We start from the raw sequence: 114,422 nt of genomic DNA on the forward strand, positions 1-114,422 counted from the left end.
GCACGTACCGGCCGACGCGGTGGGAGGGAGGACCGTCGCCCTTGTACCGCCACTCGTAGAGCGTCTTCGAAGGCACCTGGAGGTAGGCGGCGGTGTCCTTCACCGACCACAAGGCGGTACGAGGGTTGGGGGCGGTCGAAGTGGTTGCTGTGGGGGTCATGCGGCCCTCGTCTCGTGCGTTGCCGAAAGATCGTTCTGCCGTGCCGCGTCGAGTTGGGCGCGGCGTTTGAGGGATTCGCCGACCGCCCGGAGTAGTCGCCGTTCACGGGGAGCCACGTCCGGATCGGTGGGTAGGGCCAGTTCCCATGCGAATCGGCCGGAGTTGACCGAGGTCAGCGCCGGTGGGCGGGGGCCGTTCTCGTCCTCCTGGCCGTCGCCGTCATCGATACGATCGATGCGATCGATCCCAAGCGCATTGAGGACCCAGGTGAGCCGGTCGGCCTTGTGGTCGGCGAGGGTCTTCCCGGACCACTTGCGGGAGACCAGGACCCGCCGGCCCGCGTAGCCCAGGTGTTCGCGGCGGTGCGCCTTGGACCGGCAGAACCCGGGGCGAAGACCCGCTTTGGGCTGGTCGGGTTGGATGCCGTAGCGGAGCCAGTTCGCGCACCGGGGCGAGCACGGTTCGAACCGCAACGCGTCCAACAACCGGTCCACGTGCTGTTCCTGGGAGAGGGTTTCGACCTTGTGGCACTCGGCGATGTCCTTGGTCAGGTACTTGGCCAGGTAGCGCACGCATCGGTCAGCGTCCGCGGATCCGGCCACGACTCCCTTGGCGTCGACCTGTCGGCCGAACCGCACCACGTGATGAGGCTCCGCGGCCGGATCCTCGTCCAGGACGTCCAGGGCCTCGTCCCAGGTCGGCAGGAGTTCGCCGGTCGATGGGTCGACATAGACACCAGTCGACTCATCCCACACCGGCAGGTGGTCACCGTCGAACACGACCCGATCTGCCCGTGGCCACCACACCTGGTGGTAGGTCGCGGCGGCGATCTGGCGCAGCTCGGCCCGCGGAATCGTCCCCCTGGTGGCCATGTGCAGATGCGGAGCCAGACGCCGTTGTGGTTCGACGGCCGCGAAGTACTGCACATCGAACCCGGCGACCCGTCGAAGGTTCTGTACGAACCGATCGACCAGCTTGGAGAAGTGCAGGGCGTCCCGAGCCGCCCGCCGGTAGTCGTAGGTCGCCGGGTCGACGGGGGTGCCGTCTGACTTCACCCGCCCGTAGGAGTCGAGGGTGAGGGTGATGAACAGCGATGGCCGGAAGGTCCGGCCGGTGTTGGGGTCGGTGTAGGCCCGCCCGACCGTCTTTCTGGTCATGGGTCGCTTGGGAAGGTCGGGCACGTCCTGGCGACGCTTGGTGGAGCGGACCCGACGCGACCCCGACGACGAGCCAGCCGAGCGGGTGACCGAGCCCCGGAGGCCGGAGGCGGTGATCTCCTCGTCCAGGTCCGAAATCGCAGCATCCAGGCGAGCCAGGTCGTCAGCCGACGCCGAACCCGTGGAGGTGAGCCGTTCGCGTTCGGCGGTGATCACGGCGCGTTGTTCCACCCACGAGCGTTGCACCTCCGAGGGCGGGTCAGGCTCCACCACGGGTTCCTCTGCCAGGTGCCAGCCCTCCTCACACTGGGTCCGGCGCAGGGACCGTTTGCGTCGAGCGCAGGCGGGGCAGCGGGATTCGAGGGTGGACCCGCACGGCACGTCCACGATCTCGGTGGCACCGGTGGTGATGTCGGTGCGTCGAAGGGAGACCGGGCGGATGCACACCCCGTGGTCGGCGGCGACCTGTTCGGCCACCTCGCGGGCCAGGGGTTGCGCGAGCCGTTCGGCACGGGTCGACTTACCGGTAGGAGTCGGCATCAACCCACCCCCAGGACTACAGAGCGGGAGACCCCCACCGCATGGAGCCGGAGAAGCCGCGCAAGTCGATGTTCATGATCTGGGTCGTGTGCTTGGTCGCCACCCCTGCCGTGGGTTGGCTCATGTGGACCGATGACCATGGTGGATGGAAGGCTTTGCCCGTTGTCTGGCTGCTGTATCTGTGGTTCCTGATTCGCGACACTCGCGAGTACCGGCGCTTGATGCGTGAGTACCTGGAACATCAGGGCACCCAGAGCCCAGAGGAGGAATCCGCCCCGTAGCCCCACCTGACGTCGATCTAGGGTTTCGCCATGGACGCACCACAACGCTTGATCTTCTGGGTGACCTTCCCAGGGATGTTGCTGTTCGGGCTGCTGTCGATCCACGTCGGTCTGTTGGCAGCGTTCGCCGGGATGGGGGTCTGGTTCGCGCTGGTGTTCCTGTGGACTGAGTGGTACCGACGTAGACACGGTCATCACTCCACCTCCCAGGACTCAGACCCGTAAGAGTCGGTCATGGCGGTGATGTCCTCGTCCGCCACGTACGCGGCCCGCACCCGCACCGGTGCCGGTGAGCCCTCCATGCGGACGTAGCCCACCCCGGGAAGACCGGGGTCGATCAGATGGGCGTTCGCCCCACGGTCCCGGGCGCCCTCGCCGAGGATCATGTCGACCTGGGACGCCTCGTCCAGGCGGAGGGCGACCTTGTCCGGGAACAGGTTGCGCAGGTTCATGACCTCCTTGCGGGGGTCCTGGAGAGCGGCCAGGACGGCGAACCCGACCGAACGGCCCTGGGACGTCAGGGTGGCGATCGCGTTCTCGGCGCGGCGGCGGACATCGCGGTCGGGGTGGTAGGCGGTCAGGAACGCCACCTCGTCCAGCACCACCAGAACGAACGGATCCGTGTTCGTGGGGACGTGTGAGCGCTGGCGACCGGCGTACCGACGCGCCCGGTCCTGCATGTCGGCCACCGCTGATTCCAGGACGGCCACCGCGGATTCGCCGTCGTCGGCGTACCGGGCGAACAGGTCCCGTCCGTAGGACAGCTCCATCCGCTTGGGATCGATCGCCCACACCTGCGCGATCCCCTCGGAGACGGCCGGGAGCATCGCGCGGATGGCGGACCAGATCACCGACCCCTTCCCGGACCCGGTCACCCCCGCCACCAGGACGTGCGTCCCGTGCAGGCGAAGCCGCCACTGGGAGCCGTCCTCACACACCCCCACCGGCAGCGCGGACAGGTCCACCTCGTCCAGGACGTCGAAGGCGGCCAAGGGTTCGGCGAGGGTGTCGTGTCGGGGGAACTCCAAAGTGATCCTCCGAGGCCCCTCCACCACCACACGACAGGACGGGGCACCGAACCCGTGCGCGAGCTCGGCCACGCGGGTCTCGAAATCGGCCGGGGAGGTCCCGGCCACAAGGGTCACCCGGACCCGGTCGGCCCAGGAAGTACAGGTGACGCGGCGGATGCGGGGCAGGTAGCGGCGTTCCTGGTAGGACTCGGCCAGCCCGGAGATCACCAGGACGGGTTGCCAGTGCCGGCGGTAGACGAACACGTGCCGCCACCACGCCAGCAAACGCAGGGAGACGCAGACCCGGAACGAGTCCGGCCCCACGCGCCACCACACCACCGACACCACCGTGGCGACTCCGGACAGCACGACCAGGCCCAGCCAGCCGAACCACCACCACGCCGCAGCTGAGGAGACCAGAGAGCCAACCATGACGGGGAACCGGAACGGCAGCGTCACCAGGAACCGGAGCAGCCGCCAGATCCAGGAGGCCAGGACGACGATGCCGGGGGTTTCCACGATCGGGGTCGTCCACCGCACCCCCTGAGCCGGGGTCGGCAGGGTCGGGGAGGTCTGGGTGGCACCCACCTTGGACGGCATCAGACCTCACCCCCGTTCGCGATCTCGTTGAGGACCCGGTCCCGGTTGACGCGGGCGCGTTCGGCGGCCTGGGCCGCGTCGGGGTTGCCGTCCCGCTCGGCGATCAGAGTGAACACACGGGCCTTGAAGTCGAAGAATTCCGCCCACTCAGCGGGGGTGGTGCGGGGGGTGTCCACCGCTTCCAGGAAGAGCCGGACCAGGCGTGCGCCGGACAGCCCGGACAGGTCGGTGGGGTAATCGGACATACTGAGAACACCTCTTGTGAAAGTTGGGAAGCTTCCAGGGGTTCAGGGGCGGCTCAGGTGTTGGCGCACCAGGCCGCCCCGCTTCGCGTTCAGGTGGGGGTCAGGCGGGGTCCTTGGTCTGGGAGCGACGACCACCACCGGCACCAGGGGCCTTCACACCCCGCGCCCGCAGCGAGTACGCCACCCGGGGGCGACGACCGTTGTCGTCCACGTAGGGCATGACCGCCATCGCTTCGAACTCGATCGGGCGGAACGGCAGCCCGGGAACCTCGTCCGGCAGCGTCGGGCAGTGTTCGGCGGCCACCTTGACCTTGACCGACTTGGCCTTGCCCCGCGCTTCGGGGTCGGCGTCGATCACGTCCACCGCCCACAACGGCAGGCCCGAGTCCTTGTCCAGCTGCGGACGCTTGGTCTCGAAGTCCGTGATCGCCTCCACCCCCAGAGCGAAGGCCCCGTGCGGGAACACTGTCCCGAACTCCACCGGCAACGCACCCTGAATAGCCATGGTTGTCTCCTCATCAGATATCCGCTTGACCACTTGTTCGGTCAAGTAAGTTGCACTCTAGCCAACTCAACTTGATCAGACAAGTGGATGAGCGGCCAGAGGGGTGAGTGCCTACGTCGCCGGGTAGGTGTCCTCAAGCTCGTGCAGGTCACCGGGGAGCACAACGTCAGTCACGGCGATCACATCCCCGGACCCGTCGAGGACACGCGCGATGATGCCCAGGACGGGGGTCCCCTCGTCCAGGCGAAGCGCTTCGGTTTCCTCGCCCGTGGCCAGTCTGGCGGAGAGGCGTTCGTTGATGGTCGCGGGGCGAAGCTGTTTGACCATCTGTATGTGCTCACGGACGCCGATGCTGATCATGTCGTCGCCCCCGACATCCGTACCGGACGCCACGTCGAGGGGGAACCACAGGGTGACGAGTTCACTCGGTTCGCCGTCAACGAGGACCAGGCGCCGACGCATGACGGCCGGTGAGCCGTCCGGCAATCCCAGTGCAACCGTGATCGCTGTCGGAGCGGAGACACGTCCGGCTTTGATGATCCGGCTGGTCTTGGCGTCCTCGGAGGAGTCGAACGCGCTTGCTCCCGCATGGGAGCGCTCAGCCGTGGATCGAGGAACCCCGCGAACGAACGACCCGCGCCCGTGTTCACGTTCGATCCAACCTTGCATGCTCAGAATCTGAAGAGCCCGGACCACTGTGGAACGGCCCGCGCCGAACTCACGCACCATCCGAGACTCGGAGGGAAGCATGTCCCCCACCGGGTATGTGCCGTCCTCGATGCGCTCCTGGATCGCGTGAACGATCTGCACATACTTGGGAGGGGCATACTCCAAGCTCGCCATGTCAATCACCTGGTGACTCTAGTACTCGTGTGGACAAGCAGCCTACTTTGACCGCTCGCTCCTGTCAGGACCCGGGGTCGCTCAGGAGGCCAGCGGAAACGGCGGTAAGTCCGTGATGGGACACGTCGCCGTGGAGGGAGGAACCGCACGCCCCGGGTGCGCGAAGTGGATGACAGAGAGGCGTCCGGGGCGTGCGGGGTCTAGAAGGGCCTCCAGTTGAGACAGCGCTGAACCGTGTACACGCGGAGGTTGGAGACCGTGGCGCCACAGACGTCGCGGCGTTCCTCCTCCACCTGCGCACGGGCGACGAGGGCGACGCTGTTGGCCAGGTCCTCACCACTGGCGGAGATCACTGGAGGGACGACCCGCCGAACGTGGTTGCAGGTCGAGCCCTTCACGTTGTGCCACATGCCGACCACGAAGGTTCGACGCAGGCGACGGAGGGCCTCCACCGGGGGGAGTTCGAAGCGCACCTGGCGGACCGATCGGCTACCGTCCGGGGACTCCGCCACCGCCTCGTAAGTGATCGAGTCCCATTCCTCGGACGCCACACGTACCCGCACGCCTTGGGCGCGAGCCCACGCGTCGAGGCTGTCCCGGTCGTTGAGCATGACGGGTTGGTTCTCGGTCATGACCGCCCCACACCCATCGCGACCGCCGTGCGCACCAGGTCACGCAGCTCAGCCATGTCATCGAAGGCGGGAGCGGGTCGCGCCATCCGGATCAACAGTTCGATCCCTCGCTGGTCGCGTTCGCGGCGAGCGGTTCGCTCACGTTCCCAGTGCGTGTAGTAGGGGCGAGGGACCACGTAGGCCCGGGGATCTCCACCGTCCATGACGATGGGTTCCGGAGCGGGCAGCAGCTCCGCCCGGGGCGATGTAGGTGCCTCGAACGGGCGAGGCGTGTTCCGGTGGTGCCTGCCGCGTTGCTTCGGTTGGTTCAGAGTCACCAGCGCCCGAATCAGGGCGATAAGGTCTCTCACGTCAGCCTGCTTCCTCAGGTTGGCCGTGCCCCCGGACGCCTTCCACCGCGTCGCGGGGGTCTGTGTGTCTGAGTTACTCGGATTGGCAGGTGGGACCGTCGGTGGCAGGGGGCACCGCTGCGACGGAGCGCCTACCCGTCCCCTTGCAGAAGGGGCAGGTCGCGACACTCGTCACCTGCTTCTCACCAGGAGCGGAACGCACAACGACCAGTCGTCGGAGGCGGACGGACTTCCAGCCCCGTCCGCGACATGACCTGCACCTGGTTCCGTCCCTGGCATCCATGAGGCCAACAATCCCGTTCCGAGATTCCGAAACCCATTCCTCCTCGGGATAACAAGGAGGGATACTGGCCGTTGCCCCCCTTCACTCGCACCGTCGAGGAGTCACGATGTCGGGACACGCGACGAGCCGCATCGACATTCCGTCGTGGGCGTGGGAACGCGAAGACACGGCCGGCTTCCTGCGACGACGCGATGTCCAGGCGCTCTTCCGGTTCGTGCGTCAGTACGGCGGCGCGAGCCAGATGGCGATCTCGGCGGTGACCGGTCTGTCCCAAGGGCGGGTCAGCGAGGTCCTGAACGGCCGCAAGACCGTCACGGCCTTCGAGGTGTTCGAGCGCATCGCCGACGGCGTCAACATGCCGGACCGGTGCAGGATGCTGTTCGGCCTTGCCCCCAAGAACCTGAGCGCCTTCACTGGACAGGACAGCACAGGGGGCACGGCACCCCCGAGGCTGCCCGCGCAGAGGGACCCAGGCACGGGGGAGGGCTCAGAGGTGCGTCGTCGCGAGTTCGTCGGGTTGGCCGGAACCGCCCTGTTCCATGCCTCTACTGGATCCATGCTGGACATGGACGAGATCGCCGCAGCCCTCACCAGGTACGCGGGAGGCAGCCGAGACACCGCGCGTACGGCGACCAGCCTGCGAGAACTCTCCCGACAGACACACGCCGCCAAGGCCGGATACCAGGCGTGCCACTACACGGCCGTGGCCAAGCGGTTGCCGGAGTTGCTGCGGAACTTGGACGACGCCGTCACCGGAGTCGACGGTGACGATCTCGCCCAGGTCCACGCGCTCCGCGCGGAGGCGTACCACGTGGCGGCGAGCCTGTTGCTCAAGTGCGAGGAGCGGGGGCTGTCGTACCTGGCGGCCGATCGGAGCATGCGAGCCGCTGAGGAGAGCGAGAACCCGGCGGTTGTGGGAGCGAGCGCCCGAGCGTTCACGCGGGCACTGATGCGGGAGCGGCACTACAAGGCGGCGACGGAGTTGGCGACGAGCACCGCGGAGCGGGTGGACAGCGCCATGGACGAGCCGACGCCGGAATCCCTGTCGGTTTACGGGTCGCTTCTGCTCAGCGGGGCGGTGTCTGCGGCCAAGCGGGAGAACCGGGGCCAGGCGCTCAGTCTGCTCGATGAAGCAGGCGAGGCGGGAGCGCGACTCGGCGGCGATTACAACTACCAGTGGACGGCGTTCGGACCGACCAATGTCCTTCTCCACAGGGTGAGCGCGGCGGTTGAACTGGGCGACGCGGGCAGTGCCATCGACTACGCGCGACAGGTTCGGTTGGACAACATCGAGGTCATGGAACGCAAGGTGACACTGTTCATCGACGCGGCTCGCGCATACCAGCAATGGGGCAAGATGGAGCACGCCTACCACGCATTGCGGAACGCGGAGGATATGGCGAGCGAAGAACTGACCGCGCGACCGGTCGTCCACCAGCTGATCAACGACATCCGCACCAGGGCAAACGGGCACCTGTACGGCAACGTCAGCGAACTCGCGGAAAGGGTTGGTGCCTGACTCGATGAGGGAACAGAAGACTCTCTACGTGGTGGTGTGCGCGGCGGGACCGGCCTCGGACGTCGGGATCCTCGTCGGTTTGGCCCAAGAACGGGGTTGGACCGTTCAGGTCATGGCGACACCAGCGGCGGTCAGTTTCATCGACGTCGAGGCGTTGGAGAAGCAGACCGGACGACCGGTGAGGAGTCAGCACCGTGCACTGGGACAACCCCGCTCTCCTAAAGCCGATGCCATCATCATCGCCCCGGCCACGTTCAACACCATCAACAAGCTGGCCAACGGCATCGCCGACAACTACGTCCTGGATGTAGTGAACGAGGCGATCGGCCTTGGAGTGCCAACCGTCATTCTTCCGTTCGTGAATTCTGCCTATGCCAGCCGCGCTCCCTTCAAGGCGAGTGTCGAGAAGCTTCGAGGCGAGCAGGTACCTGTACTGATCGGCTCGGGTGCGTTCATACCACACAAAATCAGAAGTGGACCGAGCACGCTGGATACATTCCCGTGGGTGGCCTCGTTGGACCAAGCTGAGGAGAAGATCGAGAGCTTCACGACTGAGCAGCATGGTAGTCACCGATGAGTGGTAGCACAACACCACTGCACTCGGTGTCTGAGGCCACACAAGGCAACTAGGCTAAGAAACGAGGATCCATCAGACCGCAGGGCAGCGACAGTACCGGTTAGATAATTTTGCTAAATATTTACCATCTGTGAGCTTGGGGGCACATGCGATAGAATCAGAGAAGATAGCCGAAAGTCAAAGGAATCGCGTAAGGAAAAATACTTGAGTCGATACAGAATTTCAGATTCTGGATTTGTGGCCCGAGGCGGAAACGGGCCACAGCGAGATAAGCCGCAGGACTGGGTCGTATGGCACTTCACACACATAGAAAATCTGAAATCGATTGCACATGAAGGGTTGATTAAATGTTCCTCCGAGATAGAACCAAATCGCAATGTAGCAAATCCAGATGTCAAGGCCAGAAGAGCCAGGAGAAAGGTTGATCCTGATGAAGACTACCCAACTTCATTTGTCAACGATCATGTCCCTTTCTATATAGCGGCTAAATCACCGATGTTGTATTCTGTCACAAATGGGCATAAAGGATACGATGGTGGCTGTGAGTCACTGATATTCTTCGGATCATTTCTCGGAGACATCATAGAATCTAGAAGGATCTGGTGTGCAAGTGATTCAAATGCAGCGACGAGCTACGTGAAATTCAGCCGAGATGAAAAAAACCTAGGGTCATTCGTTGACTTCGATCTCCTGCTTCAGAGGTATTGGGGGAAGACGTCTGAAGATCCCGATCGACCGGGCCGAAGGGCAGCTGAAATTCTAGTCCTGAAAGAATTTCCCGTCGATCTAATCAGTTTAGTAGTCGCAAAAAACGCTTCGATGCTAGAAAAAGCGAAGCTAAATTTCGAAAAAGCAGGTACTGAGTTTGATTTTCGATGCGAACCTAGGATCTACTTCTGAGGAGGCTATATCATGATCATTTTCTCAAAAGGTGATCTCCTTGAGGCAGATGTTGAAGCGCTCGTCAATACTGTGAACTGCGTCGGGGTAATGGGGAAGGGTATTGCCCTCCAGTTCAAGCGACGGTACCCGGATATGTTTAAGAAATACGCTGCCGCTTGCAAATGTGATCAAGTGAAAATTGGGAAAATGATGGTGGTTCCTACCGGGCAGATTTCAGGGCCACAATTCATAATTAACTTCCCAACCAAGGTGCACTGGCGATCCCCATCGAAGCTTGCATATATTGATGCCGGACTAGTGGACCTCAAGAGCGTCATAGAAGAATATCAAATTAGCTCGATTGCAATACCCCCACTTGGTGTTGGAAATGGTGGCCTGAGCTGGCCTGAAGTTGAAAAGAGAATAGTTCGCGCATTCTCTGATATGCCAAACACCACTGTTCATGTATACTCTCCTTCGGCTCAAGTTCGGTCAATTGACGCACCGACGAACATCCGCATGACTTGGGGGCGTGCCCTCCTACTAGATCTAATTCGTAATTACGTTGTCCAGCGCCAGGGAATCGAGCCGTGGGAAAACACTCAAGGAGCTTCCCACCTCGAAATACAGAAGTTGATGTACTTCGCAAATTATGTAGAACCAAAGCTGAATCTAAATTTCAGCCCGAATCGATACGGCCCGTACAGTGATAAAGTCCGCCATCTGATTCAAAACATGGAGGGGGCTTACCTCAAGGGTTTCGGTGATGGCTCTACCAAGGTCCTCGAAAACCAACCGATCGGGCTTACAGTGCTAGCAGAGAAAGAACTCAGTAGATACAAAAATGATCGAAACTATAGTCATCAAGAGCGAGTTGTTCAGGCAGTACTGAGATTCATTGAAGGGTTTGAAGGACCTTACGGTCTCGAACTTCTGGCGAGCACACACTGGGTAACAGCACAAGAAAATGTAAGTGAAACTCATGAAACTGCTGCGGCTGTACGGTCTTGGACCAAAAGAAAAGGACGCCTCTATGCTGACGATCGAATTGAGAGCGCCCTGCGGCACATTAAGTCGCCAGTTGGAAGTGAGTTGATTGAAATCTACTAGCTGGGCATTGTTGAGGAATTTGTTTTCAATCTTTGCATCGCCCCCATCCTCTATGGAATATAAAATTGCCGAGTTGGGCTGTATGGGATCAAGGCGACGGCGCGAGCGCCGTCGCGGCGGCTCGCCGCCCGGCTCGGGCTGCGGGCTGCCGCCCGGTCCCGAGCCACGCGGCGGCCGATTCGGGGGCGAAGCACTGGGGCTGAGCTGACAGCAGCAGTTATGGTCTCGGAGCACAACCGTGGTTGCTGGTGTGTTCGGATCCCGAGGCACCCGACAGCGGAAGCGTCTGTCTTGGGTGCCTGGCCCCGCCGCTGTCGGGCACCTCGGACCGAAACCGTGGTGACCCGAGCGCTAACCTCAGGGGCTTCCGGCCGCGGCGGAGGAGAGAACCGACACGTCCGTCCGTACGTGTCCTCAGCCGCTTCTAGGCTTGCGTCATGAGTCTGGCGGACATCACACGGGACGCGGTTCTCAAGGCGATCGCCGAGTACGACGAACTCGGCCAGGACGTCTTCCTCGACACCTACGGGTTCGAGCCCGCACGCTCCTACAAACTGCTCCACGAGGACAGGGAGTACGACTCCAAGGCCATCTGCGGGGTCGCCCACAAGCACGTCAGCGGTCACGTTCTCCGTGCCTCGGACTTCTCCGGTGGCGAGGCCACCGTCGGTAAGAAGCTGCGCTCACTCGGCTTCAATGTTCGTTCCGGCCGTAGTCCCAACTGGGCCTGGGACGAACTGGTGCTGGCGTGTGACCTCCTGGCCAAGCACGGGTGGAAGACGTTGGACACCTCCAGGAGTGAGGTGGTCGCGCTGTCCGAACTCCTTCAGCTGCTTCCCCTGCACCCGCCCGAGGAGCGTCCGCCGGACTTCCGGAGCCCGGCCAGCGTCCGTCTGAAGATGGCCAACATCCTCAACTGGCACCCGTCACGCACGACGAAGAGAACCAACGGTGGCGCCCTGGACCGCAGGGTCGTCGAGGAGTTCCTCGAAGATCCCCAGCGTATGCACGCCGCGGCCGAGAGCATCCGCACGGGGACTCTCTCCGGAGAACTCGCCGACCTCCCCGTGTTCGAGGAGGAAGAAGCGGACGAGGAGATCAGCGCGCCGGAGGGCCGCCTGCTCGTCCGTAAGCACTACGCCCGCGAACGCAACCGCAAGCTCCGCACACAGAAGATCGCCCGGACCCGAGCCCAGGGTCTACCCGTCGCCTGCGAGGCGTGCGGTTTCGACTTCGCCAGGACCTACGGTGCCCGCGGAGCCGACTACATCGAGGTCCACCACGTCGTCCCGCTGCACCACATCGGGGAGAGCCGGACCCGCCTCCAGGACCTCGCACTGTTGTGCGCCAACTGCCACCGGATGATCCACGTGTCCAAGCCCTGGCTGACCGTCGACCAGCTCCGTACCCTCATCAGAGAGCAACACCAGCCCCGGGTCTGAACGCGCCGCGGATACCCGTGTCCGATGCACATTCAGTGCACATGGCGTCCGGAGGGCACAGGGAACCGTGGGAACCGTCAGGAGTTCCGTCCCAGGTCAGAGGCAGTTTCCGAGTCCGCGCCGCTGGCCGCTCCCACGCCCCGGTAGGCCAACCCTTCGAGGGTTCAAATCCCTCCTCCACCGCCACCAGCCGTCCCCGGCAGCGCCGGGGGCGGCTTTTTTCGTGTGTCCCGCACCGGTCGGGAGCGTCGACTTTCGGAGGTGGAGGGCCGACGACCGTCGGTGTCGGAACCTCCGCCCCGGGGCGGAGGCGGGTGGACGGGCCCCGGGGAAGTATGGCAGGCGCCCCCTCGAACACCCCTGCGGAAGGTGCCTCCATGGACCGGATACTGGCCCGGCTCGACGCGATCCACGCACGCACACGCCGGATCCGCTGGCTCCACCACCACACCTGGATCGTCCGGATCCTGCTGGCGATCGGCTTCCTGCCCTCCGGTTTCCGGAAGGTGATCAATGAACCTTTCACCCGGGAGGAGTCGCTCGGCGACGTCTACATCATGTTCACCGCGTTGCACCAGGACTTCGGTGCTCTGTACATCGTCATCGGGATCTGCCAGATGACGGCGGCCCTGCTGCTGCTCGTCCCGCGCACGGCGGCGCTCGGCGCAGTGATGTACCTGCCCCTCATCCTCGGGATCGTGGTGCTCACCGTCTCGATCAACTTCGGACCGGGGACGATCACCATCACCTGCCTCATGCTTCTCGCCGCCGTCTACCTGCTGTGCTGGGACTGGCACCGGATCCGGCCGATCATCGGACCGGTGCGCCTGCCCGAGCCCGAGGCGGTGCGCCGGTGAGCGCAGAACGGCCGCTGCTGGTCTACGACGGTGACTGCGGTTTCTGCACGCGTTCGGTGGAGGCGACCCTGGGTCTTCCCGCGCGGTTCACCGCCCGCCCGTGGCAGGTGACGGATCTGGTGGCCCTCGGCACCACACCCGAGCGCGCGGCGCGTGAGGTGCTGTGGGTGGCGGAGTCCGGGGAGATCCACGGTGGCGCGGACGCCTTCGCCGAGCTGTTGCGCCGCTGCTGGGGTCCGTGGCGGGGGGTGGGCGTCGTGATGGCGCTGCCGGGCGCACGGTCGCTGGCCCGGGCAGTGTACCGCTGGATCGCCGCGCACCGGTACCGGCTGCCGGGATCGACCTCGGCCTGCCGCCTCCCGGACACCCGCCGCTGAGATCAGTCCCGGCGTTCCGTGCCGTCCGGGGAGCCACCGAGCCCCTCCAGTTCGCCGATCGCCTCGCCCAGCCAGGCGACCCAGAAGGTCTCCATGTCGATTCCGGCCCTGAGCACGAGGCGCTGCACGCGGTCCCGGTCCGTGCCCCGTTCCCTGGCCGCGTCGCGCTTCTCGATCTCCTGGTACTCCTCCAGCTGGGCGGAGTGCAGGGCACGGTGGCGGCGCAGCTCCTCCACGAGATCGCCGATCCCCACGACCCCCGCCGCGCGCAGCCGTAGCGGCAGGGGGTCGCGGAGGGGGCGGGGGTCCTCGGACTCGCCCACCCAGCGCTCCAGCTCGGCGCGGCCGGTCGGCAGCACCTCGTAGGCCTTCCTCTTCCCCCGTGCGGGGGTGTCGGACGGTAGTTCCCTGATCAACCCCGCCTTCTCCAGCTTTCCCAGCTCGCGGTAGATCTGCTGGTGGGTCGCGGACCAGAAGTAGCCGATCGACCGGTCGAACCGGCGGGTCAGCTCCAGTCCCGAGGACGGTTTCTCCAGCAGGGCGGTGAGGATCGCGTGGGGCAGGGACATGAGCGCATTCTAGGTTCGGCTCACAGGGCGGCGGCCAGCTCCGTGCCCTGCTTGATGGCGCGCTTGGCGTCCAGTTCGGCGGCCACGTCGGCGCCCCCGATCAGGTGCGCCCGGCGCCCGGCGGCGGTCAGCTCGTCGGCGAGGTCGCGGCACGGGTCCTGGCCCGCGCACACCACCACGGTGTCCACGTCGAGCACGCGGCTCTCACCGTCGACGGTCAGGTGGAGTCCGTCGTCGTCGACGCGATCGTAGGTGGCGCCCGCGATCATCTCCACGCCTCGGTGGCGCAGTTCCAGGCGGTGGATCCAGCCGGTGGTCTTGCCCAGCCCGGCGCCGACCTTGCTGGTCTTGCGCTGGACCAGGTGGACGGTGCGCGGCGGGGCGGGCCGCTTCGGTTCGGTGAGCCCGCCCGGGGTGGTGTGGTCGGTGTCCACGCCCCACTGCCGGAAGAACTCGTCGGAGTCCAGGCTGGCCTGCTCGCCGCCGTCAGTGAGGAACTCCGCGACGTCGAAGCCGATGCCGCCCGCGCCGATGATCGCGACACGCTCGCCGACGGCGGCCCCGCCCCGCAGGACGTCGACGTAGCTGACCACCTTCGGGTGGTCGACGCCGGGGATGCCGGGGGTGCGGGGCGTGACGCCGGTGGCGAGGACGACCTCGTCGTAACCGTCGAGGTCGGCCGCGGTGACGCGGGTCTTGAGGCGCACGTCCACGCGGTGCTTGTCGAGCTGGACGCGGTAGTAGCGGAGGGTCTCGTCGAACTCCTCCTTGCCGGGCACCCGGCGGGCCATGTTGAGCTGGCCGCCGACCTCGTCGGCCGAGTCGAAGAGGGTGACGGTGTGCCCTCGCTCGGCCGCGGAGACGGAGAAGGCCAGACCGGCGGGGCCGGCGCCGACCACGGCCACGTTCTTGCGGGTGCGGGTGGGGGAGAGGACGAGCTCGGTCTCGTGGCAGGCGCGGGGGTTCACGAGGCAGGACGTGATCTTGAGGCTGAAGGTGTGGTCCAGGCAGGCCTGGTTGCAGCCGATGCAGGTGTTGATCTCCTCGGGGGCGCCCGCCTCGGCCTTGTTGACGAAGTCGGGGTCGGCGAGGAGGGGGCGGGCGAGGGAGACCATGTCCGCGTGGCCCTCGGTGAGGATCTCCTCGGCGACGGCGGGGGTGTTGATCCGGTTGACGGCGACGAGGGGGACGGACACCTCGCCCATGAGCTTGCGGGTCACCCAGCTGTAGGCGCCGCGCGGTACGGAGGTGGCGATGGTGGGGATGCGCGCCTCGTGCCAGCCGATACCGGTGTTGATGATGGTCGCCCCGGCCTCCTCGATCGCCTTGGCGAGCTGGACGACCTCGTCGAACGTGGACCCGCCGGGGACGAGGTCGAGCATGGACAGGCGGTAGACCACGATGAAGTCGGGGCCGACGCGCTCGCGGACGCGGCGCACGGTCTCCACGGGGAAGCGCATGCGGTTCTCGTAGGAACCGCCCCAGCGGTCCTCGCGCTTGTTGGTGGCGGAGGCGATGAACTGGTTGATGAGGTAGCCCTCGGAGCCCATGACCTCGACGCCGTCGTATCCGGCGCTCCGGGCGAGCTCGGCGGCCCGGGCGAAGTCGTCGATGGTGCGTTCGACGTCCTCGTCGGTCAGCGCGCGCGGGGTGAAGGGGCTGATGGGCGCCTGGATCGCGCTGGGCGCGACGGAGTCCTCGCTGAACGCGTAGCGGCCGGTGTGCAGGATCTGCATGGCGATCCGGCCGCCCTCACGGTGGACGGCGTCGGTGATCACCCGGTGCTCGTCGGCCTCGGCCTCGGTGGTGAGCTTGGCGGCGCCCTTGAAGGTGACTCCCTCCTCGTTGGGCGCGATGCCGCCGGTGACGATCAGACCGACACCGCCGCGGGCACGCTCGGCGTAGAAGGCGGCCATCCGTTCGAAGCCGCCCTGGACCTCCTCCAGGCCCACGTGCATGGATCCCATGATCACGCGGTTGGGCAGGGTGGTGAAGCCCAGGTCCAGTGGTTCCAGCAGGTGCGGGTACTCGCTCATGTGGTCTCCTCGCGCGGTGCTTCGCGGGCCGGTGTCCGGTCGGCCCGAATTCATTATGCAACAAGTTGCAAAATGAATGAAGGCGAGCCCCGGGAACGAGCTCGGGGAGAGCGCGGGTCAGGCGGGACGGTGTTCGCCGCCGTCCCGCTGGGGCCCGTCCATCACGCCCTCGTACAGGGAGAACAGGCGCGGACCGGAGGGGGAGGCGCCATCGGCGGCGTCGGCCTCGGCGAGCGCGGACCAGCACGCCGCGGCGAGGCGACGTGATTCGGCCCCCTCCCAGGGCTGGGGGAGCAGCTCCGGGGGCAGGAGGGGATCGGGCTCCATGGCCTCGGTGAAGGCCGCGGCGAGGCGCACGGCCATGGTCAGCCGCTCGGGGCCGGTGAGCGCCTCCGGCGCGTCGATCCGGTCGAGGCAGGCACGGGCGAGGGCGGCCAGACGGGAGTGCCGCTCCGCGATCTCGTCGAGCGGCCACAGGGCCGCGGCCAGGGCGGTCGGGTCGGTGAGGTCTCCGACGCGCAGGTCATCGCTGGTGAGGTGGGTGAGCGCGGAGGAGACTCCGAGCTCGTGGGCGCGGATCTCGACGAGCGGGGTGATCGGGTTCGCGCAGACGTAGAGGCCGCCCTGGAGCGGGGTGGCGCCGAGGTGGAGGAGCGTGTCGCGCAGGGCGTCCCGGGCGGTCCTCCGGGACTCGGGCACGGCGAAGGCGAAGAGGTACCAGGTCCCGTTCCAGGGGGCGAGCCCGTGGTCCTGGCGGTAGGCGTGGCGGACGAGGTCGACGTCGGGGTCGATGGCGCCCGTCGCGTCGGGGGTGGCGCGGAGCAGGGCCTTGCGTCCACGGCCCTCGTGGGTGAACCGGCCTTCGGCGACGAGGCGTTTGACGCAGAGCCGTACCTGTTGGTCGGTCATGCCGAGCAGCCCCGCGACCGCGTAGAGCTCGCCCGCGTCGACGGTGCCGTCCCCGCGCACGAGGGCGTGGACGAGCAGGCGGGTCGGGATCGGGGGCCAGGAGGCGTCTCCCGGTGTGGTGGTCGTGGTGTTCATGGTGTGGTCCTGTCGTCGGTGTCCTCGGCCGGTGTGACGGGCCGGTGCATGGTGGTGACGGCCCCGAAACCCATGATGCGGCGCAGGTACGGGGTTCGTTCGGTGCGGACGGCTCGGAAGCCGTGCCGCTCGTACAGGGCTCGGGCGCGCGGGTTGACGTCGATGACGTCGAGCCGGACGCGGTGGCGGGCGTGTTCGGCGGCCACACCCGCCACCGCGCGTAGGAGCAGGCCCCCGACGCCCCTTCCGCGGTGCCGGGGGTCGACGGCGATGCCGTCCATCACCAGTTCGCCGGGCTCGGGGCGCCGTTCCATCAGCGCGAGGAGGGCCAGGCGCGGCAGGCCGCGCAACGGTCCGTAGGCGGACAGCACGTCGCCCGCGCCGCCGCCGATCAGTCCTCGGCCGCCGAGTTGGTATCCGACCACCCCCACCACCTCGCCGTCGATGACGGCCACGATTCCCCGGTCGTGGTTCAGGTGGTCCGCGAGGAAGGACCGGGCCTTGTCGGGCGGGTTCAGAGCGGCCCCGAGCTTGCGCCCGAACGCCTCCCAGTACAGCGCGGCCACCCTGTCCTCACCCCCGTCGGGAACCCCGTGGCGCACCCGTGTGCCGCCGGGGGAGGCCGGTTCGCCCTTCCGTTCCGCCGTGTCCATCGCCGTCCCTTCGCTTCGGTGCGATGTGCTGACCGAGCTTGCACTATCAATCCAAATACTATCATGATGGAAACGTTCGTTTTTAGTTTGATACTTCTTGGAGGTGTGGCATGCGGCAACGGAACGCGTCGCCCCGGCGGCGTTTACTGGTGTGGGCGACGGCCCTCGTGCTGCTGCTGGGAGTGGGCGCGGGCACTGCCGTGACGTGGCAGAACACCTACGCTCTGCGGGAGGAGCGCGTCACGGTGCGGCATGAGGGCCGGGATCTCGACGGTGTGCTCGCCCTGCCGGAATCGGGTGAGGGACCGTTCGGGCTCGTCGTCTTCGTCCATGGGGACGGGCCCGTCGACGCTACGCACGACACCTTCTACCGACCGCTCTGGGAGGCGTTCGCGCGTGCTGGGTACGCGTCGCTCTCGCTGAGCAAGCCCGGGGTCGGCGACTCCGAGGGCGACTGGCTGGACCAGAGCATGGACGACCGTGCGGAGGAGACCCTCGCCGCCGTGTCCTGGGGGCGTGCGCGCCCGGACATCGACGGCCACCGGGTCGGCCTGTGGGGGGCCAGCCAGGCCGGATGGGTGCTGCCCAAGGTCGCGGCGCGGGACGGCGCCCTCCGGTTCGTCATCGCCGTCTCCCCGGCCGTGGACTGGTTGCGGCAGGGGCGCTACAACCTGATGGCGGAACTGCGGGAGAGCGAAGCGACGCCGGGGGAGACCCGGGAGGCGCTGCGCCGTCGGGAGACGACCCTGCGCCTGCTCCGGGAGGGAGCCGACTTCGAGCGGTACCGGGACGCGGTCGGCGGCCCCCAGGCCATGACCGCCGAGCGGTGGCGGTTCGTGGGCAGGAACTTCCGTTCCAACGCGAGCGCCGACCTGCGCTCCATGGGCGGAACGCCCACCCTGCTGGTCCTCGCCGGGCACGACCTGAACGTCGACGTCACGGACACGGAGACCACCTACCGGAGGCTGCTGCCGCCGGACAGCCTGACCGTCCGGTACTACCCGGACGCCACCCACTCGCTGGTCAGGAACGACCTCGAGGGGGAGCCGGTCCCCCTCACGCTGACCGCGCTCCTGGCCCCGCGCCAGCTGTTCGCTCCCGGCTTCCTCGACGACCAGCAACGGTTCCTCGAGCGGGTGTCCGATGGGGAGGGAGCCGCGTGACCGCCACGGACAGCGTTCGCCCGGGCCGCGCGTCCGGCCGGCTCCTCCAGGTCGACGCCCTGCGCGGATTCGCGCTGCTGGGCATCCTCATCGTCAACATCGGCTACCTGGCCTCCGCCCACCACGGCAGCGGTGTCGAGGATCCCGCCTTCCGCGACCCGCTGGACCACGCGGTCCGCGCGTTCGTGGCGGTGTTCTTCGAGGCCAAGTTCTTCCTGCTGTTCTCCTTCCTGTTCGGCTACAGCTTCACGCTGCAACTGGCCTCCGCCGAGCGGCGCGGGGCCGGCTTCGTGCCCCGGTTCCTGCGGCGGCTGAGCGGCCTGTTCGTCCTCGGGGCCGCGCACGCGGTGCTGCTCTTCCCCGGCGACATCCTCACCACCTACGCGGTGCTCGGCCTCGTCCTCCTCGCCGTCCGCCGCCTCCGGCCCCGCAGGGCCGTGTCCGCCGCCGTCGTGATCCTGGTCGTCGTCGGAGCCGCGTACGCCCTGCTCGCGCTCGCCCTCCACACGGCGGGCGGAGCCGGGGTGGAGCCGGGCGCGGCCACGGCGGCGGAGGCGGCCACCGAGGCACTGCGCGGCGACCCCGCGTCGGTCGTCTCCGCCCACCTGCGACAGCTCCCCGGCGTGCTGTTCCTGCTCGCCTTCTTCCAGGCGCCCTCCGCGCTGGCCGCGTTCCTCCTCGGCCTCGCCGCGGGGCGGCTCGGCGCCCTGGCCGAACCCCTCGCGTACGGGCGGGCGCTCGCCCGCCTCCAGTGGGTCGGCTTCACGGTGGGCCTGCTCGGCGGGCTCGTGTACGCCCACGCGTCCTTCGCCCACCCGGGCGGCGCCTACCAGGTCCTCGCGCTGGGGATCGACGTGGTCACCGCTCCGCTGCTGGCCGCCGCCTACGCCGCGACCCTGCTGCGGTTGTCGTCGGGGCGGTTCGGCCCGCGGCTGACCGCCGCGCTGGCGCCGCCCGGGCGCATGGCGCTCACCCACTACCTGGGCCAGTCCCTCGTCTGCGCCCTGCTGTTCACCGGCTACGGAGCCGCGCTGGTCGGCCGCGTATCTCCGCTGGGGGCCGTCGCGATCGCCCTCGCCCTGTTCACCGCCCAGGCCGTGATCAGCCGCTGGTGGCTGCGCCGGCACCCCTACGGGCCCGTCGAATGGCTCCTACGGGTGTGGACCACCCTGGCGTGGCAGCCGTTCCGCCGCCGCGCCGCCGCCCCGGAGTGACCCGCCCGAGGCGGTGGACCGGGCACCGCTCCCGAGGGCCGGAGGCGTCACCGCCTGCGGCCCTCGTGCAGGAGGAGCCAGACGAGGTAGCCGCCGCCGAGGGCGACGGTGACGACCCCGACCGGCACGGTGAGCGGGATGACGTGTTGGGCGATCAGGTCGGAGCCCAGGAGGAGTGCTCCACCGACCGCGGCCGTCACGCCGAGCGGGACGCCGGGCGACCGGGCGAGCCTCCGGGAGATCTGCGGGGCGGCCAGGGCCACGAAGGCGATCGGTCCGGCCACCGCGGTGGCGACGCTCACGAGGCCGACGGCGACGGTGATCGACGCCAGGCGCGCGCGGTCGACCCGGACCCCGGTCGCCCGCGCCACGTCGTCACCCAGGTCCATCTGGCGCAGGGACGGGACGAGGAGCGGAACGAGCATCAGCAGGGCGACCACGCAGATCCCCGCGGGGACCGCCGTCGTGGCGGTGACCCCGTTGAGCGTTCCGGCGCCCCACGCGGACGCGAAGAGGGCCGTCTCCAGCTCCACGCGCAGCAGCATCCAGGTGTTGACCGAGGCGAGCATGGCGGAGATGCCGATGCCCACCACGATAAACCTGAACCCCTGGAGCCCGTCGCGGTAGGCGAGCAGGTAGATCGCGACCGCCGCGGCCAGGCCGCCGACCAGCGAACCCGCCGTCAACAGGGGCCAGCTCCCGCCGAGGAGTAGGAGCGCGACGAGCATGCCGGTGAACGACCCGTTGGCCAGCCCGATGATGTCGGGGCTGGCCAGGGGGTTGCGCGTCAGCGTCTGGAACACCCCTCCGGCCACGGCGAGCGCCGCGCCGAACAGGACGGCGACGGCGGCGCGCGGTAGCCGCCACTCGAGGACCACGGTGCGTGCGAACCCCTCTGTCTCGCCCGTGAACACCCCAAGCGCCTCGGGCACCGTCAGCGGATAATCCCCGAGGGTGAGGGCGAGGACGCCGAACACGAGGGTCACGATCGCAGCGACGAGCGTCACCGTGGCGGATCGGCGCCGGACGGCGGTATCGGGCCGGTGGGTCGCCTCGGCGCGGCGTCCTTCGGCGTCGGGTGGTTCCGGGGAGCGGACTCCGTGGGGTCGGGTCAGAGCGTTCACAGACCGCTCACTTTCGGGCGGCGCACGAGCGCGATCAGGACCGGGGCGCCGACGAAGGCGGTGACCACCCCGACCGGCATCTCACTCGGAAGGACGAGGATCCGTCCGAGCACGTCGGAGAGCACAACGAGCGCCGGGGCGACGGTCAGCGAGCCCAGGAGGATGCGGCGCTGGTTCGCCCCGACCATCCAGCGGACGACGTGGGGCACCATCAGCCCCACGAACACGATCGGCCCGGCGATGGCGGTGGCGCCCCCGGCCAGCAGTGTCACGGAGGCGAGCACGGCGATCCGGACGCGGCGCACGTCGACCCCGTGTGCGCGGGCCACGTCCGCGCCGAGGGCGATGGAGTCGAGGCTGGGGGCCACGGTGGCGGCCAGCACCAGACCGACGAGGAGGAGGGGGAGGACGGGGAGCAGGACGTCGAAGCCGCGTTCGAGCAGGCTGCCCGCGCTCCAGCCGCGCATCCGGTCGAAGGCGTCGGGGTGGGTGAGCGTCAATCCGGTGGTGAGGCCGGACAGGACCGCGCCGATCGCGACACCGGTCACCGTCAGCCGGGCGGGGCCCGCGTCGCGTCCCGTGGAACCGATCCCGTAGACGACCACGGTCAGGACGAGCGCGCCCGCGCAGGCGAGCCAGACGTACCCGGACGGGGTGGTGATCCCGAGGAACGTGATGCCGACGGCCACGAAGAACGCCGCGCCCGCGTTGACGCCGAGGATGCCGGGATCGGCGAGCGGGTTGCGTGTGAACGCCTGGATGAGGGCGCCCGCGACCCCCAGCGCGGCGCCGACGGCGAGGCCCGCCACCGTACGCGGGACACGCTGGTCCCACACCACGAAGCGGGACTCGTCGGTGCCCCCGCCGAGCAGGGTGTCCAGGACGGACGGCACGGGCAGGAGGTTCGCGCCGACCAGGACTGACAGGAGGAGGGCGGCGGCGAGGAGGGCCGCCGCGCCGACCAGTCGTACGGACCGGGAACGCGCGGGAGGTCGCCCCGCGTCGCTCCCGACCTCGCGTGTGGGTGTGGTCACCACGCCTACTCGGCGGCGGAGAGGATGCGGTCGATGTCGTCGAGCACCGTCATACCGCCGAGCGGGCCGACACCGGTGATCCAGAACGACCGGTCCACCACGTGCAGTTCGGGGAACGCGTCCCCGTTGTCGCGGATCGCGTCGGGGACGGCGTCGGGTGCGTCCACGTCGGTGGCGGTGACGAGCACCAGGTCGGCCTGCGCGTCGAGGACCCGCTCGGGGGAGATGTCGAGCGAGATGTCCTCCCAGTCGTGCTCGGGCGTGGTGAAACCGGCGCACTCCAGGGTGCTGCCCGCGAAGGACGTGGGGCCGTAGAGGGTGAGGACCTCGTCGCGGGGGCGGATGAGCTGGGCGGTGCTGTCCTCGGTCCCGTGGGTCTCGGCGACTTCGGCGCAGCGCTCCTCGTAGTCGTCGAGAAGCGTGGTGGCACCCTCTTCGTCACCGAGGGCACGGGCGACCAGCTGCACGTTCTCCGCCCACGGATCGGCCTGCGACGCCATGAACACGGTCGGCGCGATCGAGGCCAGCTGGTCGTAGAGCGCCGAGTGCCGCGTCTCGGTGCCGAGGATGAGGTCTGGCTCCAGGGCGGCGATCCGCTCCAGGTTGGGCTCGGGAACGGTGCCGACCGACTCGATGCCGGCGGCCTCCTCGCCCAGGTACCCAGGCACACCGGCGGCCTCGTTGAGCACCGTGGTGCCGACCGGGATCACGCCCAGAGCGACCGAGGTGTCCAGCTGCACTGGTTCGAGAACCACCACACGCCGCGGGTCCACCGGGACCTCGGACTCGCCCCGGGCGTGTTCGACCGCGCGGGTCTCGGATGCTTCCGCCTCCCCGGTCCCGTCCTGTCCACCGCCGCCGCAGCCGGTGAGCGCCAGGGTGGCGGCGACCGGAAGGGACACCCACGCGAGTGGTCGGAGGGAGGTGTGGCTGGTTCTGGGCAGGCTCATCAGGGGTCTTCCGTTCGTCAGGGGAAGGCGGGGCAGCGCAAGCGAGACTCACTTAGCTATGCCTAACCTAACAAACTCTGACATATCGGTGTCCGGTCACCCGTGTACGGGGTGCCGGTCCGCGACCTCCGGCGCGCCGGGCCCCGTCAACCGGTCGAGGCAGACGGTGCGTCCGGTGAGGGTCATGAGCAGGGCCTGCATGGGGCCGCGCACCTCGGTTCCCTCTCCCACCGTCCAGTCCGTGTCCTCCGCGGTGAGCCGCAGTCCCCGCAACCGCTCGCGCGCCGAGAACGGGAAACCGATGGCCCAGACCTGGTCGGCGGCGGCCCGGGCGGCCTCGACGGGCATCGTCCGGGGGATGCCGAGGGGGACCGCGATGTCCTGGCCGTGCACGAGGACGTCGAACAGCGTGTTGCGGTGGTCGGTCAGCGCGGGGAGGAGCCGTGACCCGGCCCGTTCGCGTATGAAGTCGGCCAGACCGGAGCCCAGTTCGTCGGCGAAGTCGACCGCGGAGGTGCGGTTGAGTTCGTGGAAGCTCTCCCCGTCGCTCACCGCGGACCCCGCCTCGTGGAGCGGGGTGGACGGTTCGGTCACGCAGGCGAGGTGGGCGGCCACGTCGCGAATCCGCCAGTCCGCGCACAGCGACGGACCGTCCAACCGCTCCTCGCTCAGCCCGTCGAGCAGGTCGGCGATGCCGCGCCGCTCGGCCTCGATGAACCGCCAGTAGTCCTCGTGTTCCATCGTGCTCCTCTCACCGCGGTGACGAAAGCGCGTCAGCCTCTCCAGGCAGTCAGAGTCGCCGGGGGGCGTCAAGAACGGCGGAGCGATCGAGCAGGGCGGGAGAAGGGCGCGGAGCGCTCCCAACGGGAGCGGTGAGCCGCTTCGCGGCGGCCACGAGCCGAGAGCGTAGGATCCCCCTCATGATCATCGCCGGCCTGGTGTTCGCCGTCCTGGGCGCCCTCATCCACGTGTACATCTTCGTCCTGGAGTCGTTCCTGTGGACCTCCCGGCGCGGGCGCGCGGTGTTCGGGACGACGGAGCAGGAGGCCCGGGCGACGCGCGAACTCGCGTTCAACCAGGGTTTCTACAACCTGTTCCTCGCGGTCGCGGTGTTCGTGGGGACCGCGCTGGTCCTCGCCGGCGTCACCGGGGCCGGGACCGCGCTGGTCTACGCGGGGGCGGGGTCGATGGTGCTGGCCGGAACCGTGCTCGCGGCCTCCTCGCGGGACAAGCTGCGGCCCGCCCTCATCCAACTCGTCCCGCCTCTGGCCGGCGTGGTGCTGCTGACGGTCGGGATCCTCGTGTGAGGACCGCCGAGGCGTGCTGACCGGCTTCGTGCGGTGACGGGTCACAGCCACGTCGCCAGGTGCTGCCGAGTGGCGGAACGAGAAGAGGCCCTGGCCCACGTCACCGTGGACCAGAGCCTCTTTCTGGCGGAGGATAGGGGATTTGAACCCCTGAGGGATTGCTCCCAACACGATTTCCAATCGTGCGCCCTAGGCCACTAGGCGAATCCTCCGCGAACAACTCTACATGCTGTCGGGGTGTGCTCCGAACGGGTTTCTCCGTGGTCGTCCGGTAGGGGAGAGGCCTTTCGGAGGGCCTGGAGTCGCGCCGGAGTGGAGCCCCGCGTCAGGCCTGGCTGGACCGCACACCGCTGATGGCGTTGTTGCGGAAGGCGTCGACGAACAGCGAGTGGTCGGCCCGCGCCTGGGCGGCGTAGGCGTGCGCGAAGTCCGTGCACCACGCCGCGAACTCCTCCTCGTGGCCGTCGAGCACCGCCATGACGGCCTCCTCGGTCTCACCGCTCACCAGGGTGGTGTCCGCGTGGGCGTCGGACACGCAGTGCGTCTTCGCGGTCGCACGGCCCAGATAGTCCAGCACGGGGGCGATCTCCGAGGGCTCGGTGAGTCCGCCCCAGTCGAGGTCGTTGGTGTAGGGCGAGATCTCACTCACCACGAAGCCCGCGCCGTCGAGCTCGGTGTGGCCCAGGAGCGGGTCGGCGTGCGCCTGGAGGGCTCGCTGGGACACGGCGGTCCGGTGTCCGTGGTGCTCGAAGGCCGCCATGATGCGCCGGTCGGTCACCACGCGCGACGGCGCGGCCACGTTGCCCTGCTTCATGGACAGGATGATGTCGTTGTCCCATGCCTCCGACTGCCCCTCGATGAGCAGCGAGTAGGCGGGCAGGCCCGCGGAGCCGATACCGAAGCCGCCGCTGCCCACGACGTCCTTGACCCGGTAGTTCAGGGACGTGAACCGCAGGTCCTCGGGGATGGTGGCCAGGTAGGCGTCGTACGCGGCGAGGGCCTTCTCCCGCTCCTCGTCGTCCAGGCGGCGCACGCGGGGCCCCTCGCGGAACCTGCGCTCGTATCCGTGGCGCTCGGTCCTGGACGTCAGCATCGCCGCGCGGCTGTTGAGCCGCGCCTCCTGGAGCACGTCGTGCACCGTGCCGTCGGTGTTGCCCAGCTTGAGGGAGAAGGCGGAGTCGCCGCCCTGGGTCGCGAACTCGCGGACCTGGTCGGTGTAGGCGCGGACGTAGCGCCCCACCAGGGCGCCGATGTCGTCGTCGGACAGGGCCTTCTGCCAGCCCAGCAGGCCGATGCTGGCCACGAGGCGCAGAACGTCCCAGGTGAAGTGGCCGAGGTAGGCCTCGTCGAAGTCGTTGACGTCGAAGACCAGCCGCCCGGTCGAGTCCATGTAGGTCCCGAAGTTCTCGGCGTGCAGGTCGCCCTGGATCCACACCCGCGAGGTGCGGTCGTCCGCCCACGGGTCGGCCATGGCGGCGACGTCGGCGTAGAAGAGGGCGGCGCTGCCCCGGTAGAAGGCGAACGGGTTGGCCGCCATCTTGCGGAACTTGACGCGGAAGGCGGCCGGGGCCGCGGCCATCAGCTCGGAGAAGGCGGTCTCCAGAGTGTCGACGATGAGGTCGCGGCGCTCCGGGGAGTGGTCGGTGGGGGCTGTGGGGTCGAACATGTCCATGAAGACGTCCGGAAAGTCCGGGGGGTTCCCTTCCGCGGCCGTTTCCGTGCCCTCGTGCCGACGGGTTGCCGGGGCACTCGGGGGTTCGGATACACTCGAGGCAGACCCCTCGTGCGGCGTCATCCTATGAACCTCCCCAGGGCCGGAAGGCAGCAAGGATAAGTAGGCTCTGGCGGGTGCGCGGGGGGTCCTTGTCTTTCCCGGGTCCGGACGAACCCCCCGGTTTCCACGATCCCGTCCGAGTTGTCGCCGCGTGCGGGTTGAATGGACCCGTGGCAGGGACCAGGGGAGTGATCACACCGTGAGCATCGCGCTGTACCGCAAGTACCGTCCGGCGACGTTCGGTGAGGTGCGCGGACAGGAGCACGTGACCGATCCGCTGCGCCAGGCGCTGCGCAGCGGCCGGATCAACCACGCCTACCTCTTCAGCGGCCCGCGCGGCTGCGGGAAGACGACCAGCGCCCGCATCCTGGCCCGTTCCCTGAACTGCGCCGAGGGCCCCACCCCCGATCCGTGCGGCACGTGCGACTCCTGCGTGGCCCTCGCCCCCGACGGTGGCGGCAGCATCGACGTCATCGAGATCGACGCCGCCTCCCACGGTGGTGTCGACGACGCCCGCGACCTGCGTGAACGCGCCTTCTTCGCCCCGGTCAGCTCGCGCTACAAGATCTACATCATCGACGAGGCGCACATGGTGACCCGCGAGGGCTTCAACGCGCTGCTCAAACTCGTCGAGGAGCCCCCGCCGCACCTGAAGTTCGTGTTCGCCACGACCGAGCCCGAGAAGGTCATCGGGACGATCCGGTCGCGCACCCACCACTACCCCTTCCGACTCATCCCGCCGAGCACCCTCAAGGACCTGTTCGAGGACCTGCTCAAGGAGGAGGGCATCGTCTACGACCCGGCCGCGCTGCCGTTGGTCGTGCGGGCCGGCGCCGGTTCCGCCCGGGACGGCCTCTCCGTGCTCGACCAGCTCATCGCAGGTTCGGGCGAGGAGGGCATCACCCGCGAGGGCGCCGTGTCCCTGCTCGGGTACACGGACTCCAGCCTGCTCGGCGACATGGTCGACGCGCTCGGAGCCCGCGACGGGTCGGCCGTCTTCTCGCTCATCGACCGCGTGGTCGAGGGCGGACACGACCCCCGCCGCTTCACGACGGACCTGCTGGAGCGCTTCCGCGACCTGGTCATCCTGGCGGCCGTCCCGGACGCCTTGGACAAGGGTCTGGTCAACGCCGACCCCGAGGCGGCCGAGCGGATGCGGGAACAGGCCGCCCGTCTGGGCCCGGCCGAGCTCACCCGGGCCGCCGAGATCCTCAACCAGGGGCTGACCGACATGCGCGGCGCCACCGCCCCGCGCCTGCTGCTGGAGCTCATGTGCTCGCGGGTCCTGCTGCCGGGGACCGACGGGGCTGACGGTTCGGCCCTGGCGGCGCGCCTGGAGCAGATGGAGCGCCGGATCGCCTCGGGGGCCGTGGCGCCCGCCGCGACGCAGGCCGCTCCGGTGATGCCGCAGGACGCTCCGGCGGCCCAGGTGGCTCCGGCGATGCCGCAGGCCGCTCCGGAACCGGCGCCCGCGCGCCCCGCGCCCCAGCCCGATCCGACCCCCCGTGACTCCCCGGCGCCGGTGAGCCCGGCCCGGCCGAGCGCGCCCGAACCCGCCCCCCGTGCGACCGGGGGGTCCGACGGGTGGTCCGAACCGCCGCGCCGGTCCGCGCCCGATCCCGCGCCGCGACCCGCCTCCGCTCCGCAAAGCTCCGGCGGAGCACTCGACCTGGGGCGCGTCCAAGGCGCCTGGGGGCAGATCCTGGAGGCGGTCAAGGGCCGCCGCAGGTTCACGTGGATGGTCCTGACCGGCAGTGACGTCCGCCCGGTCGGGACGGAGGGCAACACCGTCCTGCTGGCCTTCAACCGTCCGAACGAGGCCAAGGGGTTCGCCAACAGCGGCAGCGACCAGGTGGTCGCCGCCGCGATCCAGCAGGTCCTCGGCACCGAGGTGCGCGTGGCGGCGGCGGGGTCGGGGCCGGGGGCTTCGTCCGCCCGGCGTCCGGAGCCCGCTCCCCGTCCGGTCGAGCCGACCGGATGGGACCCGCCCGCGCCACAGTCCGCCCGCCCCGAGCCCGCCCCGGTGGAGGACTCCGTGTCCCCGGTGCCCGCTCCCGCGCACGAAGCGGCCGCTCCCGCCGGTCCGCCGCCGGACAAGATCGTCACCGGCCTCCAGGAGCCGCCGCCGGACCCGTTCGAGGACGCGTCGGCCGCGCCTCCGCCCGAGCCCATGGCCACCTCCCCGGAACCCGAGCGGCGTCCGGAGCCGGCGCCCGCCCGGTCACGGGCCGAACAACCCACCGCCGGCGGCTCGGAGCCGGGCGGTGGGCCGTCGGCGGCTCCGTCCGCGGGTGGCGCCGCACTCATCGAGTCCGAGCTCGGGGGTCGTGTCATCGACGAGATCGAGCACGAGGCTCCCGCCGAGTAGCGCTCCACCGCACGGAGACCGCCGCGCGGTGGAGCGGGGCGCCCTCGGCGGGCGGTCCGCGACGGACCCTTCGCGTCCGGTCGCGGGCGCCCTCCGTCAACGCGGGCCGAGGGCGCGCAGCGCCGCGGCCAGGAGTTCGTCCACGTAGGCGTGGGTGAGCGGCGCGGTGCGCGTCAGCCACCGCTGCGTGATCGGCCCGGTGAGCAGTTCCAACGCGAGGTCCAGGCCGATGTCCGGGTCAAGCTGTCCGGCGTCTCGTGCCGCGCGCAGCCGTTCCCGGAACGCCTCGTTGTTGGGCCGTGTGAGCCGTTCGGTGACGGTCGCGGCGAGGTCGGGGTCGTGTTGGATCTCCGCGGTGAACGCGCGGGCGACGCGGTCGGTCTCGGGGTCGGTGAACTCGTCGACCGTGGCGTACAGGACCGTACGCAGGTCCGCGGCCAGGTCACCCGTGTCCGGAAGCGGGTCGCCGGGGGTTCCGGTACGCCGCTCGAAGACGTCCAGGACCACGGCTGCCTTGGAGGGCCACCAACGGTAGATGGTCTGTTTGCCGACCTTCGCCCTGGCGGCGATCGCCTCCATGGTCAGCTTCGCGTATCCGACCTCGCCGACGAGTTCGGCGGTGGCGTCGAGGATGGCGCGGTGCGCGCGTTCGCTGCGGCGCTGGGGGTTCGGTGCCCGCCTCTCCCGGGGTCCGTTCGTGGGTGCGTCCATGCTTTCACGGTAACGGGAAAAAGAACGAGACGTCTCGTCTTGTTTTGGTTACGCTCCTGTGGACCGACCACGGAGGCGGGACCCCGCGTTCCGCCGTGAGGGAGAGGAGGCACCCATGGCCAGGAACAGCGACAACCTTCTCGGGCTGGGCGGCCAGCGCAACACGGTCTCGCGTGGGGCGCTCAAGGGCGGAGGCAAGGGTGGTCCGAGCGGACCCAGCGCCGACGCCCGCCAGAACAGGGACGAACTCCTGCGCAAGCTTCGGGAGAAGAACGAGAGGGCTCGGTCGGAGGAGGACGGGCACCGGGACTGACCATGGGGTCGTCGCCGCGGGGCCGCCGGAATCGCCAGGACGGTCTCCGGGAACGCGCGGTCCCGGAGTCGTCGGCGACCCGGTCGGTCACACGGTCCATCCGGGCCCGTCGGGAGAGTCCAGCCACACCCGGTGGCCGTCCTCGGCGTCCACCGACAGCCCGAAACGCTCCGGTTCCGGCCGGTCCAGCCGCTCCCACTGCGCCAGCGCGTCCTCGAACTCGTCCCAGATGCTCCGCGGACCGCCCTGCTCGATCATCCACGACGTGCCGTAGGGGTAGACGCGCACCCACGACTCCCCCGAGTGGTCGCACACCCAGACACCCGATCCCGTGCCGATCCACCTCCGCCGGACCCGCCAGTCGGGCACCAGGACGGACAGCGCGAACGCCGAGGTGAACGCCGTGAGCGGAGCCAGGGGGTCGGTCTGGGTGAGCCGGTACTCGTCCGGCTGCTGCCCCGAGTCCCGCACGGGGGGCGCGGAGGGGCCCGGTGTGCGCAAGGACACGAACCCCACCCCTCCGTGGAAGGTCCCGGTCACGGACCCGTCCTCCGCGCGCTCCAGGCGGACGATCACCCCGGCGCCCTCCAACAGTCCCCAGGGGCAGACGATCAGTCCGCCCGCCCGGGTCTGCCGCGTCCAGGCGGGGGGCACCCGGCGGACCCCGCAGGTGGACGTGATCCGGTCGTAGGGGGCGCCGGACGGCCATCCCCCGTATCCGTCGGCGTGCTCGACGGACGGGGAGTAGCCCTCGGCGTGCAGCGTCCCACGCGCGGTCGCCGCCACACGCGCGTCGATCTCCACGCTGGTGACCGCGGAGTCGCCCAGGCGGTGGGCGAGCAGCGCGGTGTTCCAGCCGGTCCCGGTCCCGATCTCCAGCACGTGCTGACCGTTGGCGAGCTCGGCCAACTCCAGCATCCGCGCCAGGACCGTCGGCGCGGAGCTGGAGGAGGTGGCCACCCTCGGCGGCGTCGAACGCGGTTCCGAGGCGGTCTCGCCCCGCTGCCTCGGCAGGCCGACCCCCTCGACCCGCGTGCCGATCGCGTCGTCGGTGTAGACGGCGGCGAGCCACAGCTCGGGGTTGTTGACGGCGTTGAGCGGGGTTCCGTGGTGGGTCAGGGCACCGGACTCCGGGATGTAACGGTGCCGGGGGACGGCGCGGAAGGTGTCGATGAGCGCGGGATCGGTCAGTGTGCCGTCCGCGATCATCGCCTCGATCAGAGCCGCGTGGCGCTCCCTGGCGGTCAACACGTCGTCCCCCGTGACTGTCGGTGATGCCGGTGGTGCCGTCGGGACACCAACGGGACGTTTGTGCCCCGCAGGGCACTCGTTCAACCGACAGTGACGCCAAGGCTACTCTTCGATTCCGAGTGTGCCCTGCTCACGGGCCCGCTCCTCGTCGTGCGGGGGGTAGTCGACGTACCCCCGGGGGCCGGACGTGTAGTGGAACTCCCTCTCCCGGATGGGCACCCACGGCACCCCGGCGGCGATTCGCTCGACCGCGTCGGGGTTGGAGATGTAGGGGCGGCCCACGGACACCAGGTCGGCGCGGCCCTCGCGGACCAGGCGCTTCGCGCTCTCGGGGGTGGTCTCCTCGTGCTCACCGGTGTTGCCCACCAGAGTGGAGCTCCAGCGGGGGCGGAGATCGTCCAGGGCCGGGTAGTCGGGGTTGTCGGTGACGTGCAGGTAGGCCAGGCCCAGCGGGTCGATCGCGGCCAGGAGCTCCCGGTAGACGGGGGCCGGGTCGTGCTCGACCATCTCGAACTCCGGGTTCCCGGGGGAGATCCTCAGCCCGACGCGGTCGGCGCCGACCGCGTCGGCCACCGCCTCGACCACCTCGACGGCGAACCGGATACGCCCGGCGACGTCGCCGCCGTACCGGTCGGTGCGCAGGTTGGTGTTGTCGGCGAGGAACTGGTGCGGCAGGTAGCTGTTGGCCCCGTGGATCTCCACCCCGTCGAACCCGGCGCGGATCGCGGCGCGGGCGGCCTCGGCGTGGTCGGTGACGGCGGCGCGCACCTCGTCGAGCGTCATCGCCCGTGGCGCGACCGGTGCGACCTTGCCGTCGGGGGTGTGGACCAGGTCGGTGCGTGGGACCGCCGAGGGGGCCAGCGGGGTGCCGCCGTCCGGGCGGTTGGCGGGGTGCCCGTTGCGCCCGGCGTGCATGATCTGGGCGAAGATCCGACCCCCCGTGGACGTCCTCGGCGCGGCCTCCGCCCGTCGCCCGCCGCCGGGTCCCGCGTGCACGGCGTCGGTGACCGCCCGCCACCCGGCGACCTGCTCCTCGGTGAACAGGCCCGGCTGGGTGAGGAACTGCTGGCCGGTCAGGCTCGGGGCGATGCCCTCGGAGACGATGAGCCCCGCGCCGGAGCGCTGGGTGTAGTAGGTGGCCATGAGCGGCTGGGGGACGCCGTTCCGGTCGGCGCGCAGCCGGGTCATCGGCGCCATGACGACCCGGTTCGGCAGGGTCAGCGCGGGGAGCGCGTGCGGGGTGAGCAGCGGGTGGTCGGTCGTGGCCGGGCGCGTGGTGGCGGCGTCCGCCGTCGTCGTCGTGTTCATGGGACGAGGCTAGAATTTGACATCAATGTCAGCTTCAACTATTTGTGGTGCACATCACATTGCGGAGGCGTGATGCGGATCGGCGAGCTGGCGCGGCGCTCCGGGGTCAGTCCCAGGTCGCTGCGCTACTACGAGGAACAGGGGCTGCTGGCCTCCCGGCGCACCGCGGGCGGGCACCGCGAGTACGGGCCGCTCGCGCTCGAACGCGTCGAACGCATCCAGTGCCTGTTCGCGGCGGGCCTGAGCAGCGGCACCATCTACGAGCTGCTTCCCTGCATCTACGCTCAGGAGCGCGGCGACCCCGCCCCCGACCTCCTCGACAACCTTCGCGAGGAGCGTGAGCGGATCAAGGCCTCCGTCGACCGGCTCCAGCGCACCCTCGCGACGCTCGACACCGTGATCGACGACCACACGTGAGGTCTCCGCCGGGAGCGGCGGTATCGGCGGGGACGACCGGTTAGTCTCGCAGCGAGAGTGACATGACAAGCGACACCCAGCACCACGAGTGCGGCGAGGAGACGGCCGTGAACCCTGGCGGAATGGACATGCAGGCCCTGCTCCAGCAGGCCCAGCAGATGCAGCAGCAGCTGGTCGAGGCACAGCAGGCGCTCGACGAGGCCGAGGTCGAGGGCACCTCCGGCGGTGGCCTGGTCAAGGTCAAGCTGAACGGACGCGGCCAGGTCGAGGACATCACCGTCGACCCCAAGGCCGTGGACCCCTCCGACGCCGACGAGACGGCGCAGACCGTCGCCGACCTGGTCCTCGCGGCCATCCGCGACGCCGAGGCCCAGGTCGAGCGGCTCCAGCAGGAGAAGATGGGTCCGCTCACCCAGGGCATGGGCGGGATGCCCGGCGGGATGCCCGGTCTGCCGGGGATGTAGGCGGTGTTTCTTGGGGCCTCCGCTTCGCTTCGGCCCGGGTTCGGGCGCCCGAACGGCCAGGGATTCTTCACCCTCGGCTGCGCCTGACGCTCGTTCCTCGCCCGCGGCTTGCCTGCGTCTTGCAGAACCCTGGCGGCGCCCGAACGGGAACCCCCTGGACGAGCGCCTCCAGGTCACCTGCACGACCGAGCGGGGGCCTCGCCGTGTACGCGGCAGGCCGCCGCGCCGGATACGGTGGACGGGAGGGGTGACGGACCGCCCCGCAGCTTCGGTCCGACCGAGTGGGTAGGCGATGTACGAAGGCGCGGTGCAGAATCTGATCGACGAGCTCGGGCGGCTGCCCGGCGTCGGTCCGAAAAGCGCGCAGCGTATCGCCTTCCACGTCCTGTCCGCGGAGAACGCGGACGTCAAACGCCTCGTCAACGCGTTGGTCGAGGTGAAGGAGAAGGTGCGCTTCTGCTCCGTGTGCGGCAACGTCGCCGAGGAGGAGCAGTGCCGTATCTGCCGTGACGCGCGCCGCGACGCCGCGGTCATCTGCGTCGTCGAGGAGTCCAAGGACGTCGTCGCCATCGAGCGCACCCGCGAGTTCCGCGGGCGCTACCACGTGCTGGGCGGCGCGATCAGCCCCATCGAGGGTGTCGGCCCCGACGACCTGCGCGTCAAGGAACTCATGACCCGTCTGGCGGACGGCCAGGTCACCGAACTGATCCTGGCGACCGACCCCAACCTGGAAGGGGAGGCCACCGCGACCTATCTGGCGCGGTTGGTCAAACCGATGGGTCTCAAGGTGACTCGTCTGGCCAGTGGCCTGCCGGTCGGCGGCGACCTGGAGTACGCCGACGAGGTGACGCTGGGACGTGCCTTCGAGGGCCGTCGCAGCCTGGAGTTCTAGCTCACACTCGGCCGTAATCTGTCCGAAACACGAGTAACCTCCGTTTCTCGGGGTAAGCCCGAGTGCTGGTGTGTCAAGTCGCCACGCGCTCCCGCCGCAGGTCGGACGGGGTATGAGAGGCGTGGCTGGCTACACTCCAATTGTCTGTTGACTTGATCCCAACTCCTCAGGAGCATCGATCGTGGCCCTAATCGTGCAGAAGTACGGTGGGTCTTCCGTGGCTGACGCGGAAGCCATCAAGCGAGTAGCCCAGCGGATCGTCGCTCAGAAAAAGGCGGGATATGACGTCGTCGTCGTCGTGTCTGCCATGGGCGACACGACCGACGAACTGCTGGACCTGGCCGAACAGGTCTCCCCGATGCCCCCGGCGCGCGAGCTCGACATGCTCGTCACCGCGGGTGAGCGCATGTCCATGGCCCTCGTGGCGATGGCCATCGAGAACCTGGGGTACGAGGCCCGGTCCTTCACCGGTTCGCAGGCCGGTGTCATCACCACGTCGTTGCACGGCAACGCGAAGATCATCGACGTGACCCCGGGCCGTATCCAGGAGGCCGTGGACGAGGGCGCGATCTGCATCGTGGCCGGGTTCCAGGGCGTCTCCCAGGACACCAAGGACATCACCTCCCTGGGACGCGGCGGTTCCGACACCACGGCGGTCGCGCTGGCCGCGGCCCTGGAGGCCGACGCCTGCGAGATCTACAGCGACGTGGACGGGGTCTTCACCGCCGACCCGCGCATCGTCCCCTCCGCCCGGCGCATCCCGCAGGTCTCCTACGAGGAGATGCTGGAGATGGCCGCCTGCGGGACCAAGATCCTGCACCTGCGGTGCGTGGAGTACGCGCGGCGTTACAACATCCCCCTGCACGTCCGCTCGTCGTTCAGCCAGAAGCCCGGAACCTGGGTCGTTTCGGAAGTCGAGGAAAGCGAAGGCATGGAACAGCCGATCATCTCCGGGGTCTCCCACGACCGGAGCGAAGCCAAGATCACCGTCGTCGGAGTCCCGGACAAGGTGGGCGAGGCCGCCACGATCTTCAAGGCGCTCGCCGACGCCGAGATCAACATCGACATGATCGTGCAGAACGTGTCGGCGGTCTCCACCTCCCGCACCGACATCTCCTTCACCGTCCCGAAGGAGTCGGGCAAGGTCGCCGTCTCCTCCCTCAAGAAGGTGCAGGAGAAGGTCGGCTTCGAGGCCCTGCGCTACGACGACAAGATCGGCAAGGTCTCGCTGATCGGTGCCGGCATGCGCTCCTACCCGGGCGTCACCGCCCGCTTCTTCGACGCGGTCGCGGGCTCCGGGACCAACGTCGAGATGATCTCCACCTCGGAGATCCGCATCTCGGTCATCGTCGAGGAGTCCCAGATCGACGCGGCCGTCCAGGCCGCCCACAGTGAGTTCCAGCTCGACGCCGACCAGGTCGAGGCTGTCGTCTACGGAGGTACCGGCCGATGAGCAACCGTCTTCCCACTCTGGCCATCGTCGGCGCGACCGGCGCCGTCGGCACCGTCATGCTCGACATCCTCACCCAGCGGGAGAACGTCTGGGGCGAGATCCGCCTGGTCGCCTCCCCGCGCAGCGCGGGCAAGGTGCTGCGGGTGCGCGGTGAGGACGTCGTCGTGCAGGCCCTGGCGCCCGAGGTCTTCGACGGGGTGGACGTCGCCATGTTCGACGTCCCCGACGAGGTCTCCAAGGAATGGGCGCCGATCGCGGCCGCCCGCGGCGCGGTCGCCGTCGACAACTCCGGCGCCTTCCGCATGGACGCCGACGTTCCGCTCGTGGTGCCCGAGGTCAACGCGGACCAGGTCCGCAACCGCCCGCGCGGCATCATCAGCAACCCCAACTGCACCACGCTGTCGATGATCGTCGCGATCGGCGCGCTGCACCGCGCCTTCGGTGTCACCGACCTCGTGGTCTCCTCCTACCAGGCCGCGTCCGGCGCGGGCCAGGAGGGCATCGACACCCTGCGCGACCAGATGGCCAAGGTCAGCGCGGACCGCGGCATCGCCGAGAAGGCCGGTGACGTGCGCGCCGCCGTCGGCGAGCTCGGCCCGTTCCCGGCGCCGCTGGCCTACAACGTCGTGCCGTGGGCGGGTTCGCTCAAGGAGGACGGCTGGGCCTCGGAGGAGCTGAAGGTCCGCAACGAGTCCCGCAAGATCCTGGGCCTGCCCGACCTGCGCGTCTCCGCGACCTGCGTCCGCGTTCCGGTGATCACCACCCACTCGCTGGCCGTGCACGCGACCTTCTCCCAGGAGGTCACCGCCGACGCCGCCCGCGAGCTGCTCGGTTCCGCCGAGGGCGTCGTGGTCCAGGACGACCCGGCCAAGGGTGAGTTCCCGACCCCGGCCGACGTCGTGGGCACCGACCCGACCTGGGTCGGCCGCATCCGCCAGTCGCTGGACGACCCGAAGTCGCTCGACCTCTTCCTGTGCGGGGACAACCTGCGCAAGGGCGCCGCGCTGAACACCGCGCAGATCGCCGAGGTCGTCGCCCAGGAGTTCACCGGCTGACGCCCGGGTCCGATGACGGCGGTGGCCCGCTCCCGTGCGTGGGAGCGGGCCACCGCCGTCTGTTCGGGGGCGCCGTCGTCCTGCCGCCGTCGACCGTTCGGGGTCAGATCCGTCCGCGTGGGTCGCCGGAGCGGCGCGGACGGGCGAGGGACAACTTGTAGAGAAGTCGACACTGCTCCGCCGCGCCGATGAGGTCGGAGGTCTCCACGGGACGGCCGCCGCTGTAGTGCGTGCGCTCGATGATCAGGACGGGCAGCCCCGGCGCGCACCCGAGGAGGCTGGCCTCGGAGTCGCGCAGCGAGCGCACGGCCACCTCCTCGACCACCCGGTCGACGGGATGGCCCGCGGAGCTGAGCCGGTCGAGCAGGCCCAGGTCGGGGTCGGCGTCGAAGGGCGTGCGCAGGGTGCCCGCCGTGAGGGCGGCGGGCTCCCAGGACAGGTGTAGAGCGATCGGCACGTGTGCCGACAGGCCGCGTGAGGTGGTGCGGTACACCGGGTCGCCCTCGCGCAGCCGGAGCCGGGCGCTCAGCGGCTCCTCGCACCGTTCCTGCTCCGTGCGGAGCGTCTCCCGGCTGAGTTGTCCCAGACCGGAGCCGGAGTCGGCGTCGGTGCGGCACAGTCGGAACATCTCGGGGACGTCGCGGACGAAGTACCCGGAGCCGGGCCGGGCCTCGACCAGCCCTTCGGTGACCAGGAGACGGAGCGCGGTACGGGAGATCTGTTCGCTGACGCGGTAGGTGCGCGCCAGCCGTGTCCGGGAGGGCAACCTGGCGCCGGGGGACATCTCGCCGCGCAGGATCGGTTCGCGGAGCTGTTCGGCCAACCAGAGGTACCGGGGCTGCCTGACCACGGTCACTCGATCCCGGTGGTGCGGCCTCCCGTCGCCCGGTGCGCTCTGTGTTCCCACGGGGGTGCCGAGGGTCGGGCCGGTAGGTGGAGACCCGCGTCAGGCCGGGTGGAGGGAGTGGACCTGCCAGTTCGCCGAAGCTCGCCCATGTCCCCAGTAAAGCAGTGGAAAGCGCAGGTGGGGGGCGCTACCCGAAAGTAGTCGGTTCCGGGTGTCCGTGGGCCGTGGATTCGGAAGCGCGCGGCGCGGTCGGGGAAACGCCCGAATGCCATGGAATGTCGGGGAGTGAACACCACAAGTGATTACTCTTCGTGTTGGTGGTACCACTGCATGTTGGGAGAGTCATGTTCACGTACCTCGCGGACACCACGGACACCGCCTACACCTGGGCGACCGGGATCGTCGGGGTGATCGTCCTCATTATCGGTCTGGCCCTCTTGGTGCTGCTCGTCGCGGCGGTCATCTCCACCCTGATGCACAAGGACACGACCGCCGGGGGCAAGCTCCTGTGGATCATCCTCGAGGTCTGGTGGCCCCTGCTCGGCTCCGTGGCCTGGTTCGTCGTGGGCCGCAAGGGGCACCTGAACCGGTTTCTCGGCATCTCCAAGGAACGCGCGCGGCACTCCACGCCCAGTGTCGGGCAGCACAGCAACGTCTCGGTGAACAACCAGGAGGGGCTTGGTCACGCCTGAGCGCGCCGCCACCGCGACCGGTCGACGAGGGCGGCGAGTCCGTGCACCCCGGCCAGCGCGGCCGGGAGGAGGGCCAGCGCGGGCCCGACCGGCGGGCGCGTTCCCGCCACGCCCGCGCGGCGCAGCCGTCGCCACGCCCAGAGGGAGAACGGCGCCACCACCAGCGGCGCGGTGGCCACCCCCGGCGTGTAACCGCGCGTGACCGCGGACTGGGCGACGTGCGTGGCCGAGTGCAGTCCGAAACCGACCAGCGCCGCCTGGTAGAAGCCGCTCCGCCCGCCGGTCCTCGCACCGTCGGCGGAGGCCGCGGCCATGAGCACCCCCATCAGGGCGATCGCGGTCGCGTTGCGCCGGGGAGAGACGTCGAGGCCGTCCCAGACCCGGCCCGGGACCCACGGCAGGTTCCGCTCCAGGCGGGGGCGTGCCCTGCTTGACCAGCCGGGGATCATCACCAGTTCCTCCGCGTCGTGGACGAGCCACGCGCCCAGCAGTCCCCACGTCACGGTGGCGGGAACCCCGGCGGGCTCGGCGGTGCGGGTTCTCCAACGACTCATCCGTGCCTCCCGCCACGCACCCTACTCCCGTCGTCCACAGGGTGTGGACGACGCCCCGGGCGGCGCCGGTCGGCGAGTCCCGCCACGGGTGTCCGGGCACACGAACGCCCCGGCCGGGGTGCAGGATCCGGCCGGGGCGTCGTGGGACTGGAGTGTTACAGGATGATCCGCATGGGCTCTTCCAGGATCTCCGCGAGGTCCTTCAGGAAGGCGGCACCCACGGCACCGTCCACCGCGCGGTGGTCCACCGACAGCTCCAGGGAGATGCGGTTGCGCACGGCGACCTCGCCGTCCACGACCACGGCCTCCTGCTTCATCGCGCCGACCGCGAGGATCGCCGCCTCCGGCGGGTTGATGACGGCGGAGAAGCTGTCCACGCCGAACATGCCCAGGTTGGACACGCTGAACGTGCCGCCGCTCATCTCCTGCGGCTTGAGCTTGTTGTCGCGCGCCTTGCCCGCCAGCTCACGCGTACGGGTGGAGATCTCCGACAGCGTCGCCTTGTCCGTGTCGTGCAGGACCGGCACGACCAGGCCCGCGTCCACGGCGACGGCCACGCCGACGTTGACCCGGTGGTGCTGGAGCAGCTTGTCGTCCACCCACGAGGTGTTGACCGCCGGGTGCAGCTTGAGCGCGGTCGCGCAGGCCTTGACGATGAGGTCGTTGAAGCTGACCTTCACGCCCGTGCTCGACAGCTGCTCGTTGATCTGGGCGCGGAAGGCCTTGAGCGCCTCGGCGTCGATCGTGCGGCGCAGGTAGAAGTGCGGAACCTGCTGCTTGCTCTCGGTCAGGCGGCGCGCGATCACCTTGCGCATGTTGCTGACCTTGAGCTCCTCGGAGTCCCGCCCGTCCTCGAAGGCCGGGGCCTGCGGGGCGGCGGCCGGGGCGGCCTTCTCCGGAGCGGCGGCCGGGGCCTCGGGGACTCCGGCCTTGGCGGCCGCCTCGATGTCGGCGCGCACGATCCGGCCCTTGGGTCCGGAGCCCTGGATCTTCGTGATGTCCAGGCCGTACTCCTTGGCCAGCCGGCGGGCCAGCGGGGAGGTGCGCGGACGCTCGCCGCCACCGGCCGGGGCGGCCGGGGCGCTCGGCTCGGCCGCGGGCGCGGCGGCCGGGGCCTCCTCCTTCTCCTCGGCCTTCTCCTCCGCGGCGGGGGCCGGGGCGGCCGGAGCGGACTCCTCCGGGACGGCGTCGGGGCTGTCGGCGATCACACCGATGACCTCGCCGATCGGCACCGTGTCGCCCTCGGACACGGTCTGCTTCACCAGGAAGCCGTCCTCGTAGGCCTCGTACTCCATGACGGCCTTGTCGGTCTCGATCTCGACCAGGACGTCACCGGAGGCGACCTTGTCGCCCACCTTCTTGACCCAGGTGCTGATCACGCCCTCTTCCATGGTGTCGGAGAGGCGCGGCATCTCGATGTTGCTCATGGAAAACTCCTCTACCCGACCCGCTTGCCGACGGCGCTCAGGGTCTCCTTGATGGCGGTGCTGATCGACTCGACGGAGGGCAGGGCCGCCGTCTCCAGCGGCTTGGCGTAGGGCATGGGAACCTCCGCCATGGCCACACGCCGGACCGGGGCGTCCAGGTAGTCGAAGGCGCCTTCCTGGATGGACGCGGTGATCTCCGCGCCGATCCCGTAGGTCAGCCAGTCGTCCTCGCAGATCACCGCCGCGCCGGTCTTCTTGACCGAGTCCACGAACGTCTGGCGGTCGAGCGGACGCAGGCTGCGCAGGTCGACCACCTCGACGCTGATGTCCTCCTCGGCCAGCTTCTCCGCGACCTGGGTGGCCACCATCGCCATGCGGGAGTAGCCGATGAGGGTGATGTCGCTCCCCTCGCGGGTCACCGCGGCACGGCCGATCGTGGCGACGTCGTCGTTGTCGGCCTCGGCGTAGTCCTCGGGCACCTCGCCCTTGGAGTTGTACAGGCCGAGGTTCTCCAGGAAGAGGACCGGGTCGTCGTCGCGGATGGCCGCGCGGAGCATGGCGGAGGCCTCCGCGGGCGTGCTCGGAGCGAGCACCTTCAGACCCGGGATGAAGGAGTAGAACAGCTCGATGTTCTGCGAGTGCGTCGCACCGAGCTGCTGGCCGCCGCCACCGGGGGTGCGGATGACCATGGGCACGCTGGTCTGGCCGCCGAACATGCCGTAGATCTTGGCGGCGTGGTTGATGATCTGGTCGATGGCGATCAGCGAGAAGTTGATCGTCATGAGCTCGACGACCGGACGCAGGCCGAGCATGGCGGCGCCGATGGCGGCGCCGACGAAGCCCTCCTCGGCGATCGGGGTGTCCTTGACCCGGCGGGGGCCGAACTCCTTGAGCAGCCCCTCGGTGATCTTGTAGGAGCCCTCGAAGACGCCGATCTCCTCGCCCATGACGAGGACGTCCTCGTCGCGGAGCATCTCGGCGCGAAGGGTGTCCCGCAGAGCCTGGCGGTACGTGATGACAGACATGTGCTGGTTCCTTCTCTACTCCGCGAACACCGGGTCGGCGGGCATGCGCCGCGACTCGTTCGGAACCGGGGTGGCGTAGGTGTAGTCGAAGAGCGTCGAGACGTCGGGCTTGGGGCTCTTCTCGGCGAAGTCGGCGGCCTCGGTGACCTCGGACTTGACCGCGGCGGCGATCTCGTCGCGGATCTCGTCGTTCAGGATGCCGGCCTTGGTGAGCTTGGCGTCGAACAGGGCGATCGGGTCGTTCTCCTGGGCTCGCGCCGTCTCACGCTGCTCGTCCGTGCGGTACTTGGCCGGGTCGACGACCGAGTGGCCCTTCTGCCGGTAGCTCCACGCCTCCAGGAGGAACGGGGTCTGCTCCTCGCGGGCGCGCTCCACGAGGCGGGCGGCGGCGTCGCGCACGGCCAGCACGTCGCGGCCGTCCACGCGCTCACCCTCGATCTGGAAGGCGGCGCCGCGCTTGTACAGCTCGGGCTCGGCCGAGGACATCTCGACGGTGGTGCCCATGCCGGTGAAGTTGTTGATCACCACGAAGACGATCGGCAGGTTCCACAGCTTGGCGATGTTGAGGGACTCGTGCCAGGCGCCGATGTTGGTGGTGCCGTCGCCCATCTGGCACATGACGACCTCGTCGCCGCCCTTGTAGGAGACGGCCAGCGCGGCGCCCGTGGCCAGCGGCAGCTGACCGCCGACGATGCCGTAGCCGCCGAGCATGCGGGACTCGGTGTCGTACATGTGCATGGAGCCGCCCCAGCCCTTGGACACGCCGTCGCTGCGTCCGTAGAGCTCGGCCATGACCCGCTTGGGGTCCATCCCCTTCTCGATCGCGTACCCGTGGTCGCGGTAGTTCGTGAAGAGGTAGTCGGTCTCCTTCAGGGCGGTCATCAGGCCGACGACCGTGGCCTCCTCGCCCAGGTTCAGGTGGCAGTAGCCGCCGATCCTGGCCTGGGTGTACGCCTGGGCGGTCCGCTCCTCGAAGCGTCGGACGAAGACCATCCGGCGGTAGTAGTCGAGGAGGGTGTCGGGGCTCTCGTTGGAGAGGCTCGGGGAGGTGTCCTTGCGGGCCCGCCGCCGGGATCCGGAGGACCTGGCGGCGCCGCCCTTCGGCTTGGCCGTGTCAGCCATGGTGTGCCTTTCTACGTACGAGAAGGCCTGTCGCCCAGGCCTGTGGGCCGGAGCGCGAGGCCCGCCGTGGCCCGCTGTCGGGCGTGACCGTGGCGTGCGCCGCCGCCGGGCTCATTCGGCGGCGGCGCTCTTGTGGCTGTCGCGGGGCGCGTTCGGGGGACCGTGGCTCGTCGTCCCCGGACGCGAAGCGATGGTGGGGTCTCGTGTGCAGTTGTCGCCCGGACCCTTGACCGCATTGCTTCCCGGTCTGGGGTGCCCTATGCATCCCCCGGCGGTCGGCTCGGCGGCCCGTGGTCACCCGGGTTCGTTCACCGGCCGGATGAACGACACCGTGCGCCCGTGGGACACGTGCGTGTGACGTGTGTCGCGCACACTCTACGGACTGATCGATGATCGATCAATACGACTTTACGGCAGATCTCCGAACTTTGGTGCGAAAGGGCAGGTCACCCCGGTCCGGGGGAGGCGGCCCCGGGGCCGGTCAGTGGCCCACGGCGTCACCGTGGGTCTTGAGGGCGGCCTCCACGTAGTTGAGGACGTGGTCGCTCACCATCTCGCCCACCGACGGGTCGCCCTCGCGGAAGGCGCGCGTGATCTGGTCGTGGTCGGCCGCCTTGGCGTGCAGCTCCATGTCCAGCCAGCGCACGGACAGGGCGGTCCACACCTCCACGCCGAGCGACTCCCACGTGTGCAGGAGCACACTGTTGTCGGCGGCGCGCACGATCTCGCGATGGAACTCCACGCTGTGCCGGATCTGCTCGGAGACGTCGCCCTGGGCGGTGGCCCGCTTGAGCGCCTCCACCTCCCGCTCCAGCGGAGACGGGTCCGCGGCCAGGCGGGGCGCCGCGAGGCGGGCGGCGACGAGCTCCAGTCCGGCGCGGACGGGGTAGATCTCCGCCATGTCCTGGACCCCGAACGCGCGCACGCGGGCGCCCTTGTTCGGCACCGTCTCGATGAGGCGCAGGGTCTCCAGTTCACGCAGGGCCTCACGGACCGGGGCCTGGCTCACCTTGAGCTCCGTGGCGACGCGGCGCTCCACGATCCGCTCCCCGGGCTTCCAGCGGCCGGACAGCAGCCCCTCGACCAGTACCTGCCGGATCTGCTCCCGGAGCGGCTCACGGGCCAGCTTCGAGGGATCATCCGGCAACTGCGGGAGGTCGACCATCCAGGGCCCTTCCGTTCCTCGGTCCGCGCGCACGGGCACGCGGGCCCGTCCGCTCAGCGTCGTACAAGCTCCTTGAGAAGGGTGCCACACCGGTGCGGGTCAAGCGGACCACGGGCATCGAACGTCTAACGGAAACGTCACGAACGCGTCTCTCGAGAGTGAACCACGCCCGGCCGTTGCTGGGGCATGGGGCAAAGTCCGTGGTGAAAGGGGGTGTGGTTGGCAAGCCGGGGCGATCTTGGGCGGAAGTGTCCAGGTAGGCTCATCTGTCGGCAACATGCACACATGTCCCGGCGGGGAGTGACCCACGCCTGGGCGAAGGACCCGACGATAGCGCCTTGACCTGCGCTGATGACCACATTGACAGGTGTAGCGCACCCACAGGCGCCACAGTCGTCCAGTTTGTTCCTTGGACGCCGGACCTGCCCGAGACCGGGACACGACGCAGTGAACCGGTTCCAAGGTTCGGCCGTCGAACGGGGTGGCGGGGCAGGGCCCCGTCCTGAGCGACGAGCCCCGAGTCGGCCCTGAGGACGTCAGGATCAGTACCAGCAACCGCGGCTAGCCCGTCCCCCGCGCTCCGGGAGCGCCAAGGCGAGCCCCCGAGAGACAGCACTGAGCACATGACGCACTCTTCGCGGACCCGGCACGCACGGTCCATCCACGTGACGAAGGCACACGACAGGCAGCGGCGGTCCCCCGCACCGGGGCCGTACAGCGGTCCCATTCCGGTGGTGCGCACCTCGGGCATCGCCCCGGGGGTGCCGGTCGTGCGCGCGGTCAAGTGGCCGAGTGTGAGCGAGATCGCGTGGGGACTGGCCTCGGACCGGATCGCGATCATGCTCGCGGTGGCGCTCATCGTGATGACGATGCTGGCCGCGGGGCCGATGCACCCGGTCGACGTCTTCCTCAACGAGTTGCCGCGTCCCTACTGGGACTTACTGCGCGAACCGCTCATCTACTGGCCCGACACGGTCGCCTCGCGTGCGGTCGCGCTTCCGGTGCTCGCCGTGACCGCGCTCCAACTCGCGTACTGGCACCGCAGCTGGCGGCCGATCGTGCTGGGCGCGGTCGGGGTCGTGGGCATGATGTCCCTGGTGTCGGTGATGAAGCTGGGCTTCAACCGGGGCCACGCCAAGAACTTCGACCCGGACTTCTTCCAGGGGATGGGCAACGTGGCCTTCCCCTCCGGTCACGGGGCCAACGCCATCCTCATCTACGGTCTGGTGCTGTTCCTCATCATCCGGTTCGCGGCGGCCCGACCACACATCATCCGCCGGTTGGCGTACTGCATCGTCGGCATCGCCCTGCTGCAGTCGGCCGTCTCCGTCTACCTGCACTTCCACTGGTTCACGGACCTGCTGGCGGGGATGGTCGCGGGCGGTTTCGCGCTCCGGGTGACCATTCGGCTGGACCGGATGTTCCCGCACGGCCGCACGGTCGAGTGGTGGCCCTGGTACGGCCGGAAGGCGCCGATCGACACCGGGGTGTGAGCGCCCCCACGATCACGGAAACGGCGCCCGTCGGAGGAGATCCGACGGGCGCCGTTTCCGTGTGCGGGGTGTCAGGCCCCGGACCGCGCGGGGCGGGCCCCGTCCGTCGGCGGACGCCAGCCGAAGGTCGTGTCCAGGGCGCCGAGGACCAGGCCGGGCAGGAGCCGGGTGGTGAGGGCGATCCCGTTGTCGCGCACCGTCCGCGCCACCGGGTTGCCGATCATCGACATCCGCCCGACGGCGGCGGACCGGCGGACCATGCCCGAGGTCCGGGGGAGCCGGGCGGAGGTGTAGGCGGCCAGGTCGTCGGGGACGGAGGAACCCTCACCGACCGCGTGGGCCAGGACGGCGGCGTCCTCGATCGCCTGGCAGGCGCCCTGCCCCAGGTTCGGGGTCATCGCGTGCGCGGCGTCGCCGAGCAGAGCGACCCGGCCGCCGTGGTAGGCGGGCGGCGGGGTGGCCAGGTACCAGACGTCGTTGCGCAGCACCGCCTCGGGGGCCGCCCGGCGCAGGACGGCCGGGATCGGGTCGTGCCAGTCGCCGAAGCGCCGGAGGAGTTCGGCGCGTTCGTCGGCGGCGCGCTCGTTCGCGGCGGCGCGGCTCATGGCGTACACGTACACGCGGCCGTCGGCGAGCGGCATGATTCCGGCCGACCCCTCAGGCCCCCACGACTCGACGGCCACCGAGACGTCGGCGCCCTCGGTGATCAGGCGCCAGGTGGTGGTGCCGGAGTAGACGGCGCCGGGGTGTGCGGGGAACAGCGTGGCGCGGGTGGCGGACCGGATGCCGTCGGCGGCCACGACCAGGTCGGCCGTCCACTCGCGGCCGTCGTCGGAGGTGACGCGGGCCGGGCGGTCGGGTCCGCCCGCGTCGGTGAGCGCCGCGTGGGTGCGCGTGTGGACCACCGGGGCGCCGCTCCCGCCGGTCAGCAGGCCCATCAGGTCCGCGCGGGCCACCACGGCGATGCTGTCGCCGAAGCGTTCGCGTACCTGGGCGACGTTGGTCGGCAGGAGCCATCGGCCCCGCCAGCTGCGGATGCCGCCCGAGCCGATCGCCGCCCGCCCCCGCACGGCGTCGCCGAGGCCGACGGTGTCCAGCGCGCGCAGGGCGTTGGGCGCGACCGCCAGGCCCGCGCCGACCGGCGCGAGGTCGTTCCTCTCCAGGACCTCGACGTCCCATCCGCGCACCAGTAGTGCGCGTGCGGCGGTCAGACCGCCGATGCCGCCCCCGATGACCACGGCCTTCCTCATGGCGCCTCCCCTTGTCACACGTGTCCTCTACACCTGTAGAGCCATTACTCTACAGGTGTAGAGACGATGGGAGAAAGGGGGGTCGGCACGTGCCGAACCCGACCGAGCGCGTGGAGCTGATCGCCGCCACCGCGCTGGAGCTGATCGCCGACCGGGGGCTGCGCGGGCTCACGCACCGGGCCGTGGACGAGGCGGCCGGACTGCCGCCGGGGTCGACCTCGTACCACGCGCGCACCCGGCAGAGGCTGATCGAGACCGCCCTGACCTGGCTGGTCGAGCAGGAGGAGAAGGACACGGTGCCGCTCCTGCGGCTCGCGGACGTGAGCCGGGAGGAGACGGCGCGCCTGGCCGCCCTGTTCGTGCGGACGTCCGTCACCCGGGACCGGAAGCGGTCGCTGGCCCGCTACGAGCTGGCCCTGGAGGCGGCGCGCAACCCCGAGCTGCGCGAGGTCTACGACCGGCTGGGCGAGCGGTTCCGCGACACGCTCGACGGGCTGATGGCCGCGCTGGGTTCCCCCACCCCGAGACGGCACACACGCGCCTTCCTCGGCTGGACCGAGGGGACGCTGTTCGACTCGCTGGTCGGGGTGGGCGCGGCGTCGCCGCTGAGCGAGGAGGAACTGCGGACGACGGCGCTCGCCGTGCTCGACGGGCTGCTCGACGCCGACCCGGCCGACGCGGGGTAGCCGGGACGCCCGGAGGCGGGCCCACAGCGGGGAGTCGGGTGCGGTGGTGGGGATATGGGGGCAGACGGGGGGTTGATGACGCTTTGGCTATGCTCCTTCGCGAACAGTGATCCGCTGCGCGCCCCGGTCAGCGGGTCCGGTCCTCGTGCACCTCACCCCCGTAAGGAGTGCCGTTGAGCTACGACGTGGTGGCGCTGGTCGCCCGGAAGCCGGACGAGCGCTCGATCCTCCAGGCCCTCCAGAACGTCGACCCGGACCTGTGGCTCCACCGGCACGAGGACACCCACGTCCTGCAGATCCGGGACGGGGCCGAGCGGCTCCTGGCCACCCTCGAACCCGGTCGCCTGGTGGAGGAACAGGGTGACGTCGTGCGTCTACTCGGTTCGGACGTCGTCGCCGGTCTGCCGGAGGAGTTCTGGTGGGTGGAGACACGCGCCCGCCCCGACGAGGCGGGGCGGGAGGTGGCGCACCGGTTCGCGGACGCGCTCGCGCTGCGGCTCGGGGGAGCGGTGTGGACGTCGGGGACGGCCGACTTCGGGCTGTGGGAGGAGCCGGAGCACCCGGCGGTCGAGCGCACCGCCACCCGGGCGCTCCTGGTCGCCCAGGACCGGGAGGTGGTGCCGTTCTCGTCCTGGCTCAGCGACGCGGTGGCCACACGTGGCGGGGAGAAGGCGCTCCAGGTGCTCACGCCGCCGACGGCACGGCTGACCTACGGGGCCCGGACCCTCCTCACCGGGCCGTGGGGGCGGTGGGTGGTACGCGGTGAGGACGGCGGCCACTACGACGGCGTCACCGGGTTGCCGGTGCACTGGGACGAGGAGGACGGGTTCCGTCCGGAGAGGGAACCGCTCGGGGTGAACTGGGGGGCGGGGGAACCCGGCGCCGCACCGGTCCCGGGGTTCGTCGAGGACGGGTCCGAGTCCTCCGGGGTGCAGCTCGTGGTGGACGTGTCCGTGTTCCACCGTGCTCAGGACACTCCGCGTCTCGGGTGCGCCGCGCAGCTCCTGGCCGAGCGGCTGGCGGGGACCCCGCCAGCCGCGTGGGGTCCCCACGAGCCCGCGGTCAGGACGTGGGATCGGGAACAGCTGACCGAGTTCGTCCACCGGCGTGAACCCCGGGCCGCGATCCTGTCCTTCGCCGGTCCTCTGGACGTCGGACACCCGTTCTCCGGCCAGATCAAGGTCCGTCGGCGGGGGCGGGGCGTCGTGGAGAGGGTCTCCGTGGTGATCGGTTTCTCCGGTGAGGACGCCGTCCCGTTCGAGGCGCTCCCCTCGGTGGTGGAGGAGCTCGCGCGGGAGGACCTGCTGGACGGGTTGCGGGTGCGCCGCCTCGCGGGACGGAGCGACACCACCTTCGAACCCACATGGGCGGGACCGGCCGTCCAGGTCGGGTTCGCGATCGGCCCCGAGCGCTTCGCGGAGGTCGGCCACGGCTATGCCCAGGCGGGGCCGATCAGGGGCACCGTCCTGGGCGAGGGAGAGCGGCGGGCGGTCTGGTACCCGGTGTTGGGCGACGCGGGGGCCCCGCTCAAGGGGTTGGCGCTGGTCGAACGCCAGACCGCGCACCTGGCCGCCGCCGGCCGAGGATGAACCGGGCGACGAAAGGTCCACCCCACGCGCTTCTGGGGGCCTGTCCCGTGTCGGCGGTCGCACGTCTGCACGGTCCTTCCCGAATGACGTGAGTCGATTTTCCGGTCGTTGCGCGGTGCGGCCACATGTGGCCAGGGAAGTGATGTGCGCCACCGAAAGGCTCCGTGATTCTCGGTGCCTCGGTGTATGCGCTGGTCGGACTGCTGCTTCCTGGTGTGGATGACCGTCTCCCGGGGGCGGAACCGACGGGAGACCGTCACCGTCGATGTGCATACTGCTACTGAATTCTCCATAAAGCGGATGCAATGCCAACAAAGCGGCGAAGGGGATCGACGGAATGAAGTTCGAGCTGGTGGAGCCGCCAGAGGAAGGGCTCGTCGCCTCCGAACAGAAAAGTGAGCATTCCTCACTTTCAGTGGAGGACGCACGGGACCCGTACCGAGCCACCGGCATCGAGGACCGGATCGACGTCCTCCGCCGACCCGTACGCGAGCGTATGGCCAGGCCGATGGAGGGTGTTCGCGCCTCGCTCGACCTGCTCATGGCCCGTGTCGCCGAGCAGAGCATGGCGGAGGCCCGCGACACGGGCTCCCCACCGGCCGACGTCGTTCCCGAGTTCCCCGCCCACCGATTCACCTCCTCCGGTGGGGGAGGCCCCCGGTGAGCCGGTGGAACATCAACGTCTACGAGGTGGCGCTCCTCGTGAACGACGTGAGCGACCAACTGGGCCTGGACGGCGGCGGCTTCACCTCGACCGTCGATTCCACGTCGGACGGGATCGACATGGCTCTGACCAACGTCAAGAGCCCTCCGGTGGAGGAGGCCCTGTCCAGCTTCCTCGGCCACTTCACCAGCGAGACGGACGCGATGCTCACCCGTGGCCTGTCCTGCGTCGTGGGAGCCAACGAAGCCACCCTCGCCTACCAGGACGGCCAGGAGGAGATGGCGCTCACGGCGCAACGGAGGGCCGGAACCGGCTCCAACCTCGATCTGGGTGAGGACGGGCCCGCCCGCATGGGAGGCCCGGTGTGACCACGCCCGGAGGCTTCGAGCCCACCGCCCCCCAGGACGGGGTGGACCCCAGCCCCTTCACCCTCATCGATCCGGAAGCCATCCCCTACCCCCTGACCGACACCTGGTCACTCAACTTCGCCGCCGAGAAGCTGCGCACCGGCGGGGAGAACCTCGCGGCCGAGGCCGAGGACATGCGCTCCACGTGGCAGGGTCTGCAAGCCCACTACGAGGCGCCGGAGAGCGAGGAGCTCTTCGCCAAGATGAACCCGATGGTGACCCGGGGCGAGGACATCGAGAGTGACCTGGTCACCGTCGCGGGCGCGTTGGAGGACCTGGCCGAGGCCGCCACGACCGCGCGGCGGTCGCTGAACAACCTCAGGATGCAGGCGCAGAGCTTCGTCAACCGGCACAGCGACCGGAAGTGGTGGTGGCTGGACAACGACGAGGAGACGGACTCACTGGCGATCCAGGAGAACATTCGTCTCAAGTCCGAGGTCAACACCGCCTGGGAGACGTTCAACGAGGCGGAGATCGCGTGCGCCAACACGATCGCCGAGCTGTCCGGTGGAACCCGCTACGCCGCTCCCGGCACGGCGCACGGCCCCGACGTCGTCGAGTACGGGCTGCCTCCGGGCGTCGGCGAGCGCAGCGTTCCCGGCCTGGACCTCGACTCCTACGCGAACACGGCCAACGACCTCACGGCCTGGGCGGGAACCGAGTTCCACCCCTCCCTCATGACCTTCGAGGACAGTACCGGTCAGGCCGCCTGGGACGTCTTCGTGGTCGACGGTCTGTGGGGCACCGGGGTGGGACTGGCGACGACCGTGGGTGTGTGGAGCCCTGACCGGGGGTGGACGCTCCTTCCGTGGGACCAGGTGCGCAACGCCGGGGTCAATCTCGGGGACGCGGGAATGAACACGGCCGCCATGGTGGGGATCCATGACGAGGAGGGGTGGCTGTTCGACTGGGACCGGCGGGACGAGGCCTATTGGGGGGCCTCCTGGGACCGCTGGACCGGCAACGTCCAGAACACCGGTGTGGAGTTCCGGGAGGGTTTCAGCGCCTGGTCCCGGCGTGAGGAGGATCCGGAGTACCACGAGGCGACCACGGCCTTCAACACGGTGATGCTCACCGGAGGGATCCCGCTCAAGATCATCAAGACCGTGTCGGGTCTGGGGACCGCGGCCACCATCGATGTCGATGTCCCCACCGACCGGGACGGCTCCTTCTCCGACCGGGGCAGGAACGATCCGTCGACGTCCGGTGGACACTCCTGGGGCGCATCGGTCAGGGAGCGGTCGGACGCCGGGGCCGGGGGCGGCTCTACCAGTGAGCGGTTCGACAGCGAAATGGACGGGGTGCGGGATTCACTGTTGGATCCGGAGCGGTTCCGGCCCAATCCCGGTCCCCGTCCGGAGACACCGTCCCCGAACCCGAACGGTCCGGCGCCGACGGGTGGGAATGAGCCGTCGCCCCCGCGGAACCCGGTCAACCCGCGATCGGATGAGGGGGCTCAGTCTCAGGGCGGTGGCAGACCACCGAACCGGTCCGACGACGAGGACACGGATCAGCGCTCCGATGGTGAGGACCGGCCCGAGACCCGCCCGGACACCGACCAGCGACGCGACGATCCCGGGGCGCGTGACGACGACACCTCAAGCCCACAGGACACCGATCAGCCCGAGCGCCGGGGCGACCGGGAGGCTGGCGACGGCCCGCGCGAGGAGTCGGAGAGCCCGGAACCCGCCACCGACGGCGGCAGTGACGGTGGTGACGACCAGCCTCCCAGGGATCGCACCGGGAGCGGCGGCGATGATGACGGCCGCGATGATGACGACCGCGCCCCTTCCCCGGATGAGGACGAGACGCTCTCTCCCGGGGGAGCGCTCTCGCAAGAGCCGCGATCTATAACCGAAACAGGCGGCACGGATACTGGGGAAAAACCAGGATCACCGGACGGGCCCGATCCGAATACAGTTGAGCCCGCCATGGTCAAGGACAAGTGGGGTGACCTTGTTGAGTTTGGTAGTACAGATGCTTCCGGAAGATGGTTTGACGAAGACGGTGTGGCATACATTGAAATCCCTGATAGCGTTGAACACGCTAAAGCTTATGAGCGAATCAGGGAGGCCGCCGGTGATGTTGAAGCCATTTCCGAACTCACAGGTGTCGATCAGGGTGTAGTGAATCGCATTAAAGAGCACATCTTTTTGAGGGACCATGATGTTGCCGTCGGAGCAAATGAGGTCAGTCGGGGTAGATTCACTCCGATGGGTCACATTGCGAACTGGTGGGAGCAGGCAACACAGGGGAAGGTTCCAGATTCTGAGAAAGAATTCTTCAGAAGATGGATTGAGCATGAGGCTATTGAGAGCAAGCTCATGGAGTGGGGCATGCCGTACAATTCCTCGCACCCATCAAATTGGCAGTGGGACGACGTCTATGAAGAGGTCGTTTACAGGCCTAACTCAGAGCACTACGGAGCCCATGATGTTTCTCGGTCCGAAGGGAAGGCGGATCCCTTTGGGCATTACCGAGGGCGGTGGAATGAACCCGACATCGCTCTTAATGAGAGTCTGACAAACGCGGAAGAGGTTGCTTTGGTCATCTTGGAGGGGTATAGAAAATGAGTGAGTTCGATAAATTTTGCAACTGGGCGAAGGGGATTAGGTGGGATTCTTCGGCCGACTCGAGGAAATCCCAGGTGCGACTTTTTCAAGAATATCTGAGGAGAGCTGCACTCTGGGCTTCAGAGTACAGGGAGTCCGCTTGGCCATTTTATGATATCGCCGAGTCTGTTGACCCAAGTTTTCGTGCGCCCGAGGCGAAGGTTCGAGATGTAGTTAACTCAATATCGGAGGGGGGTACATACTACACATTCAAGACGATAGAGTGGTCTCTGCACTTTGCTGCTTTGCTGGATCGGGGTGATGAAATGCCCGGGTTCGCGAATCCTTTCGAGCCGTTGTTGCTGATCTATAGGAGGGGGAGCGTGGTAAATCTCAGCCCCTCTGGGGCGATTGAGATCGGGGAGTACTCTATCCCAAGAAAGGCTCCGGAGAAGTGCAGACTACTGAAGCCGTTGTCGGACCTGAGTGAAGAATCTCTGTCGTCCTTCGATGGATGAGGCTCTCTCGGGGAAACGTAACAAGAGAAGCAGGATGAACTTCTGGGATGCAGATCTACGGGTGTCTGACCTGCGTGGTATTTGGTTCGGGGGTGGGGGCGAGGGGGCGTGTTAATCTGGCGCGGGCGAAACTTTCGAGGGCTAATCTTTCTGGGGATGAAGGCTGGGTAATTGGTCCGGTCGATATCGGATAAGGAGGAGTTCACCTTCTTGCTGGAGATGAACTTTCTTCCTGGTTTGCGGTGAATGGAGCACCCGGTGTGCACGTCGTGGATGAAGGCTGAGTTGACCGAGGGCGAGCGGTTCTGCGGGCTGCTCGACGCCGACCCGGCCGACGCGGGGTAGCCGGGACGCCAGGGCGGACTCGGCGTGGGAACCCCGTCCGGCCCTCCTCCGGTCCGTAGGTTGGCCCGGGGAGGTCGACATGTCCACAGGTGAACACGGATCGGGACACGAAGGGCACGGGGACCACGCGGCGGTCTTCCGGGTCCGCTTCTGGTGGAGTCTGCTGCTCAGTCTCCCCGTGGTGCTCACGAGCCACATGATCTCCGGCTGGTTCGGCTACCAGGTTCCCGACTGGCTCGGTTGGGTCGCGCCGGTCCTGGGCTCCGTCGTCTACCTCTACGGCGGGTGGCCGTTCCTCTCCGGCGTCGTCGGCGAACTCCGCGACCGCAGGCCCGGCATGATGACGCTGGTCGCCACGGCCATCACCGTCGGGTTCGTGTCCAGCCTGCTCGCCACGCTGGGCGTCGTCGGGCGCGGGCTCGACTTCTGGTGGGAACTCGTCCTGCTCATCGTGGTCATGCTGCTCGGCCACTGGCTGGAGATGCGGGCGCTCGGGCAGGCGTCCGGGGCGCTGGAGGCCCTGGCCGCGCTCCTGCCCGACACGGCCGAGCGGATCGACGCCGACGGCGGTACCGAGGAGGTCGCCACCACCGACCTGCGCGAGGGGGACACCGTCCTGGTCCGCTCCGGCGGCCGGGTGCCCGCCGACGGGACGGTGACCGAGGGCACCGCCGCCATGGACGAGTCCATGATCACCGGAGAGTCCCGCACCGTCACGCGGACCGAGGGCGACCGGGTGGTCGCCGGAACCGTGGCCACCGACACCTCCGTGCGCGTCCGGATCGACGCCGTCGGCGAGGACACCACCCTGGCCGGGATCCGACGGCTGGTCGGCGAGGCGCAGTCGTCGCGCTCACGGGCGCAGACGCTCGCCGACCGGGCCGCCGCCCTGCTGTTCTGGTTCGCGCTCGGCGCGGCCGTGCTCACGGCGGCCGTGTGGATCGCCCTCGGACTGGCGAACGAGGCCGTCGAGCGCACCGTCACCGTGCTCGTCATCGCCTGCCCGCACGCGTTGGGGCTGGCGATCCCGCTGGTCATCGCGATCTCCACCACCATGTCCGCGCGCGGCGGGATCCTGGTCAAGGACCGTCTGGCCCTGGAGCGGACCCGGTTGGTGGACACGGTCCTGTTCGACAAGACCGGCACGCTCACCAGCGGAACGCACGCGGTGCAGGACGTCGCGGCGTTGGAGGGGGAGTCCGCCGACCGGGTGCTCTCCCTGGCGGCGGCGACCGAGTCCGACTCCGAGCACCCGCTGGCCCGGGCGATCGTCCGGGCCGCCGAGGAGGAGGGGGACGTCCCCTCCGCGACCGACTTCCGCTCCCTCACCGGGCGCGGGGTCCGGGCCGAGGTCGAGGGGAGCACCGTCCACGTCGGCGGTCCGTCCCTGCTGGAGGAGTTGGACCTGACCGTCCCCGACGAGTTGGCGGAACGCACCCGGCCGTGGCGGGAACGGGGGGACTCCGTGCTGCACGTGGTCGCCGACGGCCGGGTCGTCGGCGCGGTCGCGCTGGCCGACGAGGTGCGTCCGGAGTCGGAGGAGGCGGTGCGGGAGCTGCGGGCGGCCGGGGTGCGGGTGGCGATGGTGACGGGTGACGCTCAGAACGTGGCCGACGCGGTCGCGGAGCGGCTCGGGCTCGACGAGGTGTTCGCCCAGGTCCTGCCCGACGAGAAGGACGCCGTGGTGCGCGACCTCCAGGACCGCGGGCACCTGGTGGCGATGGTCGGCGACGGGGTGAACGACGCCCCTGCCCTGGCCAGGGCGGACGTGGGGATCGCGATCGGCGCGGGGACCGACGTGGCGATCGAGTCCGCCGGGGTCGTCCTGGCCTCGGATGATCCGCGCGGGGTGCTGTCGGTCCGGCGGCTGTCGGAGGCCGGGTACCGGAAGATGCTGGAGAACCTGGTGTGGGCGGCCGGGTACAACGTCGTGGCGGTGCCGCTGGCCGCCGGGGTGCTCGCGCCGGTCGGGTTCGTGCTGGCACCCGCCGTCGGCGCCGTGCTCATGAGCCTGTCCACGATCATCGTGGCGCTCAACGCCCAACTCCTGCGACGGGTGGACCTGCGCCCGGCGGACTGATCGGGGGCGCCCGTCAGTCGCCCCACCCGACGTTCTCGAACGGCCCCGGATCTCGACCGCCCGCTCTTCCTCGGCCGTCGGCGGCCGGTCGTCCCGGTCCTCACACCAGGGCTGAATCTCCGTACCGATTCCGACCGGATCTTGCCGTCCCCTTGCCCGTCGGCGGAGGGATCCGTGGCGTGCCCCGAACCAGCATGGGGAGGGGCCGGGCCCGTGCCCGCGGTCCCGGACGGTCTGTGAAGGGGAGAACGTGACCGAGCTCAGATTCGAGGACCGAACCGACTTCGACGACGCCGACCGCGGGTTCGTCGCCGCCCTCACCCCCGGCGTCGTCCGCGACGACCAGGGCAGGGTGGTCTGGGACAGCGACGCCTTCTCCTTCCTCGACGGGGAGCGCGCCGACACCGTCGACCCGAGCCTGTGGCGGCAGAGCCAGCTCTGCGCGCGCCAGGGGCTGTACGAGGTCACCGACGGCGTCTACCAGGTCCGCGGCCTGGACCTGTCGAACATGACGCTCATCGAGGGCGACGACGGCGTCGTCGTGGTCGACCCGCTGGTCTCGCGGGAGACGGCCGCGGCCGCTCTGGGCCTGTACCGCGAGCACCGGGGCGAGCGTCCGGTCACCGGTGTGATCTACACGCACTCCCACATCGACCACTTCGGCGGCGTCCTCGGCGTGACCGACCCCGAGCGGGACGACGTGCCGATCCTCGCCCCGGAGGGGTTCATGGCGCACGCCGTGGCGGAGAACGTCTACGCGGGACCGGCCATGTTGCGGCGCGGCATGTACTACTCCGGCGCGTTCCTGGACGTCGGCGCGCGGGGGATGGTCGGCATGGGCCTGGGGATGGCCACCTCCCACGGCGAACCCGGCCTGGTCCCCCCGACACTGGACGTCACCCGCACCGGCCAGGAGGAGACCGTCGACGGGGTGCGCCTGGTGTTCCAGCTGACCCCGGGCACCGAGGCGCCCGCGGAGATGAACTTCCTGCTGCCCGACCGCCGCGCGCTGTGCATGGCGGAGAACGCCACCCACAACATGCACAACGTCCTCACCCTGCGCGGCGCCTTGGTCCGCGACGCCCGGGCGTGGTCGCGCTACCTCAACGAGGCGATCCAGCTCTTCGCCGACGACACCGACGTCCTGTTCGCCTCCCACCACTGGCCCACGTGGGGCCGGGACCGGGCGATGGAGTACCTGTCACAGCAGCGCGACGTGTACTGCTACCTGCACGACCAGACGCTCCGCCTGCTCAACCGGGGCCTGACCGGAGCCGAGATCGCCGAGGAGCTGACGCTGCCCCCCGACCTGGACCGGGTCTGGAGCACCCGCGGCTACTACGGCTCGCTCTCCCACAACGTCAAGGCGGTCTACCAGCGCTACCTGGGCTGGTACGACGGGCACCCCGCCTCCCTGTGGGAGCACCCCCCGGAGGAGACCGCCAAGCGGTACGTGGCCACGATCGGCGGCGTCGACGCCGTGGTGGACAAGGCGCGCGCCTACGCCGACGACGGCGACGACCGCTTCGCCGCCCAGCTCCTCCGGCACGCGGTGTTCGCCGACCCCGCGCACACGGGCGCCCGGGAGCTCCTGGCGTCCGTCTTCGAGCGGCTCGGCTTCGGCGCGGAGAACGCCACCTGGCGCAACTGCTACCTGATGGGCGCCCGGGAGCTGCGTGAGAGCGTGACCCCGACGTCGCTCGCCTTCGCCCGCATGACGGCGTCGCTCACCGTCACCCAGGTCTTCGACCTCATCGGCATCCGCGTCGACGGGCTCAAGGCGGCACGGACCCCGCTCACCGTCGACTGGGAGTTCACCGATCTCGGGGAGCGCTACCGCACGCGGCTGTCCAACGGGGCGTTCGTGCACTGGAGGGCCGACGGCGCGCTCTCCGGGGACGCCGACCTGACCCTCCGGCTCACCAGGGGGAAGCTGTTGGGGCTGATCTCCGGGGAGGGCGGCCTGGACGAGGTCGACCACACCGGAGACCTCGGCGTGCTCCAGCGGCTCGTGGACGTGCTCGACGCCCCCGACCCCAACTTCCCGATCGTCACGCCCTGAGAGGCCCGCCCGGGTGGGCCGCCGTCCCGGTCGGACACGGGGCGGCGGCCCCTCTCATGTCGTGACCCGACACCGCCTCCATACCCCTCGGTGGTATGTTCGCGGGTGAGCGGGGCGCGACGGTGCGTTCCGGCCGCCAGGGGGGAGGCATGCCGTGCGCGCGATGCTGCGTCGCTGGGCGTCCGCCCTGGCCATGGCAGTTCTCGTCCTGCTGGTCCTGGCCTGGCACGGCATCGGTGAGTGGAGTCCGGCCACCCTGGAGCAGCCCGGCGAGCCGATCGCCCACGCGGCTCCGGCCGAGCCCGTGACACCCGTCGGCGGCACGGCCGCGGTCCACGACGCGCTGCACGGCGGCACGGCCCTGGTTCCGGTGACGTCGTCCCAGACGGCCCCCGGCCACGCGGACGTGTCCCACGCGGGCCCGGCCGACTGCCCGGCCGCCGCGCCCACCTGCTGGACCGGGCATCCCACCCCCGACCTGCCCGCGCCCGCGCCGGTGCCCGACGTCGTGCTGCCTTTGCCTCCCGCCATGGCGGCCCTCCGAGCGGACCGGTGGTCGGCCGCCCCGCCCCGCGCCCCCGACCTCTCCGAGCTCTCGGTTCTGCGGATCTAGAAGCCGTCTGCCCCCCAGACGTTCTCCGGATCCGTCAACCGAAAGGTCGTTCCACCATGTCCGCATCCGCTTTCCGCGTGCCCGGAATCAGCCGCCGCGCCTTCGTCGGAGGGGGCACCGCCCTCGGCGGGGCCGTCCTCCTCGGCGCCTGTTCGGGCGGGGGCGGACAGACCCGCGCCTCGCTTATCACCCCGGACGACGCCCGCGTCGGCGCCGTCGAGGACGGGCGCTCCGCCACCGGGCGCGAGCACCGGGTCACCCTCACCGCCGCCCCCACCACCCTCGACCTCGCGGGCACGACCGCCGCCACCTGGGCCTACGGGACGTCCGTGCCCGGGGACGAGCTGCGGGTCGGCGCGGGCGACACCGTCGTCGCCGAACTCGTCAACGACCTGCCCGACCCCACCAGCGTGCACTGGCACGGCCCGGCCCTGCGCAACGACATGGACGGCGTCCCCGGCCTGACCCAGGACGCCGTCGCCCCCGGGGAGCGGTTCACCTACCGCTTCGTGGCCGCCAACCCCGGCACCCACTGGTTCCACCCGCACGTCGGCACCCAGCTCGACCGGGGGCTGTACGTGCCGTTCGTCGTCGAGGACCCGGACGAGCCGCTGTCGTACGACGAGGAGTGGGTGGTCGTCCTCGACGACTGGCTCGACGGTGTCGGCGGCACCCCGGACGACGTCCTCGACGAGCTGCTCCAGGGCATGGGCGGCGGCATGGACGGGGGTTCGGGCCACGGCGGCCACGGTTCGGGCGACGGGGACGGCCCGATGCGCATGGGGCGCACGCTGATGGGCGCCGCCAGCGATTACCTGGGCGGGGACGCCGGGGACGTCTACTACCCGGAGTACCTGGTCAACGGGCGTCCGGCGGGGGACCCGCGCACCTTCGAGGCGGCTCCGGGCGCGCGGGTGCGCGTCCGGTTCGTCAACGCGGGCGGCGACACCGCCTTCCGGGTCGCGCTCGGCCGACACACGATGACCGTCACCCACACCGACGGGTACCCGGTCGAGCACCGGGAGGCCGACGCGCTGCTGATCGGCATGGGCGAGCGCTTCGACGTGCTGGTCACCCTGGAGGACGGCGCGTTCCCCCTGGTGGCGCTGGCGGAGGGCAAGGGGCGGGCCGCCTTCGCCGTCGTGCGCACCGGCGGGGGTTCGGCTCCGGAGGCCGACACGCGCCCGGAGGAACTGGAGGGCCGCGTCATCGTGGCGACCGACCTCACCGCCGACGAGGGGGCGCGCCTGGCCGAGGCCGACCCCGAGGTCGAGCACCGGATCGAGCTGACCGGAGGGATGGCGGACTTCGACTGGGGGCTGAACGGCCGCCGCCACGACCCGGAGGACCCCGCCGGGAACGCCTTCCGGGTGGCGGAGGGCCAGCGGGTCAGGCTGACGTTCACCAACGCGACCGACATGTGGCACCCCATGCACCTGCACGGGCACCACTTCCAGGTCGGGGCGGACGGCCCGCGCAAGGACACCGTGATCCTGCTGCCCGGTCAGACGCTGTCGTGCGACTTCGACGCCGACAACCCCGGACTGTGGATGACGCACTGTCACAACGTCTACCACGGGGAGGCCGGGATGATGGGGGTCGTCGGCTACTCCGCGTGACGGGCGGGCGGCCGAGGTTTCACGTGAAACCTCGCTGTGTTCGTTCTGGGCCTCCGCTTCGCCCCAGCCCGTGTTCGGGCGCCCTCAAGGCAGGGATTCTTCCTCCTCGTCGTCGCCTGCCGCTCGTTCCTCGTCCGCGGCTCGACTCGTCGTGCGGAACCCCACCGGCGCCCGAACCGGACCGCCGTGGCGCCGTCACCCGGCCTCGGACCGCTCCGGCGCGTCGACGCCGGGCTCCAGGCAGTCGCGCATCGCGCGGCGCCACCGGTTGCCCCGCAGCCCCGGTTCGAGGGCGGTCAGCACCGCCGCGTACTTGCTGAAGCCCACCTCGCGCAGGCCGTGCTCGTGCAGGCGGCGCTCGGTCGCGGTCAGTCCGCCGCGCGTCTTGACCTCCACGAGCACCGCGTCCGGGCGCGTCCTGACGGAGCGTCCGCCGCGGTACCCGACCAGGTCGGTGTCCAGCGTCACCCGCTCCGCGCCGGAGTCGGCGACGAGCGTGGTCCTGCGGTAGTCGGTGACCGCGCTCGGCACCAGGTCCTCCGGCGGCTCCAGCCCGTACCCGCGCAGCGTGCCGTCCACGAACGCGCGGTCCCGCTCGGTCAGCCGGTCGGGCGGCCCCGGAAGTTCGGCGCGCCGCTTGTCGGTGCCGCCGCGGGCCCCCTTGAGCTTGACCTCGCACATCCGGGTGCGGGTGTCGACGTAGGTGCGCACCCGCACCTTGTACCGCAGCCGCCGCCGTTGCCGGTGGTCGTGGAACGTGTCCAGCCCGGGTGTGTCCAGGTAGGTCGACGAGTACAGGAAGGACCCGCGGCCGCCGATGGTCAGCACGCCGTACCGGGACGCCGCCCCCGCGAAGACCGCGTGCACCAGGCGGGTGGGCACGAGGTACGTGCGGCAGGCGCGGGCCACCAGCGCGGCGCGCGCGTTGACCTCCTCCAGCGGCACCGGCCGGAGGTCGCCGAGCCCGTCCAGAGCGGGAGGGAGCGGGCTCACCGGCGCCCCGCCCGGGCCGGAGAGGGGAACACGGCCGTCCACGCGGGCGGCTCCGAGGGCGCGCCGTCGGTACGCGGGACGCTGAAGCGGACGTCGACCACCATGAGGTCGCGCACGTAGTCGGTCTCGGTGACGTCCACCCGGCGCACCCGACCGCGCAGCCGGGCCTCCAGGTCCTGGCGCAGCGACACCGGGTCCTCGTGCACCACGTCCAGCGTGACGACGCGGCGCTCCTCCCGGGGCAGCAGCCGCGGACTGTCCGCCACGAACATGACCGTGAGCAGCAGCGCGTTGAGACCGAGCAGCATCCACGGGGAGGCCGCCGCGACCGCGTTGACCAGGCCGAGCGCGATCGCCGTGAAGTAGTAGCCGATCTCGCCCTGGCTGATCGTGTCCGAGCGCAGCCGCAGGATGGACAGCACGCCGAAGAGGCCGAAACCGACCGCCAGACCCACCTCGCGCTGGGTCAGCATCGCGACGATCCCGAAGATGCCGGTGTTCAGCGCGACGTAGGCCAGGAGCAGGTCCCGCCGGCCGTGGCGGCGGAAGTAGAGGACGTAGGCCAAGAGGGTGATCGCGGTCAGGTCGACCGCCAGAGCGAACCAGATCATGGTGACCACTCTGGTGGCCGACCGTGACGGGACGATGAGCGCCGGATGAGGGAACGTTCATCCGGCGCCCATCGGTGCCGGTGCCGACCCCGTCACCGGAGCAGCCGGTACCCCATGCCCCGGACGGTCACGATCCGTTCCGTGCCCACCTTGCGCCGCAGCGCCCGCACGAACACGTCCACCACGTTCGACCCGGGGTCGTGGTCGTAGCCCCACACGTGCGACAGCATCTGCTGCCGGGACAGCACCTGGTCGGGGTGGCGCATGAGCAGCTCCAGCAGCGCGAACTCCCGTCCGGTGAGGTCGGTCGCGGTGCCGTCCACGTCCACCCTGCGCGTGCGCAGGTCCAACACGAGCCCGCCCGCGCGCAGCACCGTCGTCTCCGCGGGCCGCTCCGAACGCAGCCGCAGCCGCACCCGGGCCAGCAGTTCCTCGAAGCTGAACGGCTTGGTGACGTAGTCGTCGGCGCCGATCTCCAACCCCGTCACCGTGTCGCGCACGGTGTCGCGCGCGGTGAGGATGACCACGGGGATGTCCACGCCCAGGGAGCGCACCCGCCGCAGCACGTCGAACCCGTCCGCGTCCGGCAGCCCCAGGTCGAGGAGCATGAGGTCGAACCCGCCGGTGACCGCGTAGTCGACGGCCTCCGACCCGGTGCCGACGACGGTCGTCGCGAACCCGCTCGCGGACAGGCCCTTGCGGACGAAGGAGGCGATCCGCTCCTCGTCCTCGACGATCAGGACACGACTCACACGTGCTCCCTTCCGAGGGGGATGACGAGGGTGAAGGTGGATCCGGCGCCGGGTGCCGAACGCAGGTCCACGCGGCCGTGGTGCGCCTCGGCGATGGCGCGGACGATGGCGAGCCCCAACCCGGATCCCCGGTCGGCGCGGGCGGAGCCGCCGCGCGCGAACCGCTCGAAGATCCGGCCGTGCTCCTCGGGCGGGATACCCGGTCCGTGGTCGCTCACCCAGAACAGCACGTCGGGGCCGCTGACGGAGGAGCCGACACGGAGGGTGGCGCCCGGTCCGGTGTGCCGGACGGCGTTGGCGGCCAGCTGCACGACCGCCTGCGTGACCCGCTGCGGGTCGAGCGCGGCCGTCCCCTCCGCCACGGACTCCAGCCGCCAGTCCCGGTCGCCGAGCTGCCGGGCCTTGGCGTCGATGTCGCTGGTCAGCTCGGCCAGCGACACCTCCTCCGCGCGGAGGAAGTCGGGCCGCTGGACCTTGGCGAGCAGCAGCAGCTCCTCCACGATGCGCGCCATCCGGTCGAGCTCGTCGGTGACCAGGCGGACCACCTCGCGCCGCTCCCCGGGGTCGTCGCCCATGAGCTCCAGGTGCCCGCGCACGATGGTGATGGGGGTGCGCAGTTCGTGCCCGGCGTCGTCGAGGAAGCGGCGCTGGTCGAGGAAGGCGCCCTCCAGGCGGTCGAGCATGTGGTTGAACTGCTCGGCCAGGGCGGCGATGTCGTCCCGGCCGGACACCTCGATGCGGCGGGTGAGGTCCTCCTCGGTGATCTCCGCCGCGGCCTGGCGCACCAGGCGCACGGGGGTGAGGATGCTCCCGGCCACCCACCAGGCGGCCGTGCTCGCCGCGAGCAGGCCGACCAGGCTGACCAGCGCGACCGTGCGCGTGGTGTCGGCGATCTCCGCGGCGCCGCGCTCGGTGAAGTACCCGGTGACGAACCAGCCCTCGGCCCCTTCCCTCCCGGCCGGGGGGAGGACGTGGATCTTCTCCCACTCCATGGGTCCGGCCGGGGTGTCCAGGGTTCCGCGCGCGTGGGGGGAGTCGAGGACCTCGGCGACCAGCGCGGGGTCGGCCGACACGTCGAAGGGCGGTTCCTGGCCCTGGCGGATCCGTCCGGAGTCCGTCGCCACCCAGCCGAAGAGGATCTCGGCCTCGTCGGGGTACTGCCGTTCCAGGTGGACGCGGATGAGGGCGGACACGTCGGTGAAGGGCTCACCGGTGGTCGGGTCGACCCCCACGGCGGCGAACTCGCGGAACTCGGCGGTCTCCTGGGTCAGCGCGCGGTCGACACCCGCGTCGGCGCTCGCGGTGAGCGCGCTCCACGTGACGGTGGTGACCAGGACCAGGACCGCCGCCATCAGGGTGACCACCCACGCCACGATCAGCAGCCGGGCGGGGACGCGGCGGCGCTGGGGGACGTCGGGGAGGGGGCCGCGCAGGACGAGGGTGCGTGAGGGGTCGTCGGAGGCGGGACCGGACGGGTGGTCCGGGGCCTCGTCCGAGGGGGACGCGTCGGAGCGTGCGTCAGTCGTCATCGTCGCCCCAGTCGTCCGCGTCGTCGTCTCCGTGGCAGTCGTCATCGTCGTCGCAGGTGTACGGCGGTGGGGGCGCGGACGACGGATCCGGTGACGGGGAGGCGGTGGCCCCGTCCCTGTTGGTGACGGGAGGGGGAGGGGCGACGACGTCGTCGTCGGCGGAGGGGTTGGCGGCGCCCTCCGGGGACTCGCCGACCACGACCTCCTCCGGCGGGCGCGTCCGCGTCCCGGGGGCGGACGACGCCCACGCGAACACGGCGCCCACGACCAGGACGGCCGCCAGCACCGCGCTCGCCAGCAGCAGTAGTGGTGATCTCATAGGGCCTGAGCATGCCCGATTCCGGAGAGTGCCCAGATGAAACCAGTATGAGGGAATCTTCATCCTCGGCGGGGAACGCGTGACGCGTCAGGCGTGGGCGCGCCCCCTCGGAGGAACCCGAGGGGGCGCCGTGCCGCGTCCCGGGGTCAGACGAGGGAGGCCGGTGTCCGCAGGGTTCGCGGGGTGCGTCCCGCCAGGACGGCCGTCGCCAGCGCGACGACGGCCATGAGGACCCACACCCCCTGGTACGCGCCCAGGGAGGGCGTGTCCGTTCCGCCGATGACGAAGCCGGCGAGCACGGCGGCGAAGACCGCGCCGCCGACGCTGCCGCCCAGCGTCTTGACGTTGTTGTACACCGCGGTGGCGCTTCCCGAACGGTCGGCGGGGCTGGCCTCCACGATCAGGGTCGGCAGCGCGCCGAGCGCGAGACCGAACCCGAGCCCCGCCACGGCGAGGGAGCCCAGGAAGGCCGGGAGCGTGTGCCAGAACAGGACGAAACCGACAGAACCGGCGGCCATCAGGGTGAACGCGAGGAAGACCGCGCGGCGGTAGCCGACGCGGGAGCCCAGGGGCGCGACGGTGCTCGCGCCCGCGAACGCCGTCACGCTCGGCAGCGTGACGCACAGGCCGATGTTCAGGACGCTCAGCCCGAACCCGTACCCGGCGGCCTCGGGCGAGGTGGCCAGGTACACGACGAGGACGCTCTGTCCGCCGAGCAGGAGCAGGCCGAGGGTGAACCCCGCCGCGTACTGCGGGGCGACGACGGGGGCGACCACCGCGCGGACGTCCACCAGCGGGTCGTCGGCGCGCAGCTCCACCCGGACCCACCAGACGACGAGCACCGCCGCCAGGGCGAAGCCGCCCCAGACCATCGGCGATCCCCACCCCCAGCTCTCGGCCTGGGAGATCGTGCCCAGCAGTGTGACCAGCGCGAGTCCGACCAGGGCGCCGCCGACCCAGTCCATCCGGCCGGAGGCGCGGGTGCGGGCCTCCGGAATCCCCACATAGGACAGCGCGAGGCAGCCCACCGCGACGGCGGCCAGCAGGCCCAGGGTGATCCGCACGTCGCCGACCACGGTCTGGACGACTCCGACCAGGAGGCTGCCGAGCATTCCGCCGAGGGTGAGCGACCCCACGAGCAGTCCGATGGCGCGTCGGGCTCGTTCGGGGTCCAGCCGGTCGCGGACCAGGCCGATCTCCAGGGGCAGCAGTGCCGCGAGCGGCCCCAGCAGAGCCCGGCCGACCAACAGGACCGCGAGGTTGGGCGCGAGCGCCACGACGACCGAGCCGGTCGCGACGCACAGCAGGGACACCCGGAGCATGCGCCGGTACCCGTACAGGTCGCCGAGCCGTCCGAACACCGGGACGCTCACCGCGGCCGTCAGGTACTGCACGGCGACGATCCAGTGCAGGTGGGTGCTGGAGACGTCCAGTTCCCCCTGGAGGGAGGGCAGGAGGGGAGCGATGGAGCCCTGGAGGATCCCGCTGGTCAGCTCGAAGAAGACCAGGAGACCCACCACGGCGACGACGCCCCTGGCCATCGCTGGCGGTGCGGCCGGGGCCGCTCCCGGCTCCGCGTCCGGGGACCGGTCGGTCCGTGTCTCGTGCTCACTCATGGTCGGCACCCTTCGGCGTCGTTGGGGGATGGGGATCGGACTCAGGCGGTCCGGGCGAGGCGGCGCGCGGCCAGCTCGGCGAGCAGGGCGGCCTGGGCGGGCAGGACGGAGTCGTCGTAGCGCGCGTCGGGGGAGTGGTTGCCGGGGGCGGTGGCCGGGTCCGCGTCCGGCGGGGTGGCGCCGAGCATGAGCATCACGCCGGGGACCTCGCGCAGGACGAACGAGAAGTCCTCCGACCCGGAGGCCGGGACCGGGGACACGAACCCGCGCTCCTCGCCGAACAGGTCGTGGACGGTCTCCAGCGCGAACGCGGCCTCGGCGTCGTCGTTGACCGTCGGCGGGTACTGGACCTCGTACTCGACGTCGGCCTCCAGCCCGTGGGCGGCGGCGATCCCCCGGACCAGGGCGGGCAGGTTCTCCTGGAGCCGGGCGTGGTTGGCCTCGGAGTAGCAGCGCACGGTGGCCTCGAATTCGGCCTGGTGCGGCAGCACGTTGTTCTGGGTGCCCGCGACGAGCCGCCCGACGGTGACGACGACCGGGTCGAAGATGTCGTAGGTCCGCGTGACGTGGTTCTGGAGCGCGGTGACCATCTCGCACGCCGCCGGGACCGGGTCCCGGCCGGTGTGCGGGGCGGATCCGTGTCCTCCGGCACCGCGCACGGTCACCCTCAGCACGTCGGATCCGCTCATCGCCACGCCCGGTCTGGTGGCGACCACACCCGCCGGGAGCAGGGACGAGGCCACGTGAACGGCGTAGGCGGCGTCGAGGGGCACGCCCGCCGCCTTGAGCACGCCCTCCCCGATCATGAGCGGGGCGCCCCCGTATCCCTCCTCGCCCGGCTGGAACATGAACACGACGTCGCCGTGCAGTTCCTCGCGGACCTGGCACAGCAGCCTGGCGGCCCCGACCAGTCCGGCCACGTGCAGGTCGTGGCCGCAGCCGTGCATCCGGCCGTCGACGGTGGAGGCGTAGGAGACGTCCGCCGTCTCCCGGACGGGGAGGGCGTCCATGTCGCCGCGCAGCAGGACGGCGCCGCCGGGACGGCCGCCCCGCAGCACGGCGGTGACCGAGCTCAGGCCGGTGCCGGTGGTGATCTCCAGTGGGAGGCCCGCCAGGGCGTCCAGGATCCTGCGCTGCGTGCGCGGCAGGTCCAGCCCGAGTTCGGGCTCGCGGTGCAGGGCGCGGCGCAGTTCCACCAGCTCCTCGCGCAGCTCCTCGGCCCGTCGCGTGATCGACTCGGCCATCGACATGACGGAATCCCCCCTGTGGATCGTGTGATCGTTTCCGTCACACTGGAGGTAAGGGGTACGAAGCGGTGTTAAATCACCGGAAAACCGCATCAGGGGACTTCAGATGCTGGAAAAACGCGCGATGGACGACGTGGACCAGGCGCTCGTCCACGCCCTCCAGGTCGCGCCCCGGGCGAGCTGGGCCCGGGTCGGAGCGGTCCTGGGACTGGACGCGGCGACGGTCGCGCGCCGCTGGCAGCGGCTCCACGAGAACGGCGCGGCGTGGGTGACCTGCGGTCCGGGCACCGGACTGTCCGGCTCCGGGTGTCTGGCGTTCGTGGAGGTCGACTGCGCCAGCGGCGACCTGATGGCGGTGGCGCGGGGCTTCGCCGAGCTGCCGCACGTCTCGGCGGTCGAGCACGTCACCGGTGACCGGGACCTGGTGCTCACCGTCATGGCCGAGGACGTCGGCGCGTTGTCCCGATGGGTCGTGGGGTCGCTGGACACGATGCGCGGCGTGCGGTCCAGCCGCACCCATCTCGCCGGGACGGTGTTCACCGAGGGCAGCCGGTGGCGGTTCCGGGCGCTGACGCCGCGACAGGTGGAGAGTCTGGCCGAGGAGGCGCCGGAGCCGAGGCCCACCCGGTCGCCGGACGCGCTCGACCGGCGGTTGATCGTGGCGCTGACCGAGGACGGACGGGCCTCCTACACGGCGCTCGCCGAACTGTGCGACAGCACGCCCGACACCGTGCGCCGCAGGGTGCGCCACCTGTTCGCCGCCCGGATGGTGCAGGCCCGCTGCGAGGTCGCCCGCCCGCTCTCGGAGTGGCCGGTCGCCGTCATCGTCTGGGCCCGGGTGCCGCCCGACCAGGTCGCCGAGGCCGCGCGGAGTGTCACCGGCATGCGCGAGGTGCGCCTGTGCGCGGGAGTGACCGGACGGCACAATCTGCTGGTCATCGCGTGGAGCCGGTCGGTGGAGGACGCCCAGCGCTTCGAGGCCGACCTCGTGCGGACCGCGCCCACCATCGTCGTCGGCGACCGCGCCGTCGCCCTGTGGACGATGAAGCTCAGCGGTCAGCTGCTCGACCACCGGGGCTATCGGACGGGCGCCGTCCCCATCGACGCGTGGGACGTCCCGACCGGGCCGCTCACCGCGTGAGCCCGGACGGGGAGGGAAGAGGGGGCGGCGCCGTGACAGCGCCGCCCCCTTCGCGCGGATCATCCGGGTGGGTGGCCGAGTGAGGGTGGGTCACCCGGGGCCGGACTGACCGCCGGAGTCCCGTCGGGTCAGTTCTTCCCGACCGTCATGCCGATGTGCTCCAGGTCCTCCTGGTTCCAGCACTCGACCCCGGTGATGTCGGGCATGCTGTCCTTGGCGAAGACCGGGTCCGTGCCCTGGCGGCGCTGCCGGACGAAGTCGTCGAGCAGTCGGAACGCGGTCGGCGCGAGGAACGCCAGCGCGGCGAGGTTGACCAGGGCCATGAGGCCCATGGTCGTGTCGGCCAGGCTCCAGACCAGGCCGCCGGAGCCGATCGCGCCGAGGAAGGTCACCACCACGACCAGGAGTCGGAATCCGATCATCACCGAGGGGTTTCGCGTCAGGTAGGCGACGTTCGAGACACCGTAGAAGGTGTTGCCGAGCACCGAGGTGAAGGCCACCAGCAGGATGATCAGCGTGAGCAGGTGCAGCGCCCACGGACCCAGGTTGGCCTCCAGCGCGTTCTGCGTCAGCGTCGGGCCGGCCTCCTCGGTGTAGGTCGGGTCGGACAGCAGGATGATGAAGGCCGTGGTGGAGCAGACGATGAGGGTGTCGAAGTAGACGCCCAGCGTCTGTACCAGGCCCTGCTTGACCGGGTGGCTGACCGCGGCGCTGGCGGCGGCGTTGGGAGCCGAGCCCAGACCCGCCTCGTTGGAGAACATGCCGCGCCGCATACCCTGCACGATCGCCGTGCCGATGCCGCCCGCGGCGATCTCCCGGAGCCCGAAGGCGTGCATGACGATGTCGGCGATCACGGCGGGGATCTGGCCGATGTTCATCACGACGACGACCAGGCCCATGAGGATGTAGAGCGTCGCCATGAACGGCACCAGAGTCGTCGCGGCCCCGGCGATCCGTCGGGCGCCGCCGAAGATGATCACACCGGCGGCCGCCGCGACCGCCACGCCGACCACGTACGGCAGCCACGGAGCGGCGTCCGCGCCGGTGGCCGCGGTGACCGAGTTGCCGATGGCGGCCGAGATGGTGTTGCTCTGCACGCTGTTGAAGACCAGGCTGAAGGTCACCGTGATGATGACGGCGAAGAGCACGCCCATCCACCGGGCGCCGAGTCCGCGCTCCATGTAGTACGCGGGACCGCCCTGGTAACCCTCCTTCCCGCCGACCTTGTAGAGCTGGGCGAGGGTGGACTCCACGAAGCTCGCCGCTCCGACGACCAGCGCCATGGCCCACATCCAGAAGACCGCGCCGGGGCCGCCGAGCGCGATCGCGGTGGCCACGCCGGCGATGTTGCCCGTGCCGATGCGGGCGGCGGCGGAGACGGCGAAGGCCTGGAAGGCCGAGATCGGTTTGCCGCCGTCGGCGGCCCGGCCCGGGTCACCCCGCATCGCCCGGAACATCTCCGGGAGCAGGCGGAACTGTACGCCCTTGGAGCGCACCGTGAAGTACAGGCTCAGGAGGAGGAGGGCGGGGATGAGCAGATAGGCCCAGAACACGTCGTTGAACGTGCCGATGCCGGCACTGATGGCTTCCACAGGGGAGGTCCCTTCGTCGTCGGCGGAGACGGCGTTGTCTCGCTCCGCGACCGGTTCGTGTCCGCGGGGGGCAGGGCGGATGTTCGTGCTTGTGGGGCTTGTTCCGTTGGCGTTCGAACACGGAAGGTGACAACGCGGCCGAGGTCGTCGCCGGTTGGAGCACCCGGGCCGCCATGGGTGGTGCGGGCCCCGACCAGATAAAGGGAAAAACGCCCGCTATGCAAGATAGGTCACTTCCGAACACGATTCGGAAAGTGCGCCCTCACACGGGCCGCCGCAGGGGTCGCAACCCCCGGTTCGGGGGGTGGGTGAAGCAGGGGGAAACCTTTGGAGAACCCCTGGAGAGAAGGGGTTTTTCGGGGCGTTGATCCGTTCTCGGGGGGTCCGGGTGGTGCTCGGGCGCTGCTCCTACCTGGCCTCTTCCGCATGCCGGATTGGAAGGAGTCCTTGTGGTGCACCTCACGGGTAAAGTCTCCGAATCAGACTCGGGAACGGCTGGAGTGTGGCGTCGGACACGCGCGAATTGTCCTTGTTATATAAATGTGACATGTTGCGTCCGTGTTAACTCATTCGCTACGGTTCACACCGTGGTACAACTTCGTATAGCTCTGGCACAGATCAACCCCGTTGTGGGTGATTTGGATCGAAATTGCGACAGCGTCGTCGCTCACGCTCGCCAGGCGAGCGACGCTGGAGCCCATCTCGTGGTGTTCCCCGAGATGGTCGTGACGGGATACTCGGTCGAGGATCTCGCCCTGCGGGACGGTTTCGTCTCCGCGTCCACCAAGGCCACCCACCGACTCGCCGAACGCCTCTCCGCGGAGGGGCTGGGCCATCTCCCGACGGTCGTCGGCTTCCTGAACCGCAAAGAGGGGGCCGGGGTTCGCTTCGGCCAGCCCTCGGGCGCCCCGCAGAACTCCCTCGCGGTCCTGCACCGGGGCCGGGTTCAGCTCGTGTCGGCCAAACACCACCTGCCCAACTACGGGGTGTTCGACGAGTTCCGCTACTTCGTCCCCGGGGACACGCTCCCCGTGCTGCGGCTGCACGGCGTCGACATCGCCTTCGCCATCTGCGAGGACCTGTGGCAGGACGGCGGCCCCGTCGCCGCCGCGGCCGAGGCCCGCGCCGGAATGCTGATCACGTTGAACGGCTCCCCGTACGAGCGGGACAAGGACGACGTGCGGCTCGGACTCTGCCAACGGCGGGCGCGCGAGATCGGTGCCGCCATCGGCTACGTCAACATGACCGGCGGCCAGGACGACCTGGTCTTCGAGGGCGACTCCCTCATCGTCGACGCCGACGGGGAGCTGGTCGCCCGGGCCGCGCAGTTCGAGGACGAGCTGCTGGTCACCGACGTTCCCCTGCCGCGGGCGGAGTCCCCGGACGACGATCCGGCGGAGGCCGGCGGTTTCCGTGTCGTGCGGTACACCGTCTCGGAGCAGCCGGCCGCTCCCTACGAGTCGCGTTCGCCGGTCCTGACCCCGCGCAAGGATCCGCTCAACGACCTCGGCGAGGTCTACACGGCGCTCGTCACCGGAGTTCGCGACCACGTCCGCAAGAACGGCTTCGCCTCGGTCCTGGTGGGCGTCTCCGGCGGCGCCGACTCCGCGCTGACCGCCACGATCGCCGCCGACGCGGTGGGGGCGGCGAACGTGCACGCCGTCGTCTCCCCCGGGCGGGGCTCCGACGCCGAGGCCCTGGAGCGGGCCGAGGAGCTGATCAAACGGCAGGACCTGATCCGGCGCCTCTACCCGACCGACGGGCTGCTCGACGCACTGGAGTCGGCCTTCGCCGCCGACGACGGAGCGAAGGGAGCGCTTCTCGACCAGGCGCGGAGCGCCCTCCTCACGGCCCTGTCCCGCCAGGAGGGGCACCTGGTCCTGGCGACCGGGAACAAGACCGAGCTGGCGACCGGGGCGTGCGCCCACTACGGCGACGCCGTGGGGGCCTACGCGCCGCTCAAGGACTGCTGGAAGACACTGGTCTGGGAGCTCGCCCGCTGGCGCAACGCCCAGAGCGTCGGGGCGGAGGGCGCACCGACGCCCATCCCGGAGTCCTCCCTGGAGCGACGACCGGTCAGCGGGTGGGCGGCCATCGAGCCGGCCCCCGAGCGCCCGAGCTACGAGGTGCTCGACGGGCTGCTGGACGCCTACATCGGCACCGACCAGGGCGTCGCGGCGCTGGCGGCCGCCGGTTTCGCCCCCGACCTGGTACGGCACGTCGTCCGACTGGTCGACCGAGCCGAGCACAAGCGTCGCCAGTACCCGCCCGGCCCCAAGATCACCCGGCGCAACCTGGGCCGGGACCGGCGGCTGCCGATCACCAACCGCTGGCTGGCCTGACCGGGTCCGGGACGGCGGACACCGTCGGCGCCGTGGTGCGGGGCGCGGGGGCGCCCCGCACCACGGGTGCGGATCAGATGCCGAACGGCGCCGCGTAACGGACGGTTCCGGCGGGCAGCGGGTGGTCGGCGTCCAGGCTGAGGGCCATGAGGGCCTCGTCCGGAACGTCGACACTCAGACGGATGCCGTGGGCGGAGGCGCGGGTGAAGCCGAACCGGGGGTAGTAGGTCGGGTGCCCCAGGACGACGACGTGGTGCGCTCCCCTCTCCCGTGCCGCCGCGAGCGCGGCGCGGACGACCGCGGATCCGGCGCCGCCGCCCTGCAGATCGGGCAGTACGGCGCACGGGGCCAGACACAGGGCCGGGGCGTCGCCGATGTGGCAGCGGGTCAGCAGCGCGTGCCCGACGACGCGGCCGTCCCCGTCGGTGGCGACGAGGGACAGGCCGTCGATCCACGCGGACACGTCGGCGCGCAGGGCGTCGACGAGGTCGGCCTCGGCGTCGGTGCCGAAGGCGGCGCGGTTGACCTCGCGAACGGCGGAGACGTCGACGCGCGTCTCGGCACGCGTGTTCCAGGTGTCGCTCATGGGAAGTAAGGACCCGTTCCGCAGTGGTGTTCGTGGTCATACCCCGCGAGCTCGTGCGCCCAGCGGGGCGGGCGGAGGTCAGGCCACGGCACGGGACGCGGGGGAGACCCGGGCAGCGCGCACGGTGGCCGTGGGCACGGTCATCAACCCCACCTCCCTTGTCCCTCACTCCTGATCGAACACGAACACCCGCCACGCCATCAGGGCGCGGGCTGACGCCTCACCCGTCGAACCTCCCGGTCAGCGCGGCAGGATGTCCGGGTCCCGTCCGGTGGCGGCCCCGGTCGGCGCGGCGTCCTGGGGAACGGTCAGCAGACGGATGCCGTGCGCCGCCAGCAGCGCGCTCACCAGTGCGACCGCTCCGCCGATCCAACCGCCCGCGTAGGACTCTCCCATGAACGCGACCCCGACCACGGAGGCCGCGACCGGGTTGGTCAGGGTGGTGATGCCCAGCGGCGCCCCGAGGTCCATGCCCTGGTAGGCGGCCTGGGCGAGGAAGAGGCCGAGGACCGCGATCACCGGAGTGGCCAGCGTGGCGGGGTGCGTCAGACCGGCGGCGCCGGTCGCGGCGAAGACGGACACCGACGTCTTGACGGTGGCGGAGGAGACGCCGAAGGCCACCCCGGCGGCGCCGGAGAGCAGGTAGCTGCGCCACGCCGTCGAGGGGACCCGGCCCGCGACCCACGCGGTGGCCACCAGGAGCACGGCCGTTCCGGCCCCGACCAGCACGGAGTCGGACCGGTCGAGGACACCGCCCTGGCCGCTGGTCACCGACACCGCGAGCAGGGCGCCGAGCGCCACCACGGTGAACGCCGCCCCGCGCCACTCCGCGCGGCTCACCCGCCGCCCGCCGAGCCGGGCCGACCACGGGATGCCGAACACGAGGACCAGTACGCCGAGCGGTTGGATCACGGTGAGCGGGGCGAAGCTGACCGCCGCGACCTGGAACCCCGCGCGTCCCCCGTTGAACACCAGCGACACCCACCACAGGGGGTGCCGCAGCAGGTCAGCGACCTGTCGGCGTCCGGTGAGCGGCGCGGTCACGCGCACGGCGAGTCGGCGCTGCGCCACCGCCGCCGCCGTGTAGGCCGCGCACGACAGGACAGCGAACCCGATCCCCAGCCACATAACCATGACCGCCATCCTCCCGTCCGCCCTGGGAGGGCGGTTCGGCGGGGGCGGCCCTAGTCCGCGCTGGGGACCGCGCCCCGGTACAGCTCGGCCACCACGTGCTCGATGTCGGGCTCGCGCAGGGTCAGGTCGGCGACGTCGTGCCGCCGGGTGATCTCCGCGATCACCTGTGCCGGGTTGTCCGCCAGCTCCAGCCACTGGCGGGGCCCCTCCACGCGCACGCAGGTCCCGCCCGGGACCTCGATCGGCGCGGCCGGGGCCGCCAGGTCCACCACCAGGACACGGGGCGTGGGCACGCTCTCGCGCAGCCCGGCCAGGTCGCCGTCGTAGGCCAGGCTGCCGCGGTCGATCACCACGACCCGCTGGCACAGTCGTTCGACGTCCCCGAGGTCGTGCGTGGTGAGCAGGATCGTCGTCCCCTCCTCCGCGTTGAGCCGGAGCAGGAACTCGCGGATGGCCGTCTTGCTCACCACGTCCAGGCCGATGGTCGGCTCGTCCAGGACCAGCAGCCGGGGGCCGTGCAGGAGGGCGGCGGTCAGGTCCCCGCGCATGCGCTGACCGAGGCTGAGCTGGCGGACCGGTGTGGACAGGAACGGGCCCAGGTCCAGCAGGTCGGTCAGTTCGGCGAGGCGGCGCGCGTGGTCGGCGGCCGGGATCCGGTACATGTGGCGGGTCAGTTCCAGGCTGTCCCGGAGCGGGAGGTCCCACCACAGGGTGGTGCGCTGGCCGAACACGACGCCGATGCGGGCGGCCAGGCGGGTGCGCTCGCGGGACGGTTCGAGGCCGGTGACCCGGACCCTTCCCGCGGTCGGGGTGAGGATGCCGGTCAGCATCTTCATCGTCGAACTCTTGCCCGCGCCGTTGGGGCCGAGGTAGCCGACGATCTCACCCGTCCGGACGGTGAGGGTCACGTCGCGCACGGCGCTGACCGTGCGCCTCCTCCGGCGCAGGAGGGGGCCCTCGTGGAGGGTGAAGTCCCGGCCCAGCCCGACGGTCTCGATGATGGGCTGGTCGTCGTGGCTGGAGGTCATGGGTCAACTCCCGGTGGATCGGTAGCGGCGCAGGCCGGAGCGCCAGCAGAGGGCGGCGACGGCGCACAGGAGGAGTGCGACGAGGGGAGGGGCGAGTCGGAGCGCGTCGGGCAGCCCGGTCGGATCGGGGCGGCCGAGCAGGAACAGGGCGGGCTGCCAGCTGACGAAGGCCAGCGGGAACACGAAGGTCGCGGAGCGCACGACCTCCCGGCCGTAGACGGCGAGCGGGTACTCGGTCAACGCCTGTCCGCCATAGGTGAGTGAGTTGGCCGCCGCACGCGCGTTGGTGACGAGGAACTGGACGCATGAACTCGCGGTCCACACGGCACAGCAGATGACGACCGAGGAGACCAGCAGCACCGGCAGCATGAGGACGCGCGCGGGCGTCCAGTCGACGTCGCACCAGACGAGGGCGAGGACGAGCACCGCGGCGGAGGGAATGATCCTGCCCAGGCGCCGCGGGGTGAACTGGTCGGTGGCCAGCAGGACGAGCGGTGGGACCGGGCGGGTCAGCATCGTGTCGAAGGCCCCGGTCCGGATGTGCTGGCCCAGCCGCTCCACCGACCCCATGAGCATGTCGGCGCACCCGAAGGCCGTCGCGGACAGCCCGTAGACGAGCAGCCCCTCGGCGACGCCGAATCCGGCGAGTTCGCCCGCGTGGCCGAACACGATCACGACGGCGGCCATCTCGGAGAGCGCGCCCAGGGAGACGAAGACGGTGAGCAGGACCAGGGAGGCCGGGTACTGGGACAGGGCACGGCACCACGTCCACGCGAGCCGGACGTAGATCCGCGGCGGCCACAGCACGCGGGTTCGGATCGGTTCAACCACCCTGGACCACCACCCTGCGCGTCGCGCGGGACGTCAGCAGGGCGCCGAGCGCCAGCAGCACCGCCGCCCACAGGGCCTGGAGGGCCAGCCCGCCGGCCGCGGTTCCGCCCGGCAGCGACTCCTTGCCGAGCAGGACCTCGGCCGGGACCTGGACCATCGACGCCCACGGCAGCAGCCGCAGCACGTCCGCCAGAGCGGGCGGGAAGAGGGTGAGCGGCAACAGCATCCCGGCGGCCACCGGACCCAGAAGTCCCGCCACCGCCCACACGCCCCGGGTGTCGGTGAGCCAGAATCCCGCCAGCGCGTACAGGTAGCGCAGTCCGAACGCCACCACGGCGGCCAGGACGAAGGACGTGAGGACGGCGACCCAGCGCCCGGGATCGTCCGGGAGCCTGAGGTCGAACAGCAGTGCCCCGACGGCGAACGTGGGAACGGAGCGGAAGACCAGCTGGAAGGCGGCCCGGCCGAGGTCGTCCGCCATCCACCAGGACTGGAGGGGCACAGGGCGGAGGAGGTCGGTGGCCACGGCCCCGTCCCGGATCCGTTCCTCCAGGTCGAGGGGCGGACCCATGACGGCGGCCACCCCGAGCAGCGCCTGTGCGACGAACACCTGCGTGACCGCGTCGCGGGCGTCGTAACCGTTGATCTCGGGGCGCGCGTCGAACAGGGCGAGGAGCACCATCGCGTTGATGACGCCGAAGACGGAATTGGTGAGCACGTGCGCGAGCGTGGCGGCACGATAGGTGGAGTAGCGGCGCAGCCCTCGGGCGAACACCGCGTGGTGGACACGCATGGGTGTGGCTCCCTGGCGGATCGAGACCGTGCTGGGGGTTCGTCCGGTCTCGGGGCCGGGGCTGAGCCGACGGGCGAGTCCGGATTCGGCACGTCCCTGATCTCGCACAGGTCCGGGTCGCCGCGAGTGAGCGACAGTAACACGACGCGAGCGGCGGGGCGAGGGGTTTTCGTGAATCCCGTTTCGCGGCCGGGCGGCGCGCCGTCGGACGCCCCCGGTCACACGCGGGGGAGTCGGCCTGGGTAGCCTCCGACTGCTGAGCGGACACGGGAGGGAACAGCTGTGACGTCGACGACCACGGAGACGACCGGAGACGACCGGAAGGTCGTGGTGCTGACGGGAGCCGGGTCGGGGCTGGGCCGCAGCATGGCGCGGCGGCTGCTGGCCGACGGGCACGCCGTGGTCCTCGCGGGCCGCAGGCGCGCGCCGCTGGAGGAGACGGCGGACGGCCGGCCGGGCGCGGTGGTCGTCGAGACCGACGTGACCTCCGCCGACTCTGTGCGCGGACTGTTCGACGTGGTCCGCGAGCGGTTCGGCCGGGTCGACGTGCTCATCAACAACGCGGGGGTCTTCGGCCCGCGGGCGTCGGTGGACGGGATCGGGGACGAGGACTGGGAGCGGACGCTGGCCACCAACGTGACCGGTTCGGTGTACTGCGCCAGGGAGGCGGTCCGCCTGATGAAGGAGCAGTCGCCGAGCGGTGGCCGCGTCATCAACAACGGGTCGGTGTCGGCGTACCTGCCGCGTCCGCTGAGCGTCGCCTACACCGTCACCAAGCACGCGATCACGGGGCTGACCGCTGCGATGAACCTCGATCTGCGGGCGCACGGGATCCCCTGCACGCAGATCGACGTGGGCAACGCGGCGACGCCCATGGTGGCCGACTTCGGCGTGGAGGCGCTGCAGGCGGACGGGTCCACGCGCGCCGAGCCGACGATCGACCCGGCGCACGTGGCCGACATGGTGGCCCACATCGTCTCCCTGCCGTTGGACGTGTCCGTCCCCCGGGTGACGGTGATGGCGAGGGAGATGCCGTTCGCCGGTCGGGGCTAGGCTGTGCTTTCTCCGGTCCTTCGCCGCGCCTCGGCCCGCCCGTCGCCCTCCACGGACGCCTGCGGCGCAGCCCCGTCCATCAGCACCCTGCCGGCGCCCGAACGGTGCGGGTCGCGGGCGCCGCGGGCGTACCCCCAGGCGATCAGGCCGATGACGAGGAGCGCGAAGAAGGCGTTGCTGCCGTACTTGAGCAGCGGCGCGACCGGCTCGCCCAGGGGTTGGACCGCGAACGAGGTCAGTCCGTTGAGGACGAGCGGAGCCCCGGCGACCAGGACGACGTGCCGCCCTGACCAGCCCTCGCGCCGCGACCACGCCCAGATGAGCGCGCCCAGTCCGGCGAGCGCCCCCAGTTCGGCCGCGACGCCCGGCCAGGTCGGAGGGAGGAACCACGAGGTCCCCAACGCGACGAGCAGGGTGAGGCCGCCCACCAGCCAGGGGGCCGGGGCCCCGCGGGGGGACGCGGCGGTGCCGTCCGCGCGGCGGCGCGGCAGGGCCAGCGCGACCAGGACCAGGAGCGCCGTGGCGGTCGCCGCACCGCCGATCTGTCCGGGGGAGGCGACGAAGTCCTCGGTGGCCAGGTGGTCGTCGAAGACGAGGTAGGCCGCCGCGAGGTAGAGCAGCGCCACGACCGAGGTGCCGAACCAGCCCAGCCACGGGCGGCGGGCGAGTTCGCGCGGGGCGAGGGCCTCGACCAGGGCGATGGGCGCGGTGAAGGACCAGACGGTGTGCCCCAGCAGGAAAGTGAGGCCCATGTCGGCGCTCACCCCGATCCCCTCGATGAGCGTGGGGTCGCGCATGTCGTCCCAGTAGTCGATGTTCCGGTAGTCGGGGTTGAACAGGCTCTGGTCGACCAGCCCGGCCTGGACGATCCCGAACGCCAGCGCGAGCAGCAGGATCGTCGGCCAGCCGCGGCCGGTCCGGCGGGCGGTCTCCCGGATGAGGAGTGCGACGGCGCCGTACAGGGGCGCGAGGACGAGCAGCCCGCCGAGGAGCACGAGCGGCCGTCCCACGTTGGAGTCGTAGCCGATGAGGTACTCGGCGCAGACCGGGGACAGCATGAGCAGACCGATCACCGGGGGCAGGCGGCGGTGGAGACGGGGGCGGGGACGTGCGGTGACCCGTGTCGTGGACATGCCACGGACATTAGCAGAGTGATCACTCTATTAATAGCGGCGGCGGGCCCGCGGGTGCCGGGCGGCGCCGATATGCTGCGCGGGATGCGTACCGTCAACCCCGAACAGCACGCCCGCAAGCGGGCCGCCATCCTCGCCGCCGCGGCCCGGGAGTTCGCCGAGAAGGGCGTCGACGGCACCTCCACCGCGAGCATCTGCCGCCGCGCGGGGATCGGCTCCGGCACGCTGTTCCACTACTTCCCGACCAAGCGCGAGATCTTCCACGCGCTCTTCGCCGACGACCTGGAGCACAACGCCCGGGCGAGGGAGGTCGCCCTGGCCGCCGACGACCCCCACGCGGGGCTCGACGGGTTGGTCGACCACCTCGTCGCCGACGCCGGCGACCCGCTCGTCCCGGGACTGATGGCCGCCGCCCTGTTCCAGGTCAACCGGGACGCGGAGTTCGCTCGCCTACTCGGCGGGGACGAGGAGCGCACGATTGAGGCGCTCACCGTCCTGCTGCGCGCGCTCGCCGACGACGGGCGGCCGCCCGTGTTCCCGCCGGAGCGGGCCGCCCGCTGGATCCAGCACCTCGTCGACGCCGTGTTCCTCGCGGCCGGGGACGAGGGCTTCGACGCCGACCGGTCCCGCGCCGAACTGCGCCTGATGGTCGACTGGCTGCTGACCGGCGGCGATCGCACTCCGTGACGCGCCTCACCCTGCGTCGTTACCTGGGATTCACAGAGTGACGACGCTTCGCAACGTCGGGTGGGCACGGTGGGACGCATGGACGATTCCGAAGGCAGCTACGGAACCGACGACCGCACGCGCCCCGGCTTCCTCGGCCGAGAGGCGCTGGACATGGGAGTACTGCTGCTCGCCGCCGGTGCGGCGCACGTACTGGTGCTCTCCCTCGGACACAGCGACGGCGGTGTCCGCGCCCTCATCACCGTGGGGGCGATCCTGCTCGCCGTCTCGGCCCTGCACCGCTGGCACCGCCACCGCAGCGCGGCGGTCCGCCGGTCGCGCGGCGGGAACGGGCCGAAGGGCGGGTCCTCCTCGCCCCGGACGCCCGAGGCCGGGGACCGGCTGTGGAGTGTTCGCGTCACACTCGCCGACGTCCCGGGCGGGCTCGCCGAACTCACCGCGCGCTTCGCCGCGCTCGGGGTCGACATAAGGCTCATGCAGGTCCACCCCGACGGCGCCGAGACCACCGACGAATTCCTCGTCAGCGCGCCCGCGCACGTCGTCGAGGAGACCCTGTACGCGGCGGTCCTGGGCGCCGGGGTGCGCGAGGCGATCGTCCGGCCCGCCGACGTCCACGAGCTCAGCGACACCACCAGCCGGACGCTCCGACTGGTCAGCGCCATGGTGGAGGGAGCGACGACGCTGGAGGGGGCGCTGCTGTCCCTGGCCTCCGCCCAGGACGTCGAGCGCGCCGACGCGGCGCCCGAGGGGATGGGGGAGGAGGACACCTCCGGCACGACGATGACCCTGCCCTCCCCGGACGGGGCGGTCCTCGTCGTCCGCAGGGTGGGGGTGCCGTTCACCGCCGTGGAGTTCGCGCGGTGCCGGGCCCTGGCCCAGGTGGCCGCCTCCCTGCACGGTCGCTCGCGGCAACGCTGACGGCGGTCCCGCGTCGTGGGTGTCCTCGACGCGGGCTCCCTTCACCTGGCGGCTCGACCGCCGTCACCCGCCGTTCGCGACCCCCTGGTTGGCTTCGGCGCGGGCGTGATCTCGCCCGTCTCCCCCAACCCCACCAGGAAGCACCATGCGTAAGACCATGGCGGCCACGGCCGCCATCGCCGTCTCCCTGACCGGGGCGTCAGTCGCCGCCCACGCCGACGAGCGGGGACCGGTGCGCGGCCCCCGGCCCATCAGCGTCGAACTGTCGGTGCTCGGCACCTACCACACCGACGCCTTCGACGAGTCGGCCGCCGAGATCGTCGCCCATGACCCGGACACCCAGCGTCTGTTCGTCGTCAACGCGGCGGCGGCCACCGTCGAGGTCCTGGACGTCTCCGACCCGGAGGAGCCGACGAAGCTCTTCGACCTGGAGACCGCGGGCGTGGCGGCGGCCGACGGCTCGACCGTGGCGGAGGGGGGCGTCGCCAACTCCGTGGCGGTGCACGACGGTGTCATCGTGGTGGCGGTGGAGGCCGAGGACCGGACCGAGCCGGGCTGGGTGGTCTTCTTCGGCGCCGACGGCGTCCCGCTGAACGCGCTCCGGGTCGGGGCCCTGCCGGACATGGCGACCTTCACACCGCACGGGCGGGCCCTGCTGGTCGCCAACGAGGGCGAGCCGAGCGACGACTACACCGCCGACCCGGAGGGCTCGGTGAGCGTGGTCCGGATGTCCGGCGACCCGCGGGGGCTCACCCAGGACGACGTGGACACGGCCGACTTCCGCGCCTGGGACGAGGGCCGGGAGCTCCACTCCGGGGTGCGGGTCTTCGGCCCCGACCTGTCCACGGAAGAGCCCGGGACACCGGGCCGGGTGGCGCGCAACCTCGAACCGGAGTACATCTCCGCGGGGGCCCGCGGTACCGCCTACGTCGTGCTCCAGGAGGCCAACGCCTTCGCGGTCCTGGACGTGGGCGCCGCCGAGTTCACCGACATCGTGCCGTTCGGCGTGAAGGACCACCTGGAGTCGGGCAACGGTCTGGACGCCTCCAACAGGGACGGCGAGGCCCGGATCGAGAACTGGCCGGTCTACGGGATGTACCAACCCGACGGGTTCGACACCTACCGGTGGCGCGGGCGGACCCTGCTGGTCACCGCCAACGAGGGCGACTCCCGGGACTGGGACGGCTACTCGGAGGAGGAGCGGCTGGGCTCACTGGCCGCCGACACCCCTCTGTGCGAGGACTCCCCGCGCCTGCGGGACTTCCTGGCCGACAACGACCAGGGGATCGGCACGGTCGACGAACTGCTCGACGACGCCAACCTGGGGCGCCTGCACGTCTCCGCCGAGGACGGCCTGCGCGAGGACGGCAGCTGCTACGAGGACGTGTACGCCCACGGGGGCCGCTCCTTCTCGATCTGGACGGCCGACGGTGAACGGCTCTTCGACTCCGGTGCGGACTTCGAGCGGATCACCGCGGAGGCCGACCCGGACCACTTCAACGCCAACAACGACGAGAGCTCCTTCGACGCGCGCAGCGACGACAAGGGGCCCGAGCCCGAGTCCGCCGTCGTCGGCAGGGTGTCCGGGCGCACCTACGCGTTCGTGGGCCTGGAGCGGGTGGGCGGCGTGATGGTCTACGACATCACCGACCCCCGGTCGGCGTTCTTCGTGCGGTACCTGAACAACCGCGACTTCTCCGCCGAGCCCGGCACCCGGGAGGCCGGAGACCTCGGACCCGAGGGCCTGACCTTCATCGAGGCGGACGACTCACCGATTCCCGGGGTTCCGGTCCTGGCGGTGGCCAATGAGGTGAGCGGCTCCACGAGCCTGTTCCGGGTCGACCGCGTGGTGCCGGGGCGCCGCTGACACCCGTACGGGGCCCAGCCGTCGGGTGGCCGACGGCTGGGCCGTCGTCACATCGGGGGCATCAGGACGTCCCACACCAGCCCGATGCCCACGTACCAGACCAGGGCCATCAGGAGGGCGACCCCGAGGGCGGGCAGGCGGTCCGCCCCCCGGCGGGACGCCACCAGTGGCAGGACGAGGCCGACCACGGCCTGTACCGCCGTGTTGACGTACCAACCAAGCCGCCATCCGTCGTCGGGCGGCGGAGGGGGCGGGGTGGGAGGTGGAGATCGATGAGGATTCCATACCGGCTCTATCGGCCCGCCGCGCGGACGGGGTTCCGTTCGGGCCTCGCGTCCGCGATACCCGTCCCGGCGCCTGACCCGCACGGACGCGCCGAGGTTGTCCACAGACGCCGTTTCGGTGGGGAAAACTCCGGACGCGTGGGTAGATGTCGCGTATGGCAACCCCACTGTCACCCCCCGTCCGCATCCGCCCCCGACCCCTCGCCCGAGCCGCCGTCCTGGCCCTGGCCGCCTCGTGCGCGCTCGGGACCGGTGCGGCCCTCCTCGCCGCCCCGGCCCATGCGTCCGCCCCGGCCGTCCCCGCCCCCGCGACCCTGCCGCCCGATCTGCGGGAGGGCGACTCCGGAGCCGACGTCACCGAGCTCCAGGAGCGCCTGAACGAGCTCGGCTACTGGCCCAACGGCGTCGACGGCGAGTTCGGCTACTACACGGAACAGGCCGTCGTGGCGCTCCAGAAGGCCGCCGGGATCGCCCGCGACGGCATCGTCGGCCCCGACACCCAGGAAGCCCTCGACCAGGGAGTGCGTCCGTCGGCCACCACCGACTCCGGCGACCTGCTGGAGATCGACCTCGACGACCAGCTGCTCCTCGTCGTCTCCGACGGCGAGGTGGAACGGGTCATCAACACCTCCACCGGATCGGGCCGGCCCTACGAGAGGTGGGACGGCACCGAGGTCATCGCCACCACGCCCACCGGGACCTACTCCGTCTTCCGCGAGGTGGACGCGTGGGACCCCGGGCCCTACGGAGCGCTGTACCGGCCCAAGTACTTCAACGGCGGGATCGCCGTGCACGGCTACCCCAGCGTCCCGGCCCACCCCGCCTCGCACGGCTGCGCCCGGGTGAGCATGGCCGCCATGGACTGGCTGTGGGAGAGCGGGAACATGGAGGTGCACACCACCGTCGTCGTGTACTGACCGAGAAGCGGGGACCGCGGCCGTTTTCGGCCCGCCACGAAGGAGGACCGCGTGCCCTTCCGGATCACCACCGAGCCCGGCCGCCCCGACCACCCCAACGAGGACTTCGCGGCCGTGAGCGCCGACTGCGCGGTGCTGCTCGACGGCGTGACCGCGCGTCCGGACGACGGGTGCCGCCACGGGGTCGCGTGGTTCACGCGATCCCTCGGCGGCCTGCTGCTGGCGGGGGCGGACGCCGGGCTCGGCCTGCGCGAGGCGCTGGCGGAGGCGATCGCGGGCGTGTCCTCGCTGCACGGCGGGTCCTGCGACCTCACCAATCGCGGGACTCCGTCGGCCACCGTCGTCGCGGTGCGCCTACGCGGGGGAGTGCTGGAGTACCTGGTCCTGTCGGACTCGGTGCTGCTGGTGCGCGGGGAGGGCGGGACGCGCGTGGTCGCGGACACCCGGTTGGACGACCTCAGAGGAAGGGTGACCGGCCCGGTTCGCGCGTACCGCAACGTGCCCGGCGGATTCTGGACGGCGGGCGCCGACCCGCGGGCGGCGGACGAGGCGGTGGCGGGGACGGCGCCGCGGGGTCCCTTCGCCGCCCTGACCGACGGCGCGGGGCGGGCCGTGGAGGTGTTTCGCGCGTACCGCTGGGACGAGGCACTGGACCTGGTGCTGGAACGGGGCCCCGACGCCCTGGTGGCCCGGGTGCGCGAACTGGAGCGAGCGGATCCGGAGGGGACGCGTCACCCGAGGGGCAAGGCCCATGACGACGCCACTGTGGTCACCTGGACCCTGTGACCTTATTACGGTCAACCGCATCCTGTGTTCTGGTTCGCCAGATATGCGGAGAATGAGTCTCTTTCTGTTGGAGTGCCAGGTGAAACGGGGGTGAAAATCTCGAAGTTATGGTGGACGTTTCGTTCGGTGTGTGGGATCACATTTCCCGCCTTTTTAAGAAAAGTTCCCCGAAGGGTCGTCCTCCTCGTCCTCCGGCGCGGGGCAGGGGAGACGCACGCCTCGTCCCCAACGGGACTTCTGGCGCTTTCGTGTGTCGTGTCCATCCGGTAGATTTCTTGGTAACCGAACATTCGGGGCCATCACCTGGACGCCCCCTTGTCCATCGGTTCCCTCACTTCCCCCGCACGTGTGTTCCACGTGCGCACCTCGCGTCAACGCGTTCCATGGTCGTCGTCCCGCCCGCTGAAAAGGAGATGGTGTGAGCAGCACGGGCGTCCTCGAACCGACCGGCCCCAACGGATCCCTCAGCGGAACGGGCTGGTTGGATCACCTCCTCTCCACCCCCGTGAACGGTGCCGTCGAACGGACCCGTCCGGTACGCGACCTCGTCGGGTACCACCAGCGACCCGACCCCACCAACGCCGCCACGCCCGCCGAGTTCCTGCTGACCATGCGCCGCTACCTCGTCTGGGCGGGGGACTGGTCCTACCTGGAGCTGGAGTACCTGTGCGGCGGAGCGGTCAAGAGCTCGACCTTCCGTGCGGCGCTGGAGGGTACGCGGATGCCGCGCTACGTCGTCCTCATGGCCTTCGTGACCGCTTGCGCGGGTGAGGACGAGGCCGAACGCGGCCGCTGGGTGACCGCCTGGCACCGCCTCCGCCACTCCGGCTGAGTCAGGAGACGCGCTCCGGCTCGGCGCCCTCACCCGTGCGAGCTCCGGGAACACCGTTCAGGAGCCGCTCGGTGAGTGCGGCCAGGTCGCGGCGTGCCTTCGGGTCGTAGGCCTGTGCGTGGGCGCGGGCCTCGTCGAAACGGTCGAAGTAGCGTCCGGTGACGCCCTCCAGTGCCGAGTCGGCGATCAGTCGCAGCGTGGGCAGGACCCCGTCGTCCACGGTGGCGGCGGGGGCGAACCCGCTCTGCCGCACCATCCGCGTGTCCATCAGGTGCGCCGGGTGCAGCGCGTTGACGGTCGTGCCCTGGCCCCTCAACTCCTCGGCGAGGTCGAAGGTGCCCATGATCATCGCGAGCTTGCTGCGGCAGTACGCCTCGACTCCCTCGTAGCCCCGGGTGAACATCGGATCGTCGAAGTCGACGGGGAGTTGCCCCGCCGACGCCACGTTGACGACCCGCGCCGAGCCCGCCGCGGCCAGCGCCTCCCGTAGCTCGCGGACGAGCAGGTACGGGGCGAGGTGGTTGGCGGCCAGCCGGAGTTCGTGCCCCTGGCGGCTGGTCTCGCGTACCGAAGGGTCGGCGCCTCCACCGACCGCGGCGTTGTTCACCAGCACGTCGAGGGTCGGGGCGTCCTCGAGCACGCGTTCGGCGACATCCCGTACCTGGTCGAGGTCCCCCAGGTCGGCGCGGTAGGTGCGCACCTTCGCGGCCCGGGCCCCGACCTCGCTCGCGACCCGGTCCAGGCGGTCACGGTCGCGTCCGTGGAGCAACAGGACGGCGCCCCGGGTCGCGAGGTCGTGTGCCAGGTGGCGGCCGAGTCCCGACGACGCTCCGGTGATCAGCACGGTCTTGCCCGCCATGGGTCCTCCGTCATCGAAAAATTATCAAGCCCTTGATGGTCATTCAGGACTTTACACCGATACGCGGCGCTAGGCTCACCCGTATGGAGGAGATGCCCGCCGGGGAGCGCCTCGGCTTCGACATCAAGCGCGCCGAGCAGGCACTGATGTCGGCCAAGGCCGCCGCGTTACGCGAAACGGGCCTGAGTGTCGCGCAATACGCGGCGCTGTTCGCGCTGCACGACAGCCCCGGCATCTCCGGGGCGGCGCTCGCCCGCGTCTGCCTGGTCACACCCCAGGCCATGGCGGCCGTGCTCAAGGCCCTCGCGGCCGACGGGCTGGTGGAGAGGGGGGCGCACCCCTGGTACCAGCACGTCCTCCAGACCCGGATCACCGAGGCGGGCACCGAGCGTCTACGCGCCGCCGACCGGCGGGCGGCGCCGATCGAGCGCCGCATGGCCGATGCCCTCACCCCGGAGGAACGCGACACCCTGCGAGAACTCCTCGACCGCTGCGTGACGGCGGTCAACGCCGACGGGTCCCCCTGAACCTCAGTGGCCGACCACACCGGCGTCGATCCGCTGGCCTCTGGTCGTCTGGACCACGACGGGGAGGCCCTGCGGAACCTCGCCGTCGAGGCGTTCGATCAGCTCGCTCCTCGGGGGCAGGTCCCCCGAGGAGCGGACGTGGACGTGGATCGTGCGCGACACCATGTCCACGCGGGTGACGGACGAGCCGGGGGTGTCGGCGAGCCACTCGCCGGCCGCTTCCTTCGCCCGTGCCGTCCACAGGTCCACGAGGATCGTGACCGTGGTGTTGCCGACGAGCGGGATGAACACGACGGTGAACAGCAAGGCCATGGCGAGACGGGTCCTACGGGTCGCCCTCCGGGCGCCCCCGGCCCCGTACCCGACCACAGCGAAGACCGCCATGCCCGCGGAGACCAGACCGAAGAGGTTGGACAGGAACAGCACGAGCGCGCCCATGGCGGGCCAGAAGGCGAGATGCCCCAGACACACCCCGGCCACCACCAGGGGCGGGACGAGGGAGATCGCGATCGCCACCCCCGGAAGCACGGCGGCGACGTCCCGGCGGGACAGGGCCAGCGCACCGGCGAGCCCCGTCGCGACGGCCGACACCAGGTCCATCAGGCCCGGTGACGTCCTTCCGGAGATCTGGCCGTTGGAGAGCAGGTCGTAGCTCTCGGGAAGGGCCACCGAGAACACCAACCCCACACCGATCACCAGCAGGCAGCCGAAGAGGACGATCCTGACCGAACCGGTCCGCCGCCGTTGGACGGAGCCCAGGGCGATGCCCATGATCGGTGTCGCCAGGGGGGCGATGATCATCGCCCCGATCACGGTGGCGGTCGAGTCGGTGATCACCCCGCCCGCGGCGATCACCGACGACAGGGTCAGCATCGTCCAGAAGGCCGAGCGCTTGGCCCTGCTGTCACCGGCCGAGAGGTCGAGGTCCTCCACCATCTCGTCCAGCGTGCGACGTTGTGTGGCCGGGACGATGCGTTCGAGGAGTGCGCTGAGCATGGCCCGAGTATCGCCCCCGGGGTCCCTCCGGCCAGGTCAGACACGGCGGGCGCGGGACGGGGGAGGACGCGGGGTCGTTGTCAGGAGGCCCGCCGGGTGCGGCCGGGGCCGAGGTGGCCGGGCGCGGCGTCGGTCCGGAGCACAAGCGCTACGCCGTCACGGAGTCGGGTGTCACCGACGTCGAACTCTGGCTGGTCCGGGCGGAGCGCCCGGAGCCCTACCTCCAGAGCACGCCGCACACCAGGGTGGTACTCGCCCTGCTGCGGACGATGCGCCCGGAGGGACCGCGCTGGGAGTGACAACCGCCCGTCGCCCCCGATTCCCGAGGTCACCGGTGTGCCCCGGGGACGCGGGCGGCCCCGGAACCTAACGTGGGCCGCATGCGCGTACTTGTCACCGGCGGGGCGGGGTTCATCGGGTCGCACGTGGCCGAGGCCCTGCGGGATGCCGGGCATACGGCGGTGACCCTCGACGTCCTCCTGCCGCAGGCGCACGCGGGGAGGCCACCGGGCGACGCCGGGGTCGACCTGGTCTGCGACGTCCGTGACGGCGAGGCCGTGGAGCGTGTGCTGCGCGGGGTGGACGTCGTGTGCCACCAGGCGGCGATGGTGGGCCTGGGCGCGGACTTCGGCGACGCGCCGGACTACGTCGGATGCAACGACCTGGGCACCGCGACGCTGCTGGCCGCGATGGCCCGCCGGGGTGTGCGCGACATCGTGCTCGCCGGGTCCATGGTGGTCTACGGCGAGGGGGCCTACACCTGTACGGAGCACGGCCCGGTCCGGCCCGGGCCCCGGCGGGAGGCCGACCTGGCCGCCGGTCGCTTCGACCCCCCGTGCCCGCGCTGCGGGGCGCCGCTGGCCCCCGGGCTGGTCGGCGAGGACGCCCCGACCGACCCGCGCAACGTCTACGCCGCCACCAAGCTGGCGCAGGAACACCTCTGCGCGGCGTGGGCGCGGGCCGTCGGCGGACGCGCGATCGCACTGCGCTACCACAACGTCTACGGTCCCGGCATGCCGAGCGACACCCCGTACGCGGGTGTGGCGTCCTTCTTCCGGTCGGCTCTGGCCAGGGGCGAGGCCCCGCGCGTGTTCGAGGACGGTCGCCAGCGGAGGGACTTCGTGCACGTCCGCGACGTGGCCGACGCCAACGTGGCGGCGGTGGCGGCTCTCACGGGACGACCGGAGGGCGTCCTGTCCGCGTTCAACACCGGCAGCGGAACCCAGCACACGGTCGGTGAGATGGCGTGGGCGCTGGCGGAGGCGCACGGAGGACCGTGCCCGGTGGTGACCGGTGACTACCGGCTGGGCGACGTCCGGCACATCACCGCGTGCTCCGCGCGCCTGACCGAGGACCTCGGCTGGCGTCCGCGTGTGGGCTTCGCCGAGGGCATGCGGGAGTTCGCGCGGGCGGGGCTGCGCGCCCGTGCCGGGGCCGACGTGCCGGCGAGGTGACGGTGCTGTCCGCGTGTCGTGGGACGTCCCTCCCCCGCGGGAGCCGTTTCGCTACGTAGCGTGATCATCGTGATCAATGAGCGACATGGGAGCGACGACTCCGCTGTGTACTCCGACCAGACCGCGAGGGACCCCGAGGTCCCGCCGGGAGAGCACCGGCGACCACCGGTGGACGTGATCCTGCCGTGCCTGGACGAGGCGGCGGCCCTGCCATGGGTCATCGAGCGCGTCCCCTCCGGATGGCGGCCGATCGTCGTGGACAACGGGTCCACGGACGGTTCGGCGCGCATCGCCGAACAACTGGGCGCATCGGTCGTCACCGAACCGCGGCGAGGGTTCGGGGCGGCCTGCCACGCGGGGCTCCTCGCCGCCACCGCCGACATCGTCTGCTTCTGCGACTGCGACGCCTCGCTCGACCCGGCACTGCTCCCGCGCGTGGTGGAGGCGGTGCGCGAGGGAACCGCGGACCTGGTCGTGGGCCGTCGCCGCCCCACCGTCGGAGGCGCCTGGCCCGCCCACGCCCGCGTGGGCAACGCCGCGGTGACACGGATGCTGCGCAGGCGCAGCGGGGTGCGGCTGCGCGACGTCGGTCCCATGCGGAGCGCGCGGCGGGAGGACCTCCTCGGGCTCGGCCTGACCGACCGGAGGTCCGGCTACCCCCTGGAGATGGTCGTGCGCGCCGCGGACGCCGGATGGCGGATCGACGAGGTGGACGTCCCCTACCTCCCGCGGACCGGTGCCTCCAAGGTGACGGGGACGTGGCGGGGGACGTGGACGGCGGTGCGGGACATGTCATCGGTGCTGCGCGGGCCCGCGGCGCCGAGACCGGCGCGGTCGGCGGGGAGGGGCCGGTGAACGGCCTCGGGGAGGACGTTCCGGCGGCCGGGGCCGCGACGCTCCTCGTCATCGCCAAGGAACCCGTCCCCGGCAGGGTCAAGACGCGGCTGACCCCGGAGTACACGCTGGAGGAGGCGGCCCGCCTGGCCGCCGCCGCGCTGTCGGACACGTTGGACACCGTGCTGTCGCTTCCGGCCCGCAGGAGGGTGCTGGCTCTGGAGGGGCAGCCTGGCCCGTGGCTGCCGGACGGGGGGTTCGACGTGGTCCCCCAGTCGGGCGGCGGACTGGACGAGCGATTGGCCGCCGCGTTCGCCCGGTGCTCGGGCCCGACCCTGCTGCTCGGCATGGACACACCGCAGGTCACGGCCGCGATCCTGGCCCCCGTGCTGGCCGCTGACGCCTGGACGCGCGCGGACGCGTGGTTCGGACCGGCCGAGGACGGCGGGTTCTGGGCGCTCGGCCTCGCCGAACCCGACCCCGATCTGCTGCTCGGCGTGCCGATGTCGACGGCACGGACCGGCCGGGTGCAGCGCCGGCGCCTGACCGCCGCGGGTCTGCGGGTGGCCGACCTGCCGCTCCTGACGGATGTGGACACCGCCGCGGACGTCGCCCGGGTCGCGCGCCAGGTCCCGGGCAGCCGGTTCGCTCGGGCCGTCGCGGACCGAACGACGGGACTCGTGCGATGAACGCGGCCGAGACCGCCGCCTCCCCCGTGGACGTGGCGGCGTGGCGGTGCGATCCGTACACCGAGGCGCTCGTCCGGGAGCGCGGGCCGCTGTTCCTGCGCCGCCCCGACGGATCGACCCTGCCGCTGGACGTCGAACGCTGGTGCGGGGGGATCGACGCGGCCGACACGGCCGTACTGGAGCGCTGCGAGGGCGGTGTCCTGGACGTGGGGTGCGGCCCGGGCCGACTGGTCGCGGAGCTGGCCGACCGCGGCTGGCGGGCGCTCGGCGTGGACCTCAACCCGATGGCCGTGGCGCACGCCAACGCCTCGGGCGGACGGGCGCTGTGCCAGTCGGCGTTCGATCCGGTGCCCGAGGAGGGAGATTGGCACACCGCTCTGCTGGTGGACGGCAACATCGGTATCGGCGGTTCCCCGGAGAGGCTGCTCGCCCGCGCGCGGGAGCTGGTCCGAGCCGGAGGGCTGCTGATCGTCGAAGCCGCCCCCGAGGACGTCTGCGAACGCATGACCGCGCGGATCACCGACGGGCGGGGAAGGGCGGGCGCCCCCTTCCCCTGGGCACGGCTGGGGGTGCCCGCCCTGCTGCGCCTGGCGACGCGGGCGGGGTGGTCCCGTGACGACACGTGGGAGGTCCGGGGGCGCCGTTTCGCGGCTCTGCGCTCCGGGCGGGACGGGGCGACGGGAGGGGTGTCGCCGGGTACGGCGGGGCCTCAGTCCGAGCGGTCCGCGACGGAACCACGTGTGTACCGCACCGCTCCCAGCGCTGCGGAGGCGGCGAACAAGAAGGCGCAGACCAGCAGCCAGCGTCCGGCGAACGGGTGGCCGGGAAGCCCGCTCTTGGACAGATAGGAGTCCGAGGGGCCGAGGATCAGCGGGAAGTAGACCACGAACAGCAGTGCCGAGACGACCGCGGGCACGCGCACGTGGTTGATGAGTCGGTTCCGTCTCCCGCCGCCGCCCTCCGCGGCCCGCCTCCTCCGCGTCAGCCGTCCGGCCACGCCCTGCCAGGCGCGGTCGATCAGGGTGTAACAGGGGAGGAACACCAGGTCGTGGAGGACGGCGGCGCCGACGAACCACACCGCCACGCCGAGGGCGTCGCCGGCCAGGAGCCGCGCCCCCGCGTAGCCGATGAGGGCGAAGGCCCCGATCATGAGCAGGAGGTGCCACACCGGGGCCCCGTACCAGCGGCGCAGGGCGGCCATCACGCCTCCCCGAAGGTGAGGCGTCCGACCCACTTGGTGTTGTGCACGCCGGGGGCGGCCGGAACGATGACGCGGGCCGGATACCCGTGGTCGAGGGAGAGGTCCGCGCCGTTGACGCGCAGCGCCAGCAGCGAGCGGGGGTCGCCGACCTGGTTCGCGCGCAGCGCGACGCGGGTGAAGCTCCCCGTGCGCTGGACGGACTCCACGAACACGCCGACGGGCCCCGTGGCCCCGACCAGGTCGGCCAGGTCGGCGAGACGGACCCCGGACCACTCCTGGTCCTCGGTCGACCATCCCTCCACGCACGCGATCGGCAGCGCGGCACGGTGCTGGGAGAGGGCGAGCAGCTCCGCCCTGGTGAGAGCGGTCTGCGCCGTCGGACCGCGCACGGTCAGCCGCCAGCCGTCACCGACGTCGCCCTCACCGACACGGGCCCGGGCCGCGGTGGTGTTGACGGGGAAGTCGTTGGGGCCGTCACCGGAGAGCCTGCCCCGCGGAGCCAGCAGGGCGGTCGCCCGCAGCGGTCCGCCGATGCTCTGCCCCGCGGTCACCGCGAACAACGTCAGCGACCCCAGCCCCACCACGCCCAGGACGCCGGCGCGCGAGATGGTCGGGGGCGCGGGGTTCGGACTGACGAGCCCGGACCCGTCGGACGATTCTCCGCCGGGGCCCTCTCCCGACCCGGGCGGTGGGGCGTTCCAGCGGCCTTCGCGCAACGTCCGGACCATGATCGGCACCTTGGTGGCGAGGTGGACGGCGAACCCCCCGAGGAACACCCACGAACCGTAGAAGTGCAGGACGTAGAAGGATCCGGGGAAGACGTACTCGAGCTGGACGTTCAGCACCCCGGTGGCGAAGACGAACAGGGCCCCGCCCACGAGGCAGAGCAGCGACAGCCGTTCCAGGGCGTGGGCCGCGGAGCGGACCGGGGGCCAGGCGAAGAAGAGGGGGATGACCGACCAGAGCTTCGCCAGCAGGACCGGCACCAGCACGATGCCCAGGGTGACGTGGAGTCCTTGGGTGAGCCGGTAGAGCCAGTGCGGATCAGTGGGCCAGGGGAAGAGGTAGAACCCGAGCAGGCCCTTGCCCGGCGTCTTGTCGTTGACCGGGGACAGGTCGGGGTTGTACGAGGCGTACGACAGCAGCCCGGTGACCGTGACGACCGTGATTCCGACGAGCAGGACCGCGCCCAGCACCGACGTCGTCCAGGGGCCACGGGCAGGACTGCGCCAGAAGCCCGGGCGTGTGGGGCCGACGGGCGGCCCGTCGCGCAGGAACGCCCGCACCCCGCGCTCCCGCCCCGAGCCCCCGGCCGCCGTGGAGCCGGAGGCGTCGGTCCGATCGGTGCCCTCGTCCATGTGCGCCTTCCTCGGTCCCTCGTCGTGCCGGGCCGCGCCCGCGATCATGCTAGGTCGGCCGGTCCCCGCGCCCTAGCAGTGAAACGCGCTCTGAACAGGCGTTCTCCTGTCATCGGCGACACTCCGGCCGACACCGTGGCCCCACCGGGACTGTGACCTAAAGTGACGATGTGAAACCGCGCGGCTACCAGAGACACGTTCGCGAGGCCGTCGGCGACGAACGTGCCGGACGTGGGCTCGACGCGCTCACCGCGGTCGCCGCCCTCCTGCTCGTCGGGGCGGCCGCGGTCGTCGGAACCTCCATCGAGCGCGCCGACGGCACCCTGCACGTGGGCTGGCCGCCGCTCTACGCCTCCTGGCTCCCGCACACGGGGCCGGGAACCGTTCCCGCGACCGCGCTGGCCGTGGTGGCGGTCCTCTACGGCACCCACCTGGCGCGGGCCCTCCCCTGGCGCGGCCTGGTGGCGGCCGTGTGGGCGGCGTCCGTGGCGTGGACGCTGTCCCTCGCCCTCGTCGACGGTTGGCGCGGCTTCACGGAGCCGCTGGAGTCCCCCTACGAGTACCCGGCGTCGGTCGACCGCTTCGGTGACGTGGGCGCGGCGCTGCGCGGGTTCACCGGGCACATCCTCGTCGGGCAGCCCGACAACTGGCCCACACACGTCGCCGGGCATCCCCCCGGGGCGATCCTCACGTTCGTCGCCCTGGACCGGGTCGGGCTCGGCGGCGGCGCCTGGGCGGGGATCTGGTGCGTCGTGGTCGGGGGGTCGGCCGCCGCGGCCGTCCTCGTCGCCCTCCGCGCGCTCGGGGCCGAGCGCGCGGCGCGGTCCGCGGCCCCGTTCCTGGTGCTGTTCCCCGGAGCGGTCTGGGTGGGCGCGTCGGCCGACGGCTACTTCGCCGCGGTGGCGGCGTGGGGTCTGGCCCTGCTCGCGGTGGCGGCGGCTCCGGGCGCCCGGGCGCCCCGGGCGGCGGCGCTCACGGCCGGACTCCTGCTGGGGTGGACGGTGTACCTGTCCTACGGGCTGGTCCTGCTCGCGATCCCCGCGGTGGCCGTCCTGGTGTGCGCGCGCACCGCCCGACCCCTGCCCCTCGCCGTCGTGGGGGCGCTGTCCGTGGCCGCGGCCTTCACGGTGGCGGGGTTCTGGTGGTGGGAGGGGTACCGCCTGGTGGTGGAACGCTACTACCAGGGAGTGGCGGCCGTCCGGCCGTACGGCTACTGGGTCTGGGCCAATCTGGCCAACGCCGTACTCGCGGCCGGGATCGCCTCCGCGGCGGGGCTGCGGCGGGTGCTCTCCCTGCTGCCGGGAGAGGTGCGCTCCCTACCGCGACCGGCCACCGGGTCGGACACCGGCGTGGTGGTCCTCCTCGTGGCGGCCGCGTTCTGCGCGATCTCCGTCGCCGACCTGTCGGGCATGAGCAAGGGTGAGACGGAGCGCATCTGGCTGCCCTTCCTCGTGTGGCTCGTTCCCGCCGCCGCCCTGCTGCCGCACCGCGACCGCCGCGTGTGGCTCGCCCTCCAGGCCGCGGCCGCCCTCCTGGTCAACCATCTGCTGCGCACCGGATGGTGAGGAACACACGGGAGACGCCCCCGAACGCGGAGGCGGACGTCTGTACGATGTCGTCCGCGGTCTCCGGTTCCGTCCGTGTGCCCGCCCCACCCAGGCAGGAGAGGCATCGCCATGGCCGACACCACGATGCGGGCGGTTCAGTTCGACGGGCCCGGAGGGCCGGAGGTGCTCCGGATCCGCGACGTTCCCATCCCCGCGCCGACCAGCGGTCAGGTACTCGTCCGCGTGCACGCGGCCAGCGTCAACCCCGCCGACGTCGCCAGCCGCCGGACGCGTTTGGGCCGGTTCCCGCGCGGTACCGGCATGGACTACGCGGGTGAGGTGGCCGAGGTCGGTCCCGGAGCCACCGACCTCCGGCCCGGGCAGAGGGTGTGGGGCTACCTCGGCACCCACGGGCACGAAACCGGTGCCGCCGCCGATTACCTCCTCGCGCGGCGCGAGCAGGTGGCGGCGGCGCCCGCGTCCGTCGACTCCGTGTCGGCGGCGGCGCTGCCCACGGTCGGGACCACCGCCCTGGAGGCTCTGCGGGACAAGCTGCGCCTGCGGTCCGGGCAGCGGCTCCTCGTGGTGGGCGCCAGCGGAGGAGTCGGCGGCACCGCGGTCCAGCTCGGCCGAGCCATGGGGGCGAGTGTCACGGCCGTGGCCAGCGCGCGCAACGCCGACCTCTGCCGTGAGCTTGGCGCCGACCGGGTCATCGACTACGCCTCGACTGGGGCGGACGCGTCGGGGCGGGAGTTCGACGCGCTCCTGGACTGCCACGGCGCCGCCCTGCGCCGGTACCGTCGGCTCCTGCTCCCCGGCGGCCGGGCCGCCACGATCGCCGTCAAGGCCTTCCCCTACGCCCTGTGGTCCCGGCTGCTCCCGGGTCCCGGCGTCCGTGTCGTCATCTCCCGGCCACGGAGGAGCGACATGGAGGCATTGGCCGGACACGTGGACCGCGGTGAGCTGCGCCCGGTCGTCGAGCGGGTCTACCCGCTGGTGGAGGTCCAGGAGGCCCACCGGGCGGTCGAGACCGGCCACGCCCGCGGAAAGCGCGTGCTGGATCTGCGCCGGTAGGGGCGCGGCGCCCCGTCGGCGTGCGTTCCCTCAAGGCCCGGGACGTCCTGAGCGCGGGTGTCGGGTTCGACGAGGTCCGCCTCGAACTCACCGGGTCCGCCCTACCCCTCGGCGGCTCGACCGGTGCCCCAGTGTGAGGGCCGGACGAGCCCCGGGGGCAGCCTGGTGGCGGCGTCGCCCCTGGCCGCGTTCACCTGCGGCTGTGTGAGGAAGAGGCTTCCGGTCAGGTCGGCGCCCCGCAGGTCGGCGTCGCGCAGATCCGCCCCGAGGACGTCGGTCCTCCTCAGATCGGCGCGGCGGAGGTCGGCGGCGATGAGGTAGGCGCCGCGCAGGGTGGCGCCCCGCAGGTCGGCACCGCGCAGATCCGCCCCGATCAGATCGGCTCCCCGGTGGTTCTCCGTACGGCCGGACGCCTCATCGCGCACCAACGCGCTGGCACGTGACAGCAGATCGCCCACCTCGCCGCGAACCGCTGTGACGTCCACGTCCGCGAGTCGCTCGGCGCGGCCCTGGCTGAGGTGGTCGACGTGGTCCCGTACCCGGCGCAGGTCCCCGTGGAGGGAGTGCGCCGCGGGAAGGGCGAGCGCCTCGGTGAGGTACCAGAGCAGTTCGTGGAGTTGGCGCATGACGCCGAACACGTCGAACATCCGCCGTGCCGTCTCGGGGCGGGCTCGCCAGTCCCGTCCGTCGAAGGTGACCCGGGAGACCTTCTGCCCGGCCCCGAAGCAGTCGAAGACGGTGCAGCCCGAGAAACCCTTCTCCCGCAGCCGCGCGTGGACACCGCAGCGGAAGTCCTCCTGGAGGTTGGTGCACGGCTGCCCGGCGTCCTTGTCGACCGGGAAGTCGGCGGAGGCGGAGAAGGGCAGGGCGACACAGCACAGACCGAAACAGTTCGCGCAGTCGGCCCGCAGGTGGGAACGGTCGTCCGTCACGTGTTGCCGGTCCTGGTGGGGCACGGGTGTTCTCCTCGGGAACGGAGGGGGAGCGAAGGTGACGAACCGTTTCGTTCGTCCGCACCATCGTCACCCAACACCATGTGTCCCCGAACCGGACCGGCACCGGGCCGGGAGGTCAGACCACCGTGAGCGTGGCCCGAGCGAACCGCGGGTCGGAGTCCGCGGCCAACGCCTCCGGTCGGTCGGCCACCACACGGACCGTCGGCACCTCGTCCCCGGTCGCCCAGGCGGACGTGTCCTCCAGCTCGCGCAGCTTCTCGGTCACGTCGAAGCTGAACGTCCGGCCTTCCGGATGCGGCTCGTCCCCGACGTTGTCGAAGAAGGCCAGCAGACCCACGAAGGCGGGGCCGTCCGGGTCGGTGCCGGACCGGTCGCCGCCGAGCAAGACGCTGAAGGGAGAGCAGGGCTGCCGGGTGGCCCGTACGCCCTCGAAGGTGAGTAGGACCCGCTCGTCGCCGCCATCGCCCGTCGTGGTCGTCTGGAGCGCCTCCGCGCCGCCCGGCGCGGGGGTGAGGGTGACGATGTTCCGGGCCGCCAGGCGCGTCTCCTCCTCGGTGGTCGCGGCCAGCTCGTCCGTCTGCCCGGGTGGGACGACGAACGGCGCGAAGTTCGACGTGTCCGTGCCGGTGCCGTCGGTCAGCGAGTCGTACTCGTACGCGTGGTCGGGGAATGCGAACACGTCGCCCTCCAGAACGTGCCGGCTCCCGTCCGCGTCGCGCAGCAGGAAGGGTTCGTCGTCCTGGGGGCCGTGTTTGGGGCGTACCGCCGGCCACCGCCAGCCGGTCGGCGACGTGTGTGAGGGGTCGGCCGCCATCCAGGCGTACCACAGGCGGTCGATGTTGCAGTGGTGCAGCCAGAACACCGGATCCCCGGCGGCCGTGGGGACGGCTCCCATCAGGCCGCCGACCGTACCGTGCACGATGTCGTGCGGCCGGTGCTCGAACGCCCGGGAGAAGCCGGAGGAAGCGCCGGGGGTGTCCTCGGGCGGCCAGAAGCACGTTTGGGCCATCGCCTCGCTCGGGTCCACCTCGGTCGGAGTCAGAGGCTCGGCGCCCCGGCACCGCCCTTCGGTGTCGTACGGGGGGAGGTAGAGCGGGTTCTCCTCCTCCCGGCCGTCAGGGCCGCGCATGGTCCGCTGCCGGAAGGGGAGCGGGACCCTGCGGTACTTCTCGGAGCCGTCGCCGGGCTCCCGGTGGGCGTAGTTCCAGTAGGGGAGTGCCCAGTCGAACTGGTCCCACTGGCCCAGGTCCTCCACGATGACGCGCCGGACGATGCGTTCGAAGTAGTAGAGGTACCAGCGGTGCCAGGGAAGGAAGTACCGGTCGCCGTGCGGGCACTGACGCCACTCGGGCGGATCTCCGTCCCGCTGTGGCGTGGGCTTGCCGTGGGTGTACCACTGGAACAGCCAGGAGTCGTGCCGGTCCGGTGTGCCGTCCCGCTGTTTCATCCAGCCGACCGCCCTGGCGTACCAGTACAGCCGTGGATGCCAGTCGCCGGTCACGGGATCGAAGAGCGTGGCCACGTCCTGGCGCACGAACGGGCTCAGGGCCGGTCGCCGCCGCTGGAACGGACCCGCCGCGGTGGCGGTGCCGGGCAGTCCCGCGCCGAGCGCGACGGCCCCCGCGCCCGCGAGCAGGAGGGAGCGCCTGGACAGGCTCATGTCGTTCCTCCGGAATGATCTCGGGTGCTCCGGCCGGGAGCGGGCCCGTGCGCACGCGAACCCCGACTCCCGGGGGAGTGATCGCTGGACGGAATGTCAGGAGCGTCAGCGGACCGCGGCGGGCACGAGACACCCCAGGGCACAACTCGGCTACTCTCCGTAACCATAGGTCGCCTGGGTTGAAAGTCTCGGACCCTGCTCCGGCGTTTTCCGTACGCCCGCGCGGAGAAGCTGGAACGGTCTTCGGCCGTCCCGCGACAACGTCGGGGCGGTGCCCCCGCCTGGTCTATTCCGTTCGCTTGTCCAGTTCCGGGAGGGTGCGGGCCACGGCGACGACGTAGGAGCGCGTGTCCGGCACGCCTTCCGGACCGCGGCCCAGGATCAGGCGCGTCATCTGGGGAAAGGCCAGCGGCCAGACGGCGATGCCGACGACCGCCAGGAAGGTGGCCGCGGCCGCCTCGTCGTCCAGGGGTGCTCCGGTCGCCTCGGCCAGGGCCGCGGCCTTGCGCGCGTAGTGCCCGCTCCGGAGCTGTTCGTCGGGCAGGAGGTCGCTGCCGTAGTGCAGGGCCTCCCACATCATCAACCTCGTCATCTCGGGGTTGTCCCGATGGAAGTCGAAGATCCGTCCCGCGTACTCTCCCAGGTCGCCGCAGGGAGGGCCGACCTTGGCCGCGTGCTCGCTCAGGGCCTGCGCGACCACCGCGGTGAACAGGTCCGCCTTGCTGCCGAAGTGACTGTAGATGCGCTCCTTGTTGATCCCGGCGTGGAGGGCGATGCGGTCGACACGGGCTCCGCTCATGCCGTGCGCGGCGAACTCCGAGCGTGCGGCCGCAAGCAGGCGGGCTCGCGTGTGTTCCGAGCGGCTGCTCAAGGACATGCCGAGAGCATAGCGGATCAAAACCAACTCATTAGTTTGCTTGGCCAGGAGATTCATCCGACAAGTTGGTCAGATTCACGTGGAAAAACACCCCAAACCACCACAAACCACCCAAACAAGGGATTGCGTACCTACTAGTAGGTTGGCTAAAGTCCCCAGCCATGCAGTCAAGCACTACTGACGTCTGGGCAACGGGTCTGGGCGCCATGACTCCGCTCGGCGCCGACGCCACCACGACCTGGTCGGCGATGCGCGCAGCCGAGAACGGTGTCTCCCCTCTCGAACAGAGCTGGGCACAGACACTTCCCGTGCGCATCGCGGCCCAGCTGCCCACCGACCCCGCCGAGGCGCTGGAGCGCACGGAGGCCCGTCGGCTCGACCGCTGCGAGCAGATGGCGTTGGCGACCGCACGCGACGCCTGGGACGACGCCGAACGCCCCGAGGTGGACCCCGAGCGCCTGGCGGTGGTGATCGGCACCGGCATCGGCGGCATCGGTTCGCTGCTTGACCAGAACCAGACCCTGATGACCTCCGGACCCCGGCGGGTATCCCCCCACACCGTGCCCATGCTGATGGCCAACGGGCCCGCCGCCTGGGTCAGCATGGAGTTCGGCGCCCTCGCCGGAGTGCACTCCCCGGTGAGCGCCTGCGCCTCGGGCGCAGAGGCGCTCGCGCTCGGCCTCGATCTCATCCGCTCCGACCGTGCCGACATGGTCATCGCCGGTGGCGTCGAAGCCAGCATCTATCCACTCACGCTGGCCGCCTTCGCCCGCATGATGGCACTGTCGACCGACAACGCCACTCCGGAACTCGCCTGCCGCCCCTTCGACACCGGCCGCAACGGCTTCGTCCTCGGGGAGGGCGCCGCGATCGTCGTTCTGGAACGGGCCGAGCACGCCCGTGCCCGGGGGGTGACGACACCCCACGGCCGACTGCTCGGTGCGGGCCTCAGCGCCAGCGCGTCCCACATCACCGCCTCGGACACGCCGGGCCAGGTCCGCGCCATACGGCAGTCCCTGCGCACCGCCGACCTGAGCCCGACCGACGTGGGCGTCGTGCACGCCCACGCGACCTCGACACCGCAGGGTGACGTGGCGGAGGCCGACGCCATCACCTCCGCGCTGGGAACCCACCCCGTGGTCACCGCCACCAAGTCCATGACCGGACACCTCCTCGGGGCCTCGGGCGCGCTGGGAGCCGTCGCCGCGATCCTCTCGCTGCGCGACGGAACGGTGCCGCCCACCCGCAACCTGCGGGACCTCGATCCCGAGGTCGACTGCGACGTCGTCACCGGTACCGCCCGCACCGGCCACTGGGACTGTGCCCTCGTCAACTCCTTCGGCTTCGGGGGGCACAACGTCTCCCTGGTTCTCGGCCGCCCCTGACCCGCCTCGGCCGGGGCCGGCAGGCCCCGACGCGCTGCCCGACGGCAGCACCCCACCCCACCCCACAGAAACCGATGGTGTGACGTGAGAGAACCGAACGGCACGCCGCGCGGCGGCTGCCCGATCGAACTCGACGAGGAGTTCTACGCCGACCCCTACCCCGTCTACCGGACCATCAGGGACTCCGGTAACACGCCGACGCCCGTGGTCCTGAAGACCGGGATGGCCTACCTCCCGCCGGGGCTCAAGGCGTGGCTCGTGACGTCGTACGAGGACGTCACCTTCGTCTTGCGCGACCCGAGGTTCCGCAAGAGCATCGACGAGGCCATGCCCCTGTTCGCGGCCAACGCGGGCCAGGAACAGGGCGCCGCGGGCGACCGGGGCCGAGCCTCGCTGCTGTACGACAACATGGCGAACAACGACCCGCCCAAGCACACCCGACTGCGCAAGCCGCTCAACACGATCTTCACCGCCCGTGCGGTCGCGGCGAAGCGTGACGACATGCGCCGGGCGGCCGACGAGGCCCTCGACGCCCTCGTTGGAGAGGACAGCTTCGACCTCGTGCGGGACTTCGCCCTCCCGTACTCCGTCTCGGTCATCTGCGACACGTTGGGTGTCCCCCGCGGCGACCGGAGCCGGTTCAACTCGTGGGTGCAGACCATCACGGGCGCCGCGGAACCGGAGGCGCTGCGCCGTGACGCCGACCGTATGGTGTCCTACCTGAGCGAGCTGATCCGTGCCCGACGCGACGACCCGGAAGACGACGTCCTCACACAGCTGGCCGCGTCGCTCGACGACCGGGAAGCCGTGGCGCAGGCCTACGCCCTGCTGGCGGCCGGATACGAGACGAGCGCCAACCTCATCGTGACGGGTCTGCTCACCCTCGAACGCGACCCGGAGCAGAAACGGCGTCTGTGGGCGGATCCCTCCCTGGTGCCCGGAGCCGTCGAGGAGCTGCTCCGCCACCAGTCACCGTTCAACCTCTCGCTCTACCGCTACGTGACCGAGCCGGTCGAGGTGGGCGGGGTGGAACTCCCGGCGGGCTCCATCGTCTTCCTCTCCTTCGCCGCGGCCAACCGGGACGGCGCGCGCTTCGACGACCCGGACGCCCTCGACGTCACCGCACCGCGAGGAGAGCACCTCGCGTTCGGCGGGGGCATCCACAACTGCATCGGTAAGCACCTCGCACGGCTCGAAGCCGAGGTCGCCTTCGACACCCTCATCCGCCGCTGCGCCGACCTGTCGATCGTCACCCCCTCCGACCGGTTCGACTGGAAGGCCAGTCCGACGTTTCGCGGCCTGAAGAGCCTCACGGTCGCACCTGGGCCACGGGCCTGACCGCTTCCCCCACCACCCTCCCCTCCCTCCCCTCCACGCACCCACCCCGCGCGTCCGCCATCACCCGTGCCCACGCGCAGTCACCCCCTCGGAGCGCATCCGTGACACCTGTCGCCATCATCGGCCTGGCCTGTCGGTTTCCCGGGGCGAAGAACCCCACCCGGTTCTGGGCCAATCTCGTCGGCGCCGTCTCCAGCGTCGGCGCCGTCCCCAAGGGACGATGGGCCGACCGAAGACCCGTGCCGGGCGCGCCTCCGGCCGGCACCGGAGGCTTCCTGCCCGACCCCGACCTCTTCGACGCGGAGTTCTTCGGTGTCTCGCGCAGGGAAGCGCAGTACATGGACCCGCAGCAGCGCCTACTGCTGGAGCTGGCATGGGAGTGCGTCGAGGACGCCGGCCTCTCGGCCGACGGGCTGCGGGACACGCGCTGGGGCGTCTTCGTCGGCGCCGACGCCGACGACTTCCGGATGCGCTACTTCATGAACGGATCCCTGGACCGGTTCGGCCACATGGGCACCAGCAGCTGCATGCTCGCCAACCGGGTGTCCCACCACCTGGGCCTCCGAGGCCCCAGCGAGGTCACCGCCAGCGGCCAGTCCTCCTCCCTGGTCGCGCTCCATCGCGCCGTCGGCGCCCTACGGCTCGGTGAGTGCTCGGCCGCACTCGTCGCCGGAGTCAACCTCAACCTGCTGGGGGCCGTCACCGAGCAGGTGCGGCTGTGGGGCGGACTGTCACCGGACGGCCGGTGCCACACCTTCGACGAGAGGGCGAACGGATACGTCCGGGGCGAGGGAGCCGGTTGCGTCGCCCTCAAGCCGCTGGACGCGGCGGTGCGGGACGGTGACCACGTCTACGCGGTCATCCGCGGCAGCGCCACCGCCAACGACGCCGGCCGGGGAGCGGGCGGCCTCGGAGTCCCCGCCGCCGAGGCCCAGCGCGAGGCGATCACCGCGGCGCACGAGGCGGCCGGCGTCACCGCCGAACGTGTGGCCTACGTGGAGCTCCACGGCACCGGGACCGCGGTCGGGGACCCGGTGGAGGCCGAGGCGCTCGGTGCGACCGTGGGACGGCACCGCTCGAAGGACGACCCGCTGCCCGTCGGTTCCGTCAAGACGAACATCGGCCACCTGGAAGCCGCCGCCGGCATCGCCGGGCTGATCAAGGCGTGTCTGATGGTGCACCACGGCCATCTGCCGCCCACCCTCAACCACGGTCGGCCGCACCCCGGCATCCCGCTGGACGAGCACAACATCCGGGTGGTCACCCGGCCCGAGCGGCGGACGTTCGGCCCCCGGGACGTCATCGGGGTCAGCTCCTTCGGCATGGGCGGCACACACGCGCACGTGCTGCTCGGAGCGCCGGACGACCGGTCGGCGCCGTACGGCGCCGAGGGGTCCCCGGACCGGAGCGCCGACTCCGGGAAGGACGGTCACGAGGCCGCCGTCTGGTGCCTGTCCGGATGTTCCCGCGACGCCGTCCTCGACCTGGCCCGGGCCCTGCTCGACCACCCGTTCGACGAGTCCGCCGGCACGGTCTCGGACATCGGGCGCGCCCTGAGCGTCCGAAGCCACCGGGAGTACCGGGCCGCCGTCCTGGGTTCCGACTGGAACCAGATCCGGCGGGGATTGGCGAAGATCGTCTCCGGACACGATCTCGCGGTCCCCGCGGAGTGGATGCCCCGGACCCCCGGGCGCCGAGACGACGCGGTGCGCGCCGCGAGCGCCTACGTGCACGCGGGCGACGTCACGGGTGTCCGCGGCCACCTCGGCGAACGGCGGCGCGCGGTACCACTGCTGCCCACCTACCCCTTCCAACGCCGGCCCTTTCCCCTGCCGGACGGGCACGCGGGCCCCGGCACGCGTCCCGTGCCCCGGCGGCAGGACCCGGATCCCGGTGTCCGGTCCGACGCCCCGCCGTCCGGCGCGGCCGACAGCGCGCGCCCCGCACCGCGCTTCCTGGACCGGTGGTCCACCGCCCGCACCGCCACCGACCGCTCCTGGGCGATGCGGAGCCTGCTCGAGGACGAGCTCGCCGCCGTCCTCGACGGGCCCGCCCCCGCACAGGCCTTCGATCGCAGCTTCAGCGACCTCGGAGTCGACTCGATGACCCTTCTGGAGTTCGCGGACGCGGTCGCGGACCAGACCGGGGTCGGGATACCCGAGACCGTCCTCTTCGACCACCCCACTCTGAACGAACTGGCCGACTACCTGACGGAGAAGTTGGAGGGACAGCGTGCCTGAACACGGTCCGGTGCGGGACGACATCGCCATCGTGGGCATGGCGTGCCGGTTCCCGGGAGGGGTGAACACCCCCGAAGAACTGCGGGACATGGTCGTCCAGGGCCGCGACGCCGTGGGCGACTTCCCCGACAACCGCGGCTGGGACACCGCGGACCTCTACGATCGCGCCTACGCCCGGCAGGGCGGCTTCCTGTACGAGGCCGACTCCTTCGACGCGGCCTTCTTCGGGATCCGACCCGCGGAGGCCAAGGCCATGGACCCCCAGCAGCGGGTGCTGTTGGAGGTGGCCTGGGAGGCGGTCGAACGGGCCGGGATCGTGCCGTCGAGCCTCAAGGGCTCGTCGACGGGCGTCTTCGTCGGCGTGATGCCCAACGAGTACGGGATGCCGCTGTGGCGCTGGCAGGACGAGACGGCCGGGTACATGGGGACCGGCACCTCCACCAGTGTCGCCTCCGGCCGCATCTCCTACCTGCTCGGACTGGAGGGCCCGGCGCTCACCATCGACACGGCCTGTTCGTCGTCGGGCGTGGCCATCCACACCGCCGTGCGGTCGCTCAGGAGCGGGGAGACGGACCTGGCCCTCGTCGGCGGCTGCACCGTTCTCGCGGGACCGGGCATGTTCGTCGACTTCGCCAAGAACCACGCGCTCTCGCCCGGGGCGCGCTGCCGCACCTTCTCGGACGCCGCCGACGGCACCGTGTGGGCCGAGGGCGCGGGCGTCCTCGTCCTCGAACCACTCGCCAAGGCCCGACGCCTCAACCGCCGCGTCCTCGGCGTCATCAAGGGGACGGCGGTCAACCAGGACGGAGCCAGCAACGGGCTGACCGCCCCCAACGGCCGTGCCCAGGCCAAGGTCATCACCCAGGCGCTGGCCGACGCGGGACTCGCCCCCCAGGACGTCCAACTGGTCGAGGCGCACGGCACGGCGACCCGGCTCGGCGACCCCATCGAGGTCAACGCCATCAGCGCCACCTACGGTCGGGGCGACCGTGAGGCCCCGGTCTTCCTCGGCTCCCTCAAGTCCAACATCGGCCACTCCATGGCCGCGGCCGGAGTCGGCGGCGTCATCAAGTGCGTCACCGCGATGCGCGCGGGAGTGATGCCTCGGACGCTCCACGTCGACGGGCCGCTCAACACACATGTCGACTGGTCGAACTCGGTCGAGGTGCTGCGGGAGAACCGGCCCTGGGCCTCCCGGGACGGGGTCCGGCGCTGCGCGGTCTCCTCCTTCGGCGTCAGCGGCACGAACTCGCACGTGATCCTGGAGGGCTGGGACGACGAACCCGCCGCGGACCCCGGTGACGGGGCGGAGGACCGCCCGACCCTGCTCAAGCTCTCGGCCGCGACCCCCACGGCCCTTCGGACCTACGCCGAGGCCGTGGCCGCCCGGCTGGAGTCGGGCGAGGCCCCGTTGGACGGTGTGGAGCACTCCCTGATGCTCGCCCGCCAGGACTTCGACCACCGCGCGGTCGTGCCGGGCGGTAACCGCGGCGAGCTGATCGCCGCCGCCCGCGCGTTCGCCGCGGACCCCGCGGACTCACCGGCCGTGTACGGCGACGCCCGCCCCGTCCGCCGCCCGGTGTTCGTCTTCCCGGGCCAGGGCTCGCAGTGGCCGGAGATGGCCCGGACACTGCTGGGGCAGTCCGACGTCTTCCGGCTCCGGGTCGAGGAGTGCGCCCAGGCCTTCAAACCACACCTCGACTACGAGGTCATGCAGGTCCTCTCCGGCGAACGGACGGACATCGACCTGGAGCGCACCGACGTCATCCAGCCGCTGCTGTTCTGCGTCATGCTCGGCCTGGCCGAGATGTGGCGCTCGGTCGGAGTGGAGCCCGCCGCCGTGGTCGGCCATTCACAGGGCGAGGTCGCGGCCGCCTGTCTGGGCGGCGCCCTCAGCGTGGAGGACGCCGCCCGTGTCGTCGCCTGCCGCAGCCGGCTCCTGGAGGAGTCGGGACGCGGCGGCATGGCCGCGCTCGCCGTCTCCCCGGAGACGGCGCGGCGACTCATCGGTGAGGCCGACGCCGACCTGGTCGTCGCGGCGACCAACGGCCCCGACTTCGTCCTCGTCTCCGGCGACGACGAGCCGGGGATCGAGCGCCTGCTCGACCTCTGCGACGGCCGTGACGTCTACGCCCGCCGGGTGCCGGTGAAGTACGCCTCGCACTCACCCACCGTGGACGCCCTGCGCGACGACATCCTGGCGGCTCTGTCCGACGTCACCCCGACCCGCTCCACGATCCCCATGTTCTCCACCGTGGGAGCCGAGCCGGTCGAGGGCGACGAACTCGACGCCGCGTACTGGTACCGCAACCTGCGCGGACAGGTGCGGTTCGCTGAGACCGTCGCCGAGATGACCGCACGCGGCTATGACGCGTTCATCGAGGTCAGCCCGCATCCCGTGCTGGTCGGCTCCCTGGAGGGGATCGTGCGGCAGACCGGCGGCGACAGCCCGGTCACCCCGACCCTCAGACGCGACCAGGGGACCTGGGAACGCTTCCGCACGGCCGCCGGTGAGGCCTACGTGCGCGGCCACACGATCGACTGGCGCGCCCTGAGCGGTGATCCAGGGGAGGCCGAACCGCCTCTGGTGGATCTGCCCACCCACCCCTTCGAACGGCGGCGCTTCTGGCTGTCCGGCCCGGCGGCCCCGGCGGCCCCGAGCTCGGCACCGCCCACCGCCTCCGTCCGTGACGGGGGACATCCCTTCCTCTCCTCCGTCGTGTCGACGCACGACGGGACGGTCCTCCTCAGCGGAGACCTGTCCGTGCGCAGCCACCCGTGGCTCATGGACCACAGCGTCGAGGACACCGCTCTGCTGCCCGGCACCGCCTTCCTGGAGCTGCTGCTGGCCGCCGGTCGCGAGGTGGGCTGTCCCGACGTCGAGGAGATGATGCTCTGGGACCCGCTCCCGGTTCCCACGGACGGATCCGCCGTCGACATCCAGGTGTCCGTCCGACCGCCCGAGCCGCGGGGCGCGCGTCCCGTCGCGGTCTACTCGCGCCCGAGGGGAGACGAGGAATGGTCGTGCCACGCCGAGGGGGCGCTGACCCCGGGCGGTACGGCCGCGCGGGACACCGACCCGCCCGACGCGGTCCGCGCGGGCCGGGACGGTGAGCCGCTGCCCGCGGACGCCATGTACGAGCTGCTGCGCGGCCGCGGATACGGTTACGGGCCCGCCTTCCGCGGGGTCCGCGAGGCCGAGGACCACGGCGAGCTCAGCCGCTCGCGCATCGTCCTCCCGGACGCCGCACGCGTCAACCACCGCGGCTTCACGATCCATCCGGCGCTCACCGACGCCGCGCTCCACGCCGCCGTCGCCACCGGGCTGCTGGGCACCGCCGACCCCGGAAGCGTCGCCGTCCCCTTCGCGTTCAGCGGTGTGCGGCTGGGGGAGGCGGCCGGCGGCGAGGTCTGCCACGCGATCGCGCGCCGCACCGACGACAACGCCGTCTCGCTCGTCCTGACCGACCGGTCCGGAGCGGTGCTGCTGACCGTGTCGCGCATGGTCGTGCGCGACCTCGCGGTCGCCCCGGCCGCCCAGGACGGCACCGACACCGCCACCCTCTACGAGCTGGACTGGCGTCCGCCCGCCACCGAACCGGCGGACGACGTTCGGCTCTGCGCGGTCAGCGAGGACGACGGCCGTCTCCACGCCGTCCTGCGGGACGCCAGCAGAGGCGGCATCTCGGTGGCGACCCTGGACGAGGCCCTCATGGTCATCAGCGGCCTCCCCGGAAGATGGCAGATCGCCGTCGCCGTCTCCGAGACGGAGGGCACGGTCGGCGAGCGGGCCCACGGGACGGCGGCCGCCGCCCTGGACACACTCCAACGGTGGCTCGGCGAGGAGGACCTCGCCGACCGCGTGCTGCTCACCCTCGTCACGCGCCACTCCGTCGCCGCCCCCGGCGACGGGGAGTTCCGCCTGGGCGCGAGCGCGGTGTGGGGCATGGTCCGCTCGGCGCAGACCGAACACCCCGGTCGGGTCCGGATCGTCGACGTCGACGACGCGGCACTGGGTGAGCCCGAGGCCGTGGCCGCGGCGCTCAAGCGCTCCGAACCACAGCTCGCCGTCCGCGGCGGCCGGGTGCTGTGCCCGCAGCTGACCCATCACAGGCCGGGCCGGGCCGCTCCCCCCGATCCGGGCGACGGCGCCGTCGTCATCACCGGCGGAACCGGCACCCTCGGCCGTGAACTGGCCCGACACCTGGTGACCCGCTGGGGCGTGCGCTTCCTCGCCCTGGTGAGCCGAAGCGGGGACGGCGCTCCGGGGATCGCCGAGTTCCGCGACGAGCTGTCAGGGCTCGGCGCGGCGGTCCGGGTCGTCGCGGCCGACACCGCCGACGCCGATGACGCCCGCCGGGCGTTGGCCCAGGTGCGGGAGTGGCGGCCGATCACCGGTGTGGTGCACGCGGCGGGCCTGCTGGACGACGCCATCGTCTCCGCCATGACCCCCGAACAGCTGCACCGGGTCCTGCGGAGCAAGGTCGACTCCGCCGTGGCCCTGGACGACGCGACACGCGACGACGACCTGCGGTTCTTCACGCTCTTCTCGTCGATCTACGGTGTGCTGGGCGGCCCGGGGCAGGCGAACTACGCCGGCGCCAACACCTTCCTCGACCACTTCGCGGCGTGGCGCCGCTCCGAGGGACGGCCCGCCAACGCGGTCGCCTGGGGACTGTGGTCCGAGTCCACCGGAATGACGGGCCACCTCGACGAGCGCGACCTGCTGCGACTGCGCCGCAACGGTGTGGCGCCGTTCTCCGTCGGCGAGGGGCTGGAGCTCTTCGACCGCGCCCTCGCCAGTGACGCGGCCGTGCTGGTGGGCGGACGTGTGGCGCTGCCCGACGCGAACGCGCCCGACCCGGCCGACGTGCCGTTCCTGCTGGGCGAACTGACGGCCCGGCGCGACCGCGGGACCGCCGCCCCGGGCCCCGCCGCCGGACGGGGCGCCGCGACGCGCCACGGCTCGGCCCCGACCGACGGCGACGCCTCCCGGCCCCGGTCGTCCGGTTCCGACGGCGCGGACTCCGGCGGCGCGTCCGTCCTCGCCGTGCTGAACGATCCGGACGCGTCCGCGGACCGGCGCACCGCCGTACTGCTCAACCTGGTCACGGCACGCAGCGCCGAGCTGCTCGGCACCCGGCCCGAACGCGTCGACCCGCAGAGGTCCTTCTACGAGATGGGATTCGACTCCCTGACCTCCGTGGAGCTGCGCACACGGCTCGGCCGGGCGCTGGACGTCCGGCTCGGGGCGACCGCGGTCTTCGACCACCCCACCCCCCAGGCCCTGACCGAGCACGTCCTCGGACTGTTCGCACCCCCGGAGGAGGGAGCGACGACGCAGGCGGGCACCGCCGAGCCCGACGGAACGGAGCGAGACACCCGCACGGAGCCGGTGCCAGGGGCCGCCCGCCCCGACCCCGGGGAGTTCGGCCTCACCAAGCTCCAGGAGGCCTACGTCGTCGGCCGCGCGGGCGACTTCGAACTGGGCGACGTGCCCACCGTGCTGTACATCGAGGTCGACCTCACCGGATTCGACGTCGCGGCGGCCGAGCGCGCGCTGCGCACGCTCATCGGGCGGCACGAGATGACGCGGGCGGTCTTCACCCCCGAAGGGACCCAGCGCGTGCTGGGTGAGGTGCCGGAGTACCGCATCGCCGTGGAGGACCTCCGCGACCTCGGAGAGGAGGAGCGGACGGCCCGTCTGACGGAGCTGCACGACCAGCTGCGCACGCACGGTTTCGACATCACGGCCTGGCCGCTGTTCCTGGTGCGCGCCACGCGCCTGACCGACCGCGTCACCCGCCTGCACGTCGCCGTGGACGTGCTCATCTCGGACGGCGGGAGCAGCACACTGCTGTTCAACGAGTGGGCTCGGCTGTACCGGGACCCGCGTGCCCAACTGCCGCCGGTCGGACCGTCGTTCGAAACGTTCGTGCGCGGGATCCGCGCGCACGGCGAGTCGGAGGCGGTCGCACCGAGCCGGGAGTACTGGCGTGAGCGCGCGGCCGGACTGCCGCCCGCGCCCGAGCTCCCGCTCACCGTCAGCCTGGGCGACGTACGGACCCCGGACTTCGGCAACCGGTGCCTGCGGATCAGCGCGCCGGAGTGGGCGGCGTTCCAGCGCAACGCCGCGGCGGCCGGGGTGACCCCCTCCTGCGCGGTCCTGACCGCCTACTGCCACGTACTGGCGCGGTGGTCCAAGACCCCGGACTTCACGGTCACCATGCTGGTCTCCCAGCGCAGCGGGGTCCTCGACGTGGACATGTCCCGGACGGTCGGCAACTTCTCCTCGACCAGCCTCCTGGAGGTGCACATCGACCCCGGAGCGCCCTTCCGCGAGAACGCCGCGGCGATCCAGCGGCAACTGCTCCACGACATGGAGCACGTCGCCTACACGGGTCTCGACGTCCTGCGCGACCTGGGCCGCCTGGACGGCGGCGCCGGACGGGCGCGGATGCCCGTGGTCTTCAACAGCACCCTCGGAAGCGGCCCGCGCGCCGGGGGAGCGGAGGAGGCGGGGCCGATCGGCGCGCTGTGCCGACTCGGCGAGTCCGGCGTCCCGGTGTGGAGCGGTGTCCGCACACCCCAGGTGATCCTGGACCACCAGGCCTTCGAGGAGGAGGGGTGCCTGGTCCTCAACTGGGACGTCGTCGAGGAGGTCTTCCCCGAGGGAACCGTGGACGACATGTTCACCGCTTACGAAGGGCTGATCCGTGAACTCTGCCGTTGACAACGCCTGGACTCGGCCCGCCTGGTCCGAGCCGCACGGCGGCGCCGACACCATCCCGCCGGCCGCCGAGCACGTCTTCGCCGAGGACGCCCTGCTCCACCGCGACGTCGTGGCCCAGGCGGCGAGGACGCCGGAGGCCGTGGCCGTCGTCAGCGAGAGCCGGTCGCTGACCTACAGGGAGCTGGACGCCGAGTCCGCTCGCGTGGCCAGGGACCTGGCCGACAGCGGGGCGGGCCCGGAGGACCTGGTCGCCGTCACCATGGAGAAGGGATGGGAACAGGTCGTCGCCTGCCTCGGTGTGCTGCGGGCCGGGGCCGCCTACGTGCCCGTCGACCCGCGGTGGCCCGCGCGCCGGGTACGCGGCATCATCGAGGCGGCCGGGATCGGCCGGGCGCTGGTGCAACCGTGGCTGCGCGACGCCGTCGAGTGGCCCGAGGGCGTGCGGGTCCGAGAGGTGGCGCCGCCCGCGCCGGACGACCCGGTGGTGGCCCCTCCGGAGGTGAAGCCGTCGCCGCGCGACCTCGCCTACGTCATCTACACCTCCGGCTCCACCGGTACCCCCAAGGGGGTGATGATCGAACACGGCCCCGCGCTCAACACCGTTCTCGACGTCAACGGGGAACTGGGCCTGACGTCCCGGGACCGGGTCTTCGCCCTGTCGGCGCTCAACTTCGACCTGTCCGTCTACGACGTCTTCGGACCGCTGTCCGTCGGCGGTGCGCTGGTCATCCCCACACCGGAGGAACTGCGGGAGCCGGACGCGTGGCTGCGGCGTATGCGCCAGGACGGCGTCACCGTCTGGAACAGTGTTCCGGCGCTCATGGCGATGCTGTGCGCGTACGTGCCGACCGACATGCCCCTGCCCGCCCTTCCGCCGCTGCGCGCGGTGCTGATGAGCGGTGACTGGATCCCGGTGGCGTTGCCCGCCGACATCCGGAGACTGTTCCCCGAGGCCGCGCAGTGGAGTCTCGGCGGAGCCACGGAGGCGTCCATCTGGTCCATCTGGCACCGGATCGTCGCCTCCGACGGAGAGCTGCCGTCGATCCCGTACGGGGTGTCGATGCGCAACCAGCACGTGTTCGTCGCCGACCGTGCGATGCGGCCGCGTCCGCCGTGGGTCCCCGGCGAGATCCACATCGCCGGGGCCGGGCTGGCACGCGGTTACCTGGGGGACGCCGGACGCACCGCCCGCAGCTTCGTCACCGACCCCGCCACTGGGCGGCGCCTGTACCGCACCGGTGACTGGGGACGCCTCCTGCCCGACGGTGAGATCGAGTTCCTCGGGCGTGAGGACATGCAGGTGAAGGTCGGCGGTCACCGCATCGAGCTCGGAGACGTGGAGGCGGCTCTGCTCGGCTGCCCGGGGGTCCGGGACGCCGTGGCCGTGGTTCGCGGCGACCGCGACAAGAAGCGCCTCACCGCCCACGTCCTCCTGCGGCCGGACGCCGCCCACACGGGCGCCGAGCTGCGCGAGATGCTGACCGACCGGGTCCCGGGTTACATGGTTCCGGCGGCCGTCACGGTTCGCGACGCCTTCCCCCTGACCTCCAACGGCAAGGTGGACCGGGCCGCCCTGACCGCCGTCCCGGACGATCCGGCGGCGGAGGACGAGGCCGCCGCGCCTCCGGCCGACGACGAGGAGAAGCTGCTGCTGGACATCTGGGGAGCGTTCTTCGAGGCGCCCGCACTGTCCGTGACCGACGACTTCTTCGAACTGGGCGGCGATTCGCTGCTGGCGGTGCGGCTCGTGTCGGCGGTGCGCCGGGAACTGGGCGCCGACCTTCCCGTGGCCGCTCTGTTCGCCGCCCCCACCATCCGTGAACTGGCCCGGAGGGTGCGTGAGGAGAGGGTTGGCACGCCATCGAACGACCGTCCCGTCGTGGTGCCGATCAGGGCCGAGGGGACGGCCACGCCGCTGGTGCTGGCCCACCCCGTGGGCGGAGAGGTGCTGTGCTACGCCGAGCTGAGCCGTCGGCTCGGCGGGGACCAGCCCGTCTACGCGCTGCAGTCGCCGCACCCGAGCGGACGGGAGCCGACCCTCACCGAGCTCGTGGCCGACTACGCGCGGGCCGTCGCGCGTGACGTCCCGGGGAGCACCTACCGGCTCGCCGGATGGTCGATGGGCGGCCTGCTGTCCCTGGAGCTCGCCCGGGAGCTGGAGTCGCTGGGGCACGTCGTCGAACGGGTGGACGCGATCGACGTGACGGAGACCCCCGGGGACCTGGAGAGGGCCGAGGTGGGCGAAGCGCGGCTGCGCTCCTGGCTCGCCCGCGACCTGGCGGGTCTCACCGGTCACGGAGCCGACGCCGACCTTGAGTGTTCCTCCTTGGAAGAGCTCTTCTCCACGTTGGGTGAACGTGGGATCCTTCCCGGCGACATCGACCTGGCGGAGTTCGAGTCGACCTTCGCGCGCTTCGCCGCGAACGCCCGGGCGCTCGCGGGATACCGGCCCGAGCCGTATCCCGGAGCGGTCCACTTCATCCAGGCGGTGTCGGGCGGCGGCGCTGCGACCGCCGAATCCTGGCTGCCCGTGTGCGAGGGGGGTGTCACGGTCGCGGAGGTTCCCGGCGACCACTACACACTGCTGACACCGGAGCACGTCGACGCCGTGGTCGCCGAGCTGCGCGCCCCCTCACCGCGGCCGGTGAAGCCGGTCGGAGCCTGACGCCCACCGGAACGCGAACGCCGCGGCGCGTTCGGCGGGGAACCCCTCGCCGGGCGCGCCGCGTGGCGGAGTGGGTCGTGCCGGCGGGCTGTGCACAAAAGAAACCGCCGGGCCTGTGTGGTGTCCAGGTCCGGCGGTATCTCCACTGTCTCAAGGTGGCGCACTCGGGAGGACTCGAACCCCCAACCTTCTGCTCGATTGGGTGGGTCCCCCGACCTGCGGGGATGTCGTCTGATCTGCGGCGGAGCGGGAGAACTCATACCGGGGGATACCGGAGAATCATCGGTCTTCCCGAAGCGATGTGTACTAAATGTGTACGCCGAAGCGGGGCGCTGAACAGGCGGTGCGCGGCCGTCATCTACGCGGCTTCGGCCTCGTCGAGCGCTTCCCGATACTCCTCAGCCCATTCGGCGTCTCGCTGTTCCGGAGGGAGTCCGTCGAGCCCCGCGCGGAGGTTGGTCGCCGCTTCCGCGTGGTCGCCCAACGCCAGGTGCGCCAACCCGATCCCCATGCGGGAGAACGTTGGCGACAGCCAGTAGGCCGTTTCCGGCGGGAGCGTGTCCGCCGCGTCGTCGGCGAGCTTGGACGCCTCTCCCAGCAACCGCCGCGCCGCGTCGTGCTCGCCGAGAAGCGCGTATCCGTGCGCGGCCTGGACTCCGTCGCCGACGCGTTGCAACGGCGCGGCCCCGGGCGTGAGGTACGCGGCGAGGAACCAGCGCACGACCGCGCGGGGGCGGCCCTGTTGCCGGGCGAGGTAGCCCCGGAAGTTGAGCGCCTGGGCGGCGAGTTCCCCGCTGTCGACGTCGTCGGCGCGCTCCTCCGCCTCCGTGAGCCAGCGGACCGCCTCCGCGTCGTTGCGTGCCTCCGCGTGGAGCCACCCGACGAACTGGACCCATTCGGCCGCGACTTCGTGGAGCGCGTCCGCGTGAGGTCCCCGGGCGTCGCGCGCCAACCGCTCCACGCTCTCCCACTGGGCTTGCGTCGGGGTGAGCATGGCGGTCGCCGACAGGGTGTCGTCCAACCTGCGTTGCGCGGCGAGCACGTCGGCGAGTGCCCGGACGGTTCCCGCGTCCAACCTGGTTGGGTTCGCGAGGCTGTGCGCGATCCTGCCCCGGTCGTCGTCGGTGAGCGTGGCGGCGAGCTCGGCGAGTGCCCCGTCAGCGCCCACGAGGCGGTCAAGGGCCTGGGCGATGTGTGGGGACGGTGGGCGTTTGCCGGACAGCACACGGGACAGGTGTCCGGGGTCGACGGGCACGGCCTTGGCCGCGGCGCGTAGGGAGATGCCGCGTTCTGCCAGGGCCGCACGGGCACGCGCCGCGAAGTCGGACAAGGCGGACCTCCGAGTGTTGCCAACGCCGTTGCCCCAAGGGTAGGCAACGAAAACCCCTAGCAGTAGGGCTTTCGGCGGAGGAACGCTGTTCGTATGAACCGCACCCAAACCCCGTCACCGTTGGCGGACCTCGTCGACTTCCTTGAAACCAGGCACGGCGTTACCACGTACCCCGGGGCGGACCCCGGTCGCGTCGTTGCGACAGTTCACGGGAACACGGTCACGGTCTGTCTGGTGGGCAAGTGGTGGCACCGCGAAACTCAATCGGGAGCGCGCAGGAACCTCGTTCCCCTCTACCCCCGGGGCATGGAATGGTCCGTAGCTCGCGTGGTCGCGGAGGAGTTGGACGGCGAGGGCCTCTAGGACTCCTCGTGTGGCAGCACGAACACCCCTTTACCGCTCACGATGCGTACCCGCCCCTCTTCCGCTAGGAACGCCGTCGTTTTCCGCACGGTCCCGCGCGCAAGTCCGAACTCTTGGACAAGTTGCGTGATGCTCGGAATGGGCCTGTGGGGCGGGTAGTCGCCC

General features: G+C 71.0%; 101 protein-coding genes, 1 tRNA gene, 1 other RNA gene and 2 pseudogenes (2 of these 105 only partly in view). 53 read left to right on the plus strand and 52 right to left on the minus strand.

Annotated elements, in window-relative coordinates; translation table 11 throughout:
• Both KIK06_RS22555 and KIK06_RS22560 read right to left on the minus strand, forming a co-directional pair.
• Positions 1-160, minus strand: partial view of a helix-turn-helix transcriptional regulator gene (locus KIK06_RS22555; protein WP_268644983.1) — the 5' portion only. It extends 44 nt beyond the left edge of the window; 160 of the gene's 204 nt are visible here — the first part of the coding sequence; it begins with the start codon at positions 158-160; its stop codon lies off the left edge, out of view.
• Entirely contained in the window at positions 157-1,857 is a 1,701-nt protein-coding gene (locus tag KIK06_RS22560; protein ID WP_268644984.1) for a replication initiator, read from the minus strand. The genes KIK06_RS22555 and KIK06_RS22560 overlap by 4 nt, the downstream gene beginning before the upstream one ends.
• Before the next feature lie 41 nt (positions 1,858-1,898).
• Between KIK06_RS22560 and KIK06_RS22565 the strand changes: the two genes are divergently transcribed.
• Complete coding sequence (locus KIK06_RS22565) at positions 1,899-2,138, plus strand: hypothetical protein (RefSeq protein ID WP_268644985.1); 240 nt, start codon at positions 1,899-1,901, stop codon at positions 2,136-2,138.
• Positions 2,139-2,332: 194 nt separating this feature from the next.
• Here KIK06_RS22565 and KIK06_RS22570 read toward each other — a convergent pair whose 3' ends face one another.
• The 6 genes from KIK06_RS22570 to KIK06_RS22595 form a co-directional block, all read right to left on the minus strand.
• Positions 2,333-3,748: an FtsK/SpoIIIE domain-containing protein gene (locus KIK06_RS22570; RefSeq protein ID WP_268644986.1), complete on the minus strand. Its 1,416-nt coding sequence runs from the start codon at positions 3,746-3,748 to the stop codon at positions 2,333-2,335.
• Positions 3,748-3,993, minus strand: a complete 246-nt coding sequence (locus KIK06_RS22575) for a hypothetical protein (protein WP_268644987.1) — start codon at positions 3,991-3,993, stop codon at positions 3,748-3,750. Before KIK06_RS22575 ends, KIK06_RS22570 begins: the two co-directional genes overlap by 1 nt.
• 100 nt (positions 3,994-4,093) lie before the next feature.
• Positions 4,094-4,498 (minus strand): plasmid replication, integration and excision activator, encoded by a 405-nt coding sequence (locus KIK06_RS22580; RefSeq protein ID WP_268644988.1) that lies wholly within the window; start codon positions 4,496-4,498, stop codon positions 4,094-4,096.
• A gap of 111 nt (positions 4,499-4,609) precedes the next feature.
• Positions 4,610-5,341 carry a GntR family transcriptional regulator gene (locus KIK06_RS22585; RefSeq protein ID WP_442789831.1) on the minus strand — a complete coding sequence of 244 codons (732 nt, stop codon included), beginning with the start codon at positions 5,339-5,341 and terminating at the stop codon, positions 4,610-4,612.
• 200 nt (positions 5,342-5,541) lie between these two features.
• Positions 5,542-5,973 (minus strand): hypothetical protein, encoded by a 432-nt coding sequence (locus tag KIK06_RS22590; protein ID WP_268644989.1) that lies wholly within the window; start codon positions 5,971-5,973, stop codon positions 5,542-5,544.
• Positions 5,970-6,176, minus strand: coding sequence for a hypothetical protein (locus KIK06_RS22595; RefSeq protein WP_268644990.1), 207 nt, complete (start codon positions 6,174-6,176; stop codon positions 5,970-5,972). Before KIK06_RS22595 ends, KIK06_RS22590 begins: the two co-directional genes overlap by 4 nt.
• A gap of 536 nt (positions 6,177-6,712) precedes the next feature.
• Here KIK06_RS22595 and KIK06_RS22600 point away from each other — a divergent pair.
• The 7 genes from KIK06_RS22600 to KIK06_RS22630 all read left to right on the plus strand — a co-directional run bounded on the left by KIK06_RS22600 (position 6,713) and on the right by KIK06_RS22630 (position 13,370).
• Entirely contained in the window at positions 6,713-8,125 is a 1,413-nt protein-coding gene (locus KIK06_RS22600; RefSeq protein ID WP_268644991.1) for an XRE family transcriptional regulator, read from the plus strand.
• Entirely contained in the window at positions 8,118-8,702 is a 585-nt protein-coding gene (locus tag KIK06_RS22605) for a flavoprotein (protein WP_268644992.1), read from the plus strand. Before KIK06_RS22600 ends, KIK06_RS22605 begins: the two co-directional genes overlap by 8 nt.
• 204 nt (positions 8,703-8,906) lie before the next feature.
• Positions 8,907-9,602: a type II toxin-antitoxin system toxin DNA ADP-ribosyl transferase DarT gene (darT, locus tag KIK06_RS22610; RefSeq protein WP_268644993.1), complete on the plus strand. Its 696-nt coding sequence runs from the start codon at positions 8,907-8,909 to the stop codon at positions 9,600-9,602.
• Positions 9,603-9,614: 12 nt separating this feature from the next.
• Positions 9,615-10,694, plus strand: coding sequence for a type II toxin-antitoxin system antitoxin DNA ADP-ribosyl glycohydrolase DarG (gene darG / locus KIK06_RS22615; protein ID WP_268644994.1), 1,080 nt, complete (start codon positions 9,615-9,617; stop codon positions 10,692-10,694).
• 437 nt (positions 10,695-11,131) lie between these two features.
• Positions 11,132-12,136: an HNH endonuclease gene (locus KIK06_RS22620; protein ID WP_268644995.1), complete on the plus strand. Its 1,005-nt coding sequence runs from the start codon at positions 11,132-11,134 to the stop codon at positions 12,134-12,136.
• Between the two features lie 377 nt (positions 12,137-12,513).
• Positions 12,514-12,993, plus strand: coding sequence for a hypothetical protein (locus tag KIK06_RS22625; protein WP_268644996.1), 480 nt, complete (start codon positions 12,514-12,516; stop codon positions 12,991-12,993).
• Positions 12,990-13,370 (plus strand): thiol-disulfide oxidoreductase DCC family protein, encoded by a 381-nt coding sequence (locus KIK06_RS22630; RefSeq protein ID WP_268644997.1) that lies wholly within the window; start codon positions 12,990-12,992, stop codon positions 13,368-13,370. The genes KIK06_RS22625 and KIK06_RS22630 overlap by 4 nt, the downstream gene beginning before the upstream one ends.
• Before the next feature lie 2 nt (positions 13,371-13,372).
• Here the strand turns inward: KIK06_RS22630 and KIK06_RS22635 are convergent, their stop codons facing one another.
• The 4 genes from KIK06_RS22635 to KIK06_RS22650 all read right to left on the minus strand — a co-directional run bounded on the left by KIK06_RS22635 (position 13,373) and on the right by KIK06_RS22650 (position 17,672).
• The gene (locus KIK06_RS22635) at positions 13,373-13,939 is read right to left on the minus strand and encodes a PadR family transcriptional regulator (protein ID WP_268644998.1); all 567 of its coding nucleotides are present in this window, start codon (positions 13,937-13,939) and stop codon (positions 13,373-13,375) included.
• A gap of 20 nt (positions 13,940-13,959) precedes the next feature.
• Positions 13,960-15,975 (minus strand): NADPH-dependent 2,4-dienoyl-CoA reductase, encoded by a 2,016-nt coding sequence (locus KIK06_RS22640; RefSeq protein ID WP_268644999.1) that lies wholly within the window; start codon positions 15,973-15,975, stop codon positions 13,960-13,962.
• Between the two features lie 117 nt (positions 15,976-16,092).
• Entirely contained in the window at positions 16,093-17,019 is a 927-nt protein-coding gene (locus tag KIK06_RS22645; protein ID WP_268645000.1) for a PaaX family transcriptional regulator C-terminal domain-containing protein, read from the minus strand.
• A complete protein-coding gene (locus KIK06_RS22650) occupies positions 17,016-17,672 on the minus strand; it encodes a GNAT family N-acetyltransferase (RefSeq protein ID WP_268645001.1) in 657 nt (218 codons plus the stop codon). The genes KIK06_RS22645 and KIK06_RS22650 overlap by 4 nt, the downstream gene beginning before the upstream one ends.
• 110 nt (positions 17,673-17,782) lie before the next feature.
• Here KIK06_RS22650 and KIK06_RS22655 point away from each other — a divergent pair, with 110 nt between their 5' ends.
• The gene (locus KIK06_RS22655) at positions 17,783-18,835 is read left to right on the plus strand and encodes an alpha/beta hydrolase family protein (RefSeq protein ID WP_268645002.1); all 1,053 of its coding nucleotides are present in this window, start codon (positions 17,783-17,785) and stop codon (positions 18,833-18,835) included.
• Entirely contained in the window at positions 18,832-20,049 is a 1,218-nt protein-coding gene (locus KIK06_RS22660) for a DUF418 domain-containing protein (RefSeq protein ID WP_268645003.1), read from the plus strand. The genes KIK06_RS22655 and KIK06_RS22660 overlap by 4 nt, the downstream gene beginning before the upstream one ends.
• Positions 20,050-20,096: 47 nt before the next feature.
• On the opposite strand, the gene KIK06_RS22665 is transcribed toward KIK06_RS22660, so the two are convergent.
• The 4 genes from KIK06_RS22665 to KIK06_RS22680 form a co-directional block, all read right to left on the minus strand.
• Complete coding sequence (locus tag KIK06_RS22665; RefSeq protein WP_017599025.1) at positions 20,097-21,173, minus strand: FecCD family ABC transporter permease; 1,077 nt, start codon at positions 21,171-21,173, stop codon at positions 20,097-20,099.
• The gene (locus KIK06_RS22670; RefSeq protein WP_268645004.1) at positions 21,170-22,207 is read right to left on the minus strand and encodes a FecCD family ABC transporter permease; all 1,038 of its coding nucleotides are present in this window, start codon (positions 22,205-22,207) and stop codon (positions 21,170-21,172) included. The genes KIK06_RS22665 and KIK06_RS22670 overlap by 4 nt, the downstream gene beginning before the upstream one ends.
• A 5-nt stretch (positions 22,208-22,212) precedes the next feature.
• Positions 22,213-23,157: an ABC transporter substrate-binding protein gene (locus tag KIK06_RS22675; RefSeq protein WP_268645005.1), complete on the minus strand. Its 945-nt coding sequence runs from the start codon at positions 23,155-23,157 to the stop codon at positions 22,213-22,215.
• 96 nt (positions 23,158-23,253) lie between these two features.
• A complete protein-coding gene (locus KIK06_RS22680) occupies positions 23,254-23,898 on the minus strand; it encodes a maleylpyruvate isomerase family mycothiol-dependent enzyme (RefSeq protein ID WP_268645006.1) in 645 nt (214 codons plus the stop codon).
• A 179-nt stretch (positions 23,899-24,077) separates the two neighbouring features.
• On the opposite strand from KIK06_RS22680, the gene KIK06_RS22685 reads away from it, so the two are divergent.
• Positions 24,078-24,464 carry a DUF1304 domain-containing protein gene (locus KIK06_RS22685; RefSeq protein WP_268645007.1) on the plus strand — a complete coding sequence of 129 codons (387 nt, stop codon included), beginning with the start codon at positions 24,078-24,080 and terminating at the stop codon, positions 24,462-24,464.
• Positions 24,465-24,588: 124 nt separating this feature from the next.
• On the opposite strand, the gene KIK06_RS22690 is transcribed toward KIK06_RS22685, so the two are convergent.
• Both KIK06_RS22690 and KIK06_RS22695 read right to left on the minus strand, forming a co-directional pair.
• Positions 24,589-24,676 (minus strand) — tRNA-Ser (locus tag KIK06_RS22690).
• Positions 24,677-24,789: 113 nt separating this feature from the next.
• Positions 24,790-26,136, minus strand: coding sequence for a DUF2252 domain-containing protein (locus KIK06_RS22695; protein WP_017599030.1), 1,347 nt, complete (start codon positions 26,134-26,136; stop codon positions 24,790-24,792).
• Between the two features lie 100 nt (positions 26,137-26,236).
• Between KIK06_RS22695 and ffs the strand changes: the two genes are divergently transcribed.
• Positions 26,237-26,332: signal recognition particle sRNA small type (gene ffs, locus KIK06_RS22700), an RNA gene on the plus strand.
• A gap of 105 nt (positions 26,333-26,437) precedes the next feature.
• Positions 26,438-28,606 (plus strand): DNA polymerase III subunit gamma and tau, encoded by a 2,169-nt coding sequence (locus KIK06_RS22705; protein WP_268645008.1) that lies wholly within the window; start codon positions 26,438-26,440, stop codon positions 28,604-28,606.
• 96 nt (positions 28,607-28,702) lie between these two features.
• Here KIK06_RS22705 and KIK06_RS22710 read toward each other — a convergent pair whose 3' ends face one another.
• Positions 28,703-29,317 carry a TetR/AcrR family transcriptional regulator gene (locus tag KIK06_RS22710; protein ID WP_268645009.1) on the minus strand — a complete coding sequence of 205 codons (615 nt, stop codon included), beginning with the start codon at positions 29,315-29,317 and terminating at the stop codon, positions 28,703-28,705.
• 115 nt (positions 29,318-29,432) lie between these two features.
• Here KIK06_RS22710 and KIK06_RS22715 point away from each other — a divergent pair, with 115 nt between their 5' ends.
• Complete coding sequence (locus tag KIK06_RS22715) at positions 29,433-29,630, plus strand: DUF6243 family protein (protein ID WP_268645010.1); 198 nt, start codon at positions 29,433-29,435, stop codon at positions 29,628-29,630.
• A gap of 87 nt (positions 29,631-29,717) precedes the next feature.
• Here the strand turns inward: KIK06_RS22715 and KIK06_RS22720 are convergent, their stop codons facing one another.
• Positions 29,718-30,878 carry a methyltransferase domain-containing protein gene (locus tag KIK06_RS22720; protein ID WP_268645011.1) on the minus strand — a complete coding sequence of 387 codons (1,161 nt, stop codon included), beginning with the start codon at positions 30,876-30,878 and terminating at the stop codon, positions 29,718-29,720.
• A gap of 105 nt (positions 30,879-30,983) precedes the next feature.
• Positions 30,984-32,189 (minus strand): alkene reductase, encoded by a 1,206-nt coding sequence (locus KIK06_RS22725; protein WP_268645012.1) that lies wholly within the window; start codon positions 32,187-32,189, stop codon positions 30,984-30,986.
• Between the two features lie 72 nt (positions 32,190-32,261).
• Between KIK06_RS22725 and KIK06_RS22730 the strand changes: the two genes are divergently transcribed.
• From KIK06_RS22730 to KIK06_RS22750, 5 genes are all read left to right on the plus strand, one after another.
• On the plus strand, positions 32,262-32,606 hold the full coding sequence (locus tag KIK06_RS22730) for a MerR family transcriptional regulator (RefSeq protein WP_017599036.1): 345 nt from the start codon (positions 32,262-32,264) through the stop codon (positions 32,604-32,606).
• A 122-nt stretch (positions 32,607-32,728) separates the two neighbouring features.
• A complete protein-coding gene (locus tag KIK06_RS22735) occupies positions 32,729-33,070 on the plus strand; it encodes a YbaB/EbfC family nucleoid-associated protein (protein WP_026127685.1) in 342 nt (113 codons plus the stop codon).
• Between the two features lie 292 nt (positions 33,071-33,362).
• Positions 33,363-33,962 (plus strand): recombination mediator RecR, encoded by a 600-nt coding sequence (gene recR / locus KIK06_RS22740; protein ID WP_017599038.1) that lies wholly within the window; start codon positions 33,363-33,365, stop codon positions 33,960-33,962.
• 181 nt (positions 33,963-34,143) lie between these two features.
• Entirely contained in the window at positions 34,144-35,415 is a 1,272-nt protein-coding gene (locus KIK06_RS22745; RefSeq protein ID WP_026127686.1) for an aspartate kinase, read from the plus strand.
• The gene (locus KIK06_RS22750) at positions 35,412-36,470 is read left to right on the plus strand and encodes an aspartate-semialdehyde dehydrogenase (RefSeq protein WP_017599040.1); all 1,059 of its coding nucleotides are present in this window, start codon (positions 35,412-35,414) and stop codon (positions 36,468-36,470) included. The genes KIK06_RS22745 and KIK06_RS22750 overlap by 4 nt, the downstream gene beginning before the upstream one ends.
• Before the next feature lie 103 nt (positions 36,471-36,573).
• Here the strand turns inward: KIK06_RS22750 and KIK06_RS22755 are convergent, their stop codons facing one another.
• On the minus strand, positions 36,574-37,320 hold the full coding sequence (locus KIK06_RS22755) for a GntR family transcriptional regulator (RefSeq protein ID WP_026127687.1): 747 nt from the start codon (positions 37,318-37,320) through the stop codon (positions 36,574-36,576).
• Positions 37,321-37,661: 341 nt separating this feature from the next.
• On the opposite strand from KIK06_RS22755, the gene KIK06_RS22760 reads away from it, so the two are divergent.
• A complete protein-coding gene (locus KIK06_RS22760; protein WP_268645013.1) occupies positions 37,662-38,009 on the plus strand; it encodes a PLDc N-terminal domain-containing protein in 348 nt (115 codons plus the stop codon).
• Here KIK06_RS22760 and KIK06_RS22765 read toward each other — a convergent pair.
• The 5 genes from KIK06_RS22765 to KIK06_RS22785 form a co-directional block, all read right to left on the minus strand.
• Positions 38,000-38,563 (minus strand): HXXEE domain-containing protein, encoded by a 564-nt coding sequence (locus KIK06_RS22765; RefSeq protein ID WP_268645014.1) that lies wholly within the window; start codon positions 38,561-38,563, stop codon positions 38,000-38,002. The genes KIK06_RS22760 and KIK06_RS22765 overlap by 10 nt on opposite strands.
• A gap of 155 nt (positions 38,564-38,718) precedes the next feature.
• The gene (locus tag KIK06_RS22770) at positions 38,719-39,990 is read right to left on the minus strand and encodes a dihydrolipoamide acetyltransferase family protein (protein ID WP_017599044.1); all 1,272 of its coding nucleotides are present in this window, start codon (positions 39,988-39,990) and stop codon (positions 38,719-38,721) included.
• A gap of 11 nt (positions 39,991-40,001) precedes the next feature.
• On the minus strand, positions 40,002-41,015 hold the full coding sequence (locus tag KIK06_RS22775; RefSeq protein WP_017599045.1) for an alpha-ketoacid dehydrogenase subunit beta: 1,014 nt from the start codon (positions 41,013-41,015) through the stop codon (positions 40,002-40,004).
• Between the two features lie 15 nt (positions 41,016-41,030).
• On the minus strand, positions 41,031-42,137 hold the full coding sequence (gene pdhA, locus KIK06_RS22780; protein WP_268645015.1) for a pyruvate dehydrogenase (acetyl-transferring) E1 component subunit alpha: 1,107 nt from the start codon (positions 42,135-42,137) through the stop codon (positions 41,031-41,033).
• A 481-nt stretch (positions 42,138-42,618) separates the two neighbouring features.
• Positions 42,619-43,302, minus strand: coding sequence for a GntR family transcriptional regulator (locus KIK06_RS22785; RefSeq protein ID WP_017599048.1), 684 nt, complete (start codon positions 43,300-43,302; stop codon positions 42,619-42,621).
• A gap of 731 nt (positions 43,303-44,033) precedes the next feature.
• Between KIK06_RS22785 and KIK06_RS22790 the strand changes: the two genes are divergently transcribed.
• A complete protein-coding gene (locus KIK06_RS22790; RefSeq protein ID WP_017599049.1) occupies positions 44,034-44,795 on the plus strand; it encodes a phosphatase PAP2 family protein in 762 nt (253 codons plus the stop codon).
• Between the two features lie 71 nt (positions 44,796-44,866).
• Here the strand turns inward: KIK06_RS22790 and KIK06_RS22795 are convergent, their stop codons facing one another.
• A complete protein-coding gene (locus KIK06_RS22795) occupies positions 44,867-46,045 on the minus strand; it encodes an FAD-dependent monooxygenase (RefSeq protein WP_268645016.1) in 1,179 nt (392 codons plus the stop codon).
• 89 nt (positions 46,046-46,134) lie between these two features.
• On the opposite strand from KIK06_RS22795, the gene KIK06_RS22800 reads away from it, so the two are divergent.
• The 10 genes from KIK06_RS22800 (at position 46,135) to KIK06_RS22845 (ending at position 59,180) form a co-directional block, all read left to right on the plus strand.
• Complete coding sequence (locus tag KIK06_RS22800) at positions 46,135-46,731, plus strand: TetR/AcrR family transcriptional regulator (protein WP_268645017.1); 597 nt, start codon at positions 46,135-46,137, stop codon at positions 46,729-46,731.
• A gap of 173 nt (positions 46,732-46,904) precedes the next feature.
• Positions 46,905-48,320: a DUF6177 family protein gene (locus tag KIK06_RS22805; protein ID WP_268645018.1), complete on the plus strand. Its 1,416-nt coding sequence runs from the start codon at positions 46,905-46,907 to the stop codon at positions 48,318-48,320.
• A gap of 337 nt (positions 48,321-48,657) precedes the next feature.
• A complete protein-coding gene (locus KIK06_RS22810) occupies positions 48,658-48,984 on the plus strand; it encodes a cell envelope biogenesis protein TolA (protein WP_268645019.1) in 327 nt (108 codons plus the stop codon).
• Positions 48,981-49,352: a DUF6507 family protein gene (locus KIK06_RS22815; RefSeq protein ID WP_268645020.1), complete on the plus strand. Its 372-nt coding sequence runs from the start codon at positions 48,981-48,983 to the stop codon at positions 49,350-49,352. Before KIK06_RS22810 ends, KIK06_RS22815 begins: the two co-directional genes overlap by 4 nt.
• Before the next feature lie 41 nt (positions 49,353-49,393).
• Positions 49,394-51,964 carry a hypothetical protein gene (locus KIK06_RS22820; RefSeq protein WP_268645021.1) on the plus strand — a complete coding sequence of 857 codons (2,571 nt, stop codon included), beginning with the start codon at positions 49,394-49,396 and terminating at the stop codon, positions 51,962-51,964.
• The gene (locus tag KIK06_RS22825; protein WP_152486304.1) at positions 51,961-52,461 is read left to right on the plus strand and encodes a hypothetical protein; all 501 of its coding nucleotides are present in this window, start codon (positions 51,961-51,963) and stop codon (positions 52,459-52,461) included. The genes KIK06_RS22820 and KIK06_RS22825 overlap by 4 nt, the downstream gene beginning before the upstream one ends.
• A gap of 424 nt (positions 52,462-52,885) precedes the next feature.
• The gene (locus tag KIK06_RS22830) at positions 52,886-54,886 is read left to right on the plus strand and encodes a heavy metal translocating P-type ATPase (protein WP_268645022.1); all 2,001 of its coding nucleotides are present in this window, start codon (positions 52,886-52,888) and stop codon (positions 54,884-54,886) included.
• Between the two features lie 250 nt (positions 54,887-55,136).
• The gene (locus KIK06_RS22835; protein WP_268645023.1) at positions 55,137-56,948 is read left to right on the plus strand and encodes an alkyl/aryl-sulfatase; all 1,812 of its coding nucleotides are present in this window, start codon (positions 55,137-55,139) and stop codon (positions 56,946-56,948) included.
• A gap of 154 nt (positions 56,949-57,102) precedes the next feature.
• Positions 57,103-57,561 carry a hypothetical protein gene (locus KIK06_RS22840; protein WP_017599058.1) on the plus strand — a complete coding sequence of 153 codons (459 nt, stop codon included), beginning with the start codon at positions 57,103-57,105 and terminating at the stop codon, positions 57,559-57,561.
• 77 nt (positions 57,562-57,638) lie between these two features.
• Entirely contained in the window at positions 57,639-59,180 is a 1,542-nt protein-coding gene (locus KIK06_RS22845; protein WP_327084689.1) for a multicopper oxidase family protein, read from the plus strand.
• Between the two features lie 195 nt (positions 59,181-59,375).
• On the opposite strand, the gene KIK06_RS22850 is transcribed toward KIK06_RS22845, so the two are convergent.
• The 7 genes from KIK06_RS22850 to KIK06_RS22880 all read right to left on the minus strand — a co-directional run bounded on the left by KIK06_RS22850 (position 59,376) and on the right by KIK06_RS22880 (position 66,250).
• Positions 59,376-60,215 (minus strand): polyphosphate polymerase domain-containing protein, encoded by an 840-nt coding sequence (locus KIK06_RS22850; protein ID WP_442789792.1) that lies wholly within the window; start codon positions 60,213-60,215, stop codon positions 59,376-59,378.
• The gene (locus tag KIK06_RS22855; protein ID WP_051059162.1) at positions 60,170-60,784 is read right to left on the minus strand and encodes a DUF4956 domain-containing protein; all 615 of its coding nucleotides are present in this window, start codon (positions 60,782-60,784) and stop codon (positions 60,170-60,172) included. The genes KIK06_RS22850 and KIK06_RS22855 overlap by 46 nt, the downstream gene beginning before the upstream one ends.
• Before the next feature lie 92 nt (positions 60,785-60,876).
• Complete coding sequence (locus tag KIK06_RS22860) at positions 60,877-61,536, minus strand: response regulator transcription factor (protein ID WP_017599062.1); 660 nt, start codon at positions 61,534-61,536, stop codon at positions 60,877-60,879.
• Positions 61,533-63,065 (minus strand): sensor histidine kinase, encoded by a 1,533-nt coding sequence (locus KIK06_RS22865; RefSeq protein WP_268645026.1) that lies wholly within the window; start codon positions 63,063-63,065, stop codon positions 61,533-61,535. The genes KIK06_RS22860 and KIK06_RS22865 overlap by 4 nt, the downstream gene beginning before the upstream one ends.
• Positions 63,055-63,384 carry a hypothetical protein gene (locus KIK06_RS22870; protein WP_268645027.1) on the minus strand — a complete coding sequence of 110 codons (330 nt, stop codon included), beginning with the start codon at positions 63,382-63,384 and terminating at the stop codon, positions 63,055-63,057. Before KIK06_RS22870 ends, KIK06_RS22865 begins: the two co-directional genes overlap by 11 nt.
• Before the next feature lie 146 nt (positions 63,385-63,530).
• Positions 63,531-65,000, minus strand: coding sequence for an MFS transporter (locus KIK06_RS22875; RefSeq protein ID WP_268645028.1), 1,470 nt, complete (start codon positions 64,998-65,000; stop codon positions 63,531-63,533).
• 41 nt (positions 65,001-65,041) lie between these two features.
• Positions 65,042-66,250 carry a M20 metallopeptidase family protein gene (locus KIK06_RS22880; protein ID WP_017599065.1) on the minus strand — a complete coding sequence of 403 codons (1,209 nt, stop codon included), beginning with the start codon at positions 66,248-66,250 and terminating at the stop codon, positions 65,042-65,044.
• A 103-nt stretch (positions 66,251-66,353) separates the two neighbouring features.
• Here KIK06_RS22880 and KIK06_RS22885 point away from each other — a divergent pair, with 103 nt between their 5' ends.
• A complete protein-coding gene (locus KIK06_RS22885; RefSeq protein WP_268645029.1) occupies positions 66,354-67,388 on the plus strand; it encodes an Lrp/AsnC family transcriptional regulator in 1,035 nt (344 codons plus the stop codon).
• Positions 67,389-67,516: 128 nt separating this feature from the next.
• Here the strand turns inward: KIK06_RS22885 and KIK06_RS22890 are convergent, their stop codons facing one another.
• Positions 67,517-68,980, minus strand: a complete 1,464-nt coding sequence (locus tag KIK06_RS22890) for an alanine/glycine:cation symporter family protein (RefSeq protein ID WP_268645030.1) — start codon at positions 68,978-68,980, stop codon at positions 67,517-67,519.
• Between the two features lie 587 nt (positions 68,981-69,567).
• On the opposite strand from KIK06_RS22890, the gene KIK06_RS22895 reads away from it, so the two are divergent.
• A complete protein-coding gene (locus KIK06_RS22895) occupies positions 69,568-71,322 on the plus strand; it encodes an NAD+ synthase (RefSeq protein WP_268645031.1) in 1,755 nt (584 codons plus the stop codon).
• Between the two features lie 73 nt (positions 71,323-71,395).
• Here KIK06_RS22895 and KIK06_RS22900 read toward each other — a convergent pair whose 3' ends face one another.
• The 5 genes from KIK06_RS22900 to KIK06_RS22920 form a co-directional block, all read right to left on the minus strand.
• Positions 71,396-71,908 carry a GNAT family N-acetyltransferase gene (locus tag KIK06_RS22900; RefSeq protein WP_268645032.1) on the minus strand — a complete coding sequence of 171 codons (513 nt, stop codon included), beginning with the start codon at positions 71,906-71,908 and terminating at the stop codon, positions 71,396-71,398.
• A 240-nt stretch (positions 71,909-72,148) separates the two neighbouring features.
• Positions 72,149-73,036 carry a DMT family transporter gene (locus KIK06_RS22905; RefSeq protein ID WP_442789832.1) on the minus strand — a complete coding sequence of 296 codons (888 nt, stop codon included), beginning with the start codon at positions 73,034-73,036 and terminating at the stop codon, positions 72,149-72,151.
• 56 nt (positions 73,037-73,092) lie between these two features.
• Entirely contained in the window at positions 73,093-74,070 is a 978-nt protein-coding gene (locus KIK06_RS22910; protein ID WP_268645034.1) for an ABC transporter ATP-binding protein, read from the minus strand.
• Between the two features lie 3 nt (positions 74,071-74,073).
• Entirely contained in the window at positions 74,074-74,901 is an 828-nt protein-coding gene (locus KIK06_RS22915; protein ID WP_268645035.1) for an ABC transporter permease, read from the minus strand.
• Complete coding sequence (locus KIK06_RS22920; RefSeq protein WP_017599075.1) at positions 74,894-75,694, minus strand: ABC transporter permease; 801 nt, start codon at positions 75,692-75,694, stop codon at positions 74,894-74,896. The genes KIK06_RS22915 and KIK06_RS22920 overlap by 8 nt, the downstream gene beginning before the upstream one ends.
• Before the next feature lie 282 nt (positions 75,695-75,976).
• On the opposite strand from KIK06_RS22920, the gene KIK06_RS22925 reads away from it, so the two are divergent.
• Complete coding sequence (locus tag KIK06_RS22925) at positions 75,977-76,747, plus strand: SDR family oxidoreductase (protein WP_268645036.1); 771 nt, start codon at positions 75,977-75,979, stop codon at positions 76,745-76,747.
• Here the strand turns inward: KIK06_RS22925 and KIK06_RS22930 are convergent.
• Positions 76,744-77,880 carry a hypothetical protein gene (locus KIK06_RS22930; protein WP_268645037.1) on the minus strand — a complete coding sequence of 379 codons (1,137 nt, stop codon included), beginning with the start codon at positions 77,878-77,880 and terminating at the stop codon, positions 76,744-76,746. The genes KIK06_RS22925 and KIK06_RS22930 overlap by 4 nt on opposite strands.
• Before the next feature lie 84 nt (positions 77,881-77,964).
• Here KIK06_RS22930 and KIK06_RS22935 point away from each other — a divergent pair, with 84 nt between their 5' ends.
• From KIK06_RS22935 to KIK06_RS22945, 3 genes are all read left to right on the plus strand, one after another.
• Positions 77,965-78,567 (plus strand): TetR/AcrR family transcriptional regulator, encoded by a 603-nt coding sequence (locus tag KIK06_RS22935; protein WP_268645038.1) that lies wholly within the window; start codon positions 77,965-77,967, stop codon positions 78,565-78,567.
• 78 nt (positions 78,568-78,645) lie between these two features.
• A complete protein-coding gene (locus KIK06_RS22940; protein ID WP_017599079.1) occupies positions 78,646-79,485 on the plus strand; it encodes an ACT domain-containing protein in 840 nt (279 codons plus the stop codon).
• A 145-nt stretch (positions 79,486-79,630) separates the two neighbouring features.
• Positions 79,631-81,352, plus strand: coding sequence for a choice-of-anchor I family protein (locus KIK06_RS22945; protein WP_268645039.1), 1,722 nt, complete (start codon positions 79,631-79,633; stop codon positions 81,350-81,352).
• 47 nt (positions 81,353-81,399) lie between these two features.
• On the opposite strand, the gene KIK06_RS22950 is transcribed toward KIK06_RS22945, so the two are convergent.
• On the minus strand, positions 81,400-81,540 hold the full coding sequence (locus tag KIK06_RS22950) for a hypothetical protein (RefSeq protein ID WP_268645040.1): 141 nt from the start codon (positions 81,538-81,540) through the stop codon (positions 81,400-81,402).
• Between the two features lie 251 nt (positions 81,541-81,791).
• Here KIK06_RS22950 and KIK06_RS22955 point away from each other — a divergent pair, with 251 nt between their 5' ends.
• From KIK06_RS22955 to KIK06_RS22965, 3 genes are all read left to right on the plus strand, one after another.
• On the plus strand, positions 81,792-82,553 hold the full coding sequence (locus KIK06_RS22955; protein ID WP_268645041.1) for a L,D-transpeptidase family protein: 762 nt from the start codon (positions 81,792-81,794) through the stop codon (positions 82,551-82,553).
• Between the two features lie 51 nt (positions 82,554-82,604).
• Complete coding sequence (locus tag KIK06_RS22960) at positions 82,605-83,339, plus strand: hypothetical protein (protein ID WP_268645042.1); 735 nt, start codon at positions 82,605-82,607, stop codon at positions 83,337-83,339.
• A 418-nt stretch (positions 83,340-83,757) separates the two neighbouring features.
• Positions 83,758-84,171 (plus strand): hypothetical protein, encoded by a 414-nt coding sequence (locus KIK06_RS22965; protein ID WP_017599084.1) that lies wholly within the window; start codon positions 83,758-83,760, stop codon positions 84,169-84,171.
• Between the two features lies 1 nt (position 84,172).
• Here the strand turns inward: KIK06_RS22965 and KIK06_RS22970 are convergent, their stop codons facing one another.
• Entirely contained in the window at positions 84,173-85,030 is an 858-nt protein-coding gene (locus tag KIK06_RS22970) for an SDR family NAD(P)-dependent oxidoreductase (protein WP_268645043.1), read from the minus strand.
• 83 nt (positions 85,031-85,113) lie between these two features.
• On the opposite strand from KIK06_RS22970, the gene KIK06_RS22975 reads away from it, so the two are divergent.
• Positions 85,114-85,557: a MarR family winged helix-turn-helix transcriptional regulator gene (locus KIK06_RS22975; RefSeq protein WP_268645044.1), complete on the plus strand. Its 444-nt coding sequence runs from the start codon at positions 85,114-85,116 to the stop codon at positions 85,555-85,557.
• 3 nt (positions 85,558-85,560) lie between these two features.
• Here the strand turns inward: KIK06_RS22975 and KIK06_RS22980 are convergent, their stop codons facing one another.
• Positions 85,561-86,553, minus strand: coding sequence for a DUF389 domain-containing protein (locus KIK06_RS22980; RefSeq protein ID WP_268645045.1), 993 nt, complete (start codon positions 86,551-86,553; stop codon positions 85,561-85,563).
• Between the two features lie 125 nt (positions 86,554-86,678).
• Between KIK06_RS22980 and KIK06_RS22985 the strand changes: the two are divergent.
• The 5 genes and pseudogenes from KIK06_RS22985 to KIK06_RS23005 form a co-directional block, all read left to right on the plus strand.
• Positions 86,679-86,816, plus strand: a pseudogene (locus KIK06_RS22985) (PadR family transcriptional regulator); the annotation flags it as partial.
• Between the two features lie 117 nt (positions 86,817-86,933).
• Complete coding sequence (locus KIK06_RS22990) at positions 86,934-88,007, plus strand: NAD-dependent epimerase/dehydratase family protein (RefSeq protein ID WP_268645046.1); 1,074 nt, start codon at positions 86,934-86,936, stop codon at positions 88,005-88,007.
• A gap of 105 nt (positions 88,008-88,112) precedes the next feature.
• The gene (locus KIK06_RS22995; protein WP_268646135.1) at positions 88,113-88,862 is read left to right on the plus strand and encodes a glycosyltransferase family 2 protein; all 750 of its coding nucleotides are present in this window, start codon (positions 88,113-88,115) and stop codon (positions 88,860-88,862) included.
• The gene (locus KIK06_RS23000) at positions 88,859-89,530 is read left to right on the plus strand and encodes a TIGR04282 family arsenosugar biosynthesis glycosyltransferase (protein WP_268645047.1); all 672 of its coding nucleotides are present in this window, start codon (positions 88,859-88,861) and stop codon (positions 89,528-89,530) included. The genes KIK06_RS22995 and KIK06_RS23000 overlap by 4 nt, the downstream gene beginning before the upstream one ends.
• Positions 89,527-89,997, plus strand: a pseudogene (locus tag KIK06_RS23005) (class I SAM-dependent methyltransferase); the annotation flags it as partial. The gene KIK06_RS23000 and the pseudogene KIK06_RS23005, both read left to right, overlap by 4 nt.
• 242 nt (positions 89,998-90,239) lie before the next feature.
• Here KIK06_RS23005 and KIK06_RS23010 read toward each other — a convergent pair.
• Positions 90,240-90,731: a hypothetical protein gene (locus KIK06_RS23010; protein WP_268645048.1), complete on the minus strand. Its 492-nt coding sequence runs from the start codon at positions 90,729-90,731 to the stop codon at positions 90,240-90,242.
• Positions 90,731-92,089: a molybdopterin-dependent oxidoreductase gene (locus tag KIK06_RS23015; RefSeq protein ID WP_268645049.1), complete on the minus strand. Its 1,359-nt coding sequence runs from the start codon at positions 92,087-92,089 to the stop codon at positions 90,731-90,733. Before KIK06_RS23015 ends, KIK06_RS23010 begins: the two co-directional genes overlap by 1 nt.
• 170 nt (positions 92,090-92,259) lie before the next feature.
• Between KIK06_RS23015 and KIK06_RS23020 the strand changes: the two genes are divergently transcribed.
• Together KIK06_RS23020 and KIK06_RS23025 are read left to right on the plus strand one after the other, a co-directional pair.
• Positions 92,260-93,654: a hypothetical protein gene (locus KIK06_RS23020; RefSeq protein ID WP_268645050.1), complete on the plus strand. Its 1,395-nt coding sequence runs from the start codon at positions 92,260-92,262 to the stop codon at positions 93,652-93,654.
• 111 nt (positions 93,655-93,765) lie between these two features.
• Entirely contained in the window at positions 93,766-94,710 is a 945-nt protein-coding gene (locus KIK06_RS23025) for an NAD(P)-dependent alcohol dehydrogenase (RefSeq protein ID WP_268645051.1), read from the plus strand.
• Between the two features lie 101 nt (positions 94,711-94,811).
• On the opposite strand, the gene KIK06_RS23030 is transcribed toward KIK06_RS23025, so the two are convergent.
• From KIK06_RS23030 to KIK06_RS23040, 3 genes are all read right to left on the minus strand, one after another.
• On the minus strand, positions 94,812-95,666 hold the full coding sequence (locus KIK06_RS23030) for a pentapeptide repeat-containing protein (protein ID WP_268645052.1): 855 nt from the start codon (positions 95,664-95,666) through the stop codon (positions 94,812-94,814).
• Between the two features lie 115 nt (positions 95,667-95,781).
• The gene (locus KIK06_RS23035; RefSeq protein ID WP_268645053.1) at positions 95,782-97,326 is read right to left on the minus strand and encodes a tyrosinase family protein; all 1,545 of its coding nucleotides are present in this window, start codon (positions 97,324-97,326) and stop codon (positions 95,782-95,784) included.
• Positions 97,327-97,612: 286 nt separating this feature from the next.
• Positions 97,613-98,203 (minus strand): TetR/AcrR family transcriptional regulator, encoded by a 591-nt coding sequence (locus tag KIK06_RS23040; RefSeq protein ID WP_017599098.1) that lies wholly within the window; start codon positions 98,201-98,203, stop codon positions 97,613-97,615.
• A 161-nt stretch (positions 98,204-98,364) separates the two neighbouring features.
• Here KIK06_RS23040 and KIK06_RS23045 point away from each other — a divergent pair, with 161 nt between their 5' ends.
• From KIK06_RS23045 to KIK06_RS23065, 5 genes are all read left to right on the plus strand, one after another.
• Positions 98,365-99,588: a beta-ketoacyl-[acyl-carrier-protein] synthase family protein gene (locus KIK06_RS23045; RefSeq protein ID WP_026127700.1), complete on the plus strand. Its 1,224-nt coding sequence runs from the start codon at positions 98,365-98,367 to the stop codon at positions 99,586-99,588.
• 84 nt (positions 99,589-99,672) lie between these two features.
• Positions 99,673-100,926 carry a cytochrome P450 family protein gene (locus KIK06_RS23050; protein ID WP_268645054.1) on the plus strand — a complete coding sequence of 418 codons (1,254 nt, stop codon included), beginning with the start codon at positions 99,673-99,675 and terminating at the stop codon, positions 100,924-100,926.
• Between the two features lie 101 nt (positions 100,927-101,027).
• Positions 101,028-103,166, plus strand: coding sequence for a beta-ketoacyl synthase N-terminal-like domain-containing protein (locus tag KIK06_RS23055; RefSeq protein ID WP_268645055.1), 2,139 nt, complete (start codon positions 101,028-101,030; stop codon positions 103,164-103,166).
• Positions 103,159-109,899, plus strand: a complete 6,741-nt coding sequence (locus tag KIK06_RS23060) for a type I polyketide synthase (RefSeq protein ID WP_268645056.1) — start codon at positions 103,159-103,161, stop codon at positions 109,897-109,899. The genes KIK06_RS23055 and KIK06_RS23060 overlap by 8 nt, the downstream gene beginning before the upstream one ends.
• Positions 109,883-112,564, plus strand: coding sequence for an amino acid adenylation domain-containing protein (locus KIK06_RS23065; RefSeq protein WP_268645057.1), 2,682 nt, complete (start codon positions 109,883-109,885; stop codon positions 112,562-112,564). Before KIK06_RS23060 ends, KIK06_RS23065 begins: the two co-directional genes overlap by 17 nt.
• Before the next feature lie 358 nt (positions 112,565-112,922).
• On the opposite strand, the gene KIK06_RS23070 is transcribed toward KIK06_RS23065, so the two are convergent.
• Both KIK06_RS23070 and KIK06_RS23075 read right to left on the minus strand, forming a co-directional pair.
• Positions 112,923-113,894 (minus strand): helix-turn-helix domain-containing protein, encoded by a 972-nt coding sequence (locus KIK06_RS23070; protein WP_268645058.1) that lies wholly within the window; start codon positions 113,892-113,894, stop codon positions 112,923-112,925.
• A gap of 359 nt (positions 113,895-114,253) precedes the next feature.
• A protein-coding gene (locus KIK06_RS23075; RefSeq protein ID WP_268645059.1) for a GntR family transcriptional regulator crosses the window boundary here: on the minus strand, positions 114,254-114,422 show its 3' portion. It continues 113 nt past the right edge of the window; 169 of the gene's 282 nt are visible here — the last part of the coding sequence; its start codon lies off the right edge, out of view; the stop codon is at positions 114,254-114,256.

This window comes from Nocardiopsis sp. EMB25 (assembly GCF_026797795.1).
Lineage (GTDB): Bacteria > Actinomycetota > Actinomycetes > Streptosporangiales > Streptosporangiaceae > Nocardiopsis > Nocardiopsis lucentensis.

Coding starts and splice junctions, on each gene's coding strand:
- KIK06_RS22560 (WP_268644984.1), bottom strand. CDS start 1,857: ATGCCGACTCCTACCGGTAAGTCGACCCGTGCCGAACGGCTCGCGCAA.
- KIK06_RS22565 (WP_268644985.1), top strand. CDS start 1,899: ATGGAGCCGGAGAAGCCGCGCAAGTCGATGTTCATGATCTGGGTCGTG.
- KIK06_RS22570 (WP_268644986.1), bottom strand. CDS start 3,748: ATGCCGTCCAAGGTGGGTGCCACCCAGACCTCCCCGACCCTGCCGACC.
- KIK06_RS22575 (WP_268644987.1), bottom strand. CDS start 3,993: ATGTCCGATTACCCCACCGACCTGTCCGGGCTGTCCGGCGCACGCCTG.
- KIK06_RS22580 (WP_268644988.1), bottom strand. CDS start 4,498: ATGGCTATTCAGGGTGCGTTGCCGGTGGAGTTCGGGACAGTGTTCCCG.
- KIK06_RS22585 (WP_442789831.1), bottom strand. CDS start 5,341: ATGGCGAGCTTGGAGTATGCCCCTCCCAAGTATGTGCAGATCGTTCAC.
- KIK06_RS22590 (WP_268644989.1), bottom strand. CDS start 5,973: ATGACCGAGAACCAACCCGTCATGCTCAACGACCGGGACAGCCTCGAC.
- KIK06_RS22595 (WP_268644990.1), bottom strand. CDS start 6,176: ATGGACGGTGGAGATCCCCGGGCCTACGTGGTCCCTCGCCCCTACTAC.
- KIK06_RS22600 (WP_268644991.1), top strand. CDS start 6,713: ATGTCGGGACACGCGACGAGCCGCATCGACATTCCGTCGTGGGCGTGG.
- darG (WP_268644994.1), top strand. CDS start 9,615: ATGATCATTTTCTCAAAAGGTGATCTCCTTGAGGCAGATGTTGAAGCG.
- KIK06_RS22620 (WP_268644995.1), top strand. CDS start 11,132: ATGAGTCTGGCGGACATCACACGGGACGCGGTTCTCAAGGCGATCGCC.
- KIK06_RS22625 (WP_268644996.1), top strand. CDS start 12,514: ATGGACCGGATACTGGCCCGGCTCGACGCGATCCACGCACGCACACGC.
- KIK06_RS22635 (WP_268644998.1), bottom strand. CDS start 13,939: ATGTCCCTGCCCCACGCGATCCTCACCGCCCTGCTGGAGAAACCGTCC.
- KIK06_RS22640 (WP_268644999.1), bottom strand. CDS start 15,975: ATGAGCGAGTACCCGCACCTGCTGGAACCACTGGACCTGGGCTTCACC.
- KIK06_RS22645 (WP_268645000.1), bottom strand. CDS start 17,019: ATGAACACCACGACCACCACACCGGGAGACGCCTCCTGGCCCCCGATC.
- KIK06_RS22650 (WP_268645001.1), bottom strand. CDS start 17,672: ATGGACACGGCGGAACGGAAGGGCGAACCGGCCTCCCCCGGCGGCACA.
- KIK06_RS22655 (WP_268645002.1), top strand. CDS start 17,783: ATGCGGCAACGGAACGCGTCGCCCCGGCGGCGTTTACTGGTGTGGGCG.
- KIK06_RS22675 (WP_268645005.1), bottom strand. CDS start 23,157: ATGAGCCTGCCCAGAACCAGCCACACCTCCCTCCGACCACTCGCGTGG.
- KIK06_RS22680 (WP_268645006.1), bottom strand. CDS start 23,898: ATGGAACACGAGGACTACTGGCGGTTCATCGAGGCCGAGCGGCGCGGC.
- KIK06_RS22685 (WP_268645007.1), top strand. CDS start 24,078: ATGATCATCGCCGGCCTGGTGTTCGCCGTCCTGGGCGCCCTCATCCAC.
- KIK06_RS22695 (WP_017599030.1), bottom strand. CDS start 26,136: ATGGACATGTTCGACCCCACAGCCCCCACCGACCACTCCCCGGAGCGC.
- KIK06_RS22710 (WP_268645009.1), bottom strand. CDS start 29,317: ATGGACGCACCCACGAACGGACCCCGGGAGAGGCGGGCACCGAACCCC.
- KIK06_RS22715 (WP_268645010.1), top strand. CDS start 29,433: ATGGCCAGGAACAGCGACAACCTTCTCGGGCTGGGCGGCCAGCGCAAC.
- KIK06_RS22725 (WP_268645012.1), bottom strand. CDS start 32,189: ATGAACACGACGACGACGGCGGACGCCGCCACCACGCGCCCGGCCACG.
- KIK06_RS22730 (WP_017599036.1), top strand. CDS start 32,262: ATGCGGATCGGCGAGCTGGCGCGGCGCTCCGGGGTCAGTCCCAGGTCG.
- KIK06_RS22735 (WP_026127685.1), top strand. CDS start 32,729: ATGGACATGCAGGCCCTGCTCCAGCAGGCCCAGCAGATGCAGCAGCAG.
- recR (WP_017599038.1), top strand. CDS start 33,363: ATGTACGAAGGCGCGGTGCAGAATCTGATCGACGAGCTCGGGCGGCTG.
- KIK06_RS22750 (WP_017599040.1), top strand. CDS start 35,412: ATGAGCAACCGTCTTCCCACTCTGGCCATCGTCGGCGCGACCGGCGCC.
- KIK06_RS22760 (WP_268645013.1), top strand. CDS start 37,662: ATGTTCACGTACCTCGCGGACACCACGGACACCGCCTACACCTGGGCG.
- KIK06_RS22765 (WP_268645014.1), bottom strand. CDS start 38,563: ATGAGTCGTTGGAGAACCCGCACCGCCGAGCCCGCCGGGGTTCCCGCC.
- KIK06_RS22770 (WP_017599044.1), bottom strand. CDS start 39,990: ATGAGCAACATCGAGATGCCGCGCCTCTCCGACACCATGGAAGAGGGC.
- KIK06_RS22775 (WP_017599045.1), bottom strand. CDS start 41,015: ATGTCTGTCATCACGTACCGCCAGGCTCTGCGGGACACCCTTCGCGCC.
- pdhA (WP_268645015.1), bottom strand. CDS start 42,137: ATGGCTGACACGGCCAAGCCGAAGGGCGGCGCCGCCAGGTCCTCCGGA.
- KIK06_RS22785 (WP_017599048.1), bottom strand. CDS start 43,302: ATGGTCGACCTCCCGCAGTTGCCGGATGATCCCTCGAAGCTGGCCCGT.
- KIK06_RS22795 (WP_268645016.1), bottom strand. CDS start 46,045: ATGAGGAAGGCCGTGGTCATCGGGGGCGGCATCGGCGGTCTGACCGCC.
- KIK06_RS22810 (WP_268645019.1), top strand. CDS start 48,658: ATGAAGTTCGAGCTGGTGGAGCCGCCAGAGGAAGGGCTCGTCGCCTCC.
- KIK06_RS22825 (WP_152486304.1), top strand. CDS start 51,961: ATGAGTGAGTTCGATAAATTTTGCAACTGGGCGAAGGGGATTAGGTGG.
- KIK06_RS22830 (WP_268645022.1), top strand. CDS start 52,886: ATGTCCACAGGTGAACACGGATCGGGACACGAAGGGCACGGGGACCAC.
- KIK06_RS22855 (WP_051059162.1), bottom strand. CDS start 60,784: ATGATCTGGTTCGCTCTGGCGGTCGACCTGACCGCGATCACCCTCTTG.
- KIK06_RS22865 (WP_268645026.1), bottom strand. CDS start 63,065: ATGACGACTGACGCACGCTCCGACGCGTCCCCCTCGGACGAGGCCCCG.
- KIK06_RS22870 (WP_268645027.1), bottom strand. CDS start 63,384: ATGAGATCACCACTACTGCTGCTGGCGAGCGCGGTGCTGGCGGCCGTC.
- KIK06_RS22875 (WP_268645028.1), bottom strand. CDS start 65,000: ATGAGTGAGCACGAGACACGGACCGACCGGTCCCCGGACGCGGAGCCG.
- KIK06_RS22880 (WP_017599065.1), bottom strand. CDS start 66,250: ATGTCGATGGCCGAGTCGATCACGCGACGGGCCGAGGAGCTGCGCGAG.
- KIK06_RS22885 (WP_268645029.1), top strand. CDS start 66,354: ATGCTGGAAAAACGCGCGATGGACGACGTGGACCAGGCGCTCGTCCAC.
- KIK06_RS22900 (WP_268645032.1), bottom strand. CDS start 71,908: ATGAGCGACACCTGGAACACGCGTGCCGAGACGCGCGTCGACGTCTCC.
- KIK06_RS22905 (WP_442789832.1), bottom strand. CDS start 73,036: ATGTGGCTGGGGATCGGGTTCGCTGTCCTGTCGTGCGCGGCCTACACG.
- KIK06_RS22910 (WP_268645034.1), bottom strand. CDS start 74,070: ATGACCTCCAGCCACGACGACCAGCCCATCATCGAGACCGTCGGGCTG.
- KIK06_RS22920 (WP_017599075.1), bottom strand. CDS start 75,694: ATGCGTGTCCACCACGCGGTGTTCGCCCGAGGGCTGCGCCGCTACTCC.
- KIK06_RS22930 (WP_268645037.1), bottom strand. CDS start 77,880: ATGTCCACGACACGGGTCACCGCACGTCCCCGCCCCCGTCTCCACCGC.
- KIK06_RS22935 (WP_268645038.1), top strand. CDS start 77,965: ATGCGTACCGTCAACCCCGAACAGCACGCCCGCAAGCGGGCCGCCATC.
- KIK06_RS22940 (WP_017599079.1), top strand. CDS start 78,646: ATGGACGATTCCGAAGGCAGCTACGGAACCGACGACCGCACGCGCCCC.
- KIK06_RS22945 (WP_268645039.1), top strand. CDS start 79,631: ATGCGTAAGACCATGGCGGCCACGGCCGCCATCGCCGTCTCCCTGACC.
- KIK06_RS22955 (WP_268645041.1), top strand. CDS start 81,792: ATGGCAACCCCACTGTCACCCCCCGTCCGCATCCGCCCCCGACCCCTC.
- KIK06_RS22970 (WP_268645043.1), bottom strand. CDS start 85,030: ATGGCGGGCAAGACCGTGCTGATCACCGGAGCGTCGTCGGGACTCGGC.
- KIK06_RS22975 (WP_268645044.1), top strand. CDS start 85,114: ATGGAGGAGATGCCCGCCGGGGAGCGCCTCGGCTTCGACATCAAGCGC.
- KIK06_RS22980 (WP_268645045.1), bottom strand. CDS start 86,553: ATGCTCAGCGCACTCCTCGAACGCATCGTCCCGGCCACACAACGTCGC.
- KIK06_RS22990 (WP_268645046.1), top strand. CDS start 86,934: ATGCGCGTACTTGTCACCGGCGGGGCGGGGTTCATCGGGTCGCACGTG.
- KIK06_RS23010 (WP_268645048.1), bottom strand. CDS start 90,731: ATGGCCGCCCTGCGCCGCTGGTACGGGGCCCCGGTGTGGCACCTCCTG.
- KIK06_RS23015 (WP_268645049.1), bottom strand. CDS start 92,089: ATGGACGAGGGCACCGATCGGACCGACGCCTCCGGCTCCACGGCGGCC.
- KIK06_RS23025 (WP_268645051.1), top strand. CDS start 93,766: ATGGCCGACACCACGATGCGGGCGGTTCAGTTCGACGGGCCCGGAGGG.
- KIK06_RS23035 (WP_268645053.1), bottom strand. CDS start 97,326: ATGAGCCTGTCCAGGCGCTCCCTCCTGCTCGCGGGCGCGGGGGCCGTC.
- KIK06_RS23040 (WP_017599098.1), bottom strand. CDS start 98,203: ATGTCCTTGAGCAGCCGCTCGGAACACACGCGAGCCCGCCTGCTTGCG.
- KIK06_RS23045 (WP_026127700.1), top strand. CDS start 98,365: ATGCAGTCAAGCACTACTGACGTCTGGGCAACGGGTCTGGGCGCCATG.